Origin of the sequence: Enterobacter asburiae (assembly GCF_007035645.1) — a bacterium.
Classification (GTDB): Bacteria; Pseudomonadota; Gammaproteobacteria; order Enterobacterales; family Enterobacteriaceae; genus Enterobacter; species Enterobacter asburiae_B.
In genome coordinates this window covers 3,953,851-4,069,193 of sequence record NZ_AP019632.1, presented here as the reverse complement: position 1 = coordinate 4,069,193, position 115,343 = coordinate 3,953,851, and the positions used below count along the sequence as shown (strand labels likewise).

Genomic DNA, 115,343 nt, shown 5'->3' with positions numbered 1-115,343 from the left:
TACGACTGCGCGTTCTTCGACAAACGCTCCAAGTTCGTGCATTACTGCCCGCGCACGCTGATCCTCAACAACCTTGAGTTCGACCACGCGGATATTTTTGACGACCTGAAAGCGATCCAGAAACAGTTCCACCACCTGGTGCGCATTGTTCCGGGCCAGGGGCGCATCATCCTGCCGGAGAACGACATCAACCTGAAGCAGACGATGGCGATGGGCTGCTGGAGCGAGCAGGAGCTGGTGGGCGAGCAGGGCCACTGGCAGGCGAAGAAACTCAACGCCGATGCCTCCGAGTGGGAAGTGCTGCTCGACGGTGAAAAAGTGGGTGAGGTGAAGTGGGGCCTGGTGGGCGAGCACAACATGCACAACGGCCTGATGGCTATTGCTGCGGCGCGTCACGTTGGCGTTCTGCCTGCGGATGCGGCCAATGCGCTGGGCTCGTTCATTAACGCCCGTCGTCGTCTGGAACTGCGCGGTGAAGCCCACGGCGTGACCGTATATGACGATTTTGCACACCACCCAACGGCCATTCTGGCAACGCTTGCCGCCCTGCGCGGCAAGGTCGGCGGCACAGCCCGCATTCTGGCGGTGCTGGAACCGCGCTCGAACACCATGAAGATGGGTATCTGCAAAGATGATCTCGCGCCGTCGTTAGGACGTGCCGATGAGGTCTTCCTGCTGCAGCCGCAGCATATTCCGTGGCAGGTGGCCGAAGTGGCCGATGCCTGCATTCAGCCCGCGCACTGGAGCGCGGATGTGGATGCGCTCGCGGATATGGTGGTGAAAGCCGCTCAGCCTGGCGATCACATTCTGGTGATGAGCAACGGCGGTTTTGGTGGGATCCATCAGAAGCTGCTGGACGGTCTGGCGAAGAAAGCGGAAGCGGCAGCCGCAGAGTAAAAAAAAGCCCGGTAGCGCTTGCGCTTACCGGGCCTACATTCTTTCCTCCCTCGCCCCTTCGGGGAGAGGGTCGGGGTGAGGGGAACAGATTACTCTTCGTTTTCAGACAGCTCGCGCAGATACTGGAAAATCAGGCGCGCAGACTTCGGCGGCTTATTCCCTTCTTTCTCTTTCTGCGCGTTGCGGATCAAGGAACGCAGCTGCTGGCGGTCGGCATCCGGCCACAGGTTCAGCACTTCCGGTACGGCATCATCACCTTGTTCAATCAGGCGATCGCGGATCTGCTCAAGCTTATGGAAAAACGCAACCTGCTGGTTGTGGCGGTTTTTCAGCTTGTCCAGCGCCTGGCGGATCGGATCGACGTCGCGCTGACGCAGCATTTTCCCGATAAGCTGAAGCTGGCGACGACGGCCTTCTTTCTTGATTTTCTGTGCCAGTTCAATGGCATCACGCAGATCCTGGTCGAGCGGGATCTTGTCCAGCGCGTTTTTACCCAGTTCTACCATTTCTGCGCCAAGCTGTTTTAACTCTTCGGCGTCACGTTTAATTTCACTTTTACTGACCCAGATGATCTCATCATCTTCGTCTTCGATGTCATCACCGGGAACGTCGTCGAGCCAGTCTTCGGGCTGCTTAGTCATGTCAGGCTCCTTAAAAAAAGAGGCTAATGTTACCAGTTAAGACGCGCACTGAAAAACGGTTCTCTGTTAGACTTCAGATAACTCTCTCTTACAGTATGGCATTTGCGATGAAAGTAACCTCACAAGTTGAAGCGCAGCGTAAGATTCTTGAAGAAGCCGTCTCCACCGCGCTGATGCTTGCTTCAGAAAAATCAGATGGCGCCGAAGTGGCGGTCAGCAAAACCACCGGCATCAGCGTGAGCACCCGCTATGGTGAAGTGGAGAACGTAGAATTCAACAGCGATGGCGCGCTTGGGATCACGGTGTATCACCAGAATCGCAAAGGCAGCGCGTCATCTACCGATCTCAGCCCGGATGCCATTGCCCGTACGGTGCAGGCGGCGCTGGATATCGCCCGTTATACCTCTCCGGATCCTTACGCAGGCGTGGCGGATAAAGACCTGCTGGCGTTTGACGCGCCGGATCTCGATCTTTTCCACCCGGCGGAAGTGACCCCGGACGAAGCGATCGAACTCGCCGCGCGCGCCGAGCAGGCTTCCCTGCAGGCCGATAAGCGCATCACCAATACCGAAGGCGGCAGCTTCAACAGCCATTACGGCATCAAAGTCTTCGGCAACAGCCACGGCATGCTGCAGGGCTACTGCTCTACCCGTCATTCGCTTTCCAGCTGCGTCATCGCCGAAGAGAACGGTGACATGGAGCGTGACTACGCCTATACCATTGGCCGCGCGCTGGGGGATTTGCAGTCTCCTGAGTGGGTGGGTAAAGAGTGTGCCGAACGCACGCTGTCACGCCTGTCGCCGCGCAAACTCTCCACCATGAAGGCCCCGGTTATTTTTGCCAACGAAGTGGCGACCGGTCTGTTTGGCCATCTGGTGGGCGCTATCGCAGGCGGCTCCGTTTACCGTAAGTCGACCTTCCTGCTCGACTCGCTGGGCAAGCAGATCCTGCCGGAATGGCTCACCATTGAAGAACATCCGCACCTGCTGAAAGGGCTGGCCTCCACGCCGTTCGACAGCGAAGGCGTGCGCACCGAACGTCGCGATATCATCAAAGACGGTATTCTGACCCAGTGGCTGCTGACCAACTACTCCGCGCGCAAGCTGGGGCTGAAAAGCACCGGACACGCTGGCGGCATCCACAACTGGCGCATTGCCGGTCAGGGCCTGAACTTTGAGCAGATGCTGAAAGAGATGGGCACCGGTCTGGTGGTCACCGAGCTGATGGGCCAGGGCGTAAGCGGCATTACCGGAGACTACTCGCGCGGTGCGGCGGGCTTCTGGGTGGAAAACGGCGAAATTCAGTATCCGGTGAGCGAAATTACTATCGCCGGCAACCTGAAGGACATGTGGCGCAATATCGTTACGGTCGGTAACGATATTGAAACACGTAGCAATATACAGTGTGGTTCTGTACTTCTGCCGGAAATGAAAATCGCCGGTCAGTAATACCCGTAAAGGCGTTTTAATAATAAAAAAGGAAGTGAGCAATGCGTAAACATCTGTTAGCGATCGTCGCGGCTTCAACGCTGGTTCTTGGCTCTTCTGCGTTTGCTGCCGATCTTGAAGACGACATGGGCATCCTCGGTCAAAACCTGAAGGTGGTGCAGAAAACCGACAATGCGGCTGAAATGAAAGACGCGCTGACCAAAATGCGTGAAGCGGCGCTCGACGCACAAAAAGCGACGCCTCCGAAGCTGGAAAGCAAAGCGGCAGACAGCGCAGAAATGAAAGACTACCGCCACGGCTTTGACGTGCTGGTCGGCCAGATCGACGGCGCGCTGAAGCTGGCTAACGAAGGCAAAGTGAAGGAAGCCCAGGCGGCGGCCGAGCAGTTTGTGACGACCCGTAACACGTATCACAAGAAATATCGTTAACCGATCGCGCATCTGACAAACAACCAGCGGGGGCCAGCGGCCCCCGTTTTTTTTTATGCGGTAATAAGTAAACCCTATCGCCATCACATTTTTGCGTCACCGCGCCTGAACGTTTCGTTTCCCCGGCGCGCGTTTTGCCGCTGGAATACGTGATATTCATCACGCAAATACCGGGATTAATTCAGATTCACCGCATTTATGTGGCACAGATCACTGCTGCGGCTCGCCTTTCCACTTCGAAGTGGAAAACAACTCGCTACAAACAATTCCCCCCCAACGTTAGTTTTATTCCAGAGCCATTAACGGGGTAAGACCAGTGATTAACGGAGCGGTAATGAACGACGTTGGGGAACAGGCAGAGCAAACAGAACAGCTCGCGAACACCATGCTGCAGCAGGTTTATGCCCTGCTGGCCCGGAACAACATCATCCCCAATGCGGTACAGGAGCAGATGCTCACCTCCCACGTGCGCGCAATGGCGCACCGGTCCGTGACCGGCGAGCCGCTGCCGGAGGTTGAAGCAGAGCTGTTTGACGAAATTTCACCGGATTCAATGCGGCTCGCCCGTGAAGTGGTCGCGCAGTTTGGCAATCTTCCTGATGAAGAAGCCTGGCTGCTCTCCGTTCACTTTGAAGTCGCGAAAGACAACCTTTAAGGAGCAACACATGGAACAGATTACAGTCGTGATTGGCGATCGCCTGGGTAAAGGTCAGAAAGTGGCTGCCGGTGTGGAAAAAGCAGGTGGACGCGCGGTGGTTGTACCGGGCATGGCGGCGGACATGAAGCTCGGCGACGTGATGAAAGCGGAAAACGCCACCTTCGGCATCTCCTTCTGCGGCAGCGGCGGCGCGGGTGCCATCACGGCCCAAACCAAATATGGCTACAAGGCCAAATACGGCATGCGTTCGGTGGAAGAGGGCGTGACCGCCATCAACGAAGGCTGCAACGTGCTGGGCTTCGGCTTTATGGATAAAGAAGAGCTGGGCGAGCGTCTGGTGCAGGCGTGGCAGAAGAAATACGGCGCAGAAGCATGAAAGAACAGTTCACAACCACGGTGAGAGTGAAGGGCAAAGGCGACGCCAAAGCGCGCGCCTTTGCCGACGCGCTCAACCACGTTCAGGCCGCGGTGATGAAAGCCTCACCGCATATCTTACTGCGTATTGAGCCACAGGATGTGCAGGTCGTTCAGGCGCAAGAAGCGGTGCGAAAAGAAGCGTTTCTGTTCTTCTTTCTGCGCCGGGAAAGACGCACCTACAGCGTGGAGCTGGATGTGACCGTCAACGTGACCGCTATCAATCTTGACCAGGTGGATTTCGTCACGCAACGCTGATTATTCATAAAAGGGCAGACTGATGTTCTTAATTATATTAATAAAATCGCTCATCATTGGCGGCCTGGTTGGCGTCGGTGTCGGAGCCGGGGCTGCACGCATGTTTCATGCGCCTACCACTCAGGGTATGGGCGCGTTTCGTACGTTGGGGGAACTGAACTCCTGCGAAGGGGATCCGGCGTCCCACTTCTCCTTTGGGTTAGGTTTCTTCTTTAACGCCTGGGCCTCTTCCGTGGCCGCAGGGGCTTTCACACAGGACGTTGACCACCGCATCATCCCGAACTGGGGTGCTGCTGCGCTGATGATCAAAAACCGTAACGTCGGCGAAACGCTGCACGACCCGCGCAAAATGGCAATTGCCTGCGGCGTGATTGGCATGCTCGTCGTCACCTTCCTGAACCTGACCGCCTCCTCCGTTCCGGCAGCGCTTCAGGTCACCGCCGTGAAGGTGCTTGTACCGGCGGCAAACCTGCTGGTAAACACCGTCATGCCGGTGATCTTCTGGCTGGCAGCCATCGACGCGGGTAAAAAATCGGGCTTCTGGGCCACCATCTTTGGCGGCGCGGCGCAGCTGATTATGGGGAACGCCGTACCGGGCCTGGTGCTGGGGATCCTGATCGGGAAAGGCGTCGAAGAGAGCGGCTGGAACCACGTCACCAAAGTGATGATGGCGGCGATCGTCCTGCTCTTCGTGCTGAGCGGCTTCTTCCGCGGCTTCGACATGAAGATGATCGAATCCTTCCATCTGACCGTGCCGAACTGGCTCGACATGATCCACAACTCGCTCAGCGGTAAATAACAGGAGCCTCTAAATGGAACAGAATAAAGGTTTTTGGTATGCCGACTGGTCGTTCCCGATCTTCGTTGGCCTGCTCTCCTCCGGCGTTTTCGCCGGGACGCACATGTACTACCTCTACGGCATCGGCGCGTTTAACGAAGTGGCCTTCGTGGCGATGCTGAAAGCGGGGATCGATACCGGGGTTTACGGCGCCGTGGCGGCGTTCGGCGCGAGCTTCCTGTTCGCCCGCATTATCGAAGGGTCGCTGGTGGGTATTCTCGACATCGGCGGCGCCATCCAGACCGGCGTGGGCCTCGGCGTTCCGGCGCTACTGCTGGGCGCGGGCATCATGTTCCCGGTGACCAACTTCATTGCCGCGCTGATTACCGGCCTGGTGATTGGTCTGGCGATTGGCTACGTCATCATCCTGGCGCGTAAGTTCACCATCAACCAGAGCAACTCCACCTACGGCGCAGACGTGATGATGGGCGCGGGTAACGCCTCCGGCCGCTTCCTCGGGCCGTTGATTATCCTCAGCGCCATGACCGCCTCCATTCCTATCGGCGTCGGCTCCCTGCTGGGTGCGCTGGTGTTCTACATCTGGCAGAAGCCGATCACCGGTGGCGCGATCCTCGGCGCAATGCTGTTGGGCTGGCTGTTCCCGGTCGCCCTTTAATACCCGCGGGCGCTCAGGCGCCCGCCTTATCAGGAGATCCTCATGTTTGATTTACTCCTGCGCCGTGCGCGCCTTGCCGACGATACCCTGACCGATATCGCCATTCAGGACGGGAAGATCGCGGCGCTGGGCGAGATTAACGCCCCCGCGCATAAAACGGTTGAGCTGAACGGCGACGTGTTCGTCAGCGCAGGCTGGATTGACTCCCACGTTCACTGCTACCCGAACTCCCCGATTTACCACGACGAGCCGGACAGCGTGGGCATTGCCACCGGCGTCACCTCCGTGGTGGACGCGGGCAGTACCGGTGCCGACGATGTGGACGATTTCTACGAAATCACCCGTAAAGCCTCCACCGAGGTGTTTGCCCTGCTGAACATCTCCCGGGTGGGGCTGATTGCCCAGAACGAACTGGCCAACATGGCGAATATTGACGCCGACGCGGTGAAGCAGGCGGTGAAGCGCCACCCTGATTTTATCGTCGGCCTGAAGGCGCGCATGAGCAGCAGCGTGGTCGGTGAAAACGGCATTACGCCGCTGGAGCGCGCTAAAGCCATTCAGAAAGAGAACGGCGACCTGCCGCTGATGGTGCACATCGGCAACAACCCGCCGAACCTCGACGAAATCGCCGAGCTGCTGAGTTCCGGCGACATCATCACCCACTGCTATAACGGCAAGCCCAACCGCATTCTGACGCCCTCCGGCGAGCTGCGCGCCTCCATCACCTCCGCCCTGAAGCGCGGCGTGCGCCTGGACGTCGGCCACGGTACGGCGAGCTTCAGCTTTGAGGTGGCGAAACGCGCCATCGCGATGGGCATTCTGCCGCACACCATCAGCTCGGATATCTACTGCCGCAACCGCATCAACGGGCCGGTCGGCTCGCTGGCAAGCGTGATGTCGAAGTTTCTCGCCATCGGCATGTCCTTGCCGCAGGTGATTGACTGCGTCACCGCGAACGCCGCCGACGGCCTGCGCCTGGCGCGCAAGGGCCGCATCCAGCCGGGTCTCGACGCCGACCTGACGCTGTTCACGATTAAACGCCAGCCGACGGTGCTGACGGACGCCGAAAACGACAGCCTGCAGGCTGAACACATTCTGGTGCCGCTTGCCGCGATCCGCGCGGGCAAGGGCTACATGACCGAACAAGGGAGCACGGAACATGCCTTCGATTTATGAGAAGTACCATTTAAAGCAGGTGATCAACACCTCTGGCCGCATGACGGCGCTGGGCGTTTCCACGCCGCGCCCGGAAGTGGTGCAGGCGGCGATGGACGGCATGAATCACTATTTCGAGATGAAGGATCTGGTCAACAAAACCGGGGAATACATCGCGAAGCTGCTGGATGTGGAAGGCGCGACGGTAGTTTCCTGCGCGTCTGCGGGCATTGCCCAGTCCGTGGCGGCGGTGCTGGTCAAAGACAGCGACTGGCTGCTGGAAAACCTGCACGTGACCCCGATTGAGAACAACGAAATCGTCCTGCCGAAAGGCCACAACGTAAACTTTGGCGCGCCGGTGGGCACCATGGTGGCGCTGGGCGGCGGCAAGCTGGTGGAGGCGGGCTACGCCAACGAATGCTCCGCCGATCAGCTGGCGGCGGCGATCACCCCGCGCACGGCGGCGATCCTCTACATTAAATCGCACCACTGCGTGCAGAAAAGCATGCTCAGCGTCGAGCAGGCGGCGGTGGTGGCGCGCAAGCACGATCTCCCGCTGATCGTCGATGCGGCGGCGGAAGAAGATCTGCACGCGTACTACCGATCCGGTGCCGATCTGGTGATCTACAGCGGCGCGAAGGCGATTGAAGGCCCAACCAGCGGGCTGGTGATCGGCAAAACCCAGTACGTTGAGTGGGTGAAGCGCCAGACCGCGGGCATTGGCCGCGCGATGAAGGTGGGCAAAGAGGGCATTCTTGGCCTGACCTGCGCCATCGAACACTACCTGACGGCGACCAAAGAGAGCGGGTCTGAAATGGTGGCGAAGATGACGCCGTTTATCGAGGCGCTCAACACCCTCAACGGCGTGACCGCGCGCGTGGTCTGGGACAGCGCCGGTCGCGATATCGCGCGCACCGAGATCAAGTTCGACGAAGCCACGACCGGCGTCGGCACGGGCGATCTGGTGGCGAAGCTCAAGCAGGGCGAATACGCCATTTACTTCCGTGGCTACAAGGCCAACGAAGGGATTATCGAGGCGGACGTGCGCAGCGTGAATGCTGACCAGCTGAACATCGTGTATCGCCGCATTAGCGAAGTATTAGGACAGGAGAAAAAAGCATGAAACTGACCCCCAACTTTTACCGTGACCGCGTCTGCCTGAACGTGCTGGCAGGATCGAAAGCCAACGCCAGCGCCATTTACGAGGCGGCGGAAGGTCACGTGCTGGTGGGCGTGCTCTCCAAAAATTACCCGGACGTGGCGAGCGCCGTTGCCGATATGCGTGAATATGCCGCGCTGATCGATAACGCACTCTCCGTCGGCCTCGGCGCGGGGGATCCGAACCAGTCGGCGATGGTAAGCGAGATCTCCCGTCAGGTGCAGCCGCAGCACGTCAACCAGGTCTTCACCGGCGTGGCCACCAGCCGCGCGCTGCTGGGGCAGAATGAGTCGGTGGTCAACGGCCTGGTCTCTCCGACCGGCACCGTGGGCATGGTGAAAATCTCCACCGGACCGCTGAGCAGCAACGCACCGGACGGCATCGTACCGGTTGAAACCGCGATTGCCCTGCTGAAGGATTTCGGCGGCAGCTCCATCAAATACTTCCCGATGGGCGGCCTCAAGTGCCGTGATGAGTACAACGCGGTGGCGGAAGCCTGCGCCCGTCACGACTTCTGGCTGGAGCCGACCGGAGGTATCGATCTGGAAAACTATGAGGAGATCCTGCAGATCGCCCTCGACGCGGGCGTGAGCAAAATCATCCCGCATATCTACAGCTCGATTATCGACAAAGCCAGCGGCGACACGCGCCCGGAAGACGTGCGTACGCTGCTTGCGATGACGAAGAAGCTGGTGAAGTAGTATCTGCCCTCACCCTAACCCTCTCCCAAAGGGAGAGGGAACTTTTACCCCCTCTCCCTTTGGGAGAGGGCCGGGGTGAGGGAAAACAAACCGCACACACCTGAAGGAGCCACCATGCACACCCGTACCCTGCTTGTTGCTTCACTCTCAATGCTCGCCACCGCCGCTATCGCCCAGCCGCAGTACGCCTGGGTGGGCACCTACAACCCCAACGGCGAAGGGCTGTACCGCTTTACCGTTGACCCGCAAAGCGGCGCGCTGGCGAATAAAACGCTGGTGAGCAGGCTGCCGAACGCCGCGCAGCTGGCCGTCTCACGCGATGGCAAAACGCTCTATCTGGCAAGCGAAGTGGAGCAGGGCGTGGTGCAGGCGCTGCGGGTGGGGGATAACGGCGAGCTGAGCGAGCTGAATCAGGTGGCCTCCGGCGGCGCGGGGCCGGTTTACCTGTCGCTGACCCCGAACGGTCGTCATCTGCTGGTGGCGAACTATGTCAGCGGATCTATCGCAGTGCTGCCCGTTAAAGCAGACGGCAGCCTGGGTGAGGCGACGGACACACATCAGGATCAGGGCGAACCGGGCGCGGCGAAGCCGGAAGCGGCAGCGGAGGGCAGCTTTGCCATCAGCGATCATAACGGCCCCCACGCGCACATGATCGCCGCCGATCCGAGCGGGAAATACGTGTTTTCCACCGATCTTGGGCTGGATCGCCTCTACCAGTACCGTTTTGACGATCGAACAGGGAAGCTGACGCCGAACGATCCGCCGTTTATCAGCGCCTCCTCAAAAGGCGCCGGGCCGCGCCACTTTGTTTTTACGCCAAAAGGCGATGCCCTGTGGCTGATTAACGAAGAGGCGTCTACGCTCACCCATTATACCGTGAACGCCAACGGCACCCTGAAAGAGGGCAAAACGCTCTCAGCCCTGCCGGAAGGTTACAAAGGCACCAGCTTTGCTGCCGGGCTCGCATTAAGCGCCGACGGTAAACAGCTGTATGTGGCTAACCGTTTGCATAACAGCATCGGGCACTTTACCGTAACAGCGGAGGGCACGCTGACGCATCAGGACGACGTGTGGACGCGCGGCGACTACCCGCGCACCCTGACGCTCGATAAGCAGGGACGCTGGCTGTACGTCATGAACCAGCGCAGCGACAACATCACCCGTTTCCGCGTGGCGCAGGACGGCAAATTGAGCTTCGAGCCGGACTATACCCCGGTCGGCAGCCCATCCCAGATGGTCATTTCACCTTAAGCCGTAAGAGGACAAACCCGTGCGATTTCCGAACCAACGTTTAGCGCAACTTTTCGATCTGTTGCAAAACGAGACGCTGCCGCAGGACGAGCTGGCGCAGCGGCTGTCGGTCTCCACGCGAACCGTCCGTGCCGATATCACCGCCCTGAACGCGCTGCTGGCAGGCCACGGCGCGCAGTTTATATTGAGCCGGGGCAACGGTTATCAGCTCAAAATTGATGATGCCCAGCGCTACCAGCAGCTGCAGGCATCCCACCCGCGCGCGCTGCGTATTCCCCGGACCGGGCCGGAGCGCGTGCACTATCTGGTGGTGCGTTTTCTCACCTCGGCATTTTCTCTTAAGCTCGAGGATCTGGCGGACGAGTGGTTCGTCAGCCGCGCCACGCTGCAGAGCGACATGGCCGAAGTGCGCGAGTGGTTTCACCGCTATAACCTGACGCTGGAAACGCGTCCTCGCCACGGCATGAAGCTGTTTGGCAGCGAGATGTCGACCCGCGCCTGCCTGACCGATCTGCTCTGGGAGCTGGCGCAGCAGGACAGCCTGAACCCGCTGGTGACCGACGTGGCGCTGAATGCAGGCGTGGCGGAGCAGATGGTGCCCGTGCTACACGAGGCGCTGACGCGTCATCACATCCGTCTGACCGACGAAGGCGAGCTGTTCCTGCGCCTGTACTGTGCGGTGTCGGTGCGGCGCATCAGCGAGGGCTATCCGCTGCCGGAATTCCATGCCGAAGACGTGGAAGAGAACGTGCGCGAGGCGGCGAAGGATATCGCCGTCACTATCCAGCAGCTGGCGGGCAAAGCGCTTTCACCTTCGGAGGAGAGCTGGCTGTGCGTGCACATTGCGGCGCGGCAGATTCAGGAGATTGCCCCGAGCGCAATTAACGCGGACGACGACGAAGCGCTGGTCAACTACATCCTGCGCTATATCAACACCCACTATAACTACAACCTGCTCAGCGACGCGCAGCTGCACGCGGACCTGCTCACGCACATCAAAACCATGATCACCCGCGTGCGGTATCAAATCATGATCCCCAATCCGCTGCTGGATAACATCAAGCAGCACTACCCGATGGCGTGGGATATGACCCTCGCGGCGGTGTCGAGCTGGGGAAAATACACGCCGTATGTGATCAGCGAAAACGAAATCGGCTTCCTGGTGCTGCATATCGGCGTCGGGCTGGAGCGCCATTACAACATCGGCTACCAGCGCCAGCCGCGGGTGCTGCTGGTATGCGACGCCGGGAATGCTATGGTCCGCATGATCGAGGCGGTGCTCCAGCGCAAGTACCCGCAGATTGAGGTGGCCCGCACGCTCACCCTGCGCGAGTACGAGCTGGCGGATTCCATCGGCGAGGACTTTGTCATTTCCACCGCCCGCGTGAGCGAAAAATCTAAACCGGTGGTGATGATCGCCCCGTTCCCGACCGATTACCAGTTAGAGCAGATCGGCAAGCTGGTGCTGGTGGACCGCACCCGCCCGTGGATGCTGGATAAATACTTCGATGCGGCCCATTTCCGCATTCTCGACAAGCCCGTTGATCAGCAAACGCTGTTCCGGGAACTGTGCGCGCAGCTTGAAGGCGAGGGGTTTGTCGGCGCGGAGTTCCTGGATTCTGTCGTCGAGCGTGAAGCCATCGTCAGCACCATGCTCGGCGACGGCATCGCGCTGCCGCACTCCCTCGGCCTTTTAGCGCAGAAAACCGTGGTCTATACCGTGCTCGCCCCGCACGGCGTTCAGTGGGGAGACGAAACCGCGCACGTCATCTTCCTGCTCGCCATCAGCAAAAGCGAATACGAAGAGGCGATGGCGATTTACGATATCTTCGTCACCTTCCTGCGTGAACGGGCGATGTCGCGGCTCTGTAGCTGCGGAGATTTTGCCGGGTTTAAGGCGGTGGCGATGGAGAGTTTGAGTCGGTTTTGAGGTAAGGGCGGACGGATAACATCCGCCTTTGTTCATCGCAAATGGTGCACAACCTGATTGCTGCTGCCGCGCCAGATCAGGGCCGGGTCTTTTAAATCCTGCACGAACTTGCCGTCGACCAGGACGTTAATCAGATCCACTACTTCTCTTTGCTGCGCATTGAGTTCATTCAGCTTATATCCCGTCCAGACCCAAATATCTTTGCCTGCACATTCGCGGCGAATGCGTTTCACCAGCTTCAGGATATCCGGCACGTTTTGCGGGTGCAGCGGATCGCCGCCGGAGAGCGAAATCCCCTGGCGTTTGATGCGTGAATCGTTCAGGTCGTTGACGATCCGGTCTTCCATTTCGGCGGTGAACGGCATGCCGGAATTTAAGCGCCAGGTGCTTTTGTTATAGCAGCCGGGGCATTCGTGGACGCAGCCTGAAACGAACAGGGTGCAGCGGGTGCCGGGGCCGTTGACGATGTCGACGGGGTAGTATTGATGATATCGCATAGAAAATGTCCAGAGAATTTGTGCGCGCTGATGTCCTCACCCCGACCCTCTCCCACAGGGAGAGGGGGAAGAGTTCCCTCTCCCTTGAGGGAGAGGGGTAGGGTGAGGGGGAGAACCCTGCGCAGAACTTACCCGATCTGCCCATTCCCCAAATGCTTCACGCGACGCTTCACCTCTTCCTGCTTGCCGGCGTTAAACGGACGCGCGTCCGGGCTGCCGAGATAGCCGCACACGCGACGGGTCACGGAGACGCGAGCCGCATCGTGGTTGCCGCATTTCGGGCAGGTGAAGCCTTTGCTGGTGCACTCAAACTCGCCGGTAAAGCCGCACTCGTAGCACTCGTCGATTGGCGTGTTGGTCCCGTAATACGGCACGTGCTGATAGCTATAATCCCACACGTCTTCCAGCGCCTTCAGGTTGTGCTGAATGTTCGGGTACTCGCCGTAGCAGATGAAGCCGCCGCTGGCGATCGGCGGATAGGCCGCTTCGAAGTCGATCTTGTCGTACGGGTTCACCTTTTTCTCCACGTCGAGGTGGAAGCTGTTGGTGTAATACCCTTTGTCGGTCACGCCTTCCACGATCCCGAATTCGGCGGTATCCAGACGGCAGAAGCGGTCGCACAGGTTCTCGCTCGGCGTGCTGTAGAGGCTAAACCCGTAGCCGGTTTCCTCTTTCCACTGGTCAACCGCGTCGCGCAGGCGCTGAACGATGGCGATGCCTTTCTCACGCAGGGCCTCGCTGTCGTACATATGCGTATCGCCCGCCAGGGCGTTGATGGTCTCGTGAATACCGATATAGCCCAGCGAAATGGACGCGCGACCGTTTTTGAAGATCTCCGACACGTCATCGTCCGCTTTCAGACGTACGCCGCAGGCCCCTTCCATATAGAGGATCGGCGCGACGCGGGCTTTGACCCCTTCAAGGCGCGCGATGCGGGTCATCAGCGCCTTACGCGCCAGCTGCAGGCGCTCGTCCAGCAGCGTCCAGAATTCCGCTTCATTGCCTTTCGCCTCCAGCGCGATGCGCGGCAGGTTCAGGCTGATGACGCCCAGGTTGTTGCGCCCGTCGTGGATCTGCTCGCCGTTTTCATCTTCGTACACGCCGAGGAAGCTGCGGCAGCCCATTGGCGTTTTAAACGAACCGGTCACTTTGACGACCTGATCGTAGTTCAGGATGTCCGGATACATGCGTTTGCTCGCGCACTCCAGCGCCAGCTGTTTGATGTCGTAGTTCGGATCGCCAAACTTGTGGTTCAGGCCGTCGCGAATGGCGAACACCAGTTTCGGGAACACCGCCGTTTTGCGGTTTTTACCGAGGCCGGAAATGCGGTTGCGCAGGATGGACTGCTGGATCAGGCGTGATTCCCAGCTGGTGCCCAGACCAAAACCGAAGGTCACAAACGGTGTCTGGCCGTTGGCGGTATGCAGCGTGTTCACTTCATACTCCAGCGACTGGAAGGCGTCGTAGCACTCTTTCTCGGTGCGGGAGTGCGCGTAGCCGTCGGCGTCCGGGATCTGCCACTCTTCGGCCGTTTTACGATGCTTGTTGAAGCTTGCCGTCACGAACGGGGCCAGCACTTCATCAATGCGGTTAATCGTGGTGCCGCCGTAAATATGGCTGGCGACCTGAGCGATAATCTGCGCGGTGACGGCGGTGGCCGTGGAGATTGATTTAGGCGGTTCAATCTCGGCGTTACCCATTTTAAAACCGTGGGTCAGCATGCCCTTCAGGTCGATCAGCATACAGTTGAACATCGGGAAGAACGGCGAATAGTCGAGATCGTGGTAGTGAATTTCACCGCGCTCGTGCGCCGACACCACGTCGCGCGGCAGCAGATGCTGACGGGCATAGTGTTTGGCAACGATACCGGCCAGCAGGTCGCGCTGGGTCGGGATCACTTTACTGTCTTTGTTGGCGTTTTCATTGAGCAGGGCGGAGTTGGTCTGCTCCACCAGGCCACGGATCTCCTGGTTCAGACGACCGCGCTTCTCACGCTGCACGTCACGATCGTGACGGTACTCAATGTAGGCGCGCGCCAGCTGCTTGTAGGGCCCCGCCATCAGCTGGTTCTCAACCGCGGTCTGGATCTCACTGATATCGACCTGGCTGCGTTCGTTCATCTGGCTGCTAACGATTTCTGCGACGGTGGCGCAGTAATCTGCGTCATCGACTCCCGCTGCTTTAGCTGCACGCAGAATGGCTTCCTGGATGCGCTCTGATTTAAACGGCACTTTACAGCCATCACGTTTCATCACATGCGGTGTCATGATCACTCCATTTTTTGAAAACAGGTTATCCACAGAGGTGGAGAAGTCATAACCGGGCATATTCCCCGCCGGGCCAAAGACTTCCCGCGTTCCCAGCTCGTGTTATCCACAATTCCGGCCAGCGTAAGCGCCGTCTTGTTGTTGGAATAGTAGACGATAAATACAAGATGTTGGGTCGGCGTGCATTTTAAGTGCTACATATAGTGATTTGCATCAAACATGTTTGCGATTTATTTGATGCAGAACAAAGTAAAAAGACGAGAGTACAAACGACGGGCGCTTCAGCGATTGTAAAGGCGCGAGAGAAAAATCTGATTATTTACTCAACAAAAACAGTAAAGTAAGCCGGGTGCTGAGCCGCACCCGGTAGAGAGAATTACTGCTGCAACCACCAGACGGCTTCAAACGGACGCAGCGACGTCGTTTGCGGTGCCGGGTAGTTACTCATCACCACCTGCGACCTATCGCTGAGAGCGTCTGTCTGCCATTCCTGCGGCGTATTACTTAGGTTCGCCGCCACCATCAGCGTCTGCCCCTGCCACTGACGACGGTAGCACCAAAGAGAAGGATGTTCCGGCAGAAGATCCTCATAATCTCCCCACGTCAGCACCGGCAGGGTTTTACGCAGGCCGATCAGCGACCGATAGGTGTAGAACACCGAATCCGGGTCGTCGAGCGCGGCGCGGGCGTTCACCGTCTCGTAATTGTCGCAGACGCCAATCCACGGCTCGCCCTCGGTAAAGCCCGCATTGTGCGAAGCGTCCCACTGCATTGGGGTTCGCCCGTTATCGCGAGACTTACTCGCCAGAATCGCCAGTAATTCATCCGGTTCGCGGCCGTTGGCGCGTAGTTCTGCGAACATGTTCAGGCTTTCCACGTCGCGATAGTCGGTGATGCGGCTGAAGTGCGGGTTGGTCATCCCCAGCTCCTCGCCCTGGTAGATATACGGCGTGCCCTGCATGCCGTGCAGCACCATGCCGAGCATCTTCGCGGCCTGTACGCGGTATTCCCCTTCGTCACCAAAGCGTGACACGATCCGCGGCTGATCGTGGTTACACCAGAACAGCGCGTTCCACGCCCTGTTGTGCATCCCCTGCTGCCAGTGGCGGAAGAGGGTTTTCAGCGCCACGAAGTCCGGCTTCGCCTTCGTCCATTTTTCGCCGCCGGGGTAGTCCACCTTCAGGTGGTGGAAGTTAAAGGTCATCGACAGCTCGCGTCCGTCGAGCGAGGCGTACTGCTGGCAGTTCTCCAGCGAGGTCGAGGACATCTCGCCCACCGTCATCAGGTTGCGCGGGGTGAAGACGTCCCGGCTCATCTCCTGCAGATATTCGTGAATGCGCGGCCCGTCGGTGTAGAAGCGGCGGCCGTCTCCGGTGTTGTCGTCCGGGAAATCCTGATCTTTCGAAATCAGGTTAATCACGTCGAGACGCAGGCCGTCGACGCCGCGATCGGCCCAGAACTCGCACACCTTTTTCAGCTCGGCGCGCACTTCTGGGTTCTCCCAGTTGAGATCCGCCTGCTCCGGGGCGAACAGATGCAGGTAATACTGCTCGCTCTCGGCGTGCCAGCGCCAGGCGTTGCCGCCAAACTTGGAGCGCCAGTTGTTGGGAAGCTGCTCCGGCGTGCCGTCGCGCCAGATGTAGAACTGGCGGTACGGGCTCTCTTTGTTCAGCGACTCGCGGAACCAGGCGTGCTGCGTGGAGGTGTGGTTAAACACCATATCCAGCACGATACGGATGCCGCGCTCGTGCGCCCGGGCAACCAGCTCGTCGAAATCATCCAGCGTGCCGTAAGCCGGGTCGATGGCGGTGTAATTCGCCACGTCGTAGCCGTTATCCACCTGCGGGGAGATATAAAACGGCGTCAGCCAGATGGCGTCGATGCCGAGGGTTTTCAGGTAGTCCAGCCGCTGCGTCACGCCGCGCAGATCGCCGGTGCCGCTGCCGGTGGTATCCTGGAAACTCTTTGGGTAAATCTGATAGATGACGCCGTTCTGCCACCAGTGAGGAAGGGTATTCATAATGCGTTCCTGCAAATGCGAAGGGGCGCAACTGCGCCCCGAAAGAAGAAGTTAAACAATCTGCAGCGAGCCCTGACGGAACTTACGCTGGTAAACCACGGTGGTGAGCGCCATAGGGACGATAATCGCGATGGCCATCGCCAGAGCAAACACCTGCCAGTAAGCCGGCTGGATGGAGAGAATGCCCGGCAGGCCGCCGACGCCAATCCCGTTCGCCATCACGCCGTTCAGACCACACACCAGGCCCGCCAGACCGGAACCGATCATCGCGCAGAGCATCGGGAAGCGGTATTTCAGGTTGATACCGTACATCGCCGGTTCAGTGACGCCGAGGTAGGCAGAGATGGCTGCCGGAACGGAGATCTCACGCTCGTTGTGCTTGCGGCTGACGATGATGATGCCGGTGACCGCCGACGCCTGTGCAATGTTAGACAGGGCGATAATCGGCCAGACCGGCGTGCCGCCGAGGCTCTGGATCATCTGCATATCAATGGCCAGCGTGGTCTGGTGCACGCCGGTGATCACCAGCGGGGCGTAAAGGAAGCCAAACAGCGCTGCACCGATTGGCGCAAAGCTGCCGGTCATCAGGTGACGCACCGCGAAGGCCACGCCGTCGCCGATCATGCGGCCAAACGGACCGATAAAGGCGTGCGCCAGGAACACCGCCAGAATCAGCGAGCAGACCGGCACCACTACCAGATAGAGGTAATCCGGCACGATGCGCTTCAGGCGCGTTTCAATAAAGCCCAGCGCCAGACCGGCCAGCAGGGCCGGAATGACCTGCGCCTGATAGCCCACTTTGGCGATAGTAAACAGGCCGAAGTTCCACACCTCAGGCACCTGCTGACCAAGTAAGTAAGCGTTCATTAACTGTGGAGAGACCAGCGTGACGCCCAGCACGATACCGAGAATCGGTGTGCCGCCCATCTTGCGCACCGCGGACCAGCAAATCCCGACCGGCAGATAGAAGAAGATCGCCTCGCCAATCAGCCACAGGAAATCGTAAACGGTTTTCAGCGCCGGATACATCTGCGCCAGGGTTTTGCCGTCGCTCATCGGCACATCACCGATGACGTTACGGAAGCCTAAGATTAAGCCCCCGCTGATCAGCGCGGGCAGCAGCGGGAAGAAAATTTCCGCGAAGTGGGAAATCAGCTGCTCGTGCCACTTCATATTCTGGCGCGCGGCCTTCTTCGCCTGCTCTTTATCGGCAGAAGAGTGCCCGGTTGTCGCCAGCAGAGCCTGATAGTAATCGCCCACTTCGGTACCAATAACGACCTGGAACTGCCCGGCGTTGGTGAAGCAGCCTTTGACCATGGAAAGTTCTTCAATGGCCTTCGGGTTGGCTTTGGCCGGATCGTTCAGCACGAAGCGCAGGCGGGTAATGCAATGGCTGACGGTGGCGATGTTTTCGCGTCCGCCGACCAGGACGATCAGCCGATCGATATCTGCTTGTTTGACTTTACTCATCATGAAACCTCATGACAGATGGTGAGGGGGTGTAATGACCTGAGCGCAAGCCTACTCCTTCAGCGTGACGGCGAAAATGGGAACGTTCCCGAAATCAGGCGAAGATCACAATAATCTGTTTAAGAGGGGTTACGAAAGGTGAGCGGGAATGACGATCTGACGAGGCTCTGAACGCCCGTTTATCTGCTCGATCAGCTGCGCGGCGGCCTGTCTGCCGGACTCGGCGTAGCCCGGATCGACGGTGATGATCTCCGGGTGCAGGAACTTCATCAGCGGCGTGCTGCCGACGCTCGCCACCTGCAGGTTATCGATACGCTGCTCCTGCAGATATTTGCTGGCACCCAGCGCCAGGGTATCCGTGGCGCACACCAGCGCCGTGGTCTGCGGCGTCAGAACGCTGGCGGCCTGCTCGTAGCCCTGCTTCATGCCCAGCCCCGGCAGGGAGGCCACGGCGGAGAGGTTGTGCTTTTTGCAAAAGGCCAGATAGGCCTCATGCCGACGCTTGCCGGTGGTGACGTCCGCGTGCGGGACGCCGAGGAAGCTGATGTGACGATGGCCATCGTCAAACAGGCGCTGCATCAGGGTGATAATCGCGCCCTCGTCGTCGTAGCAGACGGAGGCAAACCCGTGTGCATCGCGCGCCAGCAGCACCAGCGAAGGCTGCCAGGGTTTCAGCATCTCGTCCTTAATGCCGGTAAAACCGAACAGCACCACGCCATCAATGTTGCGCCGCTGGAGCATCCCCAGATGCTCTTCAACCAGCTGCACAGAGAACTGGCTCTCCATCATGATCGGATCATACCCCTGCTCATAGAAGGCGGGCAGCATGGTCTGCACGGCGAGATTTTCAGACAGAGAGTCCAGACGAGAAACAATGATGGCGACGACTTTGTCACTCTGCCCGCGCATGGCGCGCGCGGAGCGGGAAGGGGAAAAACCGTGCTGATTCATAACCGCCTCAACGCGCTCGCGGGTGCGTTCGCTGACGCCGCTTTCGTTGTTCAGCACGCGTGAGACGGTCGATTTCCCCACGCCGCTTAAACGCGCGATGTCTTTAATCGTAAGGCGGTTCTGCATGCTGTATTCCCTGTAACAACGACGATGTAGTGAATTGAGCCTAATGCTATAGCGCGATTTCGCTATGGGCAAAGTCTGGTTTACGTTCGGTTTATTTGCAGGGGGGTATAATACCGCCCGAATCGTCATAAAGGGTACGCTTAAATCCTTATACTGCGCGGCGACACCCTGTTTTTTTACTTACCGGAGGCTTCATGGATCCCGATCCCACACCTCTCCTGAACGGGAGAATGCGTTCTTTCCGGTAAGCCAGCTTTTGCTGTCTCACCGGCGTGAGGCAGCAACGTCTTAAACGTTCCTGCTTGAAAAATTGAGTGCCTCTCAGGTACGGCTTTGCCACGCCTGAAGGAATTGCTGCGTCCGCCCAGGCGGATGCGGAGGAATGACTATGTTTAAAAATATCACCCGGCAGCTGCAGGCCCTGCTGAGCCGCCACCTGCCACACCGTCTTGTTCAGCGCGACCCGCTGCCAAACGCCAAAAACATGGCGGGGGCGGCGATCCCCGCGTCCCTGACCGAACGCTGCCTGAACGTGGCGGCGATGGATGAAAACGAAGTCTGGCGCGCGTTCGGCGGACACCCGGAAGGGCTAAACGCGGCCGAAGTGGAAAAAATCCGCGCCGTGCACGGCGATAACCAGATCCCGGCGCAAAAGCCGTCTCCGTGGTGGGTGCACCTGTGGCTCTGCTACCGCAACCCGTTCAACCTGCTGCTGACCGTGCTCGGCCTCATCTCCTACGCGACGGAAGATCTGTTTGCCGCAGGCGTCATTGCCCTGATGGTGGGCATCTCCACGCTGCTGAACTTTATTCAGGAAGCCCGCTCCACCAAAGCGGCGGACGCCCTGAAGGCGATGGTCAGCAACACCGCGACCGTCTCGCGCGTGATTAACGATCTCGGCGAAAACGCCTGGGTGGAGCTGCCTATCGACCAGCTGGTGCCGGGCGATCTGGTGAAGCTGGCCGCGGGGGACATGATTCCGGCGGATTTACGCATTATCCAGGCGCGCGATCTTTTCGTCGCGCAGGCCTCCCTGACCGGGGAATCCCTGCCTGTTGAAAAGGTGGCGCGCAGCCGCGACCCGCAGCAGATGAACCCGCTCGAGTGCGATACCCTGTGCTTTATGGGCACCACAGTCGTCAGCGGCACCGCGCAGGCGATTGTCACCGCCACTGGCGGCGACACCTGGTTTGGTCAGCTTGCCGGGCGCGTCAGCGAGCAGGAGAGCGAGCCGAACGCCTTCCAGAAAGGGATTGGCCGCGTCAGCATGCTGCTGATCCGCTTTATGATGGTGATGACGCCGATCGTGCTGCTGATCAACGGCTACACCAAAGGCGACTGGTGGGAGGCGGCCCTGTTTGCGCTCTCCGTGGCCGTTGGCCTGACGCCGGAAATGCTGCCGATGATCGTCACCTCCACGCTGGCGCGCGGGGCAGTGAAGCTCTCTAAACAGAAAGTGATCGTTAAACACCTCGACGCCATTCAAAACTTTGGCGCGATGGACATCCTCTGCACCGATAAAACCGGCACCCTGACGCAGGACAAAATCGTGCTGGAGAACCATACCGATATCTCCGGCAAAACCAGCGAGCGCGTCCTGCACAGCGCGTGGCTGAACAGCCATTACCAGACCGGGCTGAAAAACCTGCTCGACGTCGCGGTGCTGGAAGGGGTGGACGAGGAATCCGCCCGCACGCTCTCCGGCCGCTGGCAGAAGGTGGATGAGATCCCGTTCGACTTCGAGCGCCGCCGCATGTCGGTGGTGGTGAGCGAGCAGACGGACGTGCATCAGCTGATCTGCAAAGGGGCGCTGCAGGAGATCCTCAACGTGTCGACGCAGGTTCGCTATAACGGCGACATCGTGCCGCTGGACGACACCATGCTGCGCCGCATCAGGCGCGTCACCGACAACCTGAATCGTCAGGGGCTGCGCGTGGTGGCGGTCGCGAGCAAGTTCCTGCCCGCGCGCGAGGGTGACTATCAGCGTATCGATGAATCCGATCTGATCCTCGAGGGCTACATCGCCTTCCTCGATCCGCCGAAAGAGACCACCGCGCCGGCGCTGAAAGCGCTGAAGGCGAGCGGTATTACCGTCAAAATTCTCACCGGCGACAGCGAGCTGGTGGCGGCCAAAGTGTGCCATGAAGTGGGGATGGACGCGGGCGACGTGGTGGTGGGAAGCGATATTGAGCACTTGTCCGACGATGAGCTGGCGAAGCTTGCCCGGCGTACCACGCTGTTTGCCCGGCTGACGCCGATGCACAAAGAGCGCATCGTCACCCTGCTTAAGCGCGAAGGGCACGTGGTGGGCTTTATGGGCGACGGCATCAACGACGCGCCCGCGCTGCGTGCGGCGGACATCGGTATCTCCGTCGATGGTGCGGTGGATATCGCCCGCGAGGCGGCGGATATTATTCTGCTGGAAAAGAGCCTGATGGTGCTGGAGGAGGGCGTGATCGAAGGGCGCCGCACCTTCGCCAATATGCTCAAGTACATCAAAATGACCGCCAGCTCCAACTTCGGTAACGTCTTCAGCGTGCTGGTGGCGAGCGCGTTTCTGCCGTTCCTGCCGATGCTGCCGCTGCATCTGCTGATCCAGAACCTGATGTACGACGTGTCTCAGGTAGCAATCCCGTTTGATAACGTCGACGACGAGCAGATCCAGAAGCCGCAGCACTGGAACCCGGCGGATCTCGGGCGCTTTATGCTGTTCTTTGGGCCGATCAGCTCCATCTTCGACATCCTGACCTTCTGCCTGATGTGGTTTGTGTTCCACGCCAACACCCCGGAACACCAGACGCTGTTCCAGTCCGGCTGGTTCGTGGTAGGTCTGCTGTCGCAGACGCTGATTGTGCACATGATCCGCACCCGCCGCATTCCGTTCATCCAGAGCCGCGCCGCGTGGCCGCTGATTGTGATGACGGGGATTGTGATGGCGCTCGGCATCGCGCTGCCGTTCTCGCCGCTGGCAGGCTACCTGCAGCTTCAGGCGCTGCCGCTGAGCTACTTCCCGTGGCTGGTGGCGATCCTCGCGGGCTATATGGTGCTGACGCAGATGGTGAAAGGATTCTATGCGCGTCGGTACGGGTGGCAGTGAGTTATGTTTGCCGGGTGGCGGCTTCGCCTTACCCGGCCTACTCCCGAAACGTAGGCCCGGTAAGCGCAGCGCCACCGGGCAATAGCTTTCCTCCCAAATTCAACAACCTGTGATCTCCGTCGGCGCATTCGCTTGACGACAAATTGAGCGCATGTTAACAGAATGTTTTGTCTTTATACCCTAAATAATTCGAGTTGCATGAAGGCGGCAAGGGAGTGAATCCCCGGGAGCTTACATAAGTAAGTGACCGGGGTGAACGAGTGCAGCCAACGCACAGGCAACTTGAAGTATGACGGGTATATTTGGCCCGTCAGATAAGGAACATTCATGTTACGGTACAGTCTCTTAACCGCCGGGCTGATGCTCGGCGCCTCTGCGTTTGCCGCCCCGGCAGGCGATCTCCCTTTGATGCCCTGGCCTGCGAAGGTCGAACGCCCGACGACCCAGGGCGCGCTGGTGCTCAACAACAACGTATCCATTAGCGTCAGCGGGGACGATCTCGGTGACGCCGTCAACCGCCTGCGCCAGCGCATTGCCCTGCAAACCGGCTGGACGCTGCAGCCTCAGGCTGAAAAACCAGATAAACCGACCATCCGTATCGCGATTACCAAAAAGGTCAAGCCGCTGCCGCTGCCGGACAGCGATGAAAGCTATAAGCTCACGGTGGATGCTAACGGCGTCGATATCTCCGCCAACACCCGCTTCGGCGCGCTGCGCGCCATGGAAACCCTGCTCCAGCTGATGCAGAACGGGGCGGAAAACACCTCGCTGCCGTGGGTCACCATTGAAGATTCGCCGCGCTTCCCGTGGCGCGGGCTGCTGCTCGACTCGGCGCGCCACTTTATTCCGCTGCCGGATATCAAGCGCCAGATCGACGGCATGGCCGCGGCGAAGCTCAACGTCCTGCACTGGCACCTGACCGACGATCAGGGCTGGCGCTTCAGCTCGAAGCGCTACCCTAAGCTGACGCAGCTTGCTAGCGACGGGCTGTTCTACACGCCTGAACAGATGCGCGAGGTGGTGCGTTACGCCGCCGAACGCGGTATCCGCGTGGTGCCGGAGATCGACATGCCGGGCCACGCCTCGGCGATTGCCGTAGCCTATCCGGAGCTGATGAGCGCCCCGGGGCCGTACGCCATGGAGCGCCACTGGGGCGTGCTGAAGCCGGTTTTAGATCCCACAAAAGAGGCAACCTACGCCTTTGCTGACGCGATGGTCAGCGAACTGGCGGCGATCTTCCCCGATCCGTATCTGCATATCGGCGGCGATGAGGTCGACGACAGCCAGTGGAAAGCGAATGCCGCGATCCAGAATTTCATGCGCGACAACAGGCTGGCGGACAGCCACGCGCTGCAGGCGTATTTCAACCGCAAGCTGGAAACGATCCTTGAGAAGCATCACCGTCAGATGGTCGGCTGGGATGAGATCTATCATCCCGACCTGCCGAAAAGCATTCTGATCCAGTCCTGGCAGGGGCAGGACGCGCTGGGGCAGGTGGCGCAAAACGGCTACAAGGGCATTCTCTCGACCGGTTTCTATCTCGACCAGCCCCAGTCCACCGCCTATCACTACCGCAACGAAATTGTCCCGCAGGGGCTGAACGGCGTGGATGTGATTGCAGACACGGACAGCGTCCAGAGCTGGGCCTTCTCCATGCCGCGCCTGAAGGGCAAGCCGGTGGAGGGGAGCTTCACGCTGGTGAAAGGGGACGCAGGCTGGCGCGGGTTTATTGATTTTGCCGGGAAATCGCGCCGCGCGGTGCAGGATATTGAATGGCGCGATGACAGCCAGGTGACCTTCACCGTCGACACGTGGATGGGCGAGACGCGCCCGGTGGTTTCCGTTGATAACGACAAACTCACCGGCTATTTCCTGGTGGGGAATACGCGTTACCCAATCAGCGGCACGCGTCTGGAGGACGTGCCGAAAGGCGTTCCGCCGGTCGTGCCGGACGTGGCGAACCAGGCCAACCTGCTCGGCGGTGAAGCGGCGCTGTGGGCGGAAAACGTGGTGGCGCCGGTGCTGGATATCCGCCTGTGGCCGCGCACCTTTGCGGTGGCGGAGCGGCTGTGGTCGGCGCAGGACGTCAACGATGTCGACAGCATGTACACCCGCCTGCAGGCGATGGACAGCTGGTCGACGGTGTCGGTCGGGCTACAGCAGCATACCCAGCAGCAGGTGCAGTTCACGCGCCTCGCCGGTAATGCCGACACCCTGCCGCTGCAGATCCTCGCGCAGGCGGTAGAGCCCGCGCAGTATTACACCCGTCAGCACCTGAAGTTCCAGGCCGGAAACTATCATCAGTTCGAGCCCCTCAACCGCTTCGCCGATGCGCTAAACGCCGAAAGCGCCACCGTGCGGCAGATGAACAAATGGGCGGACCGTCTGGTGAGCGATGCGGAAGACACGGAAAGCGCCGACGCCCTGCGCCACGTCTTTAACCGCTGGCAGAGCAACACCAGCGACGCGCTGGCCTTAAGCGAAAACAGCTATCAGCTGAAGGCCATGAAGCCGGTGATCCAGGAGGTGGATAAGCTGGCCTCAATTGGCCTGCGGCTGACGGATCTGGTGGCGCGCCAGGGCACGCTGGATGATAAAGAGATAGCCTCGATTCAGAGCGAGCTGGATAACGCGGCGAAGGTTCAGGACGAAGTGGTGATTACGGCGGTCTATCCGCTGGAGACGCTGCTCAGGGCGACGCGGAATCAGTAGCAAGCAACAAAAAAGGCAGCCTGGGCTGCCTTTTTTATCGCCAAAGCGAATTAGCGACGTACCGCAATCGCTTCGATTTCAATTTTCACGTCTTTTGGCAGACGGGCCACTTCCACGCAGGAGCGCGCCGGGAAGGTGGCGTTGTGCTCGGTGAAGAACGCTTCGTAAGTGGCGTTAACGGTCGCGAAATCGTTCAGATCCTTCACGAAAACGGTGGTTTTCACGATATCGCCCACTTTCAGACCGGCAGATTCAACGATAGCCTGCACGTTTTCCAGCGACTGACGCGCCTGTGCCGCGACGTCTTCCGGCACCGCGCCGGTTTTTGGGTTCACCGGGATCTGACCGGAAGTGATGATCATGCTACCCAGATCAACGCCCTGAACGTAAGGGCCGATAGCCGCTGGTGCATTTTCCGTCGCGAGTACTTTGCTCATGTTTTCTCCAGAATTACAGCGTTAAGAATGTTCCCGGCCATTATAACAGCCGGGATTTCATTACCAACCTCAATTAGTTGGCCAGCACCACATAATGAGAAAACTCTTTTTCGCAGTATTTGCATTTGAGCGCGATGTCATCGGCGCGTTTTTTCACTGCAAAGCTGGAAGAAACCGGCTCAGCATGACTGATGCAGTTGCTGTTCGGGCAGACCAGCACGCTTTCAATGCGATCCGGCAGGCTCGGACGGGATTTGCCGACCACTTCATACTCGTCGATGCGGTTGACGGTGGCGTCCGGCGCGTACAGCGACAGCTGGTTGACCTGCTCGTCGGTCAGGAAGGTGTTCTCGATTTTAATCAGGTCTTTGCGGCCCATCTCGCCCGACGGCAGGTTCAGGCCGATGGTGATGCGCTGGTCGGTTTCGGTCAGTTTGAACAGCGTCAGCAGCTTAAAGCCCACCTGCGCAGGGATGTGGTCAATCACGGTGCCGCGCTTGATGGCTTCAACCTGGAGTTTGTTATCGTGTGTCATGGTCGTTTCCCCTTACAGTGCCAATTCGCGATTCAGAACCAGTGCCAGTAACGCCTGGCGGGCGAAGATGCCATTTCCGGCCTGCTGGAAGTACCAGGCGTGCGGCGTCTTATCCACGTCTGTGGTGATCTCATCGATGCGCGGCAGCGGATGCAGCACCTTCATATTGTCGCGCGCGCCCTCGAGGTCGCTGGCGCGCAGCACGAACTGCGCCTTCACGTTGGCGTATTCGGACGGATCCAGACGCTCTTTCTGCACGCGGGTCATGTAGAGAATATCCACGTGGCTCATCACCTCTTCGATGCTGGCGTGCAGGCTCCACTGAATGCCTTTTTCGTCCAGCATGTCGAGAATGTACTGCGGCATCGCCAGCGCGTCAGGCGCGATGAAGAAGAAGCGGTTGCCGTTAAATTTCGCCAGCGCCTGGGTCAGGGAGTGGACGGTGCGGCCATATTTCAGGTCGCCGACCATGGCGATATTCAGGTTCTCGAGCTTGCCCTGCGTCTCCTGAATGGTGAACAGATCCAGCAGGGTCTGCGTTGGGTGCTGGTTGGCACCGTCACCGGCGTTCAGTACCGGAATGCCGCCGGAAAATTCGGTCGCCAGGCGCGCCGCGCCCTCCTGCGGGTGACGCATCACAATCGCGTCGACGTAGGTGCTGATCACTGAAATGGTGTCCGCCAGGGTTTCGCCTTTTTTACCCAGCGACGTGTTGCTGCTGTCCGAGAAGCCCACCACGCTCGCGCCCAGGCGGTGCATGGAGGTTTCAAAGGAGAGGCGGGTGCGGGTCGAGGCTTCGAAGAAGCAGCTCGCAATCACCTTGTGCTTCAGCAGCTCCGGTTGCGGATTGGCCTTCAGTTTTGCCGCGGTTTCCAGAACCAGTTCCAGCTCTTCGCGGCTGAGGTCGTTTATGGAAATGATGTGTTTTTGATAAAGCGGATTCATGTTTATCTCCTGACGCCGGGCAAAAAAAAGCCCCTCAAATGAGGGGCTCTGGGAATAGGTTTAGCAACGGGAAGAAAAACGGCAGGCCAGCGTCTGATTTCAGACGCGGTAAGACGTTATGTCGTACACGCTTGACCATGCTTCCTCCCGGCAAATTGTCGGGCATTATACGCAGCTCGCTTTTTGGATCAAGCGATTTAATGCACGCTTTACTCAATGCAAACGGTTCTTTATGAATATTAATGCGTTCTGAGTAAATAATTAATTTGCTTATGCACCAGGGCGGTGCGCTTCACGACCCGGGGAGCGACCCAGACGATACTGCTGCCGGCCACCACGCCTAAAATTTCCGGCAGCTGGTGATAATCCAGAATACGCGCCACCGCGCGGCCATATCCGGCGACGGTATGAACAAGGATAAACTCGCTATTGTGCTCGACGCTGACCACCATTTCGGACACGGTACGCGCGGCGTCGGGGGCAGGGCGCAGCTGGGGATTCAGCGAATAAATCTTTAGCCCTTTGGCATTTCGAATTTTTATGACGCCGAGCAATTTAAGCAGACGTGAAACGGTGGACTGGCTGATGGTCTCAAAACCACGCTCCTGCAAATCCCGGCGGATCTCCTCCTGAGAGAGATAGCTTTTTTCTGCGATCAGGCGCTGGCAGACCGTCAGCTGTAGTTGCTCTTTGGGAGAGTACTCTTCGTAATCCATCATAGTTCCCATATCAGTTCCTGAAATAACCGGTGGCACCGCACCGATCCGTAGGCCGGATAAGCGCAGCGCCATCCGGCAAATCACAACAAGGCACCCAGACTTAACGCCACCATAATCACCACCGTTAAAATGCCCAGCAGCGGCGCCACCCATTTCAGATAGCGCACGTAGGGCACGCGGGCGATAGCCAGCCCGCCCATCACGACGGCAGAAGTGGGCGTGACGAGGTTAACGATGCCGGAGGCCGACTGGTAAGCCGTCACCACCAGGTCGCGGTTGACGTTAGCGAAATCGGCAAGCGGCGCCATGATCGGCATCGTCAGAACGGCCAGGCCGGATGAAGAAGGCACAAGAAACGACAGCACGACCTCCAGCCAGTACATCACGTTGATAAACGCTACCGTGGACAACCCGCTGACCAGCCCTTCCGCGCTGTGCAAAATGGTGTGGGTAATCATGCCCTTATCCATGATGACTACGATACCGCGCGCGATGCCGATAATCAGCGCGACGCCCAGCAAATCTCGCGCGCCGTTGATAAACGTCGACGTCAGCTCCTCTTCGCTCATGCGGGCAATCAGGCCGACGATAATCGCGCTGGCGAGAAACACCGCTGAGATCTCCGCCATCCACCAGCCCAGCACCGCCACGCCGTAGATCATCACCGCGAAGGCGAGGGCGAAAATCACCAGGATGATTTTGCGCACCGGGGTGAATTCCAGCGACTGTTCGCCCTTGTCGCCGAGGAAATGGGCGCGGTTCTCTTCCTGTTTGTCTGCGACGATCGACAGCGACGGATCCTGGCGCACCTTACGGGCGTAACGCATCACCCACGCCACGCAGATGACCCAGCCGATGACCAGCAGCGCCACGCGCAGGGCAATGCCGTTAGTGAAGGGGATCCCGGCGGCGTTGGCGGCGATCACCGTGGCAAACGGGTTAATGGTAGAGCCGAGCGTGCCGATCCCCGCCCCGAGCAGCACGGTAGAGGCGGCGACAACCGGATCGAACCGGGCGGCCAGCATCACCGGTACCAGCAGGGTGTAGAACGGCAGCGACTCTTCGGCCATGCCGTAAATCGTGCCACCTGCGGCAAACAGCGCCATCAGGATCGGGATCATCCACTCCTCGCGGCCGCGCAGCCGGGTGGTGACGCGCTCGATCCCGGCGTCAATCGCCCCGGTTTTGGTGACGATCCCGAGAAAACCGCCGATGATCAGGATAAACAGCGCGACGTCGATCGCCCCGGCCTGGCCGGAGACCGGATCGTACAGCCCGGCGATGGGCGCCATCAGGACGGAAACCAGCCCCTGCGGATGTGCCGCCACGTGCGCGTACGTTCCGGCAATCGGGACTTCTTTACCGAGGGTTTCGTTCATCGCCATCTGGTACTGACCGGCGGGGACGACCCAGCTCAGCGCCGCCACAACGGCAATCAGGAAAAAGAGAATGGTGTAAGCGGAGGGAAACTTAAACTTGCCCATGATGTTCTCCTTAAACCCGGCGCACCCCGCGGCGCGCCGGGCGGTGATTAGTCGCCGAGTGTCGCCACCATGACCGCTTTAATGGTGTGCATGCGGTTCTCTGCTTCGTCGAAGACGATGGAGTTCGGTGATTCGAAGACCTCTTCCGTCACCTCCAGCCCCTTCAGGCCGTAGGCCATCTCGATCTCGCGGCCCACTTTGGTGTGCTCGTTGTGGAACGCCGGCAGGCAGTGCATAAACTTGACGTTCGGGTTGCCGGTGGCCTTCATCACGTCCGCGTTGATTTGATACGGCTTCATCAGGCTGACGCGCTCGGCCCAGGCTTCCTTCGGCTCGCCCATGGAGACCCACACGTCGGTGTAGAGGAAATCGGTCCCCTGCACACCTTCTTCCACGTCGTCGGTGAGGGTGATGCGCGCGCCCGTCTCTTTCGCGATGGCGCGGCACTGCTCAACCAGCCCGGCTTCCGGCCAGAAGGATTTCGGCGCGACGAGGCGGATATCCATCCCCATCTTGGCCGCGCCGACCATCAGCGAGTTGCCCATGTTGTTGCGCGCGTCGCCCAGGTAGGCAAAGCTCAGCTCCGGCAGGGTTTTGCCCGGCGCGTGCTCCAGCATGGTCATCAGGTCGGCGAGGATCTGCGTTGGGTGGAACTCGTCGGTCAGGCCGTTCCACACCGGCACGCCCGCGTATTCGCCCAGCTCTTCGACGATGGCCTGGCCGTAGCCGCGGTATTCGATGCCGTCATACATGCGGCCCAGCACGCGGGCGGTGTCTTTCATCGACTCTTTATGGCCGATCTGCGAGCCGCTTGGGCCGAGATAGGTCACCTGCGCGCCCTGGTCGAACGCGCCCACTTCGAATGCGCAGCGGGTGCGGGTGGAGGTTTTTTCAAAAATCAGGGCGATGTTTTTCCCGACCAGGGTTTGCTTTTCACGTCCGGCTTTTTTGGCGGCCTTCAGCTCGATGGCGAGGTCGATCAGGTACTGGATCTCCGCCGGGGTGTAGTCCAGCAGTTTCAGGAAGTTGCGGTTTTTCAGATTGATGGTCATGGGTAAATCCTTTTTAAAATTAGTGTCTAAAACCTTACCCCTCACCCCAGCCCTCTCCCCAAAGGGGAGAGGGTGTTTCAAGTCCCCTCTCCCCTTTGGGGAGAGGGTTAGGGTGAGGGGAGAGTGTGCTCAATTACGAATCAACGTGCCTTTCTCGCCCGCCAGGATCTCCGCGCCGTCGGCCAGCGCGCCGATCCCGGCAATGCCGTTGCAGGCTTCAACAAACTCGCGGCAGGCGGCCACTTTCGGCCCCATCGATCCGGCGTCGAACTGCATGCCTCTGAGCAGCTCCGGCGTCACCTGCGCCAGCGGGCGTTGGGTCGGCTTGCCCCAGTCGAGGTACACCGCGTCGGCATCGGTCAGGATCAGCAGGGCGTCGGCCTCGATCTGGCGTGCCAGCAGGGCGGCGGAGAGGTCTTTGTCGATCACCGCCTCAATGCCGCGATAGCCGTTGGCGTTCTCCACTACCGGCACGCCGCCTCCGCCGTTGCAGATCACCAGGTGATCGCGCTGGATCAGCGCCGTGATGGCGTCGCTCTCGACGATGCGTTTCGGCTGCGGTGATGGCACCACGCGGCGGACGTAGCTGCCGTCGGCCTTGAACACCCAGCCTTTTTCCGCCGCCAGGCTTTTCGCCTGGGCTTCGCTGTACACCGGGCCGATGTATTTGGTCGGGTTGCTGAAGGCCGGGTCGGCGGCGTCCACTTCCACCTGCGTGAGCAGGACGCTCACCTCGCGCTGCGGCAGATTGTTTTTCAGCGCCTGCTGGAGCATGTAGCCGATCATTCCCTGGCTTTCGGCGCCGAGAACGTCCAGCGGGTAGGGCGTGACTTTGTCGTAGGCGCTGTTCTGCAGCGCCAGCAGCCCGACCTGCGGCCCGTTGCCGTGCACCAGCACCACGCGCCACTGTTCTGTTAATCCGGCGATGGTGCGGGCGGCCTGTTCGATGTTCTGGCGCTGGATTTCGGCTTCCAGCGGCTCGCCGCGCTTGAGCAGCGCGTTGCCGCCGAGGGCCACAACCAGAGTGGGTTTTCGTTCCATGATGGCTCCTTTAAATTCCGTCGCGTTCCAGCGGGCAGCTCATGCAGCGCGCGCCGCCGCGGCCGCGTCCGAGCTCATCGCCCGGGATAGGCAGCACGGTGATGCCCGCTTTGTCGTACTTCTCGTTGGTCCAGACGTTGCGCTCGTAGCCGATCACCATGCCCGGGCGGATGGTCAGCACGTTGTTGGCGTCGTTCCACTGCTCGCGTTCGGCTTCAAAGGCGTCGCCGCCGGTGGTGATCAGGCGCACCTGGTTAATGCCGAGCGCTTTCTCGATGGCGTGCAGCAGGTCGGTTTCCTGAGTGCGCAGCAGGCCGCCGCGTCCGTCCGGGGTGAGCGTCCAGCACTGGGCGTCCTTGCGCACCACTTCCGGGTAGACGGAGAAGGTGTCCACGTCGATGTGGGTCATCACGGTGTCGAGGTGCATGCAGGAGCGGTGTTTTGGCAGCTCAACGGCGATCACGCGCTCGGCCTGACGGTGTTTGAACAGGCTGTTGGCGAGGAACTCCACGCCCTGCGGCGTCGTGCGTTCGGACATGCCGATCAATACCGCCCCGCGGCCAATCACCAGTACGTCGCCGCCTTCTAGCGTGGCGTGGTCGTAATTAATATTCTCGTCGCCGAAATACTTAATAAAATCGCCGTCGGCAAACGCCGGGTGCCAGCGATATATTGCCCGCAGGTTATTGGTTTCACGCTGACGGGCCGGTTTCGCCATGGGGTTAATAGAAACGCCGTTATAAATCCAGCACGAGGTATCGCGGGTAAATAAATGGTTCGGCAGCGGCTTCATAATAAAATCATTCGCCGTGTGGGTATCCACCACCATATTTTTAATGGCCGCCGGAATTTCGCCGTAGGTTAATCCGCCGCTCAGTCTGCGCGCCAGTTCGCGGTGCGGCATATCCGCCAGCCAGCCGCGGACGTCGCCGGCAAAGGTCGGACCGAGGCGATAGTCAGAGATTTGGGTATCCAGAAGCCAGGCTTTCGCTTCTGCAATATCAAGGGTTTGTGTCAGAAGGTCGGTCAACAGCAGGACTTCCACACCCTGCTCGCGCAGCGTGTTGGCGAAGATGTCATGCTCCTCACCCGCCCGCTCAACCGAGAGCACGTCATCGAAAAGCAGCTCCTGACAGTTTGATGGCGTTAAACGTTTCAGACTTAAATTAGGACGATGCAGCATAACGCTACGCAATTGACCAATTTCAGAACCGACGTAATGCTTTTCCATAATTATTCCTTTAACTGTTTTTCAGAATAAAAAGGGCATGCGCCATGTGATGTGTTTAATTTCATGGCGGCTAAGCTCAATTGATTTCGTGATTCATACTAGGCAGTTAAATAATCCGTATTGTGATATTGCTCACGCGAAACCGGATATTAAGGGGTTTGTTTTCATTTGCATGATTCGCATCAGATAATGATTAATTTCATATTATTGAGGGGTGAATAGCTAAGCAGGATTCGGTGGCATTATTTGAGATTGTTATTATTTTGTAGATTTTAATCTTTTGAAATATATCGTTATGTGGCTGATTTTAAATCATAATTATTATAATCAAGAATGGCTATGCAATTAACATAATTAACTATTTTTGACTTAAGGAAAATCAATAAATAATTATGGCTTTTTAGAGCAAATTATCAAAACAGTAAAGTGTGAGGCGGCAACGGGTTTTGTTAATTAGAGAGCATGATCAAGAGGTTAGAACAGCCGTCCGACAAGCGCTGATCGAGGTTATGCATAACCCCTGCATAATTGCCTGGACAGGATTAACAGTGGGTTAACACCTTTCCCGATAAACATGCGCTCGCGCAAACCTCTTCGAAAAAGGGCTGGTATGGCAGTCTTAACTCTCGTATAAAAGATAAAAATGAAACGTTGTTTTACGTAGAGGGATTTCACATGATTATCGGCAACATCCACCATCTGCAGCCCTGGCTGCCTGACGCGCTGCGCCAGGCCATTGAGCACGTTAAAGCCCACGTCACCGACGCCACGCCGCTCGGCAAGCACGACATCAACGGCAGCAGCCTGTTTTATCTGGTCTCGGAAGATATGACCCAGCCGTTCGTCGAGCGCCGCGCCGAGTACCACGCGCGCTATCTGGATATCCAGATCGTGATGAAGGGGCAGGAGGGGATGACCTTCAGCACCCTGCCGCACGGCACGCCGGACACCGACTGGTTGGCGGAGAAAGACATCGCGTTCCTGCCGGAAGGCGAGCAGGAAAAAACCGTGGTGCTGAGCGAAGGGGATTTTGTGGTGTTCTGGCCGGGTGAAGTGCATAAGCCGCTGTGCGCGGTGGGCGCGCCTGCGAAGGTGCGCAAGGTTGTTGTGAAGATGCTGATCGGCTAAACGGGTTTACTCCCTCTCCCTGTGGGAGAGGGCCGGGGTGAGGGCATCAGACCGCAGAAGAGTCCATCACTCCCCAAGCGTCGCCACCATCACCGCCTTAATCGTGTGCATCCGGTTTTCCGCCTGGTCGAACACGATGCTCGCCGCCGACTCAAACACCTCGTCCGTCACTTCCATCCCGCCGTGCAGGTCGAACTCTTTCGCCATCTGCTTGCCGAGCGTGGTCTGGTCGTCATGGAACGCCGGCAGACAGTGCAGGAACTTCACGTTCGGGTTGCCGGTCAGCGCCATCATCTGCGCGTTCACCTGATACCCGCGCAGCAGCGCAATCCGCTCCGCCCACTTCTCTTTGGCTTCGCCCATCGACACCCAGACGTCGGTATAGATAAAGTCCGCGCCCTTCACGCCTGCCGCCACGTCTTCCGTCAGGACAATCTTCCCGCCGTGCTTCTCCGCCAGCGCGCTGCACTCCGCCACCAGGCTCTCTTCCGGCCAGCAGGCTTTCGGGGCCACCAGGCGCAGATCCAGCCCGGTCAGCGCTGCCGCTTCCAGCATCGAGTTGCCCATGTTGTTGCGCGCGTCGCCCGCGTAGACCAGCGTCATCTCGTTAAACGCCTTGCCCGGCAGGTGCTCCTGCATGGTTAGCAGGTCCGCCAGCAGCTGGGTCGGGTGGAACTCGTTGGTCAGCCCGTTCCACACCGGCACGCCCGCGTACTGCGCCAGCGTTTCGACCACTTCCTGGCCGTGACCGCGATACTGAATGCCGTCGTACATCCGCCCGAGCACCCGCGCGGTGTCCTTAATTGACTCTTTATGCCCAATCTGGCTGCCGCTCGGCCCTAAATAGGTGACGCGCGCGCCCTGGTCAAATGCGGCAACTTCGAAAGAGCAACGTGTACGGGTCGAGTCTTTTTCGAAGATGAGCGCGATGTTTTTACCGGTAAGCTTCTGTACTTCCTTGCCATTTTTTTTATCGGCTTTGAGCTGTGCGGCAAGGGTCAGCAGAGAAGTGAACTGTGCAGGGGTAAAGTCGAGCAATTTCAGAAAGTGTTTCTTGTATAAATCGGACATTTTATCCTCGCATGGCGAACGCCACTTATTGAATTAAAATTCACTTTATATGTGTAATTATTCATTTGCAACCCCGTTTCACAAATCTTTCTTACAAAGGTGGAGGCAAACCCGTCCGTGTGTGAAAATAGAAGTATCTGCCGCACTTTAAAGAGGATTGAGCCATGGCAAACCCGGAACACCTGGAAGAGCAACGCGAAGAGACGCGTCTGATTATTGAAGAACTGCTGGAAGACGGTAGCGATCCGGACGCGCTGTACACCATCGAGCACCATTTCTCTGCGGATGATTTCGACGCGCTGGAAAAACTGGCCGTGGAAGCCTTCAAGCTGGGTTACGAAGTGACTGAGCCGGAAGAGCTGGAAGTGGAAGAGGGCGACACCGTCATCTGCTGCGACATCCTGAGCGAAGGCGCGCTGAAGGCGGAGCTGATCGACGCGCAGGTAGAACAGCTGATGAACCTGGCCGAGAAGTTTGAAGTGGAATACGACGGCTGGGGAACCTACTTCGAAGATCCGAACGGTGAAGACGGCGAAGAAGGCGACGACGAAGATTACGTCGACGAAGACGACGACGGCGTGCGTCACTAAGCGTTTCAGGCGGTGGCGCTCGCCACCGCTTTTTCAAGGCAGAACCATGGATTACCCGCAGATACTCGCCCCCGTACTCAACTTCCTCCAGTGCCCGACCCCGCAAGCATGGATTGATAAAGCCCGCGACCCGGCGAACCTGCCGCTGCTGCTCACCGACCACATGGTGTGCGAGCTCAAGGCCGCCCAGACCGCGCTGCTGCTGGTGCGTAAATACGTCGCCGACGAAAGCGGTGCCGACGCGCTGCTCGACTGGCTCAAACCCTACGAACAGTTCACCTTCCGCGACGGCCCGGAGCCGGACTTCATCGCCCTGCATAAGCAGATTGGCAAAAGCGTGATGCCCAAAACCGACGACCCGTGGGGCCAGGCGCTCATCGACAGCATGGTGCTGCTGATTAAAGAGGAGCTGCACCACTTCTGGCAGGTGCGCGAGGCGATGCTGGCCCGCGACATTCCGTACGTCAAAATCACCGCCAGCCGCTACGCCAAAGGGATGCTGAAGGAAGTGCGCACCCACGAACCGCTGACGCTGATCGACAAGCTCATCTGCGGCGCCTACATCGAAGCCCGCTCCTGCGAACGCTTCGCCGCGCTGGCCCCGTTCCTCGACGACGACCTGCAGAAGTTCTATCTTTCGCTGCTGCGCTCGGAAGCGCGCCACTATCAAGACTACCTGACGCTTGCCCGGCAGGTGAGCGACGACGATATCTCACCGCGCATACAGCTTTTTGGCGAAATTGAAGCCACACTTATCTCGACACCGGACAACGAGTTTCGCTTCCACAGCGGCGTGCCGGTGTAAACCGGCACAACTCAAGGATAAGGATGCGAGATGAATAAAACGTGGACCCGTACCGTGATGGTTGTTGTGGTGGCCGCCGCCGTGGCGTTCTGGGTGTTCTTCGACAGGCAGCGCGCTCCGGAACGGCAGATGGATTCCGCCCTTAACGCGATGCCCGCCTGGCAGGTGATTAAGGAGCAGGAGCCCGCGCTGCATCAGCGCATCCTCGACCAGATGGCCGCCCTGCAAAAAGCGGGCGAGCCGGAGCAGCAGATTATCGACACCATCCAGCCGCAGATCCTGCATCTGCAGATGTCGCGCCTGCAAAACGCCCCGGACGCCAACGTGGTGAACTATATGACCATCAACATGGAGCAGACCGCCGCCATCCAGAAGGTGAGCGATGACGCCTGCTTCCGCTTCCTCTACCCGACGGTGAAGGGCGGCGTGAACCCGATGCGCATGCTGGATAAAGACCTGATGGCGCGGCGCATGCAGGCCGACGCCGACATGATGCGCGCGGCCTATGGCAAAAACCGCCACACCGTGACGCAGGCAGAACGTGAGGCCGCAGTCGAAGACGTGCGGCCGATTATGAAGGCGCTTGCCGATAAGTACGGCGAGGACATCCAGCTGCTGCAGATGCCGGAGAAGGCGGCGGGCAAAGAGAAGCTCTCCTGCGATATGGTGCAGGAGATGTGGGCGAAGGTGCTGGCGCTGCCGGAGCAGAAGGCGGCGGGGGTGATTCGTCTGGCGGTGTCCGAGCTGGAGTGACGAAGGACGCTGGTTTTTTGGGCACTTAGCGCGGGTTTAGCGCGTCGTCGCTTGCATGGCGGCGCGCGACAGGTATAATCCACAACGTTTCCGCATCCCCTTCAGTGCCGAAGTGGCGAAATCGGTAGACGCAGTTGATTCAAAATCAACCGTAGAAATACGTGCCGGTTCGAGTCCGGCCTTCGGCACCAAAAGCATGTAAATGGACCTCAACTGAGGTCTTTTTTTATACCTGAAATCCGCGCTATACAAGGCTTTCCCAGCTTTTCTCCTCAACTGAAGTCAACCTAAGTCAACCCACATCAACAAGCTTGCGAGTATATTAATGAGTATATTTGCCGATTCGATATTGCTTGTATACTCACGAGATACCAATGGAAGGAGGACCATTATGGCCCTAACGGATACTAAAGTTCGTTCTGCAAAACCTGAGGAGAAAGAGTATTCACTTGTTGACGGCGACGGCATGCTCTTACTTGTAAAGCCTAACGGCTCCAAGTATTGGCGATTTCGTTTCCGTTTTGGTGGTAAACAACATTTGATGGCGTTCGGCGTTTACCCGGATGTTTCGCTGGCGGATGCCAGGAAGAAAAGGGAAGAGGCCAGAAAGCTGGTCGCTGCTGGTATCGATCCTCGTGAGCATAAACGTGCTATGAAAGAAGAGCAGGCGAAAGAGATTATTACTTTCGAGAAGGTTGCCAGAGAGTGGCTCGTGACCAACCAAAAATGGTCGGAAGATCATGCTAATCGCGTAAAAAAGAGCCTGGAGGACAATATCTTCCCGGCAATTGGTGCTCGCAATATTGCCGAACTGGGTACCCGCGATCTGTTAATTCCCATAAAAGCCGTAGAGACATCTGGACGTCTTGAAGTGGCTTCCCGTCTTCAACAGCGCACCACGGCCATCATGCGTTATGCAGTGCAAAGCGGGTTAATTGATTACAACCCGGCGCAGGAGATGGCGGGGGCGGTAGCTTCCAGTAATCGGCAGCATCGTCCGGCGCTGGAGTTAAAGCGCATCCCTGAATTACTCCAGAAAATAGATGGCTACACTGGCAGGCCACTAACCCGTTGGGCAACAGAACTTACTCTGCTTATCTTTATTCGGTCCAGTGAGTTGCGTTTTGCTCGCTGGTCAGAGATCGATTTTGAAACGTCAATGTGGACCATCCCGCCTGAGCGAGAACCTATTCCTGGTGTGAAACATTCTCAGCGAGGATCAAAGATGCGTACACCTCATCTGGTGCCGCTTTCAAAGCAGGCGCTGGCGATCCTGAAGCAGATAAAACGGTTCTGCGGCGAACATGAACTTATTTTTATTGGTGATCACGATCCGCGTAAGCCCATGAGCGAGAATACGGTAAACAGTGCATTACGGGTGATGGGCTATGACACTAAAGTTGAGGTTTGTGGTCACGGCTTTCGCACAATGGCCTGTAGTTCGTTGATTGAGTCAGGGCTATGGTCGAAGGATGCGGTAGAACGGCAGATGAGCCATATGGAACGCAATTCGGTGAGGGCAGCGTATATCCATAAAGCGGAACATCTGGATGAGCGCAAGCTGATGTTGCAGTGGTGGGCTGATTTTCTGGATGCGAATCGGGATAAAGGGATTACGCCGTTTGATTATGCTAAGATCAATCGGGGTAATGGCGAGTGAGTTGAATGCCTTTATTTCTCGGTTGATGTTTATATTAAAAAGACCAACCAGCCCGCTTAGAACTGGTTGGTCGCTGTAGTTTTTACCGTTGTTATCAGAATTCCATCTGCCAGGTACAGAGCCGCCAGACAAAAAGGATGGCTGCAATAATGCCTTGAATGTACATATAGTTGCGAGCATCATCGCAAACATGTGCTCATGGATTCTTCAATGCAATGACCTCTGACAAAACCCTAAAGCAAGCGATATCAAATAATCACTATCTGGCGCAAAGGTGAACAGCGTGCGCCACATAAATCATTATTGCTGCTGCACGTCCTCTCACACTATCGGCAGGACCATGATCGCCTGTTTAACTATGATTCTGAAATCTACGAGCCCCTGTTGGATCTTCTGGAACGTTATGGACCGCAGCGCCGTGTCCCGCGTAAAAATCCCACCGGCTCCGGATAAAGAGACCTCGCAGAAATTCAGAAATACCTCCCTGATTCTCCTTTCAGAGGAAAGTTCTTCGTCCCTTCCGACCTCCAAAACACAGGAATGATAATGAAAAAGACCGCCTGGCTTATCAGCCTGATGCCTCCGATACTATCTCTTATTATTATAAGAACATATCTTGGTTATTTTAATAATGGATCGTTATTTACAGAGAACCTGTCAGCAACGGTGATATTTAATTACGTCTTTATTTTTATGGTACTAACCACAACAGGGGTCGGGTTGATTTTTTTCTTACCTTCACTCATTTTTTGCTTGTCATTGCCGAAAAATGTGAAAACAATTCACAATTACCGTGACATAAAAGGAAGGATTTCTCTGGCTACCCTGCTGTCCTTTCCTCTGACTGTCTTTACATTTTTTCTGTGGGCTTATCTTTCCGCTGGCCATCCGGATTATGAGCCTGCACTGGGATGGCTCATGTCACTGGCAGGGATCTCATCGGTCACTCTAATCAATTACCTTTTTCTCAGACAGGCGGCGAAAACCGCTCAGGAATTTCAGCGTACTAAAGCTCGCAGAAAAACAGCGTGCTGGCTTTTCATCGGTAGTCCGCTTCTCATTTTCACCATTATTCTTTGCTTCACATTTTGCGTCAGCACCATTATCAGATGGGTAGATACGCAGGTAGCGGGAGACAGCATTGTCGCAATACTGAAACTGGCCACCTTGATTTCGGGGTTAGGCGTATTGTTGATGTTACCCGGTGCGGTATATGTAAATACTGATAATGCTGCACGGAATGAGTCATGGCATATCAGATTTACCCTTGTCTCAGTTAGCCTCTGGCTTCTCATAACCAGCATATATGTGTCATCGTTTTATCCTGTCCTCATCGACAAAACGATGGCATTTGCGGGTATTTCTGACTGGCAGACACGGCGTTTTCAGGTTGAAGAAAGTAAGTTTCCAGCCTCACATTTCGGCCATCAGGACTGGCATGTTGCTGATAATATCCCGGGGAAAAGTTACACGGTGCAGGGTATTATGGTTTATTCCCTTAACAACGTCAGACTGCTGTGCCCTGAATCCGTCAGAAAACACTACAGGAACATGCTTCAGTTTATTCCCTGGAATCGGGTTTATGACCAGAACAGATCTAACGAACTGAAGAAGGCCTCAGCCAGATGTCAGCCATTTGTACAGGGTGGTATTGCGCGGCTTTCTGAAAAATAGTCCAGGCCGGACTGTCACGGCCGCGAGGACGATCGACGCCGTGCTGGTGACGGATAATATACGGGAGGTTGAAAGGGTGACATTGGAAGAGTGGTTTAAATGACGGCTGGCACAAGGCGAACACTAAGTGGCTGACGGTGGCGGTAAGTCAAATTGGGATGTTTGTTACGGTGATCCTGAGTGCAATGCTTTACTCGCCACGCCTACCCGCTTTATGAGGCGGTGTTAACTGGACTTCAACTGCTCTGGTGCGTAACGCAGATTAGATTGTTAATTTGGCATGCATACTGATGCAGATTCATGCTTTTTAGAAGTCCTTCTTTGACTTACTACACATTTTCTCAAACCTATGATAAAAATAATAAAACACTTCATTTTTGGCGAACGCTATGATTGATACTGATACAGCTCGATGGAACACTGAAAGCGCTGCTTTGCTAGTTCTATCAGAAATACGTGGCGTTAGTTATTGGTCCCTATATAAGGTTGCTCAAAAAGGGATCCGTTTCAGAGATGTTGTAACTTGCTCAACATTATCAAAATTCGAATCAATCCTCGGAGTGAGACTACATCGTGCACCATATTCTTTGACTGAGAATAATTGGTCGACTTTTCGTGATGGAATGATTTCTGCCGCGAAAAGCCTTTTAACACACTATCATAGCAACGGTTATAAATTAATACATCATGGTTCTCCAGATTATCCGGAGAAATTGAATGATTTAAATGAGCGCCCTTACTGGATTTTTGCGCAGGGTGATACTTCGTTGCTTAGTAAAAAATGTGTTGGTGTTGTTGGTACGAGAAATCCAACTGATCTTGGAATTTATTTAACACAAGCAGTTGTCTCGCAGTTTATTGCATCAGATTATGTAACTGTAAGTGGGTTAGCTTATGGTATTGACCAAGCTGCTCATGAAGCATCTATTTTATTTAAAATACCCACAATAGCCGTTCTAGGAACAGGTTTGAATTCTAACTATCCAAAAAACAGTATTGGACTTAGGGAGAGTATTGTAAATGCCGGTGGGCTTATACTCACGGAGTATCTCCCACATCAAAAACCATCGCAAGAAAACTTTGTTCGTAGAAACAGAATACAGGCTGCTTTAAGTGATATTTTAATTCCTGTCGAATGGAACTTGAAAAGCGGAACGTCGCACACGGTTCGAAATGCTGCTCAACTTAAGAGAACGATACTGTGTCCATTACTAAGAGGTGAATCTGTTCGGGAGGAGATTAAATACTCTCAGGACGAATACTCTGCAATAATACTGGAGACTCCTTTGACGGGATTTAAAGATGTGATGGAGTTAATTAAAACGAAATCTAGTAATAAATTACAACAGCTGTCACTTCTGGGGGATGAATAAAATGCATTTGAAAGCTGTTATATTTTCAATAGCAGATGTTGTTTTGCCCACAACATCAAATCCGCAATCTCAGCAACTTAAGTCACAAATCGATGTTGAATTGAGGAAGTTGTTCGCTTTTTTATTATCTAAAAATATTAAAGTTCTTTTTCTAACAAACAATAATAGGAATGTTAGAACTAATAATGGAAATATTGCACTGGATGATTATCTTATGCAACAATTCCCAGACTCAATCCATTATTGCCGTGAACTTAATAATCAAATACCTGCGAAACAAACAGGAAGAGCCATCGATTTCATCATGAATGATTTAGATATAAATCGTAATGAGATAATTTATGTTGGCCGTTCAGAAGAAGACTTACAGGCCGCGACAAATGGCAAAATTTTATTTATTAATGCCACTTGGTATCAACCGGTCACTGAGTATGGTTTTCAGTTCTCTGAACCAAAAGAGATTGCGAGATTTATCGATGTGTTTTGTTTAAGAGAGGAATTATGGGGATGGCAGGGCCACTTAAACCAAGATGTCCACTATTATGCCTTAGCTCCCTTTAGTACTCATAACCCTGAGTTTACAATGTACTCTGCTAATGCACGAAACTTAGCTAAGTTATCCATTGGGAGCCCTGATTTTTGGATTAGGTATCTTGGTGCTAGTATTTACTTCTCTGGTTTAAGTGAAGGTGCAAGCTTTATCACAACTTATGTTGGACATAATGCTAACGACCCCTATAAGTTGGCAAATATCATGGAGCATGACCTCAAAGGGTTGGCAGTATCATTTAAAGGTAAATATCTCAAAGATCTCTTTATAAGACATACTACAGCCGTAAAGTCTCAGCAGGAAAGAATAGAGCGTCGACAGGTTATAATAACATCGCAAACAAATACTGTGAATTTAAACGCCTCTCCTATCAAAAATCTTAACACTGGGGAACGTTATGTTAACAGGCCAGTATTGCGTGGAAAGAAAGTACTAGTTATTGATGACTTCTGCACTGAGGGAAATGCTCATGAAACCGCCAGGATGTATTTAAAGGCTGCAGGAGCGGAAGTTATAAATATTTCATGGTTAAAATTTGTTAATCGAGATGTAGCCGTTTGCGAACCCAATTGCAGAATAAGACCATGGGAGACAAACACCCTCACTTCTGAAAATATTAATTATATCGGACGAATCGGTTATGCAGCAAACCTTACTCATGGCGGTGCGCCTCAAGAGTTGGCAGAGAAAATTAGACAATATGATCATTGGGATTGGCCGCAATAGCTTCTTCTTCTGACTACAACTTGTACCCCTTAAATATAGGGGTACATATTTAAAGAGCGATAATCGCACTTAATTTGTTTAGCAGCTACTTAGTCAATTTGATAGAAGGTCTTATGGTCGGTATCAGCGACCTAACCTGTTCCCCATTTATGAAGACAGAACAATGTAAATATGCACTCTGAACTTCCGCTTCTCGCTCGAAGCAGACCGTCAGGTTTGCTTGTATGCTACCGGTGAAAACTGCCAGGTCAATTTTGAGCGAATACAATTCAGTCTTAATGACTAAATGGTTTGTCAGCGACAATACATGATGTTTCATATTCGGCAAGTTCGGAGTTACTTTCATAAGGGTCTTACAGCCACGATCAAATGCACATACTGATCTTCAAAGAAAATGTGTGGCTTAAGTGCCTTCAGAACTTTTGTATTCTCTACACCGCCGAGAAAAAAGCTTCATAAACATGTCCACCCTGACTTTAAATAGGATTATATAAGAGTTCTTAGTTGTCAAAAGGTAAATATTTCCCTTTTTCAACTTTAATAAGATACTTTTTGTTGTAGCAAGTTGACAATGCACAGGCTAAAGCATTCCTTAATTCAGAGCGATCTAATTGCTCAAGATGAATATAGCGTTTACGTAGTGCATCTGTTATCTCATCCAATACTAGTGTTTTATCTGGTGGTAATAATGCAACCCAAGCCTGTATAAAAGCTAATGCGCTTCTGTAGAGAAGTTTTCCACCAGGTAATGATTCGCTTAGTACTTTCCTTCTATATGCCTTTTCAAATGCCACTCTTCGGGCACTAGCTGCCGCTAACGGTATGGGTAATAATCGTCTCTTTTCTTTTTGAATGGCTGAATTAAAGCTACCCTGAGAGATTGTTAAATCAAACTCGCGAATTGCATTAATCTCATGTCTGGTTGGTGATGATTCTTCAGTTCTCTTATTGCAAAGCAAACAATTATTGTCAGAATCAAAAGGTATCATCTTTTCACATATGGCACAATTTTTTATTGATAAGTGCGTTCCTATTCCTAATGTATTTAATTCAAATTGTTGATTTGCAATATAATAAACAACTCTCCGTGAATCGCTGGACCAATACATAATTGGGTACGTGTGGTGGGAATATAAATAATCAACCCACGTTTCCGCTGGAGAATTTTCTTCATCAAATTCAATAAGCCAAGAAGAAAGGTTTTTTGACCATGCTAATTTTACAGTATTGAGTTTCAGGTCCCCTTCGCTGAAAAAGTTAGCCATAAGAACTTTGGAGAATGAGTTATGTTTTGCTTCATTAATTGCTCTCTGAATTTCCTTTCTATTAACCAGCTTATGAAGGAAGTTATTATTTTCTCTCCATGTTAGTTTCTCCGAATCATAAATTGCAATGAAAGCAGTTGTGGCTCTTGAATAAGCACAAAATAATTGAGTATCCTCCATGTTTTCAGAATCCAGTGTAATGACAACAGGTGATTCCATACCACGGAAACGGGATACAGTCTCAATATTTATATCAAAAAATTTCATGTCTTTCTGGAGGAATTTTTTCACTAAATCCGTAGGGACAAGGACGGTAATCTCATCAGATGGTACAGAACTTTCTCTCAACCGTAAGATTTCATCAATCAATGTGGAAAGTGGATCGATAACTACTAATTCTTTTAACGTATCAGGTTCGTTATTCCTTGGGGAAGTAATTTGATATGAAGAAGGTCTGATAGCCATTAAATAATCAGTAACGGCTTTGGGGCATCTTAACACAATCGTTAAGCTGAAGGAAAATTGCGATTTAATTATCCGCTGAAGGTCAGTATGATTCGTTCCTTTTTCAAAAGAGAACGTTTGGGTTTCATCACAAAATGCAATGATGTTTTTATTTTCAAACCAATAAAATAAGGTTTCCAACCACGAAGGATGTAACGCCTGCGCTTCGTCAATAATTAAAGCATCATAATCTTTTAGATCCTTTTTATTTAATGCATTAAGCAAATCCTCGCAACATCCTGATTCAAACCAGCCTGTTGGGGACTCGGGAGGTAGCGCTAGTCTATTACGAGCCTGATGACAGAGTTTGTGCCAGGTAAAAACGTCGCATAATGAGTCTGGAGTTTGTTGTCGAATGTATTCAGAAAGACGGTTGTTAAAAGTAAGAAATAAAACTTTTTTTTGCTCTTTAACAAGTCGTCTGGCGAATTCAATCCCAATCAGAGTCTTTCCTGTTCCTGGCCATCCAGTTACAACAAATCGTTGATATTCAGACAGGAGTTCAATGACCTTGATTTGTTCATGAGTGAGTCTTAACCAGAGTTGATTATCATAAATAATCCGGGTTCCCCAGTCAGGAGTACCATCAAACTGTGGACATATGGATTTTATTATCAATTGAAGTTGGTCACCTCCTAAATCGTTATTCCCTAATGCAGTTTTCCAGTATTGCATTATATCGATAGTGTGCTTTGCAATTTCCGGGAGTTGTTTTTTATCAACGAATATTTTTCTAAATGGTCTTACTGATAAATCAACCATTGCTGTATTTATAATTTTATTATCGAAATAGCTATCAGGAAAAATAAAACCATAACCAATACGCAATCGTAATGTTGTTGCTCCTCCTAACCAACGGGCTAATCCATGAACATTGTTACGTGTTTGCTTCACTACATCGACATTATTATTTGTTTTGAGATGTACAAAAATAGGGCCATCTACGCGATATACCCCACTTTTCACCTCGAAAGCTAAAACACCATAGATACGATGGAGAACAAGAAAATCTATTTCTCCACTTGGAGGTAATCTCATACCCAAATGCCGGGCTGCCGAACTCAACCACGGAAGGCTATGAATCACAGTGAAATCATCGGACAGCCCTTCTTTTAGCAGGGCATAGACCGTTTTTTCTCCATAACTATCATTATCAATAGGTCCGAATGCCGGAATCATTTTGGCCATCTTACTATTTCCTTATAACATGCTCATGACAGAAATTTTCACTATGTTACATCGTCCAGTGATTTGAAATAACTTCCGCTTGTTTTAAAATTAACTCCACCGTGCGTGCCCGGTGTTTTATCGTGCGGATACATGTATCGACGCGGAGTCTGGCGAACCAGGATACGCAACCTTGCACATACACTTTCACTTACCTGCCAATCCACGGTTGTGGATTGCTGCAGGCTTCAGTGTAACTTCGATCGCCAGTTTCTTAAGTATCTCATCCTCCAACTCACGAACGGCGCTTTCGTTTTCTGCCAGTGCGTCGTAGAAGGCGATCTCTTCAGGATTCAGGCCAAGAGCATCATCACGTTCCATTGCGGACTGAAAATCTTTCGCCATCTGGATCAGCTCTTCAATCACTTACGCCGTCTCAATAGCCCGGTTGTTATATTTAATCAATTGCAGTTCAGGGGGAACGGACCAGAGACCGGGTAATAGGGTCCCGTCCGGTTACCTTCAAATTCAACATGAAGTTCGTTATCAAACAGCCTCCACAGCAACAGTACATGCTCTCCTTCCAGATCAGGATCCATTTCATATGCCGTTCCCTCCACCATTACTCTGGCATCAATGCCCACTTTGCGGCGCTCAGGCTCCCGTGCAAAATGGCAGAACCGCTCCCAGCTGCACATTTCACGGATCCCTTCTTCAGACAGGTTGAGCAGCCTGTCTTCCCTGCGTGAACGCGGCTGTGAGGGATGAGGCTGGTCATTGTAGTGAAGGATATATATCGCAGCAGCCATTCATTGGCCTGTTGCTCGGTTTCCGGCTGATGAAAATAGTACAGTGTTTCATGTGTTTCCTTGACGGTGCGGAAAGGACGTTCCACTTTTCCTTTCGACCGTGCTTTCGTCCGGGTGCCACTTAAATGCCTCAGCTGGCACAGCTCCCTGTCCGGCCGTCTTACCCGCGCTTTCACCACTGAGGCTCTCCCGCATCCAGTCACGCGCGGCATCCGGTGTCAGGACGAGAGGAAGTCGATCGTGAATATCGAGCAGCCTTTTATCTGCGGCTGCCGTGACAATAATAAACCCTTCCTCATCATCCCGCAGACCAAATGGCCGCGCGTCAATGGCAGCCATGAAAACAGGCTGACCGCCCCTGCGGTAAATGAAATACGGCTGTTTTTTGTTCCCTTGGCGTACCCATTCGTACCACCCGTCAGCAAAAACGATGGCGCGGCCGGCGCCGTGCTGGTGACCAATATTACAAGATAGTTTGAGCAAGTGCCGGGCCTGGTGCTGGAAGACTGGGTTAATTAACACCCCACGGAATATCTGAACAGCCCCGCCAGCTGCTGTACGGGGACATACAGCAGCCTGTAGATTAGCTGAAGGATATTACTGTTCAGATACGACAGAATCGTCTTGGTCCGGGTTACAGCCACTGCGTAATACACTAATACGTATCTGAAGGTACTGCACTTCTCCATTATCTAACTGGGCAGGTGTGGTGATATTGACCAGCTCACTTGCAAATATTAACTCCTTTTCAGGCATTGAATTGACGCGCCATATAATCGAACTGCTTTTAAACAACGTATAGAGGTATTCCAGATCGCTGTTGAAAACAGCTATTCTCCATAGCAGCTCACTGCAACGATTAAAAAGACCATCCAGTCTCTGACAAAATAGATAATTATAGGCACGTTTCAGTTCAGCAACGATCTCTGGAGTTATCCTGAAGTATTCTTCTGCCCCCAGTACCGATTCGTACTTGGATACCAGTGCGCGAACGCGGGTATATAGTCCCGTCTCGTTATGATTTATAACGGTGTCAACGTACTGATCGTTGCTGTTACCGAGCAGAGAATATAAGCGCAGACTGATATTATTAGCCGTCGACGTCTCATTATGTCTTCGTGCCTTGCGCTCCAATTTTATCAGCTTATTAATTTTTGTGCTCCTGGGGAGGTCTTCACAGATCTCAGCCTCAGCAGAAAGGTAAATCCCTGAGTTTTTATCAGCAATTGACTTTATCTTTTTTGCATACTGAATAGTTTTGTGTCTATCGCTTTCCGCCAAAGCGCGCATGATTGTACCCATCATCTTGAGTGCCATTCTTTTCGAATAACAATCCGACTTCTCGAAGTCGTTGAAGATAGGCTCAAGGAATGTTGCACTTTCGTTGTCTTCATCAATCATTCGCAATCCGCTTGCAAGGTACCAGGCCAGATGGTATTTATCCATACGTTCATAAGAAGATATTTTATTGAATACCATCCGGCTGAAGCTTACCAGTTCCTTGTAATAATCATTATGATTTAGGAACATACAATAACCAATCGATGCCAGGATGATGGCTTTTGTGCTGCGGCTATCGGGATCAAACTGCGTCAGTTCAAAGTAATTGCGAATAAGAGTATGTACATTTCCCGGATAAAACTCAGTATGCATGAGCATGAACTGCGTCACCGGTCCGATTTTGATTTGACCTGACATCCATTCAGGACCGATACAGATGGACAAACATTTCTTGACCAGTTCAAGATAATCGTCAGTAGATAATGACGATGAAACATAATCCCTTACAAGTGGGTTAATTCTGAGGATTGTTTCATTTTCGATCTGAAGAGAGTAGATTAATCCATCCCGCTCCAGTTTAGAAAAGTCGTTATACACATAATGGCTTTCCGAGAAACTTTCCCTGATGTTTTTAAGCCTCTCCCCGCAATCCAGCAAAGCAAAAACCTCAAGTAAACTGTATATTTTCTTATGGTCTACTTTCAGATTTTCAATCCTGTTAATAAGGTAAGTTGGTATCTCCGCAGAAAACTCCTCTTCAGGCAGGGTAATGATACCGTCACCCAACACCTCACCCAAGCTCATTAATCTAAGATATTCTTTTAGTTTATCCAGCTTAGAGGGCAACCCAGCGGTAATTTCAAGTGTCTTGTCCAGTTGTTCTCGGGTGACGCCGGCCAGTTTGGGTTCGTCCTTCATGTACTCTTTAACATCATCGACAGAAAGCGGACTCAGACTCAAAAATGCTATATGTAGATTGATCGGATGTGTGCCAATAAAAATGATTTTAATATTACTGTTGTAATCTGAGCAAAGTTTAGATAGTTCATGAAGATAATTTACTGCAGGAGAAGTAATATTTGAAATATTGTCGAGCACAACAATGAATTTACCATCATCGATATTGGAGAAAATCCAGGTAATATCTGTGCCAGTATCAAGAGCAAACTTCTTCGCAATTTCCTCAGGAGTAGTTAAACCCGTCAGATCACTGTAAAGTACATAGGAGTCTGAAAATTCATCATTCAGAAATGAGTAAAGGAAGCCTGACTTCCCGTAACCCCACCCGCAAACCAGCTCGAGACTCCCGGTATTCTGTAAAGCCTGGGTCGCAAAAAGCTGTTCTGATATTCTTATAGTTTCATGAGCAGGCTCACGGGACAGAATATGCCGTGTCAGTCGCGGCATTTTCTGAGCCGGTACTACTGACCTGGTTTTCAGCCGATATGCTGACTGAGGTGCAGTTACTTTTTTTTTTGCGTGTTCAGGACATCTTCAAAAAGCTTATGACAGTCTACACCGCAGTATCCCTGGAAGCGTCCATTTGCAGTGGCATCAGAAACAAGACTAAATAAAGCATGATTATCAGACAGTGCTTTTTCAGGCACTGACTCATAAAAAGCCCAGCGGATGTTATAAGTTGCAGCATCGTCGTTAACAATAGATGTTAACGCCTGCAAAAAAATATCATCCCAGCCTGCGTAACCTAGAACGTACAGCTTGCTGTCAGATAACACATTCTTGATCGAGGATTCAATTTTGGGACGTAAGGCTGATAACTGGTTTGTTGAGTGCATCGTATCGCGGTTCCATAGACCATGCAGATGCACGACTATCTCCTTATCAATATATCCCTTTGTGCCGCCAATAGGTTGGTCGATGGTTAAATCTTTAATTATAGGGTCGCGTCCCGCACGGTATAAGGAGTACTCGATTACCTCATCGAAGTTAGTTGTGAGGATAATGCCAACATCGATGGTTGTTTCACATATAAGTCTGGTCAAATCATCAATACATTTTGATATATACCATTCATTATCTGCTGGCTGCGCTTTTTTCATGATAATGGCCAGCACTTCTCTGACCATTTCCTGATCGCCTACACGCAGGAGGTATGCAAAACTTTGTTGATAGGTTTCAACAACACTCATATCCTGCTTATCCTTAATGAAAGAATCGTATATATTATATTCGATCATGAAGTCCTTCAGGATATCATTTATTTCTTTTACGCCGGGAACGCCTCTGCCGTCTGGCGACATTGTAGTCGCTGAACCCAGAATAAAAGATATTTTTTTATTACGTCTTATATCGAGACTTATCGATTCAATTAAATCTTCATAGTTATTCATTTTTTAGCGTCCAGCCAGAGATACCTAAAGTCTTTAAGATAACTCTCAAACTCATTCTGCTCAATACCCAAATATCAAGTCTAATCATAGTGAACCTGAAACGGACGATTCCAGAAATCCCCCTGACCAATTGACTTAACTGTAGCTTTCAGTGCCAGTACTATGAATCACTGTGCTTTAGTATTATTGCAGAACACCCTTCTAAAGAGATGCTATGCAAAAGACCCCATTTTTCCGACTCAGCAGCTTTTCGGATCTGCGCGACGGGAAAACGGTAAGTGATATGATAATGAATCAATACGCACAAAATCATACTGAGTATGATTTTTCACTTAACCGGACATTTTCAGACGGAGCGTGCAGGATGGATGAGAAAGAAGTGAATTTTTCACTCAGCTATGAACAGCTGGCCGCGACAACAACAGAGGTCATTGAAGCTATCAAAAAGCGCCAGGATCAGACGACGGCAGCGAAAATTTCCAGTGTGGAGGCTGTCATATTTCTGTGCTCTGAGCTTGCTAAAGCAGGGGCATCCGACTTCAGACCGGTACAGGCTGACCTCCGTCGTTTTCAGGAACATGTAGCCGGAATGAAAGAATGAATGGAACGGTAAAAAACCGACGCCCGATCGCTGCGGCGCTGCTTGCTGAGGAAAGGGCACGGGTACAGGCGTTGCAGCGCGCCAGCGAAGTGAAGGTGCTTTCCCTAGTTCCGGCCATTCCGGCAGGCAGTCCGGGGCCGACTGGTGATGATGTTCAGCTCATGATGGATGGCGTCGCATGTACCGCATACCGTGGGGATTTTGTTATACGCCTCGACGGGACCACTTGCCTGCAGCTGTGGGACACTGGTGGCAGGTTAACCCGCCTGGAAGGCGATCCCCTGCAGGTTGCCAGCTGGCTGCAGGCCTGCCATGACGCCGGTATTGCCGTCGGGGTGCAGGTCAATGAGAACACGGTTCCGCACGACACTGAGCACGCTGATGCTGTGCACAAACATTCCGGGGAGATACATCCGTGAAATTCAGCCGGACAGACCGTGTGCTTCACGCCTTTGCAGTGGTGGCCTTTGCCATCCTGATCCTTATTATTCTTTTTGGCCAGACAGTCAAAGACAGTGGTCCGGCCGAGTGGCTCTCCGCCGTACTAAATCTGGTGATGGCCGGGGCTGCCGTCGCTGCTTATCTTACCGCGCGCAGCTGGTTGCCTCAGCTGACCACTCAGGAAGGCTACAGGGAGGCTATTGCCCTGGTTAACGAGCAGTACATTCATCTGGGTCCGTTGAATACTCTGACGCCGGCCGCTGAAAAGGCTATGAATGCCTTCCAGAAACATAACGAAACCAAACGTGGTGACGATCTGGAAGCCTACACGGAAGCGGTTAATGAACTAATCCTGCACCTGATCACAGCAGAATCAGTTCAGCAGTCAATCAGGGAAATACGGTTCCGGCTGAACACATATGGTCTCAAGCCTGCGGAACCTTACGCTGCCAAAATTGAGGCCATGTCTACCGCCTTTGATAAGGTGCGAGGGGTGGGTGGGTGGTTGGTAAATCTCCTGACAGAAAATGTAACCAGTCACTATCAGGTAAGGAAACCGTCGCTGCGTAACTACGACGTCAACTATGAGGCACTGATTCTGGATATGAAGAAGGCTGAAACACAAGAAACCATAGAATCCCTGTATAAGCGTTTTACCGCTGTCCAGAAGGAAATGGTCGACTGCCATGACGCCATATTCGCGGGGAAGCCCCCGATCGGTGAGCTGTTCACCGTCCGGAAATAACAACTCTTCAGAAAATACAATCGAAAAGGAAATAGAATGACACCAGACATAAGACGCCGTATTCACGCATTCCGTAATGCCCTGGTGCTCGCGTCCGACACCCGCTCAAATGAATGTTATCGCTTGGGTCGCTGGAAGGAGCTGAACAGTTTCCCCCATGGCTGCTGCGACCTGGCAAGCAACTTTCTGGCTCAGTATCTGCAGGACAGAGACTCGTCACTACAGCCGGTGATCGTGCATATGCTTACAAACCCTGAGTTCTGCGAAGAGCATAACTCAACCATCCAGTCCCATGTGATCGTGAGACTGGATGACTGGTACATCGATCTCACCCTCAACCAGTTTGCGGAATATCGGCGCCGGGTTGTGATTGAGAACCGGACCGGCACGCTGGGAAGCCTGTTGAGGCATATCCGCAACTGTGGCGGCACTGTCAAGGAACGTGATATCGAGCTGCACAATCCAAACGAAGACGGCGGCAGGCTCTATATCTGGCTACGCGACACTGCAGACAGTCTTCTGAGCGTAAGGACAGAATGACAGGGCAAGGTACCGCCCATCTTATCGTCACCAGCACGCGCCGCAAAACCATGGCTGCATGTGATGCGGTCTTTCCGGATGAGCGCGATGCTGGCAGGGCTTACGGGGTCTGGCTGGAAAGACTGGCGCAGGCCCGTCGCGGCTCGCCCCCATGACCGCCGGCGAGCTGTATACAGGCCAGCACTGGAGCAGGGCTGCTGCAGCTGTGATGCGTAGTGGTGCTGAAATGTGGATTATATGGTGGTCAATTTTTATTGCCGGTCAGGTCAGGGCTGCAAGTCATGAAGGTGAATATGGCCAGACTATGGCTGCATTCCGTGTTCCGTGTTCCGCGTTCAGTGGTGACTTCTTCGGGATGACCACTATAGGTACAGCGTTGCAGTCCGGTGAGATTGCCTGGGTTTTATCTGCTGATACCGCCCTGCTTTTTCTTCTGCTTACCCTTAATGTCCATCTGTACTTGAAAAAAAATGCTGAAGGCTGCGATATGGAAAAGTCAGTTGCGCCAGTGGATTAGGGCTGAGAAGGATCCTGTACCGATAGTACCGGGCCTGTACGCTGTGCGGAGCCCTGCACAGGAATGACGGTTTTTTTCCTGCGGCACAAAAGCGCTGATTCTTATCGGCCGGCATCGGTGTTATCGGTGTGTAATACCATGGACGGTTTTCGTATGTAAAAGCTCTTCCCCTCCTCGTAAGCGTACAGCGAGAGCCGTATTGACGGGGATGTGTTATTCAGTTGGCGGCGACTCAGCCAGTCCTTATGCGACATCGCGGCCATCAGATCGATAAGCATGTTATTGATGGCGGTTATCACGGCGCGGGTGATTGGGTCAGTTTCCGAAGCGTCTTTATCTGACTGCGCCTGCCATAAGGTGGGCACATCCAGGCTGACAATCCGCAGCTCGTGTTGTTCTATCGGTGTTGAACAGCTCCGCCGTTTGCTGCTTGGCATTTTAAACACCCGCCTTGGAGGTGGTAATGCAGCAAAATGATTTACGCTGACTGGTTGAAGGCCGCAAGTATATCGGGCAGATGGAAATCAAAGGTCCGCGCCATAACCCGTTAATTCTCCAGTTCTGGAAGGACATCAAACGAGGCGGTATCAAAGATGACGCCCCTCCTGGTGCGCTGCTTACGTCGGGTCAATGCTCGAACGCGTCGACATCATCGCCGTCGCCAACGGCGATGCTCGGCTTGGGCGAACACCTCGACACATTGTTGAAATCGAGGTTCGCCGCCAATCTGATTAATGCTTCGGGGAGAAATTCATACTCCAACTATAGGGCAGGATCGTCTACCGGGGCGAAGTCAGTCCAGCCTAATTGACCTACACCCCGTTGATTCCCACAGATTGTTCTCATTAACGTCCGCTCCTGGCACAAAACTGACATCCCAACCTGTATCAGATCATTAAAATTGCCATAAGTTAAGCCAGTAACTCTCTGGTATGACGTAGCGCTTGCGCATCAGGCAGGACAGCCAAATTTGATGTTCGCTGAAAGCTGGTTGCTCTCTGGCGCAATGCCTATTGTTAGCTTGCAGGTGAAATAATAACAGAAGGCCTATCCAAAGCGTGTTATAAGCGAGTATGAAAACCTCCACACTGGTGGTTGAGAGGCATGGCATGAAATTACGAATCACAAGAGCAATCGGCCTCAGCAGGTTCTCGCCACGTTGGGTTAAGGTTATCTGTTTACAGTTAACAAAAAATGATATTGAGCGCTCCCTCAATGCTCTACTGGCCAACATTGATGAATCTGAGCTTTCTCCGGAGCAAGTCAAAGCGTTTAGGGAATGCGTTGACAGGATTAACCTGGCACGGGGTAAGGGGATGCAGGCGTGAGCACTTTTAATTAAGCATTTTTCGATGTTGCTTTGTCAATGATGGCTTTTATCCAAAAAATTCGGCAGGTGAAAAGTAGTCTAACCGTTTGATAAAAGGTAAGCCCAAACCGTATATGCGCGGCGTGTTTGCTGCGCAAGTATCGCTGACAGGCCGACAGCAGCGGAGCTCTCGAAAGCCACATATGAGCCAATGAAGACTGATGGGAGCGCGTAGGGATGAAACTGTCCGCTATGAGCGAAAAACGGACCTTCAAATCCGAACCGGTTCAATTGATTAACCTTGGCTGTCAGTCAAGCTATCGTTAACATGAATCCGATCGAAAATTCCTTATCGCATTTTTACAAATACGCAGTGGCAAGAAAGATAGATTCTGGCTCATGACAAGTAGAGTTGTTCATTTGTATAAAGAGACTTCGCCTTCAGGACGCGTTTTGAACCTGCGATGCATCCACAGGTATTGCTCAGGAGCACGGAGAATTTCACGCTCGATGATCTTGTTCATATAAGCCGCTGCGGCGACCTTATCTTCCCCTGGATAACCTGCCAACGGATTGCTGATATACATGTGATAACCTTTTTTATCGCTACGTCTAATCATGCTAAGTGTGATCAAGTGTGCACCAGCGAGTTTTGACAGAGCATACGTTCCGTTCGTCGTGGCTGCTTTTTTTACCGAGAAAAAAGGTGCAAAAACGCTTCCTTTAGACCCATAATCCTGGTCTGGTGCAAACCAAACGGCTTCACCTGCTTTTAGCGCATGAACAAAACCGGATAAATTACGTCTATTAATCATAGCCTTATTTGAACGCATACGTCCTTTTGTCTGTACCCATTCCATTAATGGATCATTGTGTGGGCGATACGTTGCCATCATAGGATGGCATAACCCCATTACTCTTCCACACAACTCAAGGGACATAAAATGAATCCCGACAACCATTACTCCTTTTGTCGCGCCGGTCAGGTTTTCAAGCCCTTCGACATCAAACCATTTTTTGACTCTCGCATCGCTCCAGAACCAGGCCATTCCTGTTTCCATCAGTCCCAGCCCGAGAGAAACAAAGTTTTTATTGACCATCTGGCTCCGGGCAAACGGTGTCATCTCGGGAAAGCACAGTTCGATATTTCTAATCGCAATTCCTTCCCGGCGTTTCAGAAAGGGTCTGGATATTTTTCCAAGGCCAGAGCCCAGAGTATGTAAAACCGGGTAAGGAAGTTGAACGAGAAGCCACAGCAGACCCAAACCAGACCAGGTAAGCCAGTGGCGAGGATGAAGTAAATTATGAGTAAAAGTCTGTGCCATAAATTTCCTTAATGCTAATGAAGGTTATAACGCAAAAGGAAAACAATGAAGCAATTTGTCTTTAGCGATACATTTTGTTTTAGACAATTTAAAGTCATCTAAATTCAGAAAAAAAAGTTTTGCAATGACTGGTGAATAATTTAAAGAGCCAGGGGTGAATTGTAAGCCAGCAAATTTATTCTGCTATAAACCCATGGTTTATCATTGATACTCAAGGAATTGTCTTCTTGATTCAGCATCATCAAGGTACTCAAAAGAAAGAAGCCGAATTTTGGTAAGTTTATAAAACCACTCACAATCGTTTCGTTGAATAATTTCGCCTGGTTTGAAACATATCCCGGATGCCACCCGAATAATCGCATATTTACCATTACTAAAACTGACCCGGTGAATACAGAAAGGTTGGCCAGCCTGTCCGTGACAGCTGTTCGACATGATATGCCCTTCAATAAAAACAGATTTTTTAGATTTCATTATCATACCCTCGACAACAGCAGTACAGGAGGAATGTTGTCATTTTCCGACATCACTGACGTTAAGTGGCAGAAGCTGATCAGCCGCCGATACACCAGCATTCTGAAGGTCTGAACAACAGTCCGCAGGCAGGGCACTCAAGAACCGCATCTTTTCTTAGTTTACCTGCTTTCTGATCGGCTCTGTGTGCACATACCGGACAGGCAACATGAACCGGTCTTTCTTTAAAATACCTGAGCCCATTTGTATAAGACATAAATAATTCTCTGAGGAATAGAGTAATTATTATACGCTTTAATATAAAAATAACTGGCATAAGTTATGTTAAGTTGTGTCTGAATCAGGATATCAGATATTGAAAATTGAACGTCTTATTTATGATACACTACCCTTCCGTGAGAAATTTAAGATGAAATCAGAAGACACCCTTGACTGGTATCCGGCACAATTACCGCCTGTGAAAATTATTCTTGGCGAAGCCGTGCTGGCTGTGGGTAAACAGGGCCGACCGATTAATACCCGCACCTTGCTGGAATACCTTCAGGTCATGCAGGACAAACAAAAAAGGCGGGATGACAAAATCGCCATGCAGACTGCGATTGATGTTCTCAGGGATAATCAGCGCATTAACGGCAGACGTTAATGCACCTCCGGGATCAGTGTCAGTTCTGAATGATCTCAACCGTATGGTTTTGTCCATCATCCTTCAGCGGTATTCTGTCATCAGGGAGGAGAACACCATCCAGCGTCACGCAATATTCTGCATCGCCGCGTGAAACACTAATCTGATAATGGCTTTCACCATATTGATATGCCATAGAAAAAGAGGACCACTCATCCGGTAACCTGGCATGAACACTAAAGTCAGTGCCGGAACGTTTTATCCCCAGTAATCCCTCGGTAAGTAAACGCCAGGCCCAGGCTGCGGAACCGGTATACCAGCTCCACCCTGCACGTCCGGTATGGGGAGCGACACTGTAGACATCAGCACTCATGACATAAGGCTCAACTTTATAAATCCCGACAGAGTCCGCATTCAGGGTATGATTTATAGGGCTGAGCATTGACCAGAGTTGCCAGGCTCGTTCGGCATTCCCCATTCGGGCAAAGGCCATCACTGCCCAGATGGCGCCATGCGTATACTGCCCTCCGTTTTCCCGCACGCCGGGCAGGTACCCCTGTATGTAGCCCGGATTTGGACCGTGTCCGTCGAAAGGAGGCGTTAACAGTTTGATCAGCCCTCCTTCGTTATCCACAAGGTGCTTATCCAGCGCCTGCATGGCCTTTGCGCACCGTCCCGGGCTCGCGGCGCCGGACAATACAGACCAGCTCTGCGCAATCGCATCAATCCGGCAGTCCTGTGAGGTTTTCGATCCCAGGGGAGTACCATCGTCAAAATACCCGCGCCGGTACCATTCCCCATCCCAGGCGTGGGCTTCGAGATTACTTTGCAGGCGCAGAGCCTGTGAACGGCACATCGCGGCGACGCTTTCATCCAGCCTGTGCTCCGCCAGCGCTGCAAACCGCTGCAAAATGTCGTACAGGAAGAAGCCCAGCCAGACGCTTTCACCTTTGCCTTCGATACCCACCCGGTTCATCCCGTCATTCCAGTCACCAGCCCCCATCAGCGGCAGGCCATGCTCCCCGAAGCGAAGTCCATAGTGAATAGCTTTGACGCAGTGTAACCAGAGTGTCTCTTCGGTGCCGCTGATGACCGGCGTGTCATAGACAGACTCTTCACCAGGCTGAAGCGAGCGTCCTTCCAGATAAGGAATGCGTATTTCCAGTGCATCCATATCCCCCGTCGTTTCAACATAGTGGCAAACAGCAAGCGGCAGCCAAAGATAGTCATCGGAACAGCGGGTACGCACACCGTTGCCGTGTGGCGGGTGCCACCAGTGCTGCACATCCCCCTCGATAAACTGCCGTGATGCACAGAGTATTATCTGTTCACGCATCCGGTCCGGAGCAGCATGGCTCAGAGCCAGCGTATCCTGCAGCTGATCGCGAAAACCAAATGCACCGCCAGACTGATAGTAGCCACTCCGGGCCATAAGACGGCAGGCGACCGTCTGATACAGCAGCCAGCCATTAACCAGTAAATTTACGGACGTGTCGGGGGTGTTAACTACGATTTTATCGAGAACATTGTGCCAGTGATTATGAATCCGGTTCAGCTCCTGGCGGACCGTATCCTCGTTCATGTAGCGGGCCAGCGTCTCCTGAGCACAGACATCATTCTCCTCTGCGCCGAGGATAAAAATAAACGTCCTCTGGTCCCCGTCAATTAATGTAACCGCCGATTGCACCGCTCCGCAGGGATCCAGACCGGCCCCCGTCTTACCAGAAAGCTTTTGCAGTTTCATAGCCGAAGGGGCGTGAAGGGAACCATTACGGCCAATAAACTCCCGGCGGTCCCCTGTCAGAGAACAGTCATTACCGCTGACGGCAAAAAATGCAGTTCGGCCGCCACCATTATCACCATAAAAGTTATTCGCAAGCACCCCGCAGCCGCCGGGCGTTCTGGCCACATGTGTCACAATGTGAGGGGCTGAGCGCGTTCGTGTTTCTCCGAGCGTCCACTCTACATAGCCTGTGACGGAAAGTTGACGTGTCCGTCCCGAAGAGTTACTGAGCGTCAGGAGCAGCAGTTTAACCGGATCTTCTTCAGCAACCAGGACCGTCAACTCGCTGTCTATACCACTCTCACGATGGGCAAAAACGCTGTAGCCAAAACCATGGCGGGTCAGGTAATCACCGTGTCCGCGAACAGGTAAAGCCGTCGGCGACCAGCACTCCCCGCTCTCTTCATCGCGCAGGTAAAATGCCTCGCCGCTGCGATCGCTCACCGGATCGTTCTCCCACGGCGTCAACCGGTATTCATGGGCATTCTCATACCAGGTATAGGCCTGCCCTGCCTCTGAGATCACACTGCCAAAACGAGAATTTGCCAGTATGTTCGACCAGGGAGCCGGTGTAAGCGCATTTTCCCGAAGGACGATCTGATACTCCCGCCCATCCTGAGAAAATCCACCGTACCCATTGAAATGGCATAACTGACTGGTATCAGGGCTCCAGTCCGTATGTTGATTACGCTCGCGCACAGCACGCGGAATGAATGCCCTTGCCGGCGATTTCAGGGTATGAATACGCTGGTTAAGCTGCTCATTAATACCCCCTGCGCGGTCATCAAGATAAAGACAGGCCACGCTCATCAAAAGCAACTTATCCTCAGCGGAGAGATGCTCACCGTTCCGGACAAAAAGCCCGCCCTTTTTATCCAGCAGACTGGCTTCAGACCCGGCATAAATTAACTCCATAATCTGATTTTGTAATCCCTGCTGGTAGCCGCCGGGGCTGTTATTCAGGATAACCAAATCAACATCCAGCCCTTTCTGTCTCCAGTAACGGTGTGCCTGAATCAGTGTGGTCACTGAGGTGATACTTTCCTCGCTGGTTATACTCAGCAGCACTATCGGCAGATCCCCTGAAATTGCCCAGCCCCACAGTCCGGACTGGCCACGCCGGTTGCGGCCTATCGCCTGGCCTTCGGCGCGCAGCTCCTGGACAGGGTAAAGCACAGCGCTGGCGAGACTATTGAACAACGTGGCATCATCTTCACTGGCGTTCATCTGGCGCAATACCACCAGACTGTGAGACCAGGCCAGTTCAAAGACGCGATCGGCGATAGGGTAATCGCGATATTTCTCCAGCAACGCCAGGCTCTGCTGACGGGTCTCGCTGATGCCATAAATGATATCAATCGTAACCGGCTGCCCCGGCTGCAGAATGATGGCGTTGCGAATTGCCAGTATCGGATCCAGCACCGAGCCCGACGTGTTGCCTAGCATCCCTCCCGTCTCTATTGCCTGTGCATTCGCAGGGTTTCTGCCACGTCCAATAAACCTTGCCCTGTCCGTTTCAAACGACACGTTATGTCGGTTATCGCCGTGCACCACCATCATGTGAAACAGGCAAGGGCCCGGTTCATCCGGTGAGCGCGGGCGCCGGTGGCAAAGAATAGCGTCACGCTCAGGAGCCAGCTCAGTCTGAATAAACAAATTGCTGAATGCCGGGTGTGCCAGATCGCTGGCATCAGGTGCCAGTACCACTTCAGCATAGGTTGTCAGCTCCAGAGAGCGAGGCTTGCGACCACGATGAATCAGTGTGAGCCGTCGCAATTCAACATCATCCTCCGGAGAGATCACCACCTGAGTTTTGACGCTGAGTCCCCCTAAGCTGCGTCTGAATTCTGCCCCCGCATCGGTGAACAACACTTCCTCGTCTTGTCCGCTGGTGTAGCCTGTTGGTTGCCAGGTATTGCTCCACACATCTCCCGTCTGGGTATCGCGGATGTAGCAGAATGCTCCCCAGTTATCACGGGTGGTATCACTGCGCCAGCGCGTTAGTGCAATATCATTCCAGCGACTGTAACCACCGCCGCCCGCGGTCAACATCAGGTGATAATGGCCGTTGGACAGGAGTTGAATATCCGGGGAGGGGGTATCCACGCTATAGAAAATACGGGGTTCATAGCGAACGGGTTTGACCATGCCCTCATGAGATTCAAAATGACGGCGCGGACTGTACAGATCGACCGCATCCGGCACGCGCTCCTGTAACAGCAGACTCGCTGACCGGAATACCGTGCTGGACATAAAGCGTTCAGTCATGGGGGCGTCAAGCAGCACATGAGCCAGCGCCTGAAATGCCATACCCTGGTGATGCGCCATCCAGGACTGTACCACCGCATAGAGCTGACCGGTTGCAAGACGTGAGGGGGTATAGTCCAGCGCTTCATAAAAACCGTATTCTCCGCGTGCACCATTTTTTTGCAGCCTGAACAGGTTCTCACAGGCTCTCTGTGGGGAAACCATCAGCGCCAGCAGCGTGGCGTAAGGAGCGACAACCATGTCATCGGCAAGTCCCCTGCGTAGACCGAGCCCCGGTACGCCAAATGCCTGATACTGATAATTATGCTGAACATCAAAAGCATGATAGCCAGACTCTGAAACACCCCATGGTACCCCGCGTTCTTTCCCCCAGTGAATCTGGCGCATAACCGCCGACTGACTCATTTCATCGAGCAGGCTGCCGGGCCAGGTGGGCATCACCAGATTCGGCATCAGATATTCAAACATGGATCCGCTCCATGACATCAGGGCAGTTTCATTATCAATCGTGGTAAACAATCGACCCAGCGCGTACCAGCTTTTAAGAGGCAGCTGATTAGTCGCAATGGCAAGAAAACTGGTCAGGCGGATTTCAGACGGCAGGAGATCGTAGTGGCTTTTGTCAGGCATATTGGTGTCACAGTTATAACCGACGCTGAGCAGACTGGTTGCTTCACTGTACAGAAAGGCGAAATCCATCCGGGCATGCTCATCCAGCCGCTGTTCCAGCTCGGTGATAATATTGAGTCGCATTCGGGCCTGCTCCGCCACTGACGCCGGAGGCGTTCCTGTACCGGTTAATGTCGGACGGGCAAGCTCGCTCAGCGTCGGCAGCGTCTGTTCATTCCAGGATGCAGGCAACCAGCCAAGCAACAGAGACCACTCATGGCAAAGCTGAACCAGTTGATGCTCCAGATGTCCAGCCCAGCGCATCTGAAGAGGAAATCCCTGATGACATGCGCTGGTCAGATGGTTGCACTGGGTGCGCATGCTTTTCAGTTCGCTGAAAAGCGCCTGCGGAGAGAGCGACACCGCGTTCAGGCAATGCTTGCGCAGCAGTCTCAGGCTGTCAGGTGGGTTCTTACCCCACTGTTTTTCCAGAATATCCAGCGTATCGTTCAGTCCTGCCAGTATCTGTTGGTTGCTTAAAACAGGCTGAAGACGCATGGCGGACAGGCCTGCACGCAGGGTCAATAAATGCCCGGCCATATTGCCGCTGTCGACGCTGGAGATATAGCGTGGACTTAGGGGGGCCAGCGTACGGGTGTCATACCAGTTGTAGAGATGGCCCCGGTAGTGCTCCATTTTATCCATCGTGTCGAGCGTGAGCGACACGCGCCGGAGCACCTCTCCGCCAGGCAGGTAGCCAAAGTCCCATGCCGTCAGGTTAGCCATAAGTGAAAGACCAATATTGGTAGGAGAAGTTCGGTGTGCCACCGTCGGTTGTGGTATTTCCTGATAATTATCAGGCGGAAGCCAGTTCTCTTTTGCTGTGGCAAATGTTTCAAAAAAAGCCCAGATTTCACGGCTTGTCTGGCGTAACAGCTGTTTTTGTTCCTGATTAGGCGAAAAAACCTTACGCACGGGCTGGCGACTCAGCCAGCTCATCAGCAGCGGTGCCACACACCATACCAAACCGATCGGTAACGCAATCCCCAGCAGCTGTGGGGCAAATTGTCCGGTCAGTATTGTCAGCGCCACGCCACCGGCAACGTTCAGCCACATCGCCTGATAAAAACGTGCAACAGTGGGTCTGGCCTGACTGCTGTCCTGGCTGTGGCTGACCCACTGGCTGAGGTGACGCCTGCTTATCCCCAGTCGCCATAGCGTCACGGCGATCGCTTTCAGCGAATATCCGGCTTCGTGCGGCAGTATCGCAAAATTAAGGCTGATACCTGACAGACGCTTTAGCGCGCCCGCCCCCACCATTAACAGATGCGGCTTCACGCGGCGACGCAGAGGTTTATGCAGAAGGTCGTGGCTGATGCAGAGGATGGCTGGCAACAGCCATATCAGCAACAGTATGCCCAGCCAGTAAACCGGGTTGGGTACCCAAAGCAGAGCGAAGAACAGCAATATCAGTAAGGAGGGGGCGACCAGACTGCGACGTAGATTATCGAGTAATTTCCAGTAAGAAAGCGCGGTCAGCGGATTCCTGACCCGGGTTCCATCGGCTTTTCTGACGCGTGGTTTTAGCCAGTTAAGCAGTTGCCAGTCACCCCGGATCCAGCGTGAACGTCGTGCAACATCCGACAGATAATTATTAGGGTACTGTTCGTACAGTAACACCTCGCTCAGCAGACCCGAACGTGCATAGCATCCTTCAAGCAGATCGTGGCTGAGTACCAGATTTTCCGGGCAGATGTTGGTAGTGGCCTGCATAAAAATATCAACATCGTAAATCCCTTTGCCCACAAACGAGCCTTCCCCAAAGAGATCCTGATAAATATCCGAAGACATCATCGAATAAGGGTTATTGCCCGGTACGCTGCTGCGCAGGGCTGCGTAACGCCCCTGACCGTTGCGTGGTATCTCCTCCGCAAGACCGGGCTGTAAAATACCGAATCCTTTGACAACCCTCTGGCGTACCGGATCATACTCAGGCGTATTCAGCGGATGCGCCATCGTCGCGACGAGTTTGTGTGCCGTATCGCGCGGGAGCACCGTATCGCTGTCCAGGGTAATGACGTATTTTATGTGACCCGGTAAAAGGTGGGCAGGCATCTCTGCAACGCTGACGAATTGCGTTCCGGGATGGCGCAACCAGCTGTTCAGTAACGCCAGTTTTCCCCGCTTGCGTTCATAGCCCATCCACGCTCCTTCCGAGGGGTTCCATTCAGGCTGGCGATGTAACAGATAAAAACGTGGTCGGCCGGAAGGGTAGCGGCGATTAAGCGCCTGCGTATCGGCGATAGCCTGTCTGAGCAGCGCGTGACTTTCCGGCGAGGGTTCATTTTCAGAATCAGCAAAATCAGTGAGCAGCGCGAACCTGAGATTTTCGTTTTCATTCCCCAACCAGCAGACTTCAAGACTGGTGAGGAGCTGGCTGAAACTTTCGTGGCTGGTCAACATGCAGGGAATGACTAACATGGTGGCACTGTCAGCGGGAATACCGGCTGAAAAATCCATCCCCGGTAAGGGTCGAGGAACGCGAAAACGGGTGGTTGCATCACTGAGCAAATCGCTCATTAACTGAGTTAATGCGATAATCAGAGGTAATATCACCGCGATCAATAGCCAGTCTGCGCCCTGCATGGCGGTTTCGTGCAATATTGCTGCGGTCGCTGCGGTTGTCAGCAACGCCAGGCTTCCAAGCCATGACAGCAGGGTTATTCTGTTGAAACTGTGCCGCAAGCGTATGAGCCTTGAGGCGTCTGCCAGGAGATGAATATCCAGCGCCTGTCGACCTTCGCCCGCAAGATAATAACCAACATGATGTTCCGGTGTATCGGGCGCTTTTTCCTCTGAAAGCGCCAGCACCTTCTCAGCAACCTCAGGCTCGCTGAGACCGCTGTCCCTGGCCAGAACCTCAACTACGTGCCGGTAATGATCCCGGGTATTGAAGTGCATCCGGGGATAGATGCCGGCAGGATCATTGCGTAATGCCTGTTCGACAACGCTTATCGTTTCGGCGAAATCAGCCCAGTCCGTTTCACTCAATAAACGCAGGCCCGCGATGCTGTTACTGACGGACAGCTGGCTGGCGGCAAGCTGCTGATTGAAACTATGTATGAGAACGTCAGTGGTGATCCCCTGTTCCCGAAGGCACTGATCAACCCAGGTCAGAGGTAACGACAGCGCGTTGCCATGCCCCTGCAGGCGCCGCACCAGCTCTGCGACAAACGCACTGGTTAACGGAGGTCGGGAGCGCGCCATATCGGCAACCACCATGATTAAATCACCAGGCGCACTCTCTGCGCATTCGACAATCCTTGTTATCCACGTATCAGCAAGGTTTCTGTCCTGCTGCGCTTTTATCACTTCCATACTGATACGACGAAGATTTTCAATCAGCGCAAGGCGCAGCATTCCCGGTAACGCCCAGACTTCACCCAGCGTCAGCGGCGTCACCTGTTGATAGGCAGTGAGATAGCTGGTCAGGCTGGCGGCATCCCAGCGGCCATCGCCGTGAGCAATGGCCTCTGATGCAATATGATAAATTCGTGGGCAATTCAACGGCGATACAAGCGACGGAAGACCTTTGCCAAAGCTTTTCGGCAGATGCTGGCGGACAGTGCGGATTTGTTCCTCAATCAGATAATAATTGTCCAGCAGCCATTCACCGGCGGGCATGATACTGGTCTTTTTACCCGCGTTAAGCTCATAGCAGTTTTGGGTAATGACGGCCTCATTGTCGCCAAGCCGTTTCAGAAGATAATAAGGATGCCTATCCGGTGATACTTTATGAGTCCGCGCCAGCTTCTGGCCGTAGCGTTCCATCTGGACGGTCGAAAAGAGTTCTGACCGCGGCGAGCTTTCACCGGCAGGATCGTTCGCCGAAAACGTTATGTTTTCGGCAGCATTCATCAGAATACGGGAGCGGTTAAACCACGCTCTGGGGATCATTTTCATAGCATTGCTCTGATGCGACGTTAGCGCGCAGGAGCAGTTGCGAAATCAGTTCAGAAACGTTCTCTCAGGATGGGCGTCAGGCATCAGGGATTTAACAGCTGCCGGAATCTAACATAAGTATAGGACATGAGCTCTGTTCTGCGGTTTTGGTCGAGCTAGCGTCGGGAGATAAACAGAGCCTTACATCCGGGGCAAAGCATGGTCTGGTTGAGCCGGATTTTTGACAACGGTTGTACTGATTTTAAGCCACAAACAGGACAGGCAGCAGTGGCAGTAGACGCACTGCTGAAGAATTTCATTGCGTAATTGATAACAGACATAACCATTAACCTTTCAATGAATGAGCTTCACCGTACCACATGTGGTTAAGTTTTAATCTATCTATTTTGACACACTGAAAATCAGGAAAGATAAATGTTCGCAGCCACAGGCCCCCTGAGACCGTTTATCCGGCAAAACTCTATGCGGCTTCCAGGGATGAGTAATTCTGATTCGCGAGAGTTAACGGCTGAAATGTGAAGCAGAACGTCTTTTCGTCCATCAGATGGGATGATGAGGCCTTTACCACTAAGAATATCAAAGCTTTTGACAATTCCTGTCATTTTATGGGACAAGTCAATTCCTTATTGAAAACACGTAAAGACTATACATTGAAAATGGCATTCAGCCACTTTTATTTTCCCTACAGGACCTCTGGACGGCTAAAAGATAATTTGCTTATATCGATTCCCTGTGCCTTAATGAATCCCATCAGTTCGATGTACTAATGAAAGTTAGAAATTTTCCGGGCAGTTCTCATTACCAGGCGCTATCGTTGATATCCCCTCTTTTGAGTCCATATGTTTAATCCTATACGTTTACTATCAATACAATCATGTATAACGGAGTCAGTATGACCTCTAGAATTATGGGCCTGGTTAAATGGTTTAACGAAGACAAAGGTTTTGGCTTCATCTCTCCTCTTGATGGCAGCAAAGATATCTTTGTCCATTTGTCTGCACTTGATGGCGACAACTTTAAAACTTTATTTGAAGGTCAGAAAGTTGAATTCGCCATTCACCGCGGAGACAAGGGTCCTGCTGCTGCAAACGTAACACTTTGCGATAAATAAATCATTGTGGGTCTGCGATAACTATAAAGGATTATTCCTGAGTAGACAGATCCATAACTTAAATCAGATGAAAGTCGTTTATTCATAATATCTGATCAGCATATTTTTCAAAATTATGAGTATGCTAACCGATGTGATGAAGTGCAGTACTACTGCATAAAAAGTCTAAAAGCACAAACTAACCACATGTTAAATAAGAAGTGCGTAATGGCTTTGACCTTAATGGCATCTGCCAGTTAATATCCACGAGAGAACAGGGTAATAGAATATGATTAAAGTCCTTGTTTTCTTTAATGCTGAATCCTGTAAAGTCATGACCGTTCTGGAAGGTATATCCTCTATCAGGCAGGAATATCCAAACGGTGAAGAAACACATCTTCGGATTATGTCTGCAGGTTTTCCTTCCTTAACTGGCGATCATGGTATTGTTTACGTGGCTACTGACAGGGAGTTAACGTCACAGGAGATACTTGATGCGGCCAGGAAATATTTATAGCATTTTTGTCATGCTCTCTGCTCCACGTTTAATTGCATGCTTACCCTATTTATCAGAATCGAACAAAAATGAGTTGAAAACATTTATGGCCTGCTAACAGCAGGCTTTTTTTTACATTACACTTTTTTAGAAACACCTCTATAAAGAGAGAGTAATTCGCTACCCTCTGACAAAATGCAGGTGTCTCTCCCCTGCGTGCCATCCTGCCATTTGTGAAAAACCTTGCTAAGTGGTGGCGCTTTCTCTCCTCATTTTAAATCTCATCAGGTGTAACTGAAGCCTAAGTTATGAGGGTATAAAAAGGCTCTCCGGATGACTCCTGGCATTATAGTTTTAAGTATCTTCAAAAATGCATGGACATTTCGTAGGAGTTAGAATTTAGTTCTTGCACATTCTTCTTAGTTTTGTCTTGCGATAAGAGATTTATATCAGTAGTCTAAACCTCGTTAATAACAATATGTACCAATCGGATTAAAATGCTCATTAAGAAAAATCGGGTTGATGAGCAACCGTCGACATTGGTATTTGCTGAAATTTTAAGAGGTCTCTTTATGTCAGATGCTCTCACACAGTTGAACAATATCCGTACCTTGCGTTCCCAGACTCGTGAAATGTCATTAGATGTACTGGAAGATGTTCTGGAAAAGTTTAAAATTATTCTTATAGAACGACGAGAAGAAGAGACATTACGTCTTGCAAATGAAAGTCAGCGCCGCGATAAACTGGAAACACTTCGTCAGATGATGCTTGATGAGGGTATCGACCCCTCCGAACTTTTAGCTGCTATTGGCTCTCCGGGTAAGGCTAAAAGGACGCGCTCCCCCCGCCCCGCGAAGTATCGATATACTGACGAAACTGGAGAGTCAAAAACATGGTCAGGTCAGGGGCGAATGCCGAAGCGGATCTCAAATCTGATTGCTGAAGGTGGGGAATTAAAAGATTTTGAAATCAGCTAAAAAGAGCCGGGTATAACCCGGCTCTTTTTTGTATAGGCCGCAAGTTGCCTTAGAGAATAGTCGAGAAACATTTAGTTCCGTTGATGTAGCCGAGAAGCTGTTTAAAATCACAGTGCTGCTTAAGGGACAAACCGGTTATCTTGCAGACCGTTACAGCGAGCAAAAAGAGAGCCATCAGGAGCTTTCATCCCGAGTTAATTAGGACAATATATAATGTATGTTCTTCGTGAATCCATACTGCATGAGCTTAACAACGTCCGTTATTGGCACAAAGCAGTCGATACAGCCTCTTACGCATCAGTTGTATAAATCCAGTCAGTACATTGAGGACATATCTTCTCTCCTTGCCAACAAATGTGGCACCAGTTGCATCGCCATTGCCGTATCGTCGTGTTAGTAGGTCGAAGGCGCTTTTCTAGAGGTGGAATGGTTTTTGGCAAGGTCTGTTCTGGTGCTATTTGGTGCTTGTTAAATCGACATGTTTTAAGCCGAGCAACATTGTTGATACTCCCCGGCAGGTGCACAAACGTTCTTGTAGATGTCAGGGGATCAAACTGAACACCTATCTGCAGTTTGCAGTAAATACAATGCAATGAATCAAAATCAACCTGTTGAACCGATTCTGGTGTAACCCATTCGCCCTCTACGGTGACGGCGTGAGTGGCTAAGACGAAGTAATTCATCATGAACTCCGTAACAAATGAAAAAAGCCAGCATGGTTAGCTGGCTTTGTGGATTGAAGGGGGGAAGGAAGCATTACCGACTGTTACCACGGGTTAGGTTTACCGGCCTATTTATGTTCTCTTCCTTTTTTTCAATGAACGTACTTCTCCGCGACCAAAGGTTCTGGCATTACCCGGAAGAACCAGACGTGCGCAGGCATCAATTTTGGTGATGTAACTTAGTGCCTTAAGTAACCCCTTGTCCTTACTACTGTCACCGCGTTGCAGTTTGCCGAGGCAGCAGTCCTCATAACGCTCTTTGTAAGCGTTGCAGTTGTAGAACATGCCTCTACCTTTAGTAATGGTTTCATTCCAGTATCTCCCGAAAGCATGAGCAATCACGCCATCCTGTTGTGCCTTATTTCCATTTAAGATAAACAGCATGTGGTAATGAAATTTACGTTGTGGGCCATATTCCAGTTTCCATATCGTCCCGAGGACATGGCGAAACATTGGATCCTTTTGCATATTACGAAATAACTGCTGGCGATGCTTACGGGCGTCATCAGCAGTGATGTCCGCTTTATGCTCATTCGCCCATGATAAATCAACCCGCAAGATCAGCAGTCGGGAATGACGCTCCTGCAGATGTCTGATGTAATTCATCACTCCCTTCAGGTTTTTAACCGAAGCCCTCTGGTACTTTCTGCATGCTTGTTTAAATCCTGCCTGACTCACAGCGAATCGGTAATCCTGCATCAACTTGTTCAGCATCTCTGCAGTAGTTACGGTATCTGCCCCTATTATTTTCCCGTTATGGATACGCGAATATAAATCGGCGCTAGTAAATAAACGCTGGAATGTAGCAATACGTGGATTAGCCATTCGTACTTTCATCGCATCCAGGGGCAACATATTGAGATAACGGATGGCATCAAGAATGATGGCTGATTCTGCACTCTCTTTGTATCCTGAACGGTTATACAGAATAGTGAAGGGTAACTTACGTCCTCTGCTGAGAGTTTTAAGGCAACTGTCCAGTTGTTCCAATCTGAACCTGAATTCATTGTCATCGGATATGATGAGATAAGGATTGTTATTCTCAATGTGATATTCAGCGTGAGATAACAGTATTGATTCTGGTAAGTCCATAATGTATTTCTCTAAAGCCAGTCAACAATAGCTAACTGGCAATATGTAAGGGTGTTTATTGAATGAATGTCTTTGTATGATATTCAGTATGAATAGTCACATCAGAGGTTATACTTGTGCGATAACACAATGTACCTGTGTGACACTACACTGGATGTGATATCGCATGTTTATATGAAGTATTATTGATAGGTGATAATGTATTAAAGAGCATTTGATAATGCATTAAATACAATAATAAATAAACCGTCTTTATAAATCACATGAAACCCATGTGCGACAAGACACGGAAGTATAAAATCATGGTGTGAAGTTAGTGATCTTTTTATCACTATCTTTAATTGTCTTTATGCTCTCGATTCATTAATGCGGGCTTCAAACCATTCTTTTACTTCACGTTCAATCCAGCGGGAACTGCGGCCAAACTTTACAGGTTTTGGAAATTTACCTTGCTGAGCCATTTTATAAAACCACTTATCAGACAAACCGGTCATTTCGGTAATAAACTGCATACTGACAAATCTATCTTCGTAAATATCAATCGTGTTCATGACATGTCTCCGTAAATGTAACAGGAGGACACCGGTCGGCATCCTTTCATGTCATGGGTCGCATATGTAAGATTTTACTTTTATGAACAGGAGACGCGAATGACGTAACAGTGGCCATATTTTAACGTCATGGCTGTGCAGCCGGTCCACAACCTTCTCCTCCCTCTTTTGGATGCTGCGCGTTGCGCTCACATCCATCACTTTACTCCAGCATACCTGAAGGGTATGAATTTTCACTTTTCATGCCTTAAACTCAGTATTCATAGCTACTTCAGATGATTTAACACCTACGTTTTTCCCTATGAATTTGCTATAGTCAACGCCATGAAACACCCTGTGACTGACACACGAGTGGCTGAGGGATGGGAAACGTATACGGTGAGTGAGGGGAATCGAATGAGCAGGAATGAGTCAGTTGTAAAATTAAAAAGTGAGAGGGAGTTAAGATTTTACAGGTGGTTTTACCAGTATGAGTCTGCGATATTAAATTATCATTTAAAACCTTCTGTTAATTCATTAAACATTAGCCACCTTTATTCTCTGGATAACCGACAGGCATCCAGAGTAATTAACACAGCTGTACATTCATTTTATCATCCTGAAATAGCAAATGGATTCATCAGAGCTATCCGAATGAATGTTAATGAGCGCTTCATACCTTCACGTGATTTTGCATGGATAAAAAACTGCCCAGACGCATGCTACTATGTCTGGCTGGTGATGAGAACAATAAATATTAATACACCTTCATTGTTCTCTACTCTTCCTGATGCACAGGTTTATGGCAATCCACCCATATCTCAAATATTAACTTATGATCAACTCAATCTTATCCAGTACCCTGCAAATCACACAGAACGAATGCTCACCATCACCGATTTTTTTGATCGTTGTGATTCCGGTTTAAAGGACAAAATTGAGCTGATGAATACCATAAGAACAGAATGGTATCGTTTGTATATCTATAAAGATAAGTTTCCTTTAAATAAAAAAGAAAAAGAGAAGTGTGAATGGGCCTGGAAGTACTTTCAAAAAGACAGAGCCAACATCAAAGAAGGCGCAAAAAAAAGAAAACAAAATAAAGAGTCAGAGAAAGAAAGACAAGAGAGTAACTACCAAAACGCTTCGCAAAACAGCAATTTTATCATGGCTTATCAAAATATATATCATCCCCCTCATATAACAACACTGACTCAGGCTGCTCAATATATACCGCAACAGTACCCGGCATCAACATTAACTCAGCTTGCTCAATATCATCCTTCCACTGTGAGGCATGATGAATATAATGCTAATGGCCCTCTTAAAAATATGGCCGAAAGTTCAGTGCATATAAATACAGCTACTTTAATGCCGTATCTTAAACCAGCCTCTAATGCAGAGAAATGCCTTATCATTCGTTGCCTTTACACATGCTGGTATCATAAAGATAGTGATTTTATAAAACGATTCAATAAAGCATGGGAAGGCAGGAACGCCAGGAAGAAGTCCCGAAGCCAGAAGAAATCGAAGGTCTCATCTGAAAATACAGTGCCGGAAGATAATAACGTCCCTGTCAGTCAAATTGCAACGCAACCCTGTGTGGAATTACCCTATGAAAAAACTCCCTCGGAGGCCATGGGGGCATTAAATGAGAAAAGCAGTCCCCTTCCAGCTGATGAAAACATGGACGATAAATACGATGGCAATCATCCATTTATGTGGCTGCCTTATTAATGATTATATTTCCTGGGATATTTACTGAGACGGCGGTAACATTCAGTACAATTGATTCTATTGCGCATTCCAGATTATTTCATGCCTGTATTACCTGTATGATGCCACGCCGGTATGTATTACCGGTATGGCTTCTGTACATTGATCTGTTATACCGATCGAAATCAAACACGCGATAGGTAAAAACTATTGATATATTGATATTGATCGTTTTTATTATAGATAATAACGATCAATTGCGTAAAACTGATCTGTATTAACGATTATCCCATCTCCTCTCAAATGCATACGATCAAGTGGCCTTTTATGCAAAAAGGCCCACTTCCACTTATAAAACACACAGTAAGGAATATCTATGTTGAAGATCATCCCTTCATTTCTTTGCGGCGCAGCATTGTTCAGTGGTGCTGTGCATGCAATGGGCCCGGAGCAGCAATGGGGCAACTGGTTTGGCACTGTCAATGCGATGGAGTTTGAACTTAACGCCGACAATAGCGCCGGAGAGCGTATGACGCTCACCTGCCGGGACAGTCATTTGATAGTGAGCTACAGCGGGTCAGATAAGGAGCCAATGTATATACCAGATAATGGGAAAGAAGCTATGGGAATCAATATCAATGCAGTTCATTACCCTCCGAATGAGGCGGCTTTTATAGCGCTCAAAAACACAGACAGCCATGGGCAAATTGAAATCACCCGGATGAATAAATCCGTATCTCACCCCTTCAATACCGCAGGGCTCAGGGAAGCTCTGGAGGGCCTTAACTGGGAAGACTGCATCAGCCATTAACCACCCCATCCGGTAGCTCATGCTCCCGCATTGTTAATCATCAGTAAGGATATCTTTATATGGCGACATTCATTTCACGCCTTATTTTACTCTGTACGCTTTCGCTCCCGGCCTTCAGCTTTGCCATCACCATTCGCGGTAATATTCATCCAGAACGCTACACGTTCTTTCTGACAGTTGGCGGTGGTGAAATGCTTCGCGAAATGAACGATGCGGCAGTCAGCGTAAAACTCAACAATAAAGCTGGTTTCAGCGCGGAGGCACAGAGCAAGGCGGCTGCAGCGAATATCTCTCCTTTATTGTACGCAGCATCACCGCTTGAACAGAACTTTATCCGCTACGACAGTAAACCGGTTAAGGCTCTGACTTGTCTCGTAACGACCCGCACTATGCCGGGTCAGAATAAAAATTACTCATGGGAGGAAACCTATTGCCTGGATGAAACCGGTGCTGCCTACATCGGCACAAAAGGCTGGCCGTCACGTGCTATTGTCGAAAAGAGCTGCGAGGTGGGTGCCTCCAGTTGTCCTGTATATCTTGGTCTGAACAATGATCCACCGACCATGCGGAATGATGCTGCGCAATATATTCCTTACAGCAGCGATCGGGCAAGCGGGCAGAAAGAACGTAACTCTGGGCCAAAATCAACGACCGCTGAAACCGTCGTAGAGCAGGACGGTTATGTGGTGAGTTTTGTTAAAGCCAGCAACTGTGCAGACAACAAACTGATTGTCAAAAACACAAGCTCCGGGAAAACCGCCGCAATTGCAGGATTAAGAGGTTGCTCTTTTGATCCGAAGAAAAATGCAGTAATTATCTTCCCTCAAAATGAATATGTCGGCGTTTACAGTGGCCCCACAAACGCTTCTGAGGAAATAGCCTCAGTCGATCTCCCCTAATTACTCTTCCAGTCCGGTATAAGCTTCCTGCGGTACCGGACACCTTTTGGACCAACCTATGAAAACTAAAAAATCCCCGGACAATACAACGCCAGATGCAGAATCATTTGGGCTGACCTGGCCCGTTGTTTTCAGCGTCGCAGGGCTCACTCTGTTGAGAAGTAAGTCGGCCGTATGCCAGGCAATGGGAGCCAGCCTGATGACCTATAGCCTGATAAGACTCATAAAAAAACTCGCCACGCTTGCCTGAAAAGTCCCAATCAGGAAACACGCTTTGCGTGCCAGCACCTGTACCAGACGTACTATCACCTTCCGATTCTCACCTGGAAGCTAACTTTCGACAAAAGCTGAAGCGTTCCTTTATCAAAGGGCTGGCTGCAATAGCAGAGGACAGAATCAATGATGATGCCTTTGTTTTATCGGTGTGCAGCAAAGCGTATGAACGCTTACCTTTGAACATAAGGCGAGCCGTTAAGCATGAATGGTGTCTTCGATACTTCCAGTACAGTAAACCCTTTATTCTGCGGCGATTACAACATCACCAGGCCGAAAAGCAAATACCACCGGCATTACCTGACATAGAACTCTCGCCACAGCAGAGCCAGCCACCAGCCTTTCCCTGAACATTTTATCTTCCATCCAATGCCACTCTACTGGAGTGGCTTTTATGTCCGTTTTAAAAGGAATCAACTATGACCCGTTTAGCCAGCCGCTTTGGTGCAGTCAACCTTGTTCGTCGTGACCGCCCGTTAACTCGCGACGAACTGGCTCATTATGTGCCCAGTGTCTTCAGCGAAGAAAAACATGAATCCCGTAGCGATCGCTATACCTACATCCCGACAATTACCCTTCTCGATAACCTGCAACGCGAAGGTTTCCAGCCATTCTTCGCGTGCCAGACCAGAGTCCGCGACCAGAGCAAACGAGAGCATACGAAGCACATGCTGCGCCTGCGTCGTGAAGGCCAGATTACTGGCAAACAGGTTCCCGAAATTATTCTGCTGAATAGCCACGACGGCTCCAGCTCATATCAGATGCTACCGGGGTTATTCAGAGCAGTTTGCCAAAATGGGCTGATTTGCGGTGAGAGTTTTGGCGAGGTGCGCGTCCCGCATAAAGGCAACGTAGTAGAGAAAGTCATCGAAGGGGCCTACGAAGTACTGGGAATATTTGACCGGGTAGAAGAGAAACGCGATGCCATGCAGTCGCTTTTGTTGCCGCCGCCCGCTCAGCAGGCGATGGCGAAAGCGGCGCTGACATATCGCTTCGGTGAGGAGCACCAACCGGTGACAGAGACGCAGATACTTTCCCCACGCCGCTGGCAGGATGAAAGCAACGACCTTTGGACCACTTACCAGCGTATTCAGGAAAACCTGATCAAAGGCGGTCTGTCGGGACGAACGACCAAAGGAAAACGCACCCATACTCGTGCAGTGAAAGGAATCGACGGCGATGTGAAGCTTAATCGCGCGTTGTGGGTGATGGCCGAAAATATGCTGCAACTTGCATCATGAATCGCTTATTCGAGTTTGTTGATAGCCCTGTAACTTCCGGTTGCGGGGCTTTTGCTTTAAAGGAACCCCCATGTCTGAACTGATTTTACCCCCAGCCTTCCCGGTGAATGAACAGCGTGTTATCCGCCGCGCTATGCGCCTGCTGGAGAAATACCTGCGCCAGCCTGGTGAGCAGTTTCTTGCCACGAATTGTACGAAAACCTGGCTACAACTGCATCTGGCGCGACAGGAACGAGAAGTCTTTGTCGTACTCTACCTCGATAATCAACATCGCCTGCTGGAACATGAAACTCTGTTTCTCGGCACGATCAGCCATACCGAAGTTCATCCCCGTGAAATTGTGAAATCTGCACTGCGCTATAACGCAGCAGCGGTGATAGCCGCCCATAACCATCCGTCCGGGATTACGGATGCAAGTAAGGCAGACAGAACCATCACAGCCCAAATCGTAAACGCTCTGGGTCTGGTCGAGATTCGGGTGCTGGACCATTTCATTATCGGCAATGGCGAAATATTGTCTTTTGCTGAACGGGGTTGGCTGTAGCGAGAAGTTCCACCTACTTAATGGATATATAAAACAGGACTAAATGATGGATAAATACGATCCCACTGAATGGGGGCTTCGACGTGATATCACGCCGCGTGTAGGAGCACGACTGGTACAGGAAGGAAATCAACTGCATTACCTGGCTGACCGGGCCGGTGTCACCGGCACCTTTAAGGAAGCTGAGAGCCGCAAACTGAATGCAGCATTTCCGCATTTCGTGGAGCATATGGAGTTAATGTTACTCTCCGGGGAACTAAACTCCCGTTATGCGCACTGTGTCACCCTGTACCATGATGGATTTACCTGTGAAGCCGACACGCTTGGCTCTTATGGTTACGTCTACATCGTCATTTACCCTACTCAACGCTGACCGACTTTAGCCTCAACCTTAACGAGAACAACCCCATGAAAACCTTACCTGCAACAACTCAGAAGGCGGCTAAGCCATGTCCGACGCCCGTGGTTGTCTGGCAAACGCTACTTACCCGTCTGCTGGAGCAACACTATGGCCTGACTCTGAACGACACGCCGTTCTGCGATGAAACAGTCATTCAGGAACATATTAACGCCGGAATCACACTGGCAGATGCCGTTAACTTTCTGGTGGAAAAGTACGAACTGGTTCGTATTGATCGCAGAGGGTTTAGCTGGCAGGAACAATCGCCTTATCTGCGGGCTGTAGACATTTTGCGGGCGCGACAGGCAACGGGTCTGTTACGATAAAGCCATAATCTTTCGAGATGCTGAATCTTGCGAGCCTCCTTCCCGAATTACATTCCCGATCTGTCTTCCTTATTTACTCATTGCATAATGCGCCTGCCACTCCCGGCGGGTGTGTTTGCTTTTTACGGACAAAATATCATGCAAACAGAAGCTGAAGTTTTAACCGAACATAATGAGCTAATTTTGCTCGACCAGCATTGAGCGTATCGTCACAAGACGTGATGCTGCGCTGAGCTTGACAGAAATCCTGATCCATAAGCTTGATGATATCTCACGGCTAACCTCCAGCATCGGTGGTGATGTGGCGGAGCATTGGGCGATGCGACAGGGCCATTCCTTTGACTGCTGGCTGATGCAACCAGTTGATAAAGCGATGCCAGTGATTACCCGCAATATCGATCGCAGCATCTGGCGCGATCTGATGCTGAAGTTCGGGATACCAAAGAAGAACGTTGAAGAACTGCTCTTCACATTAGCGAGTATAGCCCATTAGCTTAAAACTCATTTTTGTGTTTTTTACTCTTTTTTGTGTTTTAATGATATCCATTACTTCTTGGCAAGTGAGGAGGGCATCATGCAAAACAAAATCAAAGAACTTCGTACTCAACTATCAATCACTCAGCGTGAATTGGCAGATATGGTTGGTACTAGCCAACAACAAATCCAACGTATAGAGACAGGGAAAGTTGCGGCCAAGTTAGGACTGGCGCAGGCGATAAGCGCTGTCTTAAAGAAACCATTAAATGCAGTTTTTCCTGGTAACGATACTTTATTGCAAAAAGTGCGCAATCAAAGTAGCCGTAGTGATGATGAACTGGAAAGCATCGCCGCTAGTGGTATTGAAATGGATGGCTGCATTTGGACGGTGAAACTCTGGTTACGAGGGCAGCAAGATTATTTGCTGTTACCCATTTCCCCGGCTGATAAGCGTCGTTTTTACTCATACTTTCAGGAAAGAGCAGCGCCTGATTATGAGCATTTCTTCGTTTTCGACTCTGAACAGCATCGTTATGCCTTAAATGCCCGGGAGGTGATTTTCCACCAATTATTGTTTGATGGTTTTCCACCTATCCCTGATGAAGAGGCAAATGAAGAAAGATATGGGAATGTCCATATCACCATGGTGAATGGTGGTCCGGTTATTGAGCTTTACTGTGAGCCAGATGAGTCCGAGGACGAAAGTGATGGCGATATTGGTCAGTTGAATGCATTTTTTGACATTCTTGAATCAGAGCCGGAATCAACCGAGCGGTATCAGTTAACCGACATAGATGGGGAAGATGCTTTTATCCGTATTGGTTCTATTGCGATGGTGCGGGTCGCGCTTGACGCGTTAGAACCTGTGGAAGATGATGAAGAGTAATTTTTGAGCTAGCTAAGACCTCAGAGAATCGCGTTGAGTATACATGTGAGTATATATAGCGGTTCTCTTATTTTTAAATTTCAATTATTTCAGTTGGTTATGTAGAGAATGGCGGTGCGGCCTTCGCACCAAGTCACTAAATCTCATACAATACAGTTAGTTAGACAATAAATTCTGTCTCTTTTGCCTGTAAGAAATGCTCTGTTATATCCTTTGAAAAAGCCGCTGTGGTTGATAGTGGTAATTGGGATGTTAACTCATTGCGGCGTGTAGTTCCAGGCGTCAAACACGTACCGATTGAACACTGACTGAACTCGAATGCTATGACGTTGCAGGGAATAAACAGGTTTATGGTGGTGTTCGACCTGCACAAGAAATGCAGGCTCTGCCAGCGATTCGGCCTCGCTCCTTCGGGGACATGGTCATCCTGATAAACTTCACTATCTGACACTCCCTGGTGAAGTTGCCTAACGGCTCCGCGCGTTGTCTTGCCACCAACGACATGAGGCTTGTATTGTCTAAAATCAGTGAGGAGGGGAAAGGCTGGATCTCTACAGCCTTTGACGGTCATATCACTTTTTTGAAAATGAGCAGAATCAGAGGGACGCAGACAGCGAAACCAATGATAGAGGCTAAAGCCGAATCAGAGTGATTTTGCGATAGCTCCATAACAAACGACGTTAGCTGAGAGGGGGTAAAATCCCATCCTTGGCTCACGGTTTCTGAGAAGTTAACGGCGAAGACCAGATCGAAATACAGCACGATAACGTAATACGCTATGCAAATCAGCGCGATACACCCCCACCTGATCCAGAATTTCTTATTCATCATCTCACCTTTTTAAAGATCAGTAGGATGAGTGGCACGCAGATCGCAAAGCCAAAAAAGGCGACAGTAAAAACGCCATCAGTGGCTTGCATGATCGAGTCTATAGAAGCTTGGTACTCTTTTAATGGGATTGGGCCAGAAAACTGCATACTTTCACTCTCGCTGAATGCGGAAAAAGAGAAGGTAGATAGCACCAGTGCGATAAAGTAGCATAGCGATACAATGATAATCCCACCCCATCGGAAAACGGTTTTAGTTCTATTCGTCATCGCCATATGATCCCCCTAATACGCCACCTACAGTGCCGCCGGAAAACGGAGACAATGAATCACCAGTGGCAGCACCTACCGCAGCAACATGCTGAACTACCCCGCCGGGAGTTTCCTGGAATGGTTGTAAGTTATCTGAATTAGGGTATTGCTCTTTGAATAATTCTGTCATCTCAACGACAAGCATTGAGGACATGTCTCCACCCTTCGCGATGAGAAATCTTTGCAGCGATACCGGAACGGTGAAATCTTCCTCGGCTTCAATAGGTAGTTGGGTCGTCGTAGATGTGTAACTGTGCTCAAATACCGTAGAGCCAGCATACTTAATCCCCGCAACTGAATGTGTTGTGCAGTTGCTGCCAGTAACGTCATACTCATCAATGGTATGGCCTCTCCTTCTTGTTGTCTCTGGCATTTTAGATGTGCGTATAGCTGGCTTACTGCTGTTCCATAAGTCTTCGAAGAATGCTCTTGTCTTCACCGGGTCAGCATCGTCTATGCGGAAAACACGAGCACCCATCTCATAGAGTTCAGAACGATAGTAAACCCTTGCATCTTCATCTTGCAGGAAGTTAAGAACACCATCTCCCGTAAAGCCTCCACGATTGGTTCTGCCATAGCGACCATACGTGTAGAGATAGACATTGTTATTCTCGTGTACCGAAACGAAAGCGTGACCTGCATTTTTGGTTTCAGTCCAGATGTAAACGCCGTTCAATAACGGGTTATCTTCGGGTTTGCAGGTGCCAGCAAAGCTGTTTTGTTTCTTCGCTACCTGTGCATGCTGCACTGGCTCTCCAGGCGCTATAGCCCAGGAAGGGGTATTAACCTCAACTGTGCCAGGCGCGATAAGAAAATTAGTACCCTGTGGACAACCGCAGCGGATTTCCGCACCATCCACGGCGACTGCGACGCTATTTGAGCAACGAAGATCACCGCTAACAATTACCCCCACTTTCCCGCATTTCGGGCAAGGAGTGGTCTTATCGCCGATGTAGAGTTTCCACAAGCCCATAACAGACATACCGGGGCGGGCGGCAATACATTGTGCGCCTGTAGAGGTTTTATCTCCGTGCAGACCAACGTTCTTACCGTGAACCGTGCAACCCCTGTTAACCGATGCCATAGTGACCACCTTATTTCAGAAAGTTTTCTGGCAACGATTCCCCTGCTCGGACTACCTTTCTTCCGGCATTTTGTGGGCAGCTAATAATTTCATCGCCGTTATCCAGCGAGCTACCAACAAGGGCGATAGATACGCCTAGTGTGTTTCCCGCACCATTGGAGATCCTCGCGGCCGTTCCATCTGGGTAACGCACTTCATCGCCAACACGAGACACGTTTAGTATTGTGCCGTCATTAAGTTTGATCTGCCGTCCGTTATATTCACTGAAAACTTTCCCACCATTACGTGTCAAGCTGCCCTCTGTAGCGATCAGATAAGCTGCTGTAACTGGATGGGCGAGATTGGAGGCGTTTTGTTTTTCGATGAGAGAACGGGATTCATCGTTCATTGCGGCGAGTTGTTCGGCTGTAAATGGTGATTCGTCAAAAGCTGCCAGCATTTCAGGTGTAAGTTCGTTGGTGTACTGCTTCATAGGTCCCTCTACTTGCTTTGGAAATAATTTGAGTGGCTATTTTACAAACAATAACCACACAAACAACAAGCATTAGACTTAAGCGAAACTGTGTTTCGTAACAACCAGTGAAGGGGGGGGAGTCCTGCGCGAATGTCATGGTGTATTTGCACTGTTCGGACGGTCTGATCGTCATTATCTCCGTAAGGTTTGTGTTGCTGTAGATACACACCATCGCGTTGTCTAACTCCTGTTCGTCTGTCAGGGTTAATGTGATCACTGCGTGGGCGTGGGCTGGAAGTAATGTCGAACATCGCGTTTTTGAGATGTTCTAAGAAAACTTCTACGGCTTTGTTTGTCTTCGATAGGGTGGTGAGCTTGCGCTTCTCGGCGAACTGGAGAATGTCCTGATACCGCATCCTCAAGAGGGAGGGGCAACTCATTACAGAGGCGCTTAATGGCTTCGGCGCTTCATATGCATGATGTAGTTCATTGAGGATTTGCTCTACCCTTTAACCTCGATAATTCCATATCCCCCCAATTACCTTCCTTCATGAACAGCAAGCAAAATCAGTATTACTCACGCTGCTTATAATCGGTAAATCAATTTCATTGTCCATTTCTTTGCCCTGTATCGTTTGCGATAGCCTTTATAGTGGGTATGATTTTGCGCACTGGATTCCAATAATGAATATTTGCCGTGCACATTTGCACTATGGCCGCGATCTCCCCGAGGGTTTCATGACTAACACTAACTTTTCTCAAACGGCTGCGTTTATCTGGTCGGTGGCCGATCTGCTGCGCGGTGATTTTAAACAGTCTCAGTACGGGCGCGTGATCCTTCCCTTTACGCTGCTGCGCCGCCTTGAATGTGTGTTGGCGGGGACCAAAGACGCGGTGGTGGCGAAATATGATGAATTAAAAACCAGCCCGCTGCCGGAAGATGCGAAAGAGAAGTTTCTGTTGCGCGCCAGCGGCCTTTCCTTCTTTAATACCTCGAAGATGGATCTGGGCAAGATGGGGCAGAACGACATCAAAGCCAACCTGGAAAGCTACGTACAGGCGTTCTCCCCGGACGCACGTGAAATCTTCGAACACTTCAAATTCAGTGAGTTTGTCGGTCTGCTGGAAGATGCCAATCTGCTGTTCAAGGTGGTGAAGAAATTCGCCACCACCGATCTCAGCCCGAAAGCGATTTCCAACTATGAAATGGGCCTGGTGTTTGAAGAGCTTATCCGACGTTTTGCGGAAAGCTCTAACGAGACCGCCGGTGAACATTTCACCCCACGCGATATCGTGCGTCTGACTACCTCGCTGGTGTTTATGGAAGATGATGAGGCCCTGACGCAGCCCGGTATCATCCGCACCATTTACGACCCGACGGCCGGAACCGGCGGCTTCCTCTCTTCAGGCATGGAATATGTGCACGAACTGAACCCTAACGCGGTGATGCGTGCCTTTGGTCAGGAGCTGAACCCGGAATCCTACGCAATCTGTAAAGCCGACATGCTGATCAAAGGTCAGGACGTCAGCCGCATTAAGCTGGGTAACACTCTCTCTAACGACCAGCTGCCGCAGGATCAGTTCGACTACATGCTCTCTAACCCGCCGTTTGGCGTGGACTGGAAGAAGATTGAGGGCGAGATTAACGACGAACATACGCAGAAAGGTTTTAACGGTCGATTTGGACCAGGCCTGCCGCGTGTTTCCGACGGCTCGCTGCTGTTCCTGATGCACCTGATCAGCAAAATGCGCGACAACCACAACGTGGATGGCACCGTGAGCAACGGCGGGCGCATCGGGATTATCCTTAACGGTTCGCCACTGTTTACCGGTGGTGCGGGCAGCGGTGAGAGCGAAATCCGGCGCTACATTCTGGAAGCCGATTTGCTGGAAGGCATCGTCGCGCTGCCAACGGACATGTTCTACAACACAGGCATTGCCACCTACGTCTGGATCCTCTCCAACAAAAAAGCGCCTGAGCGTAAAGGCAAAGTGCAGCTGATTGATGGCACCAACCTGTGCGGCAAAATGCGTAAATCGCTGGGTTCCAAGCGTAACCTGATGGGCGAAGACGATATTAAGATTATTACCCAGACCTTCGGTGATTTTAAGGTGGTGGATGCCACCACTCTGGAAGAGCTTGGTCTGGAAAAAGCCGCTGAGCAAAAATCCAGCCGTGGTCGCCAGCCTGCCACAGCTAAAACCGAAGCGCCGAAAACCTTCGCCAGTAAAATCTTTAACAGCACCGAATTTGGCTACCGCCGCCTGACCATTGAACGTCCGCTGCGTTTATCCGCTCAGTTGACGGATGAGGCGATTGCGACGCTGCGCTTTGCGCCGAAGCCGTTTAACGCGCCGATGGAACGCCTGTACGAAGAGTTCGCGTCCCAGTGGCAGGAGGGGGCCTATGGTGATTTCTCCGAACTGGAAGCAGAAGCGCGTGCCATCATCAAAGCTGAATTTGCAGAGCTGAAAGAGAAGCAGATTAAAGACCTGCTCGACAGCAAACTGTGGCTGGCGCAGCGCGGGTTAATGGAAAAAGCACAGCAGATTCAGGCAGCTCTGGGTACGCAGGCGGGTGGCAAAACGCTGGTGAGCAATGACTTCAACCAGTTCCAGTTGACCCTGAAAGGTGCCATCAAAACGGCTGGCGTGAAGCTGGACGCTAAAGAGAACAAGCAGTTTATCGACGCCATCACCACCAAAAACCCGGATGCCGAGCCGGTAGTGAAGAAAGTGCTGAAAGAAGCCGCTCAGCCGTTGTACGGGGCGTTTGAGTACAAAGGCAAAGTGGTAGAGTTTGAACAGGACGGCGAGCTGCGCGATAACGAAAACGTGCCGCTGAACCCAGCAGTGTCCACCAGCGACCTGATTGAAAACTACTTCGAAGCAGAAGTGCTGCCGCACGTGAATGACGCGTGGATCAACGCTGATAAGCGCGATGCCAAAGATAACGAAGTGGGGATTGTCGGTTACGAGATTCCGTTTAACCGCCATTTCTATGTCTACCAGCCGCCGCGCCCACTGGAAGAAATTGATGCCGACCTGGATGCGGTCAGCGCCGAGATTATGAAGCTGCTGCAGGAGGTACATTCCTGATGGCTAAGTATAAAGCGTATCCGGAGTATAAGGATTCTGGGGTTGAGTGGTTGGGGGAGATTCCTACATCATGGCAAATGTGGAAGTTATCACATGCTTATGAAGTTATTGGTTCAGGAACAACACCGACCTCGAACAATGAATCTTATTTTCAAGGAGATATACCATGGGTTACTACTGGTGAACTTCGAGAAAAAATTATTTATGATACTGATAAGAAGGTTAAGGAATCCACCTTACAAATTTTTTCTGCTTTAAAAATCCATCCAGCAGGTTCTGTAGTAATTGCTATGTATGGAGCGACAATCGGACGGTTAGGTATTCTTGGTGTCGATGCAACAACTAATCAAGCATGTTGCGTAATGACGAAATCTAAAATTATTAACAATCAATATCTTTATTATTGGTTGCAGGCATATAGAACTGACATTATTCGTCTTTCTTCTGGTGGCGGTCAGCCCAATATAAATCAAGAAAAAGTTTCATCTTTAAAAGTCTCTGCCCCTGTACTAAATGACCAAACGTTGATCGTTGCTTTTTTAGATCACGAAACCGCAAAAATCGACAACCTGATCGAGAAACAACAGCAACTGATTGAACTGCTGAAAGAAAAACGTCAGGCAGTGATTAGCCATGCCGTCACCAAAGGGCTAAACCCTGATGTGCCCATGAAAGATTCTGGTGTTGAGTGGTTGGGGGAAGTGCCGGAGCATTGGCGTGTAAGTCGTATTAAAAATTATGCAAAAATAGAAAGTGGACATACACCTAGCAGAACAAAACCAGAATACTGGGTCAGTTGTAATATCCCATGGGTGTCGTTAAATGACTCAAAACAATTGAAGGAAGTAGACTATATAGAAGATACTTTTTATAAAATAAGTGAACTTGGAATGGCTAATTCTTCCGCTCATTTATTACCAGCGCGTGCTGTCGTTTTCACACGCGATGCATCCATTGGGCTTAGTGCGATAACTACAAAATCGATGGCGGTTTCACAACATTTGATTGCATGGGTCTGTGATGAAAAATTTATCATTCCAGAATTTCTGCTTCTTGTTTTTTATGCGATGGAAAAAGAGTTCGAACGTTATACTTTTGGCGCTACTATAAAAACTATAGGAATGGACAATGTTAGAGGGTTAAAATCTACATTTCCACCTATTGAAGAACAGCGTAATTTAATCGACTGGGCATTTAACAAAATTGAGAAAATAAAAAGCAGCATAAATAGAGTTGAGGATATGCTTTCTTTACTCCAGGAACGCCGCACCGCCCTGATCTCAGCCGCCGTCACCGGAAAAATCGACGTCCGCGATTGGGTTGCCACGGACACGCAAGATGTTGAGGAGCCACAGGAGGCCACCGCATGAGCATGGACAGCACCAAAGAGCTGATTTTCCAGAATGAGATGATTGCTCAGATGGAGGCAAGAGGCTGGATTTGTGGCAAAACCGACGGCTACGATCGCGAACGTGCGCTGTATTCACAGGATGCACTGACCTTTGTGCAGACCACGCAGCCGCAGGAGTGGGAGAAGTTTGCCAAAATTTACCCTACCGATACCGAGCGTCATTTCCTCGATGCGCTGGTGGCGCAGCTGAAAAAAGCGGATATCAACGCCACCGATGTTTTGTCTCGCACTTACGGTACGCTCGGCGTGCTGCGTCATGGTATCAAAAGCCATAATGCGCGTTTTTCCCTGTGCCAGTTTAAACCGGAACATAACCTCAACCCTGAAACCCTGACGCGCTACAAACAGAATATCTGTCGCATCGTACCGGAGCTGGTTTACAGCCCGCATGCGTCGAAAGCCGCATTTGAAGAAACGGGTGTTAAGGCGAAGAAATGGCGTATTGACCTGGTGTTGTTCGTTAATGGCCTGCCGATTGCTACCCTCGAACTGAAGTCAGAATTTAAGCAGGCGGTGCAAAACGCCATCACGCAGTATAAGAAAACGCGTTTGCCAAAAGATCCTGGCACCAATAAACCTGAGCCGCTGCTGACCTTTAAACGCGGCGCGCTGGTGCACTTTGCCGTCAGCCAGTACGAAGTGTTTATGGCGACCAAACTTGAAGGTGATAAAACCTTCTTCCTGCCGTTTAACAAAGGCACCCATGACGGCGGCGCGGGGAATGATATCCCGGAAGATGCCAATGACTACGCCACCAGCTATCTGTGGAATGAGGTGCTGCTGCCGGATAATCTGCTGAAAATACTGGCCAATTTTGTGCATCTGCAAATTGTCGAAAAAGAAAATGCCATTGGCCTGAAGTACAAAAGCGAGAGCCTGATTTTCCCGCGCTATCACCAGTGGGATGTGGTGAACAAACTGATCATCGCCGCCACGGTGGAAGGCACCGGCAATAAATACCTGATTCAGCACAGTGCGGGGTCGGGCAAATCGAACTCTATCGCCTGGACGGCACATCAGCTTTCCCGCCTGTACGATGAGAATGGCGAAAAGCAGTTCCACTCGGTGATTGTGGTGACGGACCGCACCGTGCTTGACGATCAGCTGCAGGACACCATCTATCAGTTCGAACATCAGGATGGCGTGGTCGGGCGTATCAATAACAAAGAGGGCGACGGTTCTAAATCGGAGAAGCTGGGGAATGCGCTTTTAAACGCGCAGCCGATTATCATCGTCACCATTCAGACCTTCCCGTTTGTTCTTAAGACGATAGAGAGCAACGTCAGCCTCAAGCAGCGAAAATACGCGGTGATTGCCGATGAAGCGCACTCCTCGCAGAGTGGTTCTACGGCGCGTCAGCTGAAAGAAGTGCTGATGACCGAAGAAACGGATGACGATGTGGAAATGTCTTCCGAAGATATTCTGGATGCTACCGTCGCCGCGCGTAAAGGCAGCAACAACCTCAACTATTACGCCTTCACCGCTACGCCGAAAGCCAAAACGCTGGAGCTGTTTGGCCGTCGCCCTAATCCACAGGAACCGGCATCGAAAACGAACAAACCGGAAGCGTTCCACGTTTACTCCATGCGTCAGGCCATCGAAGAAGGCTTTATTCTTGATGTGCTGAAGAACTACACCAACTACAAGGTGGCGTACAAGCTGCTGCAAAAACTAGACGATCCTGACCGGGAAGTAGACAGCAAAAAAGCGAAGATCAAACTGAACCAGTGGGTCTCGCTGCACGATCATAACGTGTCGCAGAAGGTGAAGGTGATTGTTGAGCACTTCCGCAAGCATGTGATGCACTTACTGGCCGGCCAGGCAAAAGCGATGGTGGTGACCAGTTCCCGCAAAGCGGCGGTGCGCTACAAGCTGGCATTCGATAAATACATTGCCGAGCACAAGTACGACAAGATAAGTGCAATGGTGGCATTCTCCGGGGAAGTGGAATTCCATGAAGATGACCACAACAGCCTTGCGCTTCTTAACCAGAAGTTCACCGAAATCAATATGAACCCAGGCCTGAAAGGCCGGGATATGCGTAAAGCGTTTGATACCGACGACTACCAGGTGATGCTGGTGGCCAACAAATTCCAGACCGGTTTTGACCAGCCTAAGCTGTGCGCCATGTATGTGGATAAAAAGCTGGGCGGCGTGGAGTGCGTACAGACGCTGTCGCGTCTGAACCGCACCTATCCTGGGAAGGCGCAGTCCGGCACCTTTGTGCTCGATTTCTACAACGAACCCGATGAGATTTTGGGTGCTTTCCAGCCGTACTACCAGACAGCCGAGCTGACGGATGTTAGCGATCCGCAGCTCGTCTTTGAACTGTTTGAAAAGCTGCGTACCAGCGGTATTTTCCTGTGGAACGAAGTGGAGCAGTTCTGCGAGGCGTTCTTCAGTAAAAACAAATCCAACGCGGCCATTAGCAATATCTGCAAACCTGCGGTGGAGCGCTGGAAGCATCGTTATACCTCAGCGATTGATGCGTATGTGCTGGCTAAAGAGATGTTTGAACGTACCAAGAAGACCGGCGATGTTGTGTTGATCACCAATGCGGAAAATACCTTCAAAGAGTGCGAGAAAGAAAAAAGTAAGCTGGATATCTTCAAGAAAGATCTTGGCAGCTTTGTCCGCTTTTACGAGTTTATGTCGCAAATCGTCGATTATGACGACAAGAACCTTGAAAAGCTGAGTCTCTTTGCTCGCCATTTGCGTCCGTTACTGCATGAACAGCGTATTGAAGAAGATGAAATTGATTTAAGCAACGTGGAGATGAGCCATTACCGCCTGTCCAAACTCCACGAACAGCACCTGAAGCTGCAAGAGGATGCTGAAGAATACAAAATCAAACCGGGTAATGATGTCGGAACGGCGAAACCAAAGGACAAGAAAGAGGAGTTTCTTTCAAATATCCTGGCTCGTCTGAACGAGCTTTTTGTCACCGATAATCTGACCGATAAAGACATGATCAATTATGCCTTTGCGGTGCGCGACAAGTTGTCAGAAAACCAGGCGGTAATGACCCAGATCGCGAACAATACGCGCGAACAGGCGATGTTGGGCGATTTCCCGAAGGCGATTGATGATGCCGTCATGGACAGCAACGAAGCCCAGCAGGAGATGATGGTACAATATCTCTCTAATCCTGAACTGGCGAAGGGCTTTGCTCGGGTGGTGTTTGATATGTTGAAAGGGGCTTAGCAATTATTCGATGCAGGGGCGCCGGAGTGACGAGGAGCTTAATTAAACATATCTCCGGTTACCCTTTATTTTACAATTAATACTCCAGTGAACTATTTTAAATTTCCGATTTAGAGAGGTAGTAATTCTTGTGGAGTCTTACACTAGCAATTTTAAAGTAGGTTAGTATTACTCTCCGTGAGTTACCAACATGGAGGGCCAGGTTTTGTCGGAGTGATAATACAATTAAGTATTAAAGGGGCTCAGGCTAACTTAAGTGCAAAAAAATAAAGAAAAAATATAAATAATGGTTGTATCTAATTCAAAAGCATATTGATCATATCACCCTTGCTAAGTGAAAACTAAGTTTACATGGGGAGTTGTCAACCTCAGGCTTGATTGCCAATTTCTATCTTGAGATCACTCATAGTCATTATAACTAATATCAAGTTTAATTTTCTGAAGTTAATTCGTTGTGGTGGGCGTGGTTTTATTACATACTGATTATATGGCAATTAATTATTAAGGTACGATACATGTTATATTACGATGTACGCGCAATCAAAAAATTGGCAGATGATGCTGAAAGTTTTTATGAATTCTATAAAGAATGGATTGGTAAAGTTGAAGTTAAACACGCTCTAAGTCTTCTTAAAATTTCATCTCTTTATTACAATCGCTTTTCCGAACAGTCTGAAGAAGATTATATTCTTTATTTTGGTCGATGCATTTATCAACTTTTAGTACGCTTTCCTGTTCATCGCGATCTTATTTTAAAGACCGAAAATGAGTGTCGCACCATTCATTTGGCATATAATAATTTCTTCCGAAGAGTTAGAGTGATGGAAAAACGGTATTATAAAATTTTAGGAGGTGAGTACAAGCTTAATGCATTTTTAATTTTCTCTGAAATAAGTATGAGTATTATATGTTCTTTGCTTAAAAATGTTCCCAGTGAACGACTAGATAATATATTCCCCGTAGTGATAAGAATTGATGGTTTGCCTCTATCGGAAAATATTACACCTCAGGATATGAAATCAGTTAGCATGATTTTTGATCAAATATCTAGTTATACCGGCAATATTTTTAGAGAATTGCGAAATCTAAATACTCTGGATCTTGAGCACGATTGTTCTGAGCAAGCGGTTAAAAAAACTGGAAATTGGCTTAAAGAGTGGGATGATTTTGACTCTCTAAATCGTATCAGTGACCTTTATCGGTTTTGTAATGCAGAGTTTAGCTACTCAGATTTAAATAACACATCTTTAATTGTAGATGAACATTGTGCATATAAAGCTTATGAGATAGCTCGTTCGCGATTCTCTATGCGTGGAACCAGCCTCTTTTACGAAATTCTGGGGCTCCTGAAAGAAAATCCTAATTTTATTGAGCAGATGAAACCCCTTGTTCCAGAATGGATAAACAAAAGAGATTTTTTCTCAATCGCTTATTTTAGTGAAATGGAAAATATGTCACCGGAGGATCTATATATTGAGTATGGAGGTGTGAATATTTATTCATGGATTCATGCATACGAAATGTTAATAGAATTAGCAAAAGAGGAGATGGATAATCGTTTTAAAAAAACAGTTCCGGGAGGACTAAATCTTAAAGATTGGGTTATAAGTTATACGCGTCAGGAATGGATTCAATTTTTTGTTAAGGGAGGACTTTCCTGGACTATAGCTGCATTAGTCACCGATTATTTTACATTTGATGATAAAGCACTCGATATAAACGATTGTCCGTTACTTGCTTGTGGCGATAGTCTTTTTTTGATGCCTTCAATTGTTTCTATGAGTTGTGCGACTCGCTCCTTACTTTCTTTATTCAGCGCAAAACATATCACAAGTCAGGATAAAGGTAAAAGCCATGAGCGGCAATTTATTCAGCGGCTTAAAAATGCAGGGGTTTGTGCAGAGCAACTTTCATTACGAAAAAATTATGAATGCGACTGTGCAATGTTGATTGATGATCATTTGTTTTTTATTGAATTGAAGTCTAACGGACATCCTATACATTTTAATCGTTATTATCAAACGCTAGTAAACATCAATGGGGATAGTTCTGAACTTCATGCTAAATCTTCCTGGATAAAGCAAGTAACACGCTATGCTGACTTTTATTCAAATCAATTAGATTTGGTTCGCGATGCCCTAAAATTATCAAAAAAATGGACACCAAAAGGTATACATAAAATGATTATAACAACCTCAGTTTTTGGTGATATTTACCATCAAAAAGATTGTTATGTGATTGATAAAACTTCATTTTATAGCTTTATTGAGCGTCTCTCGAGTACAACTATTGAGTTAAGGAATGGTATGCGAACAATCATAAAGCCCGAAAGTGCTCATCTTTATCATGGTGAGATCACTATAGATAAGATGATGGCTTTTTTAAATACATTACCTTCTATTTCAATCAAGCGTCGAAGAGTTCAACAGCTTACATATCATGTGCAATGTGGTAAATTGAAAATAACCTATCCATTTTTTGATATATGGCCTGCTCTTGAAGAAGTATTAGATGAAAATGGCAGCGAAGCCATGGTAATGTTATAGCAATGTGGGGCTTCTATAAATTTTGTAGCACTTTAGTATGACTAAAGTATAAAATAGAGTCCCCTTCTATAGTTTTATAGGATGAGTATAAGTACTCTTGTGATTCATCTTTATTGTTAAAGGTATATTTCAATCCGCCTACATGCTAAATAGCTGCGCGGAATAGTAGATCACTTTGAGGGAACTCAGCCCGGATTGTGCGATCTGATCAATCGCCAAAAATCACAAATCACCAACCGGACTGAGCGATGCCGATCATAGCACCAATTCCCCGTGACGAACGACGCCTGATGCAGAAAGCCATCCATAAAACGCACGATAAAAATTATGCCCGCAGACTGACTACCATGCTGATGCTGCACCGGGGCGACCGCGTCAGCGACGTTGCCAGAACGCTCTGCTGCGCCCGTTCCTCTATTGGGCGCTGGATTAACTGGTTCACGCAGTCGGGTGTTGAAGGGCTGAAATCATTACCTGCCGGGCGTGCCCGCCGCTGGCCGTTTGAGCATATCTACACACTGTTACGCGAGCTGGTAAAACACGCTCCCGGCGATTTTGGCTACCAGCGTTCCCGCTGGAGTACAGAACTGCTGGCAATAAAAATCAATGAGATAACCGGATGCCAGTTACATGCCGGAACTGTGCGGCGCTGGTTGCCGTCTGCGGGACTTGTATGGCGCAGGGCTGCGCCAACCCTGCGTATCCGTGACCCGTATAAAGATGAAAAGATGGCAGCAATCCATAAAGCACTGGACGAATGCAGCGCAGAGCATCCGGTCTTTTATGAAGATGAAGTGGATATCCATCTTAATCCCAAAATTGGTGCGGACTGGCAACTGCGCGGACAACAAAAACGCGTGGTAACGCCGGGGCAGAATGAAAAATATTATCTGGCTGGCGCGCTGCACAGCGGAACAGGTAAAGTCAGTTATGTGGGTGGAAACAGTAAAACTTCAGTGTTATTTATCAGTCTGTTAAAGCATCTGAAAGCGACGTACCGACGGGCGAAAAGCATCACGCTCATCGTGGACAACTACATTATTCATAAAAGCCAGGAAACACAGCGCTGGCTAAAGGAAAATCCGAAGTTCAGGGTAATTTATCAGCCGGTTTACTCGCCATGGGTGAATCACGTTGAGCGGTTATGGCAGGCGCTTCACGATACGATAACTCGCAACCATCAGTGCCGTTCGATGTGGCAACTGTTAAAAAAAGTTCATCATTTTATGGAAACGGTCAGCCCATTCCCCGGAGGTAAGCATGGGCTGGCGAAAGTGTAGCGGTATTCGGCGCAGCTATTTAGAATTAAAAATACCTACCGTTATTTCCTGAATCCCCCTCGCAAATTCCAAATTTGCCCCACCCAAAACCGCTGTATTTATATTCAGTCCTGTATAATGAGCACCAGAAATTACGCCGAACGGCAAAGGAAATAATGAAGAATATTTAAAGAGAGAATTCGCGATATGAAGGTGCTGCAACACCCCCATACCGCTAACCACAACAACTACTGAGGAGTTGAAAATGGCTGCGACGAATTTTAAGCCAGAGTTTACTGTTTGCAAAACAGAATCAGACGCTTTCACCGGCGTGATTGAAAACCGCGAGCTGGTACGCAAAAACAGCGCCCGCCGTCTTCACGGCAACCAGACCAACGCAGCACCTGTTCATCCCCGCGCGGAAACGCCGCAGGACAGTGCAGCCTGCTGCGAACTGTATGCACGCATAGACATGAAATATCTTCTGCTGGGCGGCGACTGATTAACCCGTGCAGGCTTTATCAACGGTATGCCCGTAAAAATCCGCGCCATGAAAGACTGCATTGTGATTACGCCACAGCATACAAGAGAATTATGGGGATGCCTGGAAGGGATGAGCGTGGTGAATATAAATAAGCAGAAAGTCGCGCAGTGGTTGAAGACCTTCCCGGGTGCGCTGAATGATACGGGTGATATGCCAGTGATTAAGCGTGGGAGTGGGAAGGCTGTTTAAACTTCTAGCCAGCCAGTACGGGCATGTGAGCGCATGCCCGCACTACGCTAAAAGTAACTCAATCATGATGTATTTGTTCTTTCACAGCCTTAACCAGCACAGCATGGAGTTCGCCAACGGTTAAATCGCGTATCACAGGTTCGGGTATGCCACGTATCCTGCGAATCAAACGGCAGATACCGAAGTAATCTATGCCCTCGGTACTAAAAAGAAACTCGTTTTTAGCGAGGGAAAAAGTTTTCTCATAGCCATCTTCTTCAGTGATGAGCGTAACACCAAACGCTTCCTCGCAGTCTTCAATCAGGGCATCGCCATCAATGCCGCAGATATCGAGGTCGGCTTCGATTAGGGTGTTCTCATCAATGCGCTTGCGATGATGTCCCGAGGACTGACGTACAACCTCAATGACCTGCGAAAGAGTGGGGTACATTATGTTGGATTCCTTGGGTGAAGAAATGACGTAGACATTGATTAATAGACCGAGTTAACGCCTGGGACTTATTATTGAAGGTACAAAGAAAATCAAAACAACCCACACAAACATCCCAATGATTTTTAGCGGCCAGGGTTCGAATACATCAAAGCACACAATTGTGCCTATAACTAATAGTGGTCCTCCCAATACTTCCAGTATTCCTTCTAAGATAGATAACTTATGAGGCAATACACGATTCAGTAAAACACAAGTAAGGTGCGTGCCTCCTAAAATAATGACTATATCTAGAGTACATTCTTTCCAGTTATCAGTGACACCCACGAAAATGAGGCACAGTGCAATCACAAAAACGCACAGTAACGTATTCAGCATGGAAATAATAAACTTACTCATATCATTTTACGCCGCGCATTAAAAATATAAAGAAGCCATGAATATAGCATTCTTGAAAGAATGATAAACGACATTAGCTAATAATGGATTTAATACTTTATTGCGCCTCGCTTATTTCCGCAATAATCAAGTTAGCGGCTTCATGCTAATCCCCCGCACTCCACCGCTAAATCGACTTTAACTAAACACCGGCACCCCCAGCCCAACCTTCACCTCCCTCAACGTCGCCTGCGTCACCCCCTGCGCCCGTTCCGTCCCGCGCTTCAGCATCGCCATCAGCTCTCCCTTATCCTGCATATACATCGCCCTCCGCTCCCGCATCGGACCAATCAGTTCCTGCAAACACGCCTCCAGCTCGTTCTTGCACGCCCGGTCGCCCAGCCCGCCCGCCTGATAGTGCGCCTTCATCGCCGCCACTTTCTCCCTGTCCGGATGAAACGCGTCGAGATACGTAAACACCACGTTCCCCTCAATATGCCCCGGGTCGCTCACCTTCAGGTGGTTTGGGTCGGTGTACATGGCGCTGACCGCATGATGAATGGTCTCTTCGCTGGCCGAAAGGTGCAGCGTGTTGCCGAGCGATTTCGACATTTTGGCGCTGCCGTCGATGCCGGGCAGGCGGCTGGTGTCGCTCAGCATCGCCTTGCAGTGGCGCAGCACCGGGGCGGGCAGCAGGCTGTTCATCTTGTGCACAATCTCGTTGGTCTGCTCAATCATCGGCAGCTGGTCGTCGCCGACGGGCACGCACTCGGCCTTAAACGCGGTGATGTCTGCCGCCTGGCTGATGGGATAGGCCATAAACCCGACCGGCAGCGAGCGGGCAAAACCCTTCTGCGCAATCTCGTTTTTGACCGTCGGGTTACGCTCCACGCGGGCGACGGTGACGATGTTCATATACAGCATCGTCAGCTCGGCGAGTGCGGGCAGGGCGGACTGCAGGCAGATCGTGGTCAGGTTCGGGTCGATGCCCGCGGCGAGGTAGTCGGCCAGCACTTCGGGAATGTTGTCGCGGATTTTCTGCGGGTTGCTGCCGTTGTCGGTCAGCCCCTGCAGGTCGGCAATCAGCACAAACTGGCTGTGCGTCTGCTGGAGCGCCACGCGCTGGCGCAGCGATCCGACGAAGTGGCCAAGGTGCAGCGGGCCGGTTGGGCGGTCGCCGGTGAGGATGGTGGTTGCGTTCATAAAGACTCCTTAATATGCAGTTGCCGAAAGGGGTCTTAGAAATGTGAAAGCCGCCTTTCGGCGGCTATCTGAAAATGGGGAAAACAACTCCGTGCCGCCTTTAAGAAGGCAGCCACCAGCGGTTTACGGTGAGCACGGCGTGGTTTATGTTCATCTCTTTACCGTACCACGTCCGGCGCGAAAAACAAAAGGGCACGTCATGCTGCAATCTCTCAACCATCTGACCCTCGCGGTCAGCGACCTGCAAAAAAGCGTCACCTTCTGGCACGAACTTCTGGGGCTTGCGCTGCACGCCCGCTGGAATACCGGGGCCTATCTCACCTGTGGCGACCTGTGGGTCTGCCTGTCGTACGACGAGGCTCGCGAGTACGTGCCGCCGCAGGAGAGCGACTACACCCACTACGCGTTTACCGTGGCGGAAGCGGATTTTGAACCGTTCTCGCAAAGGCTGGAGCAGGCGGGCGTCACCGTCTGGAAGCAGAACAAAAGCGAGGGGGCGTCGTTCTATTTTCTCGACCCGGACGGGCACAAGCTGGAGCTGCACGTGGGCAGCCTCGCCGCGCGGCTGGCGGCGTGTCGGGAGAAGCCCTACGCGGGTATGGTGTTTACCTCAGACGAGGCTTGAGGCGCGCACCTTCAGCCTGCAGGTCCTGTCTCAGCGATCACTGGTTACGTGCCGCTGGCGGAGCGAAAGCGCCGGGTGGCGGCTGCGCCTTACCCGGCCTGGAAAAAATTACAGCGACTTCACAAACGCCAGCAGATCTTCGTTGAGCTGGTCCTGGTGGGTCAGCGCGAAGCCGTGCGGCGCGTTGTCGTACACCTTCAGCGTGGCGTTTTTGATCATCTCCGCCGCCAGCTTGCCGGTGCTTTCAAACGGCACGATCTGGTCGTTGCTGCCGTGGATCACCAGCGTCGGCACGTCGATTTTCGCCATATCCGGGCGGAAGTCGGTTTCGCCGAACGCGGTCACGCAGTCGATGGTGCCCTTCAGCGACGCCAGCAGGGCGATGTTCAGCGTCTGGGTCAGGGCACCGGCGGAAACGGTCTGCCCGGCGTTGATGCCGTAGAACGGCGTCGCGAAGTCGCTGATGAACTGGGCGCGATCTTTACGTAGTCCGTCGCGAATGCCGTCGAACACGCTCTGATCCACACCCTGCGGGAAGGAGTCGGATTTACCGAAGATCGGCGTCACCGCGCCCAGCAGCGCCAGACCGGCCACGCGCGCGCTGCCGTAGTTGTTGATGTAGCGGGTTACGTCGCCGCCGCCCATGGAGAATCCCACCAGCGTCACGTCCTGCAGGTCCAGGGTGGTGATCAGGTCGTTGATGTCGGACGCAAAGGTGTCGTAGTCGTAGCCGTTCCACGGCTGATCCGAGCGGCCAAAGCCGCGACGGTCAAAGGCGATGGCGCGGAAGCCGCGCTCGGCCAGGTAGTTCAGCTGGCTGTCCCACATGTCGCCGTCCAGCGGCCAGCCGTGGCTGAAGAGAACCGGTTTGCCCGCGCCGCCGTCCTTGTAGTAAATCTGCGTGCCGTCTTTTGCCTTAAACGTTGCCATAGTGTGTTCCTGTGCAGGTGATGGTTAGGGTTATACCGGCGCGACCAGGTAGCGTATTGCCGGTGATGTTGTGCCCTGATGAAAAGCCAGAACGCGGCTCTGCAGCAGGAGGTCATTCATGGTGTGGCGCTCCTGCTGGCGCAGATGCTCGATCCACGAGCCCATCAGGAAGGTCTCGATAAACAGACCGGGGCGCTCAATATCCTCGTATACCGCCCAGCTCATCGCCCCGGCGCGGCGGCGCACCCGGCGCAGCTCGTGGACGGCTTCCAGGAAGGCCCTGGTGTTCTGCGGGTCGATGATGTACTCGTGCGATACCAGCACCGGGCCGCGCTCGTTGGGCAGATCGATCTCCACGCCGTCCAGCGGCTGGCCGCTCAGGTCGAGGTTCAGGTCCGGATCTTTCCCCAGCTTCCAGCGGAACACGGTGGCGCTCGCCAGCACCATCCCCAGCGTGGCGACAACCAGCGAGGTTGGGGTGCCGAAGCGGGAAGCGATCTGCCCCCAGATGGCGCTGCCCGCGGTCATCGAGCCGAAGAACACCGTCAGGTAAACCGCCAGCGCGCGGGCCTTCACCCAGCGGGCGGCGCTGCGCTGCGCGCCGAGGTTCAGCGTTGAGAGCACCGCAATCCACGCGAAGCCGGTGAAGAACTCAAACAGGTTAAGCAGCCAGACGTGGCGCACGAACGCCAGCGCCAGCATGGTGAGAGCAAAGGTCAGGCTGGCGGCCACCATCAGGCGGTCGGCGTCGAGCCGCTGGCGCAGGCGCGGCAGCAGAATGGCCCCGGCAATCGCCCCCAGGCCAATGCACGCCAGCATCACGCCGTAGCCCGCCGGGCCTAAGCCCAGCTCGCGGCGCGCCACCAGCGGCAGCAGCGCCCAGCCCGCGCTGCCGAAAACGAAGAAGGCCACGGTGCGCACCAGCACGTTGCGCAGCACCGGCGCGGCGTGCACGTAGCGAATCCCGGAGCGTACCGCGGAGAAGAAGTGCTCCGGCGGCAGACGCTGTATGGACGGTGCCGGACGCCAGCGCCACAGCACCCACGCCACGCCGACCACGGACAGCGCGTTCAGGGCAAACACCATCCACGGCCCGGCGAGCGACAGCAGAAAACCGCCCAGCGCCGGGCCAATCGCCCGGCTGATATTCACTCCGAGCGAGTTGAGGGCCACGGCGGCGCCCAGCTCCGGCTTGCTCACCAGATCGGGCACCACGGCCTGGAACGGCGGCGAGCTCATCGCCGCGCCCACGCTCAGCAGAAACGTCGCCACCAGCAGAACGGCGGGGGTGACGTGTCCGGTGAAGGAGAGCACCGTCAGCCCGGCGGCGGCGATGAACACCCAAAGCTGGGAGAAGAGCAGGTATTTACGTCGGTCGACGATGTCCGCCATCACCCCGGACGGCAGGGCGAAGAGGAACATCGGCAGGCTGCTGGCCGCCTGCACCAGCGCGATATCCAGCGGGTCGGTGCTCAGGGTCAGCATGCTCCAGTTGATGCCGACGTCGCTCATCCATGAGCCGACGTTAGAGACTACCGTGGCGATCCACAGCATGCGGAACACCGGCTGGCTCAGCGGCTGCCAGGGCGAAACCGTCGGTGCGGGCGTCGTCTCGACGTGTGCGTCGCGAACGTCGTTAACCTGGGTCATGCGAACCTCTCCGCTGTCTTACGCTGCAGCCGCCACTGGCCCGGCCCGGTGAGGGCGAGGGTGGTGAAGATAATCAGCAGCAGCCAGCCAAACTGCCCTTCGGCAATCGACCAGTTCGGGTGGACCGCCAGCATCGCCACCAGCAGCACGGCGATAATCGGCAGGCACGCCAGGCGGGTGTACACGCCCGCAATGATAAACAGCGGGCAGATCACCTCGGCGAAAATTGCCGGGATCAGGCTGGCGTAAGGCCCGAAGCCGAATGGATCTTCAATGCGCGTTAGCTCGTCGCTGAAGTGCAGCACCTTCGGCAGGCCGTGCACGTAGAGCAGCAGCAGGCTGCCGGTCAGGCGCAGGAAGAACAGCCCCAGGTCGACCCGGGGAAGAGCAAAGGTGTTTTTCATCAGAATGCAAAGCAGCTGCAGCCCAGCGCCCCCCAGAAAGCGTTATCGTCGGACACCGGCATCTCTGACGTGCGGGCGAAATCATGCTGGTGGCTGTGAACCCCGCACGGACCGCTGCAGTGATGAACGGCGCTCATGCCGACGCGGGCGGCCTGCGGCGGCGCGCTGCGGTAGTGGCCCGGCACCTTCACCACCGGGGAACACTCGGGCAGAACCGGAATGGCCGGCGGCGCGAGCGGGCCAAAGCTGCCAGCGGCGTAAACGATGTCGCCGTTGACCACGGTGAGGACGGACTCGATGCCCTTGATCTCCTCTTCCGGCACGCGGAAGAAGTCTTTGCTCAGCACGGCCAGGTCGGCGAGCTGGCCGACCTTGATCTGCCCCTTCTGATTCTGCTCGCTGGAGAACCACGCGCTGCCCTGGGTCCAGAGCATCAGGGCGGTATCGCGATCCAGACGGGCGCTATGGTCGTACATCTGCATCCCGCCGACGGTGCGGCCGGAGACCAGCCAGTAGAGCGCGGTCCACGGGTTGTAGCTCGCCACGCGGGTGGCGTCCGTCCCTAAGCCCACCGGCACGCCGGTCTCGAGCATTTTTGCCACCGGCGGCGTGTGGCGGGTAGCTTCGATGCCGTAGCGCTCGGCAAAGTACTCGCCCTGGAACGCCATGCGGTGCTGGACGGCAATGCCGCCGCCGAGCGCTTTGATGCGGTCGATGTTGGCCTGGGTAACGGTTTCCGCATGGTCGAAGAACCAGTGCAGGCCGTTGAACGGTATGTCGCGGTTCACCTTCTCGAAGACGTCCAGCATGCGGCTGATGGATTCGTTATAGGTGGCGTGCAGGCGGAACGGCCAGCGGTGCTCCACCAGATGGCGCACCACGCGCTCCAGCTCGTCCTCCATCCCCGGCGCGAGGTCCGGGCGCGGTTCGAGGAAGTCTTCAAAATCGGCGGCGGAGAAGACCAGCATCTCGCCCGCGCCGTTGTGGCGGAAGAAGTCGCTGCCCTGGCCCGGCGTGAGCATGTCGGTCCATTTTTCAAAATCTTCCAGCTCGTGGCCCGGACGCTGGGTAAACAGGTTGTAGGCGATGCGGATGGTCATCTGCTTTTTCTCGTGCAGCTCGGCAATCACCTCGTAATCTTCCGGGTAGTTCTGGAAGCCGCCGCCCGCGTCGATGGCGCTGGTCAGCCCCAGACGGTTCAGCTCGCGCATGAACTGACGCGTGGAGTTGACCTGCTGCTCCAGCGGCAGCTTCGGCCCTTTGGCGAGCGTGGCGTAGAGGATCATGGCGTTCGGACGGGCAATCAGCATCCCGGTCGGGTTGCCGTTGGCATCGCGCTGGATCTCGCCCCCCGGCGGGTTCGGCGTGTCCTTGGTGTAGCCGACCACCTTCAGCGCGGCGCGGTTGAGCAGGGCGCGGTCGTACAGGTGCAGGATGAAGACCGGGGTATCCGGCGCGGCGTCGTTAATTTCGTCCAGGGTCGGCATCCGGCGCTCGGCAAACTGGAACTCGGTCCAGCCGCCCACCACGCGCACCCACTGGGGCGACGGCGTGCGCAGGGCCTGCTCTTTCAGCATCCGCAGGGCGTCGGCCAGCGACGGCACGCCTTCCCAGCGCAGCTCAAGGTTGTAGTTCAGCCCGCCGCGAATGAGGTGCAGGTGCGAGTCGTTCAGGCCGGGGATGGCGGTGTGGCCTTTTAAGTCGACCACTTTGGTGCCTTCGCAGTGGTGCTGCATCACCTCGGCGACGGTACCCACTTCCAGAAATTTTCCGTCGCGCACGGCAACGGCTTCCGCGACGGGGTTCTCGCGATCGACGGTGTGAAACTGGCCGTTAACCAGAATGAGATCGGCTTTACCAAGGGTAACCATAAACTGCTCCTGACTGAGAGGGGAATGGTCAGGATTATGGGAACCGGTTTCGGCAAAGATCCAGTTATACAATAGGATAGGTATACCAAAGTATAACTATACCTAAGGTTAACTATACGAAGAGATAATTACGCGCAGGGACGGAAAACCGCAGGATGAGGGTGACTTTATCGTCGCGGCGCTCGCGGCGATTTCACCCTTAACCACTGGAAAATGCTATGACCTCTTCAAAGCTCGAAGTGTTAACCCCTGCGAACTGTCAGGTAATCTTTATCGATCACCAGCCTCAGATGGCGTTTGGCGTGCAGTCTATTGACCGTCAGGTGCTGAAAAACAACACCGTGGCGCTGGCGAAAGCGGCTAAGGTGTTCAACATCCCGACCATCATCACCACCGTTGAGACCGAAAGCTTCTCCGGTAACACCTATCCGGAGCTGCTGGACGTGTTCCCGGGCCAGGACATTCTGGAGCGTACCTCCATGAACTCCTGGGACGACCAGAAGGTGCGCGACGCGCTGCAGGCCAACGGCAAGAAGAAGGTGGTGGTTGCCGGCCTGTGGACCGAAGTGTGCAACAACAGCTTTGCCCTGTGCGCGATGCTGGAAGGCGATTACGAAATTTATATGGTGGCGGACGCGTCCGGCGGCACCTCCAAAGAAGCCCACGATTACGCGATGCAGCGCATGATCCAGGCGGGCGTGATCCCGGTCACCTGGCAGCAGGTGATGCTGGAGTGGCAGCGCGACTGGGCGCGTAAAGAGACCTACACCGCGGTGATGGATATCGTGCGCGAGCACTCCGGCGCGTACGGCATGGGCGTCGATTACGCCTACACCATGGTGCACAAAGCGCCGTCTCGCCAGAAGAGCGAGCACCGCACCTTAGCGCCGGTCCCGGCACGCTAAGTTCCGCTGGCGGGCTGGTCCCTCATCCGGCTCGCCGCTGCCTCTTTCTCTGGAGTTCACAATGAGTACTGGGCTGATATCCCTTGCGGCAGGCGTGTTGATTGGCCTGATGTATGCCGTGCTGAAGGTGCGCTCCCCCGCGCCGCCCGCGCTGGCGCTGATTGGCCTGCTGGGGATGCTGGCGGGTGAACAGGCGACGCGTCATCTGTTATCCCGCGACGGCGCGCCGCCGCCTCCGGTGACCGTTCCGCAGGTCAAATCGCAGACGGGAGCGTCGTCATGAAAGCATGGATAATTTCGCTGGTGTGCGGCGTGGTTGCTGGGGTAATTTACGCCCTGCTCGACGTGCATTCCCCGGCACCGCCGGTTGTCGCCCTGCTTGGTCTGTTTGGCATGCTGGTGGGCGAGCAGCTCATCCCGGTGGGACGGCGTTTACTGAGTCGCGAACCGCTTACCCTCGCCTGGTTTCGTCACGAATGCGTGCCGAAAATCAGCGGCACGGCGCCCCCTGCGCCCGCGAAGGACGATCGCGACGTTTAATGATTTGTGAGAGGAAAGAGAGCATGACGCTGCCGTGGCGCATTGCCATCATTGATGACGAACGATCCGTCCGCAGCGGGCTGAGTAATCTCCTCGAGTCGGAAGGCTATGCCGCCGATACGTTTGATTCGGCAGAGGTGTTTCTGAGCCATCCTTTCGCCCTGTCCGGCGCGGCGCTGGTGATCACCGACATCAAGCTGCGGGGCATGAGCGGCCTGGAGCTGTTTGAAAAGCTCCGGCTGCTGGCCGTACCGCCTCCGCCCGTGCTCTTTATCTCCGGTCATGCTGATGAAAATATGCAGCGGTACGCTCTTGATCTGGGCGCCGCTGCATTTTTGCGTAAGCCTATTAACATCGATATTCTGCTGGATCATATTCAGCGGGAGCTGGCCCGCCGACAATAAGGATCGCGGATGAACGAACACGAGCAGCCTGCATTCTGGCCCGCCCAGGGGAATCTTCACCAGGGGCGGGTTTTTGTCCTTAAAGAGGATGTGATTTTTACCGTGCTGGCGCAGGAGGGCGGAATCGCCTGGATGCACGCGCGACATCCTCACTCCGGCGGCTCGTTCATTATCGCCACCGCGGTGAGCGACGAAGAGGAAGAGCGGGCCACCCGGCTGCTTAAAAACGAGTTTGCGCTGCGCGACGCGCTGCAGGACAGCTGGGCCATTCGCGCCGTCGCGTCCACCCAGTATCGGGGGCGCTTCGCGCTGGTGTACGCCCCGTTTTCGTTTGAGCTGCTGGCGCGGCGCGCGGGCAGGGCGATCTCGGGCATCACGCGCTTTCTCGAGATGGCGATCCAGATCTGCGTTCCCCTGCGCCAGATGCATCTGCAAAACCTGATCCACGGCGATATCAAGCCCGGCAGTATTTTTGTTCATCACGACGCCACCTGCCGCCTGGGCAGCTTTGGCCTTTCCAGCAGTCTCTCCGATGCCATCACCCAGACCCGGCTTGCCGTTTCAGGCGGTACGCCTGCGTATATGTCGCCGGAGCACACCACCCGCACCCAGCGCCCCGTCGACGGCCGCAGCGATCTCTACAGCCTCGGTATGGTGCTGTACGAACTTCTGACCGGACGCCTGCCGTTTGAGCTGGGGGAGGACGATCGGGCCAACTGGGCGCACTACCATATTGCCTCCGCGCCGCTGGCCCCGGACGCGATCCGCCCGGACGTGCCGGGAATGCTGTCGACCATCATCCTGAAGCTGCTGGAAAAGCACCCCGATAACCGCTACCAGACGGTCGACGGGCTGATTGCCGACCTCCGCCGCTGCCAGGCGACGCTGACCTGCGAGGGCGAGATCGTCGCCTTTACCCCCGGCCAGCAGGACCGCACCCCGGCGATCCATCTGGCGGACTCCCTCTTCGCGACGCATCCGCAGGCGAACGACGTCATTGCCGCGTTTGAGCGGGTGGGGCAGAACCTGATGCCGGAGCTGGTGACGATCGGCGGGCCGTCGGGGATCGGCAAATCCTCAATTATCGCGACGGCTCTCAAAACGCTGCAGCAGCGCACGGTGCTGCTGGCGGTGGGCAAAGTCGACCAGTTTTCGCCGTCGCTGCCCTACGGCGTATTAAGTTCCGCGTTCCGCGCCCTGACGCTGCACCTGCTGGGGCTGCCCGCAGACGAGGTGGCGAAGTGGAAAATCCGCCTGTCTCGCGCCCTGGAGGGGTACGAAGCGCTGGCAGTCAGCCTGGTGCCCGAGCTGGGCCTGCTGCTGGAGAGCAAGCCGCGCTTCTCGGCGGATACGTTTTCCATAGATGCCCGGGCGCGCTTCAGCCATATGGTGCTGGCGCTGGTAAAAACCTTTGCCTCGCAGGGCTGCCCGCTGGTGCTGGTGCTCGACGATCTCCAGTGGAGCGACGCGGCCAGCCTGCACACGCTCAAGTATCTGCTGATGAACTGCGGCGCTGTTCCGCTGCTGGTGGTCGCGGCCCACCGGGATATCAGCGCCGTGCCCGACGCCGCCCTGCAGGCGCTGCTGGCAGGCCTGCCGGAGGCGGCGCAAAACGCGAGCGAGATTGTCCCGCAGGCGCTTTCCGTGAAAGCGGTGGCGCGCTGGCTGGCGACGGTATTTCGCACCCGCAGCGCGGCGACGACCGACCTCGCCACGCTGATCCACGAGAAGACGGGCGGCAACCCGCTCTTTGTGCACGAGTTTTTCCGCCGCATCGTGGATGACGGCCTGGTGGTGCACAACAAATATCAGGACAAGTGGCACTACGATCTGCAGGCGATCCGCGCCAGGCACTACACCGAAAACCTCGTCACCCTGGTGCTGGAGCAGCTTGAAGAACTCCCCGACGAGACGCGCCGCCTGCTGGGCAGCATCGCCTGCCTCGGCGGCACGGGCGAGATGGAGATGATCTGCCGCGTGGTCGGCCTGTCGATGGCGGAAATGCGCTATGCGCTGCACCCGGCGGTGATGGCCCAGCTCATCGTGCTGGCGGAAAAAAAGTACGCCTTCACCCACGACCGGGTGCAGGAGGCCGCCTTTGCGCTGCTGGATCGGCATGAGAGAAGCCATATTCACCTGACCACCGCCAGCCTGCTGGCCGACGCCGCGCGTCAGGCGGCGGGGAACGAGCTGCTGTTCCGCGCCGTTCACCACGTCACGGCCGCGCTGGACAGCATCCAGCCCGCCCCGCAGCGCGAGATGTTCCGCGAGCTGAGCCTTCTGGCCGCGCGACGCGCGAAGCGCTCGGGGGATTATCCTTCGGCGCTCGGCTATATCCAGACCGCCAGAGCGCTGGGCAACGCCGGGACGGTGTCGGACTTTATGCTCGATATCGAAGAGGCGGGCTGCGAGTTTGCGCTGGGGCACCTGGAGCGGACCCGCGAGCTGTGTGACGCCATTCTCGGCTGCCCCGGCGGGCTGACCGAAAAGGCGCTGGCGGCGAACCTGCTGGTGGAGGTGTACATTCGCCAGTCGGACAGCCGTCTGGCGCTGGAGGCGGCGCTCTGCTGGCTGGGGATTTTCGGGATCCAGATTAGCCGCTATCCGGAAGATGCCGACTGCGACGAGGCCTGGGCGCTGTTTTGCAACCGCACGGCCGACGCGCCGCAAAACCTGTTTGCCCAGCTGTCGCGGATGGATAATCCGGAAACCGAAGCGGTGATGAACCTGCTCTACAGCGCCAGCATTTGCGCCAGCTTCATCTGCCCGCGCCTGCACTTTTTGCTGCTCTGCCGCATGATGCACCTGACCCTCGACCACGGCATTACCGGCGCCTCCACCACGGCGATGGCCTGGTTTGGCGTGCTGATTGGCCACCGCTACGCCGAGTACCGCCTCGGGTTCCAGTACGGCACCCTGGCCCGCGAGCTGGTCAATCGCCACGGCTACGACGCGTTCGAAGCCAAAACCCTGCTGCCGCTCGACCAGCTCAGCGTCTGGACCCAGCCTTTATCGTTTACCATCGAGTGCGCGAAGGCCTGCTTCACCTCGGCGGTGACCCACGGGGATATGACGATGGCCTGCTTTGCGGCCTGCCACCAGGTGATTAACTTCCTCTCGCGGGGCGATCACCTGGACGGGGTGCTGACCAGCATCGATCGCGGCCTGGCGTTCGTGCGTAAAACCCACTTCCAGGACGTGGAAACCATTCTGATGGTCCAGCGCGGCTACGTTGAGTTTCTGCGAACGCCGGTCATCGGCACCTGGACCGCGTCGCAGGTGCTGCCGGAGGCGCTGCTTCCCGCGTCGCCGGAGCAGGCGCCGGAGAAAAACTCCACCATGCTCTTCTGGTACTGGCTGTATCGCGGCATGGCGCACTTTACCTGCGGCGAATATGCCGACGCGCAGGCGGATCTCGAGATGGCGGGCTGGTACGCGTGGTCTGCGCCGGGCCACATCCATCTGCTGGATTACCATCTCTACAGCGCCCTGGCGCTCTCCCGTCAGCTGACGCCGGAGACCTTCTCGGCGAACCACCGCCGCAGCATTCACGCCCACTACGACAAAATCGCCCTCTGGGCGCGCGTTAATCCCGGCACGTTCGCGGATAAAGAGGCGCTGATTTACGCCGAAATCGTGCGTCTGGACGGAATGAACAGCATTGCGCTCGAGCAGTATGAGAAGGCGGTCCGGCTCTCCCGCGAGGGCGGCTTTAACCCGATCAACGCTCTGGCCCACGAGCTGGCGGGCCGCTTTGCGCTGTCCTGCGGCTACCCGACCGCCTCAGACGCGCACTTCCGCGGCTCGATTGCCGCCTGGGGCCGCGCGGGCGCGCAGGCCAAGGTGCGCCAGCTGGAGCAGGATTTCCCGCACCTGCTGGCCTCCGGGCAGGCCAGCGCCTACGACACGGTGGCGTTCGCCCAGAATGAGACCATCCGCGATCTGCAAAGCGTCATCAAAGCCTCCCGCGCGCTGTCGGAAGAGATTAACCTGGAGCGCTTAATCGAAAACCTGATGACCATCCTGCTCGAACGCGCCGGGGCGCAGCGCGGCCTGCTGCTGCGCGTGAGTGAGAGCCTGATTCCGGAGATTGAGGCCAGCGCCTGGACCAGCACCGAGGGCGTGCGGGTGCGGATCCTGAAAGACGTGCCGACGGCGACCGACCTGCCGCTGTCGGTGCTGGCGGCGGTGATCCGCACCGGGCAGGAGATCCGCACCGGCAGGCCGGAGGAGTTCCATCCCTTCAGTCAGGACCCTTATCTGGTGACCTCGGGGGCGGCGGTCATGTGCGTCCCGATGTTCAAACAGGCGCGGCTGGTAGGCGTGCTCTACCTCGAAAACCGCCTGATGCCGGAGGTTTTCACCGCCGAGCACTCGCGCGTGGTGAGCCTGCTGGGCGCGCAGGCTGCGGTATCCCTGGAGACGGCGCGGCTGTACGCTGAGCTGCTGGCGGAGAACATCCAGCGCCGCCGGGTGGAGAAAGAGCTGCGATCCAGCCAGACCTCTCTGATGCTCGGCGAGCAGATCAGCCACACCGGCAGCTGGCGCTGGGAGCTGGAGCAGGATCTGATGTTTGTCTCGGAAGAGTACGCCCGCATTCTCGGCCTGCCCGGGCAGCAAAAGACGATCTCCATGGCGGAGTTTTTGACCTTCGTCCATGAGGACGATTACGCCCGCATCAGCGCCATCGTCACCCAAAGCGTGCGCGACGGGCTCTCCATGCGCGCGGAGTTTCGCGTTAAGCGTACCGACGGCTCAACGCGCTACATCCTCGGGATTGGCGATCCGGTGGGCGTGGGCAGCGAGGTGAACGAGTATTACGGCATCATCACCGATATCACCGGCCAGCGCGCGGCGGAGGATGCCATGCGGGTCGCGCAGGCGGATCTGGCGCGGGTGTCCCGGGCCACCACCGTCGGGCAGCTGACCTCCTCCATCGCCCACGAGATCAACCAGCCGCTGATGTCCATCGTCTCGAACGCCGGGGCGAGCCTGCGCTGGCTCAACCGCGAGCCCGCCCGGCTGGATAAAGTGCGCGAAGGGCTGGAGGAGATCGCCGCGGAAGGCGCGCGGGCGGGGGAGATCATTCGCAGCATTCAGTCCCTGACCCGCAAGCAGGATCCCACCTTCTCGCGCATCGACATGCACTACCTGATCCACCATATCATCACGCTCTCCCGCAGCGAGCTGGAGCAGAGACACATTAGCGTTGATTATCTGTTACAGGCGCAGAACAGCTTTATCACCGGCGATAGCGTGCAGATCCAGCAGGTGCTGCTCAATCTGGTGATGAATGCGGTAGAGGCGATGGCCGAGGTGAAGGATCGCGCCAGCACCATTGCCCTCAGCACCGCCAACGCGGACGGGAAGGTGATCGTCGAGATCGCCGATACCGGGAGCGGCATTGAGCCCGAGCGGCTGGAGCAGATTTTTGACTCGTTCTACTCTACCAAAGCGCAGGGGATGGGGATGGGGCTGACCATCAGCGCCAGCATCATCGAGCGTCACTGCGGGAAGCTGAGCGCGCGCCGCAGGGAGCCGTACGGCACGGTGTTCGCGTTTGCGCTGCCGCTGGCGGCGCAGGAAGGGTAAAGGTTACTCCGCAGGCTGGCTATTGGTCAGGCGCTCAACGGCCCTGACCAGCTCCGCGACGGAGCGCACCTGCATTTTCTCCATCACGCGGCGGCGGTGCACCTTCACCGTGATCTCGCTGACGCCCAGCTCGGCGGCAATCTGCTTGTTCAGCATGCCGCTTATCGCCAGCGTCAGCACCTCGTGCTCGCGCGGGGTGAGGGACATGTGGCGCTGCTTCAGGGCGTAGTGCTCTTTATTGCGCACGGCGTTGTGTTCCGCCAGCTGAAGCGCGGACTCAATGGCGTCGATAAGCGCGGTGGATTCGACGGGCTTGGTGAGAAATTCGTACGCGCCGCCTTTAATGGCGCGCACCGACATCGGGATAGTGCCGTGGCCGGTAAGAAAAATAATCGGGATCTCGCGCCCGCTGTCCTTTAGGGCGTCAGCCACCTCAAAGCCCGAGATGGCGGGCATTTGCATATCGAGGACCACGCACGACGGGAGCTCTTCAAAGCGGTGTTGAAGAAACGCTTCTGCCGATGAAAAGCCGACGGCGTTCAGGTCCGCCGAATCCAGCAGCCCGATCACGGACTGCCTGACTGCGTCATCGTCATCAACCACATACACAATGTGTTCCATTCACCGCCCCGGTGCTGATTTACATGTCGAGGATGCAAACAATCCCGCCGGTTACGTAAGGGATTGTTTATGCTGACTTTCATCTTAACACATTAACTATCATTATCATTTAACAATATGATAACCGTATGAAGATGAAGTATAGCGATACGTGACCGGGGCGGCTAAGCAACGAAACGCTGATTTTATGCACCCACAAGCTCAATGCGGTTGCCGTCCGGATCCGCAATTACCGCTTCATAGAAGCCGTCCCCGGTCATGCGAGGGGCGCTGAGCAGCGTGCCGTTGGCCTGTGCCCGCCCGGCCATGCTGTCGACCTGCGCTTTGCTGCCGACGTTGATGGCGATATGCGCCCAGCCGATAAACTCCGGGTGCGCAGGGGCGTCGGGCAGATCCGGCAGCGTCATCAGCTCGATGGTCGGCCCGTCATCCAGTGTAATAAAGTGTGATTCGAAACCGGGGCGATTTTTACTGACGTAGCGTTCGTTACTGCGGCCACCAAACACCGTTTCCCAGAACTGAACCTGGGCGTTCAGGCTGCGGGTCCAGAGTGCGACATGGGCAATATTCATAAGATCCCTCGTTATTTGTCTGTGAGGACTTTCACCGGTAAAACAGGCTACACTCTGGTTTTGAGCGCGACAAGCTGAGGAAATAACAATGCACTACACACTGAAAGATAGCGACAAGGAAAAAGCGGAAGGGTCAAACGGCGCGGGCGCTCTGCAGCAAAAACTGCTGGAGTCTCGTTCGATTGTGATCTCCGGTGAGATCAACCAGGAGCTGGCGCAGAAGGTCATCACCCAGATGATCCTGCTGCAAAGCGTCAGCAACGATCCGATCAAGCTGTACATCAACAGCCAGGGCGGCCACGTGGAAGCGGGCGATACCATCCACGACTTCATCAAGTTCATCCGCCCGGAAGTGCACGTCATCGGCACCGGCTGGGTGGCGAGCGCCGGGATCACCATCTTCCTGGCGGCGAAAAAAGAACACCGCTACTCGCTGCCGAATACCCGCTTTATGATCCACCAGCCGCTGGGCGGCGTGCGCGGTCAGGCAACGGATATTGAGATCGAAGCGCGCGAGATCATCCGCATGCTGGATCGCGTGAACAAGCTGATCGCCGACGCCACCGGCCAGCCGCTGGAAAAAGTGAAAAAAGACACCGATCGCAACTTCTGGATGTCTCCGGCAGAAGCGCTGGACTACGGTATCGTGGGTAAACTGATTACCCATTATGACGAGCTGAAGCTGGATTAAGTTTTCGCGGCGTGTTTGAGTCGGGTGGCGGCTTCGTCTTACCCGACCTACGCCGGACCTAGCGTACCTCGAACACCACCGCCATCCAGTTCGTTCGCGTGCCTGGCGGAAACGCCGGGTAAGGATCGAGCCGTGTGCATGCCCCCGCCCAGATGTATGTATCCTCATCAATGCGATACCAGTGCGCGTTGCCTTCCACCGCATCCCCCATCACCGCAGCCTGCACCGTCAGCTGGCTTCCCGCAGGGAGTTCACGCGCCACGGGCGAGAATACCGAGGGGTTCTGTTTTCGCGTGTAGACCGCTGTTGTGGTCTTAACAAAGCCAGTGACCGGCAGTTCAGTGAAATCGCTCATTTCAGGCCTCATGACAGTTCTCTCTTAGCGTAACGATATAAGCCGCTGTAAATATGGCGATCACGATAAAGCGTGAAACTGTCAGAATGTGTCATGCGGAAGTCTGAAAGGCACCCGTTGAGCGGGTGCCTGGAGGATTACTTAATTCTGGGCTGCGATGCTGATAAGTTCGTAGATTTTTTTTGCCCCGGCATTTGATTGAGTCAGTTCAATATTATGTTTCTGGCCATTCTTCATATGCAGGACAATTTTTTTATTAAAGGATCCTTTTATGACTACGCTACTGACTTCGCTGAAGCGGGCGTAGAAAGTTTCATACAATTTTCCCAACACGCAAAAAACACCGTCATCGGTTAATACCACACCATGATCCCCTTGGCCGAAAACCGTTTCGTCGTAGTAGAACAGGATCGCATCTTCCGTGAGAGGAGGCAGCGATTGACGATGACTGGCCGCCTGGACGAAATTGCTTATTTTTTTCGCGTTGAGATTGTCGTAGCGGTAAAAATTGTGGTCTTTGTTCGTCGCATACTGTGTTAATTCACCCCCGGCTGGTTTGTGTTCCAGCGCTGGCAAGGTTTGCTGTGGCTGTTGTGGTGTTGTTATCGTTGCCTCCGATACGGAACCAACCATAGAGGCCCCAACAGCTCCCATCCCCGGAAGCGTCTGGGAGGTCACGCTATGTTGAATGGTGGTCACAGTTCGGGTGTAAGCGTTGACATGGCTCCCGCCTCGCATATGCGCTGATACGTTTTGCGGGGTTTTGACCACGGTCTGCACCGGGGTCAGCACGGTTCTGAATGCCGCGCGCAAGGATGCCACAATCGAGACGATCAGAAGTGCGATAAGTGGGACCGAAAGCCACATAATTGAAAAATAGAAAATACTTTGCTTAGTGTTGGTTGCCAGCTGCGTTAACCTGGAACAATAAAGCCCTGCAGTTATCACGTACACGACACCACAAGCGATAGTGGCAGCCATGTTGCTCTCCCCGTCCATTGCCATTTCCTGGATAACGGGAAAGAGCAAACATCCATAAAGAACAGCGCTAAAGAGCGCATCGGGAAGTAATGTTTTTATCGTCTCAAAGGCTTTCGCAATATTGTAGAAGATCCACAGAAGTAACAATATCCAGCCAATGACAGGAATAGCTGCGGCGATAGCCATAAGTATCATGCTGACGATCATACTGCCAAGAATATTACCTAAATGCCCTTCCGAAATAAGATACCAGATAAAATACAGGAAGGAACCGGCGAGAACGGCCGGGAAGGCGACCACAACGCTTGCAGGTATAAAGAAAACGAACCCGCCAAAGATAAGTAATAACAAAAAGCAAAGGGCAGGTCCATTATTGTCAGGTGTTGAGTTTGCTTCAGCGTCTATAGACATATTAGTGATCTGCCTGCGGGTTAATGATAGGGAATGGAATAAATGCCCTTGGTGTAAGCAAACTGAGAGGTAAAGGCTGTTTGGTCTTTCCGTTAACTAATGCCAGTGACGTCAGGCGCAGCGTGAGATTGCTTTCGCAATAATGTTCGCCTTCGGCGAAAGCCGTTTGGTATCGCGTGGCATCAGAATCGCCGAATGGGTCTACCTGCAAAGTATCATGAGCTACAAGGTTATTTTTTGCATCAACGAGGTCAAAGCCTATCTCTAACGAACCAACGCTTTCCATGCCACTGTCCAGCGTGAAAGTGGCGCTGCACATCCCTTGATTTGCCCAGACGGTGTTTGAGTGCCAGATCTCAATCGCATGAGTTGGAGCAGCGAATAAAAGACATGCGAATACTGTGCTACAGTGTAAGTAACGGCTCATCATATTTTACCATCCTGAAAATGATGTATTAATCAACATAACCGTATGTTGCATCATCACCGGTGTCCGCTTCTTTTACGAGGCCTTGACCGCGATATTCATTAGGTAAAAACCCCCCATTAGTGCACTCTTTTTTCATGATGAGCTTTTGGTTTTTATATACTTTCAGGCCGGTATAATCCCATCCTTTTCCCGTACCGCTATAAACAACATAGCTGTAGTTGCCATTGATGAAACGATAATAATAAGCGCCTCCACCTGAGAACGTCATTTCACCCAGGCGAACCTGCGTTTTGTCTCCCTCATTTTGGGGGAGAGTCATTTCTACTTTTTCAAGTGAGCCGTAATAATAAGTAGGAACATCGTGATCCAGACGGACGATAACGTATTTTCCGTTCGTGAGTTCGCAGTTGAAAATAAGTTCAGGCTCAGGCGGTGCAGCATGAACGCTTGGAGTTGTCGCCAGAAGTGTCAATAATCCAGCAGAGAGTAATTGAGATTTCAACGTTATTTTTCCTTAGCAGGTAAAGCAGCCGGTAATCCGGCTGCTATTTTATTATTGTGAAGCCAGTGTTTCTTGTAATTCATTCAGCTGTCCCTGCAGCTTCTGCAGTTCCATCTGTTTTTGCAATTCGGAAGCGCTTGGTTTGTTTTGCGCCTCCTTCATACTTTTTTCCAGGTCTGCAACTTGCTTTTGAGCATCAGCCCGGCCAGCTGTTTTTTTCTTCAACTGGGCGACCAGATTGTTCATCGACTTTTGCAGTTCTTGCTGCGATTTTTGTTTACTGGCTACGTTGGCATTGCTCAGTGCTTTCTCTTTTTCAATCGCATCATTCACCGCTTTGAACTCTTTATTCAGTTCCTGATCGTGTTGCAGCGTTTTTTGTTTATTTTCAACGCGCTTATCCCAGGTGCCGGAGTAGTTGCAGTTAAATTTGGTAATAATGCTGACATCACCGGTTGTCGGGTCACAATCTCGCGCGTTAGTGGCACAGCCGGCTAATATGAGTGCGCTGAGTGCAAGAAAAATATAACGCATTGCTATTCCCCTCAACCGACTTTCAGCGCGGTGCGCTGGGTATAGAGGCTATCGAGCTCGCCCTGCAGAGAGCCAATTTTGTCGCGCATCAACGCAATCTCGCTATCCAGATTTTGGGTATCACTGCCGGATTTGCTCATGTCTGCAGAAACGTCCTGCCACTGCTTCTCATGTTTTTTCATGTCGGTGATGGTGCCGCGAAGGTAAGCAATGTTGGCATCCACTCCTTTAATTTGCTTCTGTACGGCGTCTTTTTTCACCGTGTTTGCAGCCATATCTTTTTCTATTTGAGCGAGGGTCTTTTTATCAGAGTCGATAACCGATTTTGCAACGCTGGTTGCGTTCTGAATGCGTTTGTTTTCGGCTTCAACATCCTTAATCGTTGCGTTTAACTGCAGCTCTTGGGAGGCGTATTTTTTGCGCTGATTATCCAGATAGGCGTTAGCCCCCATACCCACACCGCAACCGGCGATAGCGGCGGCGGCCATACATACCGCTTTGTTGCTGGAGTTACTGACAGCGCAGGCCAGTGCGCCGATTACCGCGCCGCCAGCACAGGCCTGCCAGCCTGATTTATTGAAAAACTCAACGTCCTGATTATTGGCAAGGCGCGGGTCGACGCCGCCACTACTTCCCGTACTGCCATTCTGGCACCCCGCCAGAAATACCATCATTCCTGCTATCACTGCTGTGCGAATAACCTTTAACATTCCAATCTCCTGAACTATTTAATTATTTTTTTTACATGAACTAAGCCACGCCTCGCGCGCAACTTTTCCATCTTTCCAGTACCCCTGAAGGTTCTTCCAGTAGGTATCGAGATAACCGTTAAGGTTGGTTTTTCCGCGTGCAGCCATCTGTTGCAATACGACAGCGACCTGCGGTTCGATGAGGGGTTTGTCATAGGTTGTGCCCATGTCTACCAGGGTGTCAGCGTAATAACTGGTAATAAAATCAAGGGCTTTTTGATGTTGACCAAGCTGTTCCTGACGGCGGGAGCAATTAGCATCAAGCTGGCTGCCTGCGGCACAGGTTTTGGTGAAGAGCTGGTTGAGACGATCGTAAAACTCGCCGTCATCTTTCATTTTTGTGCACAAAAAGGCGCCCAACTGTAACGATGTGCGTATTGCCTGATCCCGTTGTTCATCCCGAAGCTGGCTATTTGCGCGCAGCTCACCGCGCAGTTGCTCAAGTTGTTTCTTCAGTGCGTCATCCTGGACTTTTGCCGAGATAGCATTCAGGTTTTTTAGCGAATCATCAGCTTTGCCTGCAGGTGTCTCCTTTTTACCCGTGCCTAATGATTGCCACTCTTTTTCAATCTCTTTCACCCGCTCGCGTGATGTCAGGGTTGTGGAAACTAAAACCAGACGAACACCGGTGCTTTTGGTTGTATTCTCGCCCGCATTGGCATAGTACGGCTCCTCTCCACGCAGTGAACTGCGGATATCCGCCTGAGGAGTCATATAACTGCCCCCCCGAACGACATAGCCCCCAGCCTTACCATGCAGGCGATCGAGCTTGTTCAGGCGGAACGGGTCAAACATCATCTCTGCTGCGTTGCCCAGTATGTCGTGCAATCCGAGCGGGTTAGGTTTCAGCAGGCCGGTAAGCTGAAGTTTTCCATTTGCAGACTGTGCCCCCGCAAACCAGACATAACCGTTCAATCCTTCAGGCATGGGGAAGTGGCGATCGCGGAACTCTGCGGGGGAAACCGCGAGCCCGCCGCGTGCGGCAAACTCCCACTCGGTTTCTGTCGGAAGCCGTAAAAATCCCGCCTGACCATCATCTTCAGGCAGTGCAGAAAGTTTTTCTTTTCGTAACCACAGGTTGTATTGATTTGCGAATACCATGGCATCCATCCAGCCAATACTCACCTTCGGTAAACGTCCTTTCATATCCGTCGTCGGGCATTCCCCAGAAAGCGCGCGATACTGCAGGTCGCTCAGTTCATATTTGGCCATCAGGTAATAACGGCCCTTACCACCCTTCTCCGGGAAACTGCCTGCAATGTGTTCCTGGCGAG

100 protein-coding genes, 1 tRNA gene and 12 pseudogenes (2 of these 113 only partly in view) are annotated in these 115,343 nt (G+C 52.9%); 60 read left to right on the top strand and 53 right to left on the bottom strand.

What is annotated here, in order from left to right; all coding sequences use genetic code 11:
- Positions 1-897, top strand: partial view of a UDP-N-acetylmuramate:L-alanyl-gamma-D-glutamyl-meso-diaminopimelate ligase gene (gene mpl / locus FOY96_RS19450; RefSeq protein WP_029739256.1) — the 3' portion only. It extends 483 nt beyond the left edge of the window; the window shows 897 of its 1,380 coding nt (coding positions 484-1,380); its start codon lies beyond the left edge, outside the window; the stop codon is at positions 895-897.
- Positions 898-986: 89 nt separating this feature from the next.
- Here mpl and yjgA read toward each other — a convergent pair whose 3' ends face one another.
- Complete coding sequence (gene yjgA / locus FOY96_RS19445) at positions 987-1,538, bottom strand: ribosome biogenesis factor YjgA (RefSeq protein WP_029739257.1); 552 nt, start codon at positions 1,536-1,538, stop codon at positions 987-989.
- Between the two features lie 95 nt (positions 1,539-1,633).
- Between yjgA and pmbA the strand changes: the two genes are divergently transcribed.
- The 12 genes from pmbA (at position 1,634) to FOY96_RS19385 (ending at position 12,394) form a co-directional block, all read left to right on the top strand.
- The gene (pmbA, locus tag FOY96_RS19440; RefSeq protein WP_023310180.1) at positions 1,634-2,986 is read left to right on the top strand and encodes a metalloprotease PmbA; all 1,353 of its coding nucleotides are present in this window, start codon (positions 1,634-1,636) and stop codon (positions 2,984-2,986) included.
- A gap of 41 nt (positions 2,987-3,027) precedes the next feature.
- A complete protein-coding gene (gene cybC / locus FOY96_RS19435) occupies positions 3,028-3,414 on the top strand; it encodes a cytochrome b562 (RefSeq protein ID WP_008501412.1) in 387 nt (128 codons plus the stop codon).
- 316 nt (positions 3,415-3,730) lie between these two features.
- Complete coding sequence (locus tag FOY96_RS19430; RefSeq protein WP_025911967.1) at positions 3,731-4,069, top strand: glycine dehydrogenase; 339 nt, start codon at positions 3,731-3,733, stop codon at positions 4,067-4,069.
- A 10-nt stretch (positions 4,070-4,079) separates the two neighbouring features.
- Positions 4,080-4,448, top strand: a complete 369-nt coding sequence (locus FOY96_RS19425) for an SFCGS family glycine-rich protein (protein ID WP_143347612.1) — start codon at positions 4,080-4,082, stop codon at positions 4,446-4,448.
- Positions 4,445-4,744: a DUF4312 family protein gene (locus FOY96_RS19420; RefSeq protein WP_006810338.1), complete on the top strand. Its 300-nt coding sequence runs from the start codon at positions 4,445-4,447 to the stop codon at positions 4,742-4,744. The genes FOY96_RS19425 and FOY96_RS19420 overlap by 4 nt, the downstream gene beginning before the upstream one ends.
- Before the next feature lie 22 nt (positions 4,745-4,766).
- On the top strand, positions 4,767-5,543 hold the full coding sequence (locus FOY96_RS19415; RefSeq protein WP_023310182.1) for a DUF4311 domain-containing protein: 777 nt from the start codon (positions 4,767-4,769) through the stop codon (positions 5,541-5,543).
- 13 nt (positions 5,544-5,556) lie between these two features.
- The gene (locus FOY96_RS19410; protein WP_023310183.1) at positions 5,557-6,198 is read left to right on the top strand and encodes a DUF4310 family protein; all 642 of its coding nucleotides are present in this window, start codon (positions 5,557-5,559) and stop codon (positions 6,196-6,198) included.
- Between the two features lie 42 nt (positions 6,199-6,240).
- Positions 6,241-7,374: an amidohydrolase/deacetylase family metallohydrolase gene (locus FOY96_RS19405; protein WP_143347611.1), complete on the top strand. Its 1,134-nt coding sequence runs from the start codon at positions 6,241-6,243 to the stop codon at positions 7,372-7,374.
- A complete protein-coding gene (locus FOY96_RS19400; protein WP_039261067.1) occupies positions 7,358-8,476 on the top strand; it encodes a DgaE family pyridoxal phosphate-dependent ammonia lyase in 1,119 nt (372 codons plus the stop codon). Before FOY96_RS19405 ends, FOY96_RS19400 begins: the two co-directional genes overlap by 17 nt.
- Positions 8,473-9,213 (top strand): 2-dehydro-3-deoxy-phosphogluconate aldolase, encoded by a 741-nt coding sequence (gene dagF / locus FOY96_RS19395; RefSeq protein WP_033144496.1) that lies wholly within the window; start codon positions 8,473-8,475, stop codon positions 9,211-9,213. The genes FOY96_RS19400 and dagF overlap by 4 nt, the downstream gene beginning before the upstream one ends.
- A 114-nt stretch (positions 9,214-9,327) precedes the next feature.
- Entirely contained in the window at positions 9,328-10,464 is a 1,137-nt protein-coding gene (locus FOY96_RS19390; protein ID WP_094935147.1) for a lactonase family protein, read from the top strand.
- 19 nt (positions 10,465-10,483) lie between these two features.
- A complete protein-coding gene (locus FOY96_RS19385; protein WP_033144498.1) occupies positions 10,484-12,394 on the top strand; it encodes a BglG family transcription antiterminator in 1,911 nt (636 codons plus the stop codon).
- A 32-nt stretch (positions 12,395-12,426) separates the two neighbouring features.
- Here the strand turns inward: FOY96_RS19385 and nrdG are convergent, their stop codons facing one another.
- From nrdG to treR, 5 genes are all read right to left on the bottom strand, one after another.
- Entirely contained in the window at positions 12,427-12,891 is a 465-nt protein-coding gene (gene nrdG, locus FOY96_RS19380) for an anaerobic ribonucleoside-triphosphate reductase-activating protein (protein ID WP_143347610.1), read from the bottom strand.
- Between the two features lie 128 nt (positions 12,892-13,019).
- Complete coding sequence (nrdD, locus tag FOY96_RS19375; RefSeq protein ID WP_045888490.1) at positions 13,020-15,158, bottom strand: anaerobic ribonucleoside-triphosphate reductase; 2,139 nt, start codon at positions 15,156-15,158, stop codon at positions 13,020-13,022.
- Between the two features lie 376 nt (positions 15,159-15,534).
- On the bottom strand, positions 15,535-17,178 hold the full coding sequence (treC, locus tag FOY96_RS19370) for an alpha,alpha-phosphotrehalase (RefSeq protein ID WP_143347609.1): 1,644 nt from the start codon (positions 17,176-17,178) through the stop codon (positions 15,535-15,537).
- Between the two features lie 51 nt (positions 17,179-17,229).
- A complete protein-coding gene (gene treB / locus FOY96_RS19365) occupies positions 17,230-18,648 on the bottom strand; it encodes a PTS trehalose transporter subunit IIBC (protein ID WP_029739268.1) in 1,419 nt (472 codons plus the stop codon).
- A gap of 129 nt (positions 18,649-18,777) precedes the next feature.
- Positions 18,778-19,725, bottom strand: coding sequence for a trehalose operon repressor TreR (gene treR, locus FOY96_RS19360; RefSeq protein WP_143347608.1), 948 nt, complete (start codon positions 19,723-19,725; stop codon positions 18,778-18,780).
- Positions 19,726-20,113: 388 nt separating this feature from the next.
- Here treR and mgtA point away from each other — a divergent pair, with 388 nt between their 5' ends.
- Both mgtA and FOY96_RS19350 read left to right on the top strand, forming a co-directional pair.
- Positions 20,114-22,822: a magnesium-translocating P-type ATPase gene (mgtA, locus tag FOY96_RS19355; protein WP_143347607.1), complete on the top strand. Its 2,709-nt coding sequence runs from the start codon at positions 20,114-20,116 to the stop codon at positions 22,820-22,822.
- A gap of 327 nt (positions 22,823-23,149) precedes the next feature.
- Positions 23,150-25,534: a beta-N-acetylhexosaminidase gene (locus tag FOY96_RS19350; protein ID WP_143347606.1), complete on the top strand. Its 2,385-nt coding sequence runs from the start codon at positions 23,150-23,152 to the stop codon at positions 25,532-25,534.
- Positions 25,535-25,584: 50 nt separating this feature from the next.
- Here the strand turns inward: FOY96_RS19350 and ridA are convergent, their stop codons facing one another.
- From ridA to FOY96_RS19330, 4 genes are all read right to left on the bottom strand, one after another.
- The gene (gene ridA, locus FOY96_RS19345) at positions 25,585-25,971 is read right to left on the bottom strand and encodes a 2-iminobutanoate/2-iminopropanoate deaminase (protein ID WP_008501391.1); all 387 of its coding nucleotides are present in this window, start codon (positions 25,969-25,971) and stop codon (positions 25,585-25,587) included.
- A gap of 73 nt (positions 25,972-26,044) precedes the next feature.
- A complete protein-coding gene (gene pyrI / locus FOY96_RS19340) occupies positions 26,045-26,506 on the bottom strand; it encodes an aspartate carbamoyltransferase regulatory subunit (protein WP_023310197.1) in 462 nt (153 codons plus the stop codon).
- Between the two features lie 12 nt (positions 26,507-26,518).
- On the bottom strand, positions 26,519-27,451 hold the full coding sequence (gene pyrB, locus FOY96_RS19335) for an aspartate carbamoyltransferase (protein WP_023310198.1): 933 nt from the start codon (positions 27,449-27,451) through the stop codon (positions 26,519-26,521).
- 34 nt (positions 27,452-27,485) lie between these two features.
- Entirely contained in the window at positions 27,486-27,590 is a 105-nt protein-coding gene (locus FOY96_RS19330; RefSeq protein WP_022646880.1) for a pyrBI operon leader peptide, read from the bottom strand.
- On the opposite strand from FOY96_RS19330, the pseudogene FOY96_RS19325 reads away from it, so the two are divergent.
- Positions 27,570-27,687, top strand: a pseudogene (locus FOY96_RS19325) (hypothetical protein). The gene FOY96_RS19330 and the pseudogene FOY96_RS19325 sit on opposite strands and share 21 nt — an antisense overlap.
- 3 nt (positions 27,688-27,690) lie before the next feature.
- Here FOY96_RS19325 and FOY96_RS19320 read toward each other — a convergent pair.
- The 5 genes from FOY96_RS19320 to arcA all read right to left on the bottom strand — a co-directional run bounded on the left by FOY96_RS19320 (position 27,691) and on the right by arcA (position 32,978).
- Positions 27,691-28,170 carry an arginine repressor gene (locus FOY96_RS19320; protein WP_029739272.1) on the bottom strand — a complete coding sequence of 160 codons (480 nt, stop codon included), beginning with the start codon at positions 28,168-28,170 and terminating at the stop codon, positions 27,691-27,693.
- 80 nt (positions 28,171-28,250) lie between these two features.
- Positions 28,251-29,654 carry a YfcC family protein gene (locus tag FOY96_RS19315; protein ID WP_033144505.1) on the bottom strand — a complete coding sequence of 468 codons (1,404 nt, stop codon included), beginning with the start codon at positions 29,652-29,654 and terminating at the stop codon, positions 28,251-28,253.
- Between the two features lie 47 nt (positions 29,655-29,701).
- Positions 29,702-30,706 (bottom strand): ornithine carbamoyltransferase, encoded by a 1,005-nt coding sequence (gene argF, locus FOY96_RS19310; RefSeq protein WP_032647051.1) that lies wholly within the window; start codon positions 30,704-30,706, stop codon positions 29,702-29,704.
- A gap of 129 nt (positions 30,707-30,835) precedes the next feature.
- Entirely contained in the window at positions 30,836-31,747 is a 912-nt protein-coding gene (gene arcC / locus FOY96_RS19305) for a carbamate kinase (RefSeq protein ID WP_048980687.1), read from the bottom strand.
- 10 nt (positions 31,748-31,757) lie between these two features.
- Entirely contained in the window at positions 31,758-32,978 is a 1,221-nt protein-coding gene (gene arcA / locus FOY96_RS19300) for an arginine deiminase (RefSeq protein ID WP_143347605.1), read from the bottom strand.
- Between the two features lie 675 nt (positions 32,979-33,653).
- Here arcA and FOY96_RS19295 point away from each other — a divergent pair.
- The gene (locus tag FOY96_RS19295; protein WP_143347604.1) at positions 33,654-34,106 is read left to right on the top strand and encodes a YhcH/YjgK/YiaL family protein; all 453 of its coding nucleotides are present in this window, start codon (positions 33,654-33,656) and stop codon (positions 34,104-34,106) included.
- Positions 34,107-34,172: 66 nt separating this feature from the next.
- On the opposite strand, the gene argF (FOY96_RS19290) is transcribed toward FOY96_RS19295, so the two are convergent.
- Together argF (FOY96_RS19290) and argL are read right to left on the bottom strand one after the other, a co-directional pair.
- A complete protein-coding gene (gene argF, locus FOY96_RS19290; protein ID WP_047059078.1) occupies positions 34,173-35,177 on the bottom strand; it encodes an ornithine carbamoyltransferase in 1,005 nt (334 codons plus the stop codon).
- Complete coding sequence (gene argL / locus FOY96_RS23180; protein ID WP_213328991.1) at positions 35,147-35,242, bottom strand: putative translational regulatory protein ArgL; 96 nt, start codon at positions 35,240-35,242, stop codon at positions 35,147-35,149. The genes argF (FOY96_RS19290) and argL overlap by 31 nt, the downstream gene beginning before the upstream one ends.
- 99 nt (positions 35,243-35,341) lie before the next feature.
- Between argL and rraB the strand changes: the two genes are divergently transcribed.
- The 9 genes and pseudogenes from rraB to FOY96_RS19245 all read left to right on the top strand — a co-directional run bounded on the left by rraB (position 35,342) and on the right by FOY96_RS19245 (position 43,308).
- The gene (gene rraB / locus FOY96_RS19285; protein ID WP_029739283.1) at positions 35,342-35,767 is read left to right on the top strand and encodes a ribonuclease E inhibitor RraB; all 426 of its coding nucleotides are present in this window, start codon (positions 35,342-35,344) and stop codon (positions 35,765-35,767) included.
- 46 nt (positions 35,768-35,813) lie between these two features.
- On the top strand, positions 35,814-36,572 hold the full coding sequence (gene miaE, locus FOY96_RS19280; RefSeq protein ID WP_047059075.1) for a tRNA isopentenyl-2-thiomethyl-A-37 hydroxylase MiaE: 759 nt from the start codon (positions 35,814-35,816) through the stop codon (positions 36,570-36,572).
- A 30-nt stretch (positions 36,573-36,602) separates the two neighbouring features.
- Positions 36,603-37,325: a hypothetical protein gene (locus FOY96_RS19275; protein ID WP_045402381.1), complete on the top strand. Its 723-nt coding sequence runs from the start codon at positions 36,603-36,605 to the stop codon at positions 37,323-37,325.
- 106 nt (positions 37,326-37,431) lie between these two features.
- Positions 37,432-37,516 (top strand) — tRNA-Leu (locus FOY96_RS19270).
- 200 nt (positions 37,517-37,716) lie between these two features.
- A complete protein-coding gene (locus FOY96_RS19265) occupies positions 37,717-38,985 on the top strand; it encodes a tyrosine-type recombinase/integrase (RefSeq protein ID WP_143347603.1) in 1,269 nt (422 codons plus the stop codon).
- Positions 38,986-39,200: 215 nt separating this feature from the next.
- Positions 39,201-39,414 (top strand): annotated as a pseudogene (locus tag FOY96_RS19260) (phosphorothioated DNA-binding restriction endonuclease family protein); the annotation flags it as partial.
- A 117-nt stretch (positions 39,415-39,531) separates the two neighbouring features.
- Positions 39,532-40,659, top strand: coding sequence for a hypothetical protein (locus tag FOY96_RS23175; RefSeq protein ID WP_258956025.1), 1,128 nt, complete (start codon positions 39,532-39,534; stop codon positions 40,657-40,659).
- Between the two features lie 389 nt (positions 40,660-41,048).
- The gene (locus FOY96_RS19250; RefSeq protein ID WP_090048290.1) at positions 41,049-42,032 is read left to right on the top strand and encodes a DNA-processing protein DprA; all 984 of its coding nucleotides are present in this window, start codon (positions 41,049-41,051) and stop codon (positions 42,030-42,032) included.
- Position 42,033: 1 nt separating this feature from the next.
- Complete coding sequence (locus tag FOY96_RS19245; RefSeq protein WP_258956026.1) at positions 42,034-43,308, top strand: phosphoribosyltransferase; 1,275 nt, start codon at positions 42,034-42,036, stop codon at positions 43,306-43,308.
- Positions 43,309-43,583: 275 nt separating this feature from the next.
- On the opposite strand, the pseudogene FOY96_RS19240 reads toward FOY96_RS19245, so the two are convergent.
- The 7 genes and pseudogenes from FOY96_RS19240 to FOY96_RS19210 all read right to left on the bottom strand — a co-directional run.
- A pseudogene (locus tag FOY96_RS19240) lies at positions 43,584-43,761 on the bottom strand (5'-nucleotidase); the annotation flags it as partial.
- Positions 43,762-43,808: 47 nt separating this feature from the next.
- On the bottom strand, positions 43,809-46,265 hold the full coding sequence (locus tag FOY96_RS19235) for a nuclease-related domain-containing DEAD/DEAH box helicase (RefSeq protein WP_090048295.1): 2,457 nt from the start codon (positions 46,263-46,265) through the stop codon (positions 43,809-43,811).
- 46 nt (positions 46,266-46,311) lie between these two features.
- Positions 46,312-46,709, bottom strand: a pseudogene (locus tag FOY96_RS19230) (type I restriction enzyme endonuclease domain-containing protein); the annotation flags it as partial.
- Positions 46,710-46,714: 5 nt separating this feature from the next.
- Positions 46,715-47,172 (bottom strand): annotated as a pseudogene (locus tag FOY96_RS23170) (IS481 family transposase); the annotation flags it as partial.
- Positions 47,102-47,494: pseudogene (locus FOY96_RS19220) on the bottom strand (SOS response-associated peptidase family protein); the annotation flags it as partial. The pseudogenes FOY96_RS19220 and FOY96_RS23170, both read right to left, overlap by 71 nt.
- A gap of 156 nt (positions 47,495-47,650) precedes the next feature.
- The gene (locus FOY96_RS19215; protein ID WP_090048298.1) at positions 47,651-49,741 is read right to left on the bottom strand and encodes an ATP-binding protein; all 2,091 of its coding nucleotides are present in this window, start codon (positions 49,739-49,741) and stop codon (positions 47,651-47,653) included.
- A gap of 56 nt (positions 49,742-49,797) precedes the next feature.
- Positions 49,798-50,685 carry an SIR2 family protein gene (locus tag FOY96_RS19210; RefSeq protein ID WP_090048300.1) on the bottom strand — a complete coding sequence of 296 codons (888 nt, stop codon included), beginning with the start codon at positions 50,683-50,685 and terminating at the stop codon, positions 49,798-49,800.
- A 214-nt stretch (positions 50,686-50,899) separates the two neighbouring features.
- Here FOY96_RS19210 and FOY96_RS23010 point away from each other — a divergent pair, with 214 nt between their 5' ends.
- The 6 genes and pseudogenes from FOY96_RS23010 to FOY96_RS19185 all read left to right on the top strand — a co-directional run bounded on the left by FOY96_RS23010 (position 50,900) and on the right by FOY96_RS19185 (position 53,529).
- Positions 50,900-51,286: a hypothetical protein gene (locus tag FOY96_RS23010; protein ID WP_090048302.1), complete on the top strand. Its 387-nt coding sequence runs from the start codon at positions 50,900-50,902 to the stop codon at positions 51,284-51,286.
- A 185-nt stretch (positions 51,287-51,471) separates the two neighbouring features.
- A pseudogene (locus FOY96_RS23295) lies at positions 51,472-51,705 on the top strand (hypothetical protein); the annotation flags it as partial.
- The gene (locus tag FOY96_RS23025; RefSeq protein ID WP_177205261.1) at positions 51,702-52,472 is read left to right on the top strand and encodes a hypothetical protein; all 771 of its coding nucleotides are present in this window, start codon (positions 51,702-51,704) and stop codon (positions 52,470-52,472) included. The pseudogene FOY96_RS23295 and the gene FOY96_RS23025, both read left to right, overlap by 4 nt.
- A gap of 36 nt (positions 52,473-52,508) precedes the next feature.
- Positions 52,509-53,012: a hypothetical protein gene (locus FOY96_RS19190; protein WP_090048306.1), complete on the top strand. Its 504-nt coding sequence runs from the start codon at positions 52,509-52,511 to the stop codon at positions 53,010-53,012.
- Complete coding sequence (locus tag FOY96_RS23000; protein ID WP_172620527.1) at positions 53,009-53,167, top strand: hypothetical protein; 159 nt, start codon at positions 53,009-53,011, stop codon at positions 53,165-53,167. Before FOY96_RS19190 ends, FOY96_RS23000 begins: the two co-directional genes overlap by 4 nt.
- On the top strand, positions 53,164-53,529 hold the full coding sequence (locus FOY96_RS19185; protein ID WP_090048308.1) for a hypothetical protein: 366 nt from the start codon (positions 53,164-53,166) through the stop codon (positions 53,527-53,529). The genes FOY96_RS23000 and FOY96_RS19185 overlap by 4 nt, the downstream gene beginning before the upstream one ends.
- A gap of 221 nt (positions 53,530-53,750) precedes the next feature.
- Here FOY96_RS19185 and FOY96_RS19180 read toward each other — a convergent pair.
- Positions 53,751-53,933: pseudogene (locus FOY96_RS19180) on the bottom strand (recombinase family protein); the annotation flags it as partial.
- Positions 53,934-54,638: 705 nt separating this feature from the next.
- Between FOY96_RS19180 and FOY96_RS19170 the strand changes: the two are divergent.
- Positions 54,639-54,857, top strand: coding sequence for a hypothetical protein (locus tag FOY96_RS19170; protein ID WP_063956689.1), 219 nt, complete (start codon positions 54,639-54,641; stop codon positions 54,855-54,857).
- A gap of 397 nt (positions 54,858-55,254) precedes the next feature.
- Here FOY96_RS19170 and lpxP read toward each other — a convergent pair whose 3' ends face one another.
- From lpxP to FOY96_RS23290, 3 genes are all read right to left on the bottom strand, one after another.
- A complete protein-coding gene (gene lpxP / locus FOY96_RS19165) occupies positions 55,255-56,163 on the bottom strand; it encodes a kdo(2)-lipid IV(A) palmitoleoyltransferase (protein WP_090048310.1) in 909 nt (302 codons plus the stop codon).
- A gap of 201 nt (positions 56,164-56,364) precedes the next feature.
- Positions 56,365-56,637, bottom strand: a complete 273-nt coding sequence (locus FOY96_RS22995) for a hypothetical protein (protein ID WP_172620526.1) — start codon at positions 56,635-56,637, stop codon at positions 56,365-56,367.
- A gap of 79 nt (positions 56,638-56,716) precedes the next feature.
- Positions 56,717-56,893, bottom strand: a complete 177-nt coding sequence (locus FOY96_RS23290; protein WP_213076229.1) for a YnfU family zinc-binding protein — start codon at positions 56,891-56,893, stop codon at positions 56,717-56,719.
- Between the two features lie 153 nt (positions 56,894-57,046).
- On the opposite strand from FOY96_RS23290, the gene FOY96_RS19150 reads away from it, so the two are divergent.
- On the top strand, positions 57,047-57,280 hold the full coding sequence (locus FOY96_RS19150) for a hypothetical protein (RefSeq protein ID WP_004132711.1): 234 nt from the start codon (positions 57,047-57,049) through the stop codon (positions 57,278-57,280).
- A gap of 19 nt (positions 57,281-57,299) precedes the next feature.
- Here the strand turns inward: FOY96_RS19150 and FOY96_RS19145 are convergent, their stop codons facing one another.
- From FOY96_RS19145 to cspF, 3 genes are all read right to left on the bottom strand, one after another.
- Positions 57,300-65,882, bottom strand: a complete 8,583-nt coding sequence (locus FOY96_RS19145; protein ID WP_143347602.1) for a GH36-type glycosyl hydrolase domain-containing protein — start codon at positions 65,880-65,882, stop codon at positions 57,300-57,302.
- A 155-nt stretch (positions 65,883-66,037) separates the two neighbouring features.
- The gene (locus tag FOY96_RS23165; protein ID WP_213076230.1) at positions 66,038-66,202 is read right to left on the bottom strand and encodes a YnfU family zinc-binding protein; all 165 of its coding nucleotides are present in this window, start codon (positions 66,200-66,202) and stop codon (positions 66,038-66,040) included.
- An 81-nt stretch (positions 66,203-66,283) separates the two neighbouring features.
- Complete coding sequence (gene cspF, locus FOY96_RS19140; RefSeq protein WP_001446195.1) at positions 66,284-66,496, bottom strand: cold shock-like protein CspF; 213 nt, start codon at positions 66,494-66,496, stop codon at positions 66,284-66,286.
- A gap of 278 nt (positions 66,497-66,774) precedes the next feature.
- Between cspF and FOY96_RS19135 the strand changes: the two genes are divergently transcribed.
- The 4 genes and pseudogenes from FOY96_RS19135 to FOY96_RS19120 all read left to right on the top strand — a co-directional run.
- Positions 66,775-66,993, top strand: coding sequence for a cold shock domain-containing protein (locus FOY96_RS19135; protein WP_000203924.1), 219 nt, complete (start codon positions 66,775-66,777; stop codon positions 66,991-66,993).
- Between the two features lie 268 nt (positions 66,994-67,261).
- Entirely contained in the window at positions 67,262-67,489 is a 228-nt protein-coding gene (locus tag FOY96_RS19130) for a hypothetical protein (RefSeq protein WP_010434226.1), read from the top strand.
- 551 nt (positions 67,490-68,040) lie between these two features.
- A complete protein-coding gene (locus tag FOY96_RS19125; protein ID WP_024274587.1) occupies positions 68,041-68,445 on the top strand; it encodes an H-NS family histone-like protein in 405 nt (134 codons plus the stop codon).
- A 52-nt stretch (positions 68,446-68,497) separates the two neighbouring features.
- Positions 68,498-68,647 (top strand): annotated as a pseudogene (locus tag FOY96_RS19120) (arsenical resistance protein ArsH); the annotation flags it as partial.
- Positions 68,648-69,239: 592 nt separating this feature from the next.
- On the opposite strand, the gene FOY96_RS19110 reads toward FOY96_RS19120, so the two are convergent.
- Together FOY96_RS19110 and FOY96_RS19105 are read right to left on the bottom strand one after the other, a co-directional pair.
- Positions 69,240-70,259 (bottom strand): YagK/YfjJ domain-containing protein, encoded by a 1,020-nt coding sequence (locus tag FOY96_RS19110; RefSeq protein ID WP_090048316.1) that lies wholly within the window; start codon positions 70,257-70,259, stop codon positions 69,240-69,242.
- Between the two features lie 347 nt (positions 70,260-70,606).
- Positions 70,607-70,810 carry a helix-turn-helix transcriptional regulator gene (locus FOY96_RS19105; protein ID WP_023334626.1) on the bottom strand — a complete coding sequence of 68 codons (204 nt, stop codon included), beginning with the start codon at positions 70,808-70,810 and terminating at the stop codon, positions 70,607-70,609.
- A gap of 396 nt (positions 70,811-71,206) precedes the next feature.
- Here FOY96_RS19105 and FOY96_RS19100 point away from each other — a divergent pair, with 396 nt between their 5' ends.
- The 9 genes and pseudogenes from FOY96_RS19100 (at position 71,207) to FOY96_RS19055 (ending at position 78,362) form a co-directional block, all read left to right on the top strand.
- On the top strand, positions 71,207-72,526 hold the full coding sequence (locus FOY96_RS19100; protein WP_090048319.1) for a hypothetical protein: 1,320 nt from the start codon (positions 71,207-71,209) through the stop codon (positions 72,524-72,526).
- A 355-nt stretch (positions 72,527-72,881) separates the two neighbouring features.
- Positions 72,882-73,316 carry a hypothetical protein gene (locus tag FOY96_RS19095; protein ID WP_090048321.1) on the top strand — a complete coding sequence of 145 codons (435 nt, stop codon included), beginning with the start codon at positions 72,882-72,884 and terminating at the stop codon, positions 73,314-73,316.
- Positions 73,317-73,375: 59 nt separating this feature from the next.
- On the top strand, positions 73,376-74,215 hold the full coding sequence (locus tag FOY96_RS19090) for a hypothetical protein (RefSeq protein WP_090048323.1): 840 nt from the start codon (positions 73,376-73,378) through the stop codon (positions 74,213-74,215).
- Positions 74,216-74,907: 692 nt separating this feature from the next.
- Positions 74,908-75,729: a DUF932 domain-containing protein gene (locus FOY96_RS19080; protein WP_023334632.1), complete on the top strand. Its 822-nt coding sequence runs from the start codon at positions 74,908-74,910 to the stop codon at positions 75,727-75,729.
- A gap of 70 nt (positions 75,730-75,799) precedes the next feature.
- Complete coding sequence (gene radC / locus FOY96_RS19075; protein WP_090048327.1) at positions 75,800-76,273, top strand: RadC family protein; 474 nt, start codon at positions 75,800-75,802, stop codon at positions 76,271-76,273.
- A 46-nt stretch (positions 76,274-76,319) separates the two neighbouring features.
- On the top strand, positions 76,320-76,646 hold the full coding sequence (locus FOY96_RS19070; RefSeq protein ID WP_090048329.1) for a type IV toxin-antitoxin system YeeU family antitoxin: 327 nt from the start codon (positions 76,320-76,322) through the stop codon (positions 76,644-76,646).
- Between the two features lie 35 nt (positions 76,647-76,681).
- Positions 76,682-76,999, top strand: coding sequence for a TA system toxin CbtA family protein (locus FOY96_RS19065; protein WP_090048330.1), 318 nt, complete (start codon positions 76,682-76,684; stop codon positions 76,997-76,999).
- A 138-nt stretch (positions 77,000-77,137) separates the two neighbouring features.
- Positions 77,138-77,438 (top strand): annotated as a pseudogene (locus FOY96_RS19060) (DUF4942 domain-containing protein); the annotation flags it as partial.
- 135 nt (positions 77,439-77,573) lie between these two features.
- Positions 77,574-78,362, top strand: coding sequence for a helix-turn-helix transcriptional regulator (locus tag FOY96_RS19055; RefSeq protein ID WP_090048331.1), 789 nt, complete (start codon positions 77,574-77,576; stop codon positions 78,360-78,362).
- 567 nt (positions 78,363-78,929) lie between these two features.
- Here FOY96_RS19055 and FOY96_RS23215 read toward each other — a convergent pair.
- From FOY96_RS23215 to FOY96_RS23160, 5 genes and pseudogenes are all read right to left on the bottom strand, one after another.
- Complete coding sequence (locus FOY96_RS23215) at positions 78,930-79,193, bottom strand: hypothetical protein (protein ID WP_143347601.1); 264 nt, start codon at positions 79,191-79,193, stop codon at positions 78,930-78,932.
- Positions 79,190-79,465 (bottom strand): hypothetical protein, encoded by a 276-nt coding sequence (locus FOY96_RS19045; RefSeq protein ID WP_143347600.1) that lies wholly within the window; start codon positions 79,463-79,465, stop codon positions 79,190-79,192. Before FOY96_RS19045 ends, FOY96_RS23215 begins: the two co-directional genes overlap by 4 nt.
- On the bottom strand, positions 79,449-80,585 hold the full coding sequence (locus tag FOY96_RS19040) for a PAAR domain-containing protein (RefSeq protein WP_143347599.1): 1,137 nt from the start codon (positions 80,583-80,585) through the stop codon (positions 79,449-79,451). Before FOY96_RS19040 ends, FOY96_RS19045 begins: the two co-directional genes overlap by 17 nt.
- A 10-nt stretch (positions 80,586-80,595) precedes the next feature.
- Positions 80,596-81,057 carry a PAAR domain-containing protein gene (locus FOY96_RS19035; RefSeq protein ID WP_197736963.1) on the bottom strand — a complete coding sequence of 154 codons (462 nt, stop codon included), beginning with the start codon at positions 81,055-81,057 and terminating at the stop codon, positions 80,596-80,598.
- Between the two features lie 299 nt (positions 81,058-81,356).
- Positions 81,357-81,545 (bottom strand): annotated as a pseudogene (locus FOY96_RS23160) (integrase); the annotation flags it as partial.
- 232 nt (positions 81,546-81,777) lie between these two features.
- Between FOY96_RS23160 and FOY96_RS19020 the strand changes: the two are divergent.
- The 6 genes and pseudogenes from FOY96_RS19020 (at position 81,778) to FOY96_RS18995 (ending at position 93,291) form a co-directional block, all read left to right on the top strand.
- Positions 81,778-84,138 (top strand): type I restriction-modification system subunit M, encoded by a 2,361-nt coding sequence (locus FOY96_RS19020; protein WP_143347598.1) that lies wholly within the window; start codon positions 81,778-81,780, stop codon positions 84,136-84,138.
- Complete coding sequence (locus tag FOY96_RS19015) at positions 84,138-85,508, top strand: restriction endonuclease subunit S (protein WP_143347597.1); 1,371 nt, start codon at positions 84,138-84,140, stop codon at positions 85,506-85,508. The genes FOY96_RS19020 and FOY96_RS19015 overlap by 1 nt, the downstream gene beginning before the upstream one ends.
- Positions 85,505-88,753, top strand: a complete 3,249-nt coding sequence (locus tag FOY96_RS19010) for a type I restriction endonuclease subunit R (RefSeq protein WP_143347596.1) — start codon at positions 85,505-85,507, stop codon at positions 88,751-88,753. The genes FOY96_RS19015 and FOY96_RS19010 overlap by 4 nt, the downstream gene beginning before the upstream one ends.
- Before the next feature lie 515 nt (positions 88,754-89,268).
- The gene (locus FOY96_RS19005; RefSeq protein ID WP_143347595.1) at positions 89,269-91,299 is read left to right on the top strand and encodes a hypothetical protein; all 2,031 of its coding nucleotides are present in this window, start codon (positions 89,269-89,271) and stop codon (positions 91,297-91,299) included.
- A gap of 248 nt (positions 91,300-91,547) precedes the next feature.
- Positions 91,548-92,579, top strand: coding sequence for an IS630 family transposase (locus FOY96_RS19000; protein ID WP_143347594.1), 1,032 nt, complete (start codon positions 91,548-91,550; stop codon positions 92,577-92,579).
- Between the two features lie 244 nt (positions 92,580-92,823).
- Positions 92,824-93,291, top strand: a pseudogene (locus FOY96_RS18995) (SymE family type I addiction module toxin).
- A gap of 58 nt (positions 93,292-93,349) precedes the next feature.
- On the opposite strand, the gene FOY96_RS18990 reads toward FOY96_RS18995, so the two are convergent.
- Together FOY96_RS18990 and trpS are read right to left on the bottom strand one after the other, a co-directional pair.
- The gene (locus FOY96_RS18990) at positions 93,350-93,721 is read right to left on the bottom strand and encodes a hypothetical protein (protein ID WP_143347593.1); all 372 of its coding nucleotides are present in this window, start codon (positions 93,719-93,721) and stop codon (positions 93,350-93,352) included.
- 576 nt (positions 93,722-94,297) lie between these two features.
- Positions 94,298-95,302: a tryptophan--tRNA ligase gene (gene trpS, locus FOY96_RS18980; RefSeq protein WP_143347591.1), complete on the bottom strand. Its 1,005-nt coding sequence runs from the start codon at positions 95,300-95,302 to the stop codon at positions 94,298-94,300.
- Positions 95,303-95,501: 199 nt separating this feature from the next.
- Between trpS and fosA the strand changes: the two genes are divergently transcribed.
- Entirely contained in the window at positions 95,502-95,927 is a 426-nt protein-coding gene (gene fosA / locus FOY96_RS18975) for a FosA/FosA2 family fosfomycin resistance glutathione transferase (protein ID WP_143347590.1), read from the top strand.
- A gap of 108 nt (positions 95,928-96,035) precedes the next feature.
- Here the strand turns inward: fosA and FOY96_RS18970 are convergent, their stop codons facing one another.
- Genes FOY96_RS18970 through FOY96_RS18955 form a run of 4 tightly spaced genes read right to left on the bottom strand, consistent with a single transcriptional unit; the run spans position 96,036 to position 100,782 of the window.
- Positions 96,036-96,857 (bottom strand): alpha/beta fold hydrolase, encoded by an 822-nt coding sequence (locus FOY96_RS18970; RefSeq protein ID WP_033144516.1) that lies wholly within the window; start codon positions 96,855-96,857, stop codon positions 96,036-96,038.
- 30 nt (positions 96,858-96,887) lie between these two features.
- Positions 96,888-98,507 (bottom strand): MFS transporter, encoded by a 1,620-nt coding sequence (locus tag FOY96_RS18965; RefSeq protein WP_143347589.1) that lies wholly within the window; start codon positions 98,505-98,507, stop codon positions 96,888-96,890.
- Positions 98,504-98,911, bottom strand: coding sequence for a DoxX family protein (locus FOY96_RS18960; protein ID WP_143347588.1), 408 nt, complete (start codon positions 98,909-98,911; stop codon positions 98,504-98,506). Before FOY96_RS18960 ends, FOY96_RS18965 begins: the two co-directional genes overlap by 4 nt.
- Positions 98,911-100,782, bottom strand: a complete 1,872-nt coding sequence (locus FOY96_RS18955) for an amidohydrolase (protein WP_143347587.1) — start codon at positions 100,780-100,782, stop codon at positions 98,911-98,913. Before FOY96_RS18955 ends, FOY96_RS18960 begins: the two co-directional genes overlap by 1 nt.
- Before the next feature lie 218 nt (positions 100,783-101,000).
- Between FOY96_RS18955 and FOY96_RS18950 the strand changes: the two genes are divergently transcribed.
- From FOY96_RS18950 to FOY96_RS18930, 5 genes are all read left to right on the top strand, one after another.
- Entirely contained in the window at positions 101,001-101,687 is a 687-nt protein-coding gene (locus tag FOY96_RS18950) for a hydrolase (RefSeq protein WP_023334356.1), read from the top strand.
- Between the two features lie 61 nt (positions 101,688-101,748).
- Positions 101,749-101,970: a DUF1427 family protein gene (locus FOY96_RS18945; protein WP_039260948.1), complete on the top strand. Its 222-nt coding sequence runs from the start codon at positions 101,749-101,751 to the stop codon at positions 101,968-101,970.
- Positions 101,967-102,227: a XapX domain-containing protein gene (locus FOY96_RS18940; RefSeq protein ID WP_010427264.1), complete on the top strand. Its 261-nt coding sequence runs from the start codon at positions 101,967-101,969 to the stop codon at positions 102,225-102,227. The genes FOY96_RS18945 and FOY96_RS18940 overlap by 4 nt, the downstream gene beginning before the upstream one ends.
- A gap of 23 nt (positions 102,228-102,250) precedes the next feature.
- Complete coding sequence (locus tag FOY96_RS18935) at positions 102,251-102,631, top strand: response regulator transcription factor (RefSeq protein WP_143347586.1); 381 nt, start codon at positions 102,251-102,253, stop codon at positions 102,629-102,631.
- Between the two features lie 9 nt (positions 102,632-102,640).
- Positions 102,641-108,223, top strand: coding sequence for a trifunctional serine/threonine-protein kinase/ATP-binding protein/sensor histidine kinase (locus FOY96_RS18930; RefSeq protein WP_143347585.1), 5,583 nt, complete (start codon positions 102,641-102,643; stop codon positions 108,221-108,223).
- A gap of 3 nt (positions 108,224-108,226) precedes the next feature.
- On the opposite strand, the gene FOY96_RS18925 is transcribed toward FOY96_RS18930, so the two are convergent.
- Positions 108,227-108,844 carry a response regulator transcription factor gene (locus FOY96_RS18925; RefSeq protein ID WP_033144524.1) on the bottom strand — a complete coding sequence of 206 codons (618 nt, stop codon included), beginning with the start codon at positions 108,842-108,844 and terminating at the stop codon, positions 108,227-108,229.
- A gap of 185 nt (positions 108,845-109,029) precedes the next feature.
- Positions 109,030-109,416 (bottom strand): VOC family protein, encoded by a 387-nt coding sequence (locus FOY96_RS18920; protein WP_045888820.1) that lies wholly within the window; start codon positions 109,414-109,416, stop codon positions 109,030-109,032.
- A gap of 88 nt (positions 109,417-109,504) precedes the next feature.
- On the opposite strand from FOY96_RS18920, the gene FOY96_RS18915 reads away from it, so the two are divergent.
- A complete protein-coding gene (locus FOY96_RS18915) occupies positions 109,505-110,107 on the top strand; it encodes an ATP-dependent Clp protease proteolytic subunit (protein WP_023310243.1) in 603 nt (200 codons plus the stop codon).
- A gap of 58 nt (positions 110,108-110,165) precedes the next feature.
- Here FOY96_RS18915 and FOY96_RS18910 read toward each other — a convergent pair whose 3' ends face one another.
- The 7 genes from FOY96_RS18910 to FOY96_RS18880 all read right to left on the bottom strand — a co-directional run.
- Entirely contained in the window at positions 110,166-110,462 is a 297-nt protein-coding gene (locus FOY96_RS18910) for a hypothetical protein (RefSeq protein WP_033144527.1), read from the bottom strand.
- Between the two features lie 141 nt (positions 110,463-110,603).
- Positions 110,604-111,854 carry a hypothetical protein gene (locus FOY96_RS18905; RefSeq protein ID WP_143347584.1) on the bottom strand — a complete coding sequence of 417 codons (1,251 nt, stop codon included), beginning with the start codon at positions 111,852-111,854 and terminating at the stop codon, positions 110,604-110,606.
- 1 nt (position 111,855) lies between these two features.
- A complete protein-coding gene (locus FOY96_RS18900) occupies positions 111,856-112,284 on the bottom strand; it encodes an IrmA family protein (RefSeq protein ID WP_048980632.1) in 429 nt (142 codons plus the stop codon).
- A 25-nt stretch (positions 112,285-112,309) separates the two neighbouring features.
- Positions 112,310-112,786 carry a hypothetical protein gene (locus FOY96_RS18895; protein ID WP_058840477.1) on the bottom strand — a complete coding sequence of 159 codons (477 nt, stop codon included), beginning with the start codon at positions 112,784-112,786 and terminating at the stop codon, positions 112,310-112,312.
- Positions 112,787-112,837: 51 nt separating this feature from the next.
- On the bottom strand, positions 112,838-113,320 hold the full coding sequence (locus FOY96_RS18890) for a hypothetical protein (RefSeq protein WP_143347583.1): 483 nt from the start codon (positions 113,318-113,320) through the stop codon (positions 112,838-112,840).
- A gap of 11 nt (positions 113,321-113,331) precedes the next feature.
- Positions 113,332-114,030, bottom strand: coding sequence for a hypothetical protein (locus tag FOY96_RS18885; RefSeq protein WP_033144530.1), 699 nt, complete (start codon positions 114,028-114,030; stop codon positions 113,332-113,334).
- Positions 114,031-114,048: 18 nt separating this feature from the next.
- A protein-coding gene (locus FOY96_RS18880; protein ID WP_083239558.1) for an SUMF1/EgtB/PvdO family nonheme iron enzyme crosses the window boundary here: on the bottom strand, positions 114,049-115,343 show its 3' portion. 241 nt of this gene lie beyond the right edge of the window; only the last 1,295 of its 1,536 coding nucleotides appear in the window; its start codon lies beyond the right edge, outside the window; the stop codon is at positions 114,049-114,051.

What these genes read in the sequence shown, in the direction of transcription:
- FOY96_RS19425 (WP_143347612.1), top strand. Translation starts at nt 4,080, where the DNA reads ATGGAACAGATTACAGTCGTGATTGGCGATCGCCTGGGTAAAGGTCAG.
- FOY96_RS19135 (WP_000203924.1), top strand. Translation starts at nt 66,775, where the DNA reads ATGACCTCTAGAATTATGGGCCTGGTTAAATGGTTTAACGAAGACAAA.
- FOY96_RS19010 (WP_143347596.1), top strand. Translation starts at nt 85,505, where the DNA reads ATGAGCATGGACAGCACCAAAGAGCTGATTTTCCAGAATGAGATGATT.
- pmbA (WP_023310180.1), top strand. Translation starts at nt 1,634, where the DNA reads ATGGCATTTGCGATGAAAGTAACCTCACAAGTTGAAGCGCAGCGTAAG.
- arcC (WP_048980687.1), bottom strand. Translation starts at nt 31,747, where the DNA reads ATGGAACGAAAACCCACTCTGGTTGTGGCCCTCGGCGGCAACGCGCTG.
- FOY96_RS19005 (WP_143347595.1), top strand. Translation starts at nt 89,269, where the DNA reads ATGTTATATTACGATGTACGCGCAATCAAAAAATTGGCAGATGATGCT.
- treC (WP_143347609.1), bottom strand. Translation starts at nt 17,178, where the DNA reads ATGAATACCCTTCCTCACTGGTGGCAGAACGGCGTCATCTATCAGATT.
- lpxP (WP_090048310.1), bottom strand. Translation starts at nt 56,163, where the DNA reads ATGGCACAGACTTTTACTCATAATTTACTTCATCCTCGCCACTGGCTT.
- FOY96_RS19090 (WP_090048323.1), top strand. Translation starts at nt 73,376, where the DNA reads ATGGCGACATTCATTTCACGCCTTATTTTACTCTGTACGCTTTCGCTC.
- FOY96_RS19065 (WP_090048330.1), top strand. Translation starts at nt 76,682, where the DNA reads ATGAAAACCTTACCTGCAACAACTCAGAAGGCGGCTAAGCCATGTCCG.
- FOY96_RS19190 (WP_090048306.1), top strand. Translation starts at nt 52,509, where the DNA reads ATGACACCAGACATAAGACGCCGTATTCACGCATTCCGTAATGCCCTG.
- FOY96_RS19055 (WP_090048331.1), top strand. Translation starts at nt 77,574, where the DNA reads ATGCAAAACAAAATCAAAGAACTTCGTACTCAACTATCAATCACTCAG.
- FOY96_RS18950 (WP_023334356.1), top strand. Translation starts at nt 101,001, where the DNA reads ATGACCTCTTCAAAGCTCGAAGTGTTAACCCCTGCGAACTGTCAGGTA.
- FOY96_RS19420 (WP_006810338.1), top strand. Translation starts at nt 4,445, where the DNA reads ATGAAAGAACAGTTCACAACCACGGTGAGAGTGAAGGGCAAAGGCGAC.
- FOY96_RS23000 (WP_172620527.1), top strand. Translation starts at nt 53,009, where the DNA reads ATGACAGGGCAAGGTACCGCCCATCTTATCGTCACCAGCACGCGCCGC.
- pyrB (WP_023310198.1), bottom strand. Translation starts at nt 27,451, where the DNA reads ATGAATCCGCTTTATCAAAAACACATCATTTCCATAAACGACCTCAGC.
- FOY96_RS19320 (WP_029739272.1), bottom strand. Translation starts at nt 28,170, where the DNA reads ATGATGGATTACGAAGAGTACTCTCCCAAAGAGCAACTACAGCTGACG.
- FOY96_RS19405 (WP_143347611.1), top strand. Translation starts at nt 6,241, where the DNA reads ATGTTTGATTTACTCCTGCGCCGTGCGCGCCTTGCCGACGATACCCTG.
- argL (WP_213328991.1), bottom strand. Translation starts at nt 35,242, where the DNA reads ATGAATAATTACACATATAAAGTGAATTTTAATTCAATAAGTGGCGTT.
- FOY96_RS18965 (WP_143347589.1), bottom strand. Translation starts at nt 98,507, where the DNA reads ATGACCCAGGTTAACGACGTTCGCGACGCACACGTCGAGACGACGCCC.
- FOY96_RS19235 (WP_090048295.1), bottom strand. Translation starts at nt 46,265, where the DNA reads ATGGCCAAAATGATTCCGGCATTCGGACCTATTGATAATGATAGTTAT.
- FOY96_RS19045 (WP_143347600.1), bottom strand. Translation starts at nt 79,465, where the DNA reads ATGGCGATGACGAATAGAACTAAAACCGTTTTCCGATGGGGTGGGATT.
- FOY96_RS19415 (WP_023310182.1), top strand. Translation starts at nt 4,767, where the DNA reads ATGTTCTTAATTATATTAATAAAATCGCTCATCATTGGCGGCCTGGTT.
- FOY96_RS19245 (WP_258956026.1), top strand. Translation starts at nt 42,034, where the DNA reads ATGCATTTGAAAGCTGTTATATTTTCAATAGCAGATGTTGTTTTGCCC.
- FOY96_RS18945 (WP_039260948.1), top strand. Translation starts at nt 101,749, where the DNA reads ATGAGTACTGGGCTGATATCCCTTGCGGCAGGCGTGTTGATTGGCCTG.
- FOY96_RS19080 (WP_023334632.1), top strand. Translation starts at nt 74,908, where the DNA reads ATGACCCGTTTAGCCAGCCGCTTTGGTGCAGTCAACCTTGTTCGTCGT.
- FOY96_RS18930 (WP_143347585.1), top strand. Translation starts at nt 102,641, where the DNA reads ATGAACGAACACGAGCAGCCTGCATTCTGGCCCGCCCAGGGGAATCTT.
- FOY96_RS18935 (WP_143347586.1), top strand. Translation starts at nt 102,251, where the DNA reads ATGACGCTGCCGTGGCGCATTGCCATCATTGATGACGAACGATCCGTC.
- treB (WP_029739268.1), bottom strand. Translation starts at nt 18,648, where the DNA reads ATGAGTAAAGTCAAACAAGCAGATATCGATCGGCTGATCGTCCTGGTC.
- pyrI (WP_023310197.1), bottom strand. Translation starts at nt 26,506, where the DNA reads ATGACACACGATAACAAACTCCAGGTTGAAGCCATCAAGCGCGGCACC.
- FOY96_RS19170 (WP_063956689.1), top strand. Translation starts at nt 54,639, where the DNA reads ATGAAATTACGAATCACAAGAGCAATCGGCCTCAGCAGGTTCTCGCCA.
- FOY96_RS23165 (WP_213076230.1), bottom strand. Translation starts at nt 66,202, where the DNA reads ATGTCTGTTATCAATTACGCAATGAAATTCTTCAGCAGTGCGTCTACT.
- FOY96_RS22995 (WP_172620526.1), bottom strand. Translation starts at nt 56,637, where the DNA reads ATGAAATCTAAAAAATCTGTTTTTATTGAAGGGCATATCATGTCGAAC.
- argF (WP_047059078.1), bottom strand. Translation starts at nt 35,177, where the DNA reads ATGTCCGATTTATACAAGAAACACTTTCTGAAATTGCTCGACTTTACC.
- FOY96_RS19125 (WP_024274587.1), top strand. Translation starts at nt 68,041, where the DNA reads ATGTCAGATGCTCTCACACAGTTGAACAATATCCGTACCTTGCGTTCC.
- nrdD (WP_045888490.1), bottom strand. Translation starts at nt 15,158, where the DNA reads ATGACACCGCATGTGATGAAACGTGATGGCTGTAAAGTGCCGTTTAAA.
- FOY96_RS18885 (WP_033144530.1), bottom strand. Translation starts at nt 114,030, where the DNA reads ATGTTAAAGGTTATTCGCACAGCAGTGATAGCAGGAATGATGGTATTT.
- FOY96_RS23290 (WP_213076229.1), bottom strand. Translation starts at nt 56,893, where the DNA reads ATGTCTTATACAAATGGGCTCAGGTATTTTAAAGAAAGACCGGTTCAT.
- miaE (WP_047059075.1), top strand. Translation starts at nt 35,814, where the DNA reads ATGGATTACCCGCAGATACTCGCCCCCGTACTCAACTTCCTCCAGTGC.
- FOY96_RS19315 (WP_033144505.1), bottom strand. Translation starts at nt 29,654, where the DNA reads ATGGGCAAGTTTAAGTTTCCCTCCGCTTACACCATTCTCTTTTTCCTG.
- argF (WP_032647051.1), bottom strand. Translation starts at nt 30,706, where the DNA reads ATGACCATCAATCTGAAAAACCGCAACTTCCTGAAACTGCTGGACTAC.
- FOY96_RS18970 (WP_033144516.1), bottom strand. Translation starts at nt 96,857, where the DNA reads ATGGCAACGTTTAAGGCAAAAGACGGCACGCAGATTTACTACAAGGAC.
- yjgA (WP_029739257.1), bottom strand. Translation starts at nt 1,538, where the DNA reads ATGACTAAGCAGCCCGAAGACTGGCTCGACGACGTTCCCGGTGATGAC.
- FOY96_RS18955 (WP_143347587.1), bottom strand. Translation starts at nt 100,782, where the DNA reads ATGGTTACCCTTGGTAAAGCCGATCTCATTCTGGTTAACGGCCAGTTT.
- FOY96_RS19020 (WP_143347598.1), top strand. Translation starts at nt 81,778, where the DNA reads ATGACTAACACTAACTTTTCTCAAACGGCTGCGTTTATCTGGTCGGTG.
- FOY96_RS19185 (WP_090048308.1), top strand. Translation starts at nt 53,164, where the DNA reads ATGACCGCCGGCGAGCTGTATACAGGCCAGCACTGGAGCAGGGCTGCT.
- FOY96_RS19150 (WP_004132711.1), top strand. Translation starts at nt 57,047, where the DNA reads ATGAAATCAGAAGACACCCTTGACTGGTATCCGGCACAATTACCGCCT.
- FOY96_RS18890 (WP_143347583.1), bottom strand. Translation starts at nt 113,320, where the DNA reads ATGCGTTATATTTTTCTTGCACTCAGCGCACTCATATTAGCCGGCTGT.
- FOY96_RS19015 (WP_143347597.1), top strand. Translation starts at nt 84,138, where the DNA reads ATGGCTAAGTATAAAGCGTATCCGGAGTATAAGGATTCTGGGGTTGAG.
- FOY96_RS19275 (WP_045402381.1), top strand. Translation starts at nt 36,603, where the DNA reads ATGAATAAAACGTGGACCCGTACCGTGATGGTTGTTGTGGTGGCCGCC.
- FOY96_RS18940 (WP_010427264.1), top strand. Translation starts at nt 101,967, where the DNA reads ATGAAAGCATGGATAATTTCGCTGGTGTGCGGCGTGGTTGCTGGGGTA.
- radC (WP_090048327.1), top strand. Translation starts at nt 75,800, where the DNA reads ATGTCTGAACTGATTTTACCCCCAGCCTTCCCGGTGAATGAACAGCGT.
- fosA (WP_143347590.1), top strand. Translation starts at nt 95,502, where the DNA reads ATGCTGCAATCTCTCAACCATCTGACCCTCGCGGTCAGCGACCTGCAA.
- FOY96_RS18910 (WP_033144527.1), bottom strand. Translation starts at nt 110,462, where the DNA reads ATGAGCGATTTCACTGAACTGCCGGTCACTGGCTTTGTTAAGACCACA.
- FOY96_RS19330 (WP_022646880.1), bottom strand. Translation starts at nt 27,590, where the DNA reads ATGGTCAAGCGTGTACGACATAACGTCTTACCGCGTCTGAAATCAGAC.
- FOY96_RS23175 (WP_258956025.1), top strand. Translation starts at nt 39,532, where the DNA reads ATGAAAAAGACCGCCTGGCTTATCAGCCTGATGCCTCCGATACTATCT.
- FOY96_RS18920 (WP_045888820.1), bottom strand. Translation starts at nt 109,416, where the DNA reads ATGAATATTGCCCATGTCGCACTCTGGACCCGCAGCCTGAACGCCCAG.
- cybC (WP_008501412.1), top strand. Translation starts at nt 3,028, where the DNA reads ATGCGTAAACATCTGTTAGCGATCGTCGCGGCTTCAACGCTGGTTCTT.
- FOY96_RS19210 (WP_090048300.1), bottom strand. Translation starts at nt 50,685, where the DNA reads ATGAATAACTATGAAGATTTAATTGAATCGATAAGTCTCGATATAAGA.
- FOY96_RS19095 (WP_090048321.1), top strand. Translation starts at nt 72,882, where the DNA reads ATGTTGAAGATCATCCCTTCATTTCTTTGCGGCGCAGCATTGTTCAGT.
- rraB (WP_029739283.1), top strand. Translation starts at nt 35,342, where the DNA reads ATGGCAAACCCGGAACACCTGGAAGAGCAACGCGAAGAGACGCGTCTG.
- FOY96_RS19130 (WP_010434226.1), top strand. Translation starts at nt 67,262, where the DNA reads ATGATTAAAGTCCTTGTTTTCTTTAATGCTGAATCCTGTAAAGTCATG.
- FOY96_RS18990 (WP_143347593.1), bottom strand. Translation starts at nt 93,721, where the DNA reads ATGTACCCCACTCTTTCGCAGGTCATTGAGGTTGTACGTCAGTCCTCG.
- FOY96_RS19040 (WP_143347599.1), bottom strand. Translation starts at nt 80,585, where the DNA reads ATGGCATCGGTTAACAGGGGTTGCACGGTTCACGGTAAGAACGTTGGT.
- FOY96_RS19390 (WP_094935147.1), top strand. Translation starts at nt 9,328, where the DNA reads ATGCACACCCGTACCCTGCTTGTTGCTTCACTCTCAATGCTCGCCACC.
- FOY96_RS19070 (WP_090048329.1), top strand. Translation starts at nt 76,320, where the DNA reads ATGGATAAATACGATCCCACTGAATGGGGGCTTCGACGTGATATCACG.
- arcA (WP_143347605.1), bottom strand. Translation starts at nt 32,978, where the DNA reads ATGGAAAAGCATTACGTCGGTTCTGAAATTGGTCAATTGCGTAGCGTT.
- nrdG (WP_143347610.1), bottom strand. Translation starts at nt 12,891, where the DNA reads ATGCGATATCATCAATACTACCCCGTCGACATCGTCAACGGCCCCGGC.
- FOY96_RS19410 (WP_023310183.1), top strand. Translation starts at nt 5,557, where the DNA reads ATGGAACAGAATAAAGGTTTTTGGTATGCCGACTGGTCGTTCCCGATC.
- dagF (WP_033144496.1), top strand. Translation starts at nt 8,473, where the DNA reads ATGAAACTGACCCCCAACTTTTACCGTGACCGCGTCTGCCTGAACGTG.
- FOY96_RS18905 (WP_143347584.1), bottom strand. Translation starts at nt 111,854, where the DNA reads ATGTCTATAGACGCTGAAGCAAACTCAACACCTGACAATAATGGACCT.
- FOY96_RS23010 (WP_090048302.1), top strand. Translation starts at nt 50,900, where the DNA reads ATGCAAAAGACCCCATTTTTCCGACTCAGCAGCTTTTCGGATCTGCGC.
- FOY96_RS19265 (WP_143347603.1), top strand. Translation starts at nt 37,717, where the DNA reads ATGGCCCTAACGGATACTAAAGTTCGTTCTGCAAAACCTGAGGAGAAA.
- treR (WP_143347608.1), bottom strand. Translation starts at nt 19,725, where the DNA reads ATGCAGAACCGCCTTACGATTAAAGACATCGCGCGTTTAAGCGGCGTG.
- FOY96_RS19350 (WP_143347606.1), top strand. Translation starts at nt 23,150, where the DNA reads ATGTTACGGTACAGTCTCTTAACCGCCGGGCTGATGCTCGGCGCCTCT.
- FOY96_RS19215 (WP_090048298.1), bottom strand. Translation starts at nt 49,741, where the DNA reads ATGCCGCGACTGACACGGCATATTCTGTCCCGTGAGCCTGCTCATGAA.
- FOY96_RS19145 (WP_143347602.1), bottom strand. Translation starts at nt 65,882, where the DNA reads ATGAAAATGATCCCCAGAGCGTGGTTTAACCGCTCCCGTATTCTGATG.
- mgtA (WP_143347607.1), top strand. Translation starts at nt 20,114, where the DNA reads ATGTTTAAAAATATCACCCGGCAGCTGCAGGCCCTGCTGAGCCGCCAC.
- FOY96_RS23215 (WP_143347601.1), bottom strand. Translation starts at nt 79,193, where the DNA reads ATGATGAATAAGAAATTCTGGATCAGGTGGGGGTGTATCGCGCTGATT.
- FOY96_RS19100 (WP_090048319.1), top strand. Translation starts at nt 71,207, where the DNA reads ATGAGCAGGAATGAGTCAGTTGTAAAATTAAAAAGTGAGAGGGAGTTA.
- FOY96_RS18900 (WP_048980632.1), bottom strand. Translation starts at nt 112,284, where the DNA reads ATGATGAGCCGTTACTTACACTGTAGCACAGTATTCGCATGTCTTTTA.
- FOY96_RS19000 (WP_143347594.1), top strand. Translation starts at nt 91,548, where the DNA reads ATGCCGATCATAGCACCAATTCCCCGTGACGAACGACGCCTGATGCAG.
- FOY96_RS19035 (WP_197736963.1), bottom strand. Translation starts at nt 81,057, where the DNA reads ATGAAGCAGTACACCAACGAACTTACACCTGAAATGCTGGCAGCTTTT.
- FOY96_RS19250 (WP_090048290.1), top strand. Translation starts at nt 41,049, where the DNA reads ATGATTGATACTGATACAGCTCGATGGAACACTGAAAGCGCTGCTTTG.
- FOY96_RS19295 (WP_143347604.1), top strand. Translation starts at nt 33,654, where the DNA reads ATGATTATCGGCAACATCCACCATCTGCAGCCCTGGCTGCCTGACGCG.
- FOY96_RS18915 (WP_023310243.1), top strand. Translation starts at nt 109,505, where the DNA reads ATGCACTACACACTGAAAGATAGCGACAAGGAAAAAGCGGAAGGGTCA.
- FOY96_RS18960 (WP_143347588.1), bottom strand. Translation starts at nt 98,911, where the DNA reads ATGAAAAACACCTTTGCTCTTCCCCGGGTCGACCTGGGGCTGTTCTTC.
- FOY96_RS19400 (WP_039261067.1), top strand. Translation starts at nt 7,358, where the DNA reads ATGCCTTCGATTTATGAGAAGTACCATTTAAAGCAGGTGATCAACACC.
- ridA (WP_008501391.1), bottom strand. Translation starts at nt 25,971, where the DNA reads ATGAGCAAAGTACTCGCGACGGAAAATGCACCAGCGGCTATCGGCCCT.
- FOY96_RS19110 (WP_090048316.1), bottom strand. Translation starts at nt 70,259, where the DNA reads ATGGACTTACCAGAATCAATACTGTTATCTCACGCTGAATATCACATT.
- FOY96_RS19105 (WP_023334626.1), bottom strand. Translation starts at nt 70,810, where the DNA reads ATGAACACGATTGATATTTACGAAGATAGATTTGTCAGTATGCAGTTT.
- trpS (WP_143347591.1), bottom strand. Translation starts at nt 95,302, where the DNA reads ATGAACGCAACCACCATCCTCACCGGCGACCGCCCAACCGGCCCGCTG.
- FOY96_RS18925 (WP_033144524.1), bottom strand. Translation starts at nt 108,844, where the DNA reads ATGGAACACATTGTGTATGTGGTTGATGACGATGACGCAGTCAGGCAG.